Below are 115,343 nucleotides of genomic sequence, written 5' to 3'. Positions count from 1 at the left end.
CGGGGGGTACCGGTGGGCCGGGTCGGCACGCTGCGGCTGACGGGCTCCGGCGGTGTCTCGGTCTCCCTCGACATCGAGGACGGCGCACCGCGCATCCCGGCGGACACCCTCGCCGTGGTGGCGAACCGTTCGGCGGTGGGCGAGCAGTACGTCGATCTACAGCCCCGCACGTCCAACGGCCCGTACCTGCTCGACGGAAGCGCCATCCCGCGCGGCAGCACCCGCGTACCGCTGCCCACCACGGACCTGGTCCTCAGTCTGGACCGGCTCGTGAACTCGGTCGGCAAGGACGATCTGCAAGTCACCGTCGACGAGTTGGGCCGCGCCTTCGCCGGCACCGGACCGAACCTGAGCCGGCTGGTGGACTCGGGCAACGCGCTCGTCACGTCGGCGTCCGACTCGCTGTCCCAGACGATCGCGCTCATCGAGGACTCGCGGAAGGTCCTCAAGACACAGGCCGACCAGGGCTCCTCCATCAAGTCGTTCGCGCGCGACCTGGCGGCGCTCACCGCACAGTTGAAGTCGAGCGACGGGGACCTTCGCAAGCTGATCGGCAACGCGACGCCGGCCGCGCAACAGGTGAACTCGCTGTTGAAGTCAACCGGGCCACGGCTGTCGGTCCTGCTGGCCAACCTGATCAGCGGCGGCCAGGTCACGGTGGCGCACCTGCCGGGTGTGGAGCAGGCGCTCGTCACCTTCCCGGCGCTGGTCTCGGGCAGTTACACCGTCGTTCCGGGCGACGGCACCACCCACTTCGGCCTGGTGGTCAACGCCGACGACCCGCCGCCGTGCACCCAGGGCTACGGGACGACGCGCCGTGACCCGGCGGACACCCGCACGCGCGAGGCGAACGCCGACGCGCACTGCACCGCCCCGCGCGGGAGCAAGTCGTCGGTCCGGGGCGCCCAGAACGCCCCCGGCCCCACGGCAGCTCCCGGCGGCGCGAACCGGACGGCGTACGTCACGCCGTACGACCCGGAGACCGGCACCGCCACCGGCCCGGACGGAAGGCCCGTCGAGATCGGCTCTTCGGGCGGCCAACAGGCGGTCTTCGGAAAGGAGTCGTGGCAATGGTTGCTCGTCGGACCGATGGCATGAGCAGGGCCCTGTCGGGCAGGGCCGGGACGGTGGGGCTCGTCGTGGCGACCGTCCTCACGACCGCGCTGACGATCTGGCTGAGCCTCGCGCTCTACGACCAGCACGAGACGGAGCAGCGCCGTCAGGACATCCTGGCCGCGGCTCGCCAGTCGGCGCTGAACTTCACCTCGCTCGACTACCGGCACTACGACCGGGACAGCGCGAACGTCCTCGAAGGCGCCACCGGCGACTTCAAGAAGCAGTTCGCCGCGCAGACCGAGGAGCTGACCAAGCTCGTCGCCGAGAATGAATCCGTGTCCGAGGGCCAGGTCCTGGAAGCGGGCATGGTCCGGTCCGACGAGCACTCGGCGCGTGTCCTGGTGGTCGCCGACAGCAAGGTGACCAACACGGCCGCGCCCAAGGGCGAGGCGCGCACGTACCGGCTGCAGCTCGACCTGGTGTACCGGAATGGCCGCTGGCTGACGTCCGACGTCGAGTTCGTCGGCTGACCCCACCCACCGTCCTCCACCCACCACCCTCCCTGCCCTCTCCGCCCTGCAAGACATGAGGAGTAAGACCGTGGCGAAGACGACCACCCGAGGCCGCGGCTCCGGTTCCGGCACCCGGCGCACCATCACCGCTGCCGCCCGCGCGGCGGCCAAGCGCGCGGAGCGCGGAAACAGCGAACCGGGGCTGACAGCCACCGATGAGGCCGTCCCGAGGCGGCTCGAAACGCGCGACGCCGGACGCACCGTGCTCGTCGAGCCCCCGAAGCACGGCTGGGACGACCCGCCTGAGCCCTCGCCGGAGTCCTTCGAGGAGGAGGACGCCCAGCAGGAGGAAGGCGAGCCCGGCCCCATAACGCCGCCGCGAGCCACTCGGCGGCGGCTGCTCACCGCGGTCCTGTGCGTCCTGCTCGTGGCGGGCCTGGTCGCGGCGGCCGTACTCGGCCGGCGGTACCGGCAGGGGGAGGCTGCCGAGCAGGCACGAGGGCAGGCACTCGCGGCCGCGCAACAGGCGGCACCCGTCGTGCTGTCGTACGACTACCGGCATCTGTCCCGCGACTTCACCGCGGCAGGCACCCGGCTCACCGGGCACTTCCGCGACGAGTACCGCAAGACCACGACGACGGTGGTCGGCCCGACGGCCAGGAAGTACCACGGGATCGTGAAGGCAACGGTGGCGACACCGACCTCCGGCCCTCCCGCAGCCTCAGTGATCTCGGCATCGGCGGACCGAGCGGTGGTCCTCCTCTTCGTCAATCAACTGACCACCAGCACCCAGGTCTCGGGCCCCCGCCTGGACCTGAACCGGGTCCGGATGACGCTGACCCACACGTCCGACGGCTGGAAGGTGAGCGCGGTCGACGCACTCTGACGTGCGCGTCACCGGCCCAGTGCAACCTCGCCCGCATGGGCGGCACGCAGGGCGCGCTCGACGGTCTCCCGGTGCTCACCCACCGGAGCCACACAGTCGAGGACGTCGCGGGCTTCGACAAGGGGCCGGCTCTTCTTGTCCGCGCATGCGGGCATGCCGTCCAGCAACCCGAGCCGGGCGAGCACCAGCGCGCCGGAGCACTGCGCGCCGATCAGCTGTCGGGCAGGGGCGAGCGGCAGCCTGGAGATCAGCCGGTCGTCGGCGACCACGGCATCTCTTCCCGGTACGGCACGGAAGGTGCAGTCTCTCAGCTGCGCTGTGCGCAGGTCCCGGGCCGCTTCCTCCTCATTGCTCCGGTGGCGCGCCCCCGGGTTCCTCCCCGCCGGGCAGCCCGACCGGACGCCGGCCCCGGGGCTGCTGCGGCTCGGGGCGGGCGGGTACGGGAGGCACCGGGCGGTCCCGTGGTGTACCGGCGGTCAGGGTCATCGGCTCGCCGTGGTGCAGTACCTCCAGCGGGTCGCCTTCCTCCAGGGCGTAGCGTGCGTTGGCCGGGCCGATGTCCACCTTCAGCCGGCTCCCGCGTACCGTCACCGTGAACGCCACCCGGGACAGCGCTTCGGGCAGACGCGGCGCGAAACCCAGCCGGTCCGGATGTCCTTCCTCGCCGATGTGCCGGCGCATGCCCCCGAAGCCGATGACGAGCGCGATCCATGTGCCGGCGAGCGAGGCGATGTGCAGCCCGTCGCGGGTGTTGTGCTCCAGGTCCTCCAGGTCCATCAGCGCCGCCTCGCTGAGGTAGGCGTAGGCCAGCCGCAGATGCCCGGTCTCGGCGGCCAGCGCCGCCTGGCAGCACGCCGACAGGGAGGAGTCGCGGACGGTGAGGGCCTCATAGTAGGCGAAGTTGCGTGCCTTCTCCTGGTCGGTGAAGGCGTTCGGGCACTCCATCATCGCCAATACCACGTCGGCCTGCTTGACCACCTGCTTGCGGTACAGGTCGAAGTAGGGATAGTGGAGCAGCAGCGGGTAGTTCTCGGGCGGGGTCTCGTCGAAGTCCCAGTGCTGGAAGCGGGTGAAGCCGGCCGACTGCTCGTGCACGCCGAGGCCTTCGTCGTACGGCATCGCCATGCGGCTCGCGGCGTCCCGCCAGGCCGCCGTCTCCTCGTCGTCGACGTCGAGTTCCTCGGCCCGGTCCGGGTGGCGCGTGGCCGTTTCCGCCGCGGCCAGCAGGTTCTGGCGTGCCATCAGGTTGGTGTAGAGGTTGTCCCGGGCGATGGCACTGTATTCGTCGGGTCCGGTGACCCCGTCGATGTGGAAGACGCCCTCCGCGTCGTGGTGGCCGAGGGAGCGCCACAACCGGGCGGTCTCCACCAGGAGTTCCAGTCCCTCACCGCGCTCGAACTCCTCGTCGCCGCTCACCATGACGTACCGGACCGCGGCCATGGCGATGTCGGCGTTCACGTGGAAGGCGGCCGTCCCGGCCGGCCAGTAGGCGGAACACTCGGCGCCGTTGATGGTCCGCCAGGGGAAGGTCGCCCCCGCCAGCCCCAGTTGACGCGCCCGTTCCTGGGCAGCCGGCAGGGTTCCGTGCCGCCATCTCAGTACCGGGGCGACGGTCTGTGGCGCGGTGTACGTGAGCACGGGCAGCACGTAGGACTCGGTGTCCCAGAAGGAGTGGCCGTCGTACCCGGTTCCGGTCAGTCCCTTCGCGGGGATCGCCCGTTCCTCCCCGCGGGCGGCCGCCTGGAGTACGTGGAACAGGGCGAACCGTACGGCCTGCTGGATCTGCGCATCGCCCTCCACCTCGACGTCCGCGCCGGCCCAGAACTCGTCGAGGTAGGCCCGCTGTTGGGCGACCAGCCCCTCCCAGCCGGCACTGACGGCGGCCGCCACCGCCCCGTCGACCTGGTCGTGCACCGCGGGCAGCGAGCGCTGCCCGGACCATCCGTAGGCGACGAACTTGACCAGCCGCAGCCGCTGTCCGGGCGCCAGGTCCGCGGTCACCGTCAGGCGGCTGACGTCCGGCTCACACTGAGCTGTCCAGCGGGTGCCGTCCGGACCCTCGATGAGATGGTCGGCCGCCGCCCCCACGCGCAGTGCGCTGCGCTCGGTGCGGTGCACGAGCCGCAGCCGGGTGTCCTGGGCAAAGTTTTCCTCCGCCGTCAGCGGGGACTCGGTCGCCGCGGCGACCCGCGGGTCACCCTCGGTGTGCGGCAGCGGTTCGTTGGCCACGAGTTCTGACTGCACGGCCACCGTGGCCGGTCCGTCGACCGGCTCGACCTCGTACATCACCGCGGCCACCGCCCGTTGGGTGAAGGACACCAGGCGCCGCGAGGTGATGCGGACGGTCCGCCCGCCGGGCGTGGCCCACCGCGCGGTCCGGCTGAGCACACCGGAGCGGAAGTCCAGGACCCGTTCGTGCGCCAGGAGTTGCCCGTAGCGCAGGTCGCACGGATGATCGTCGACCAGCAGCCGGACGACCTTGCCGTCGGTGACGTTGATCGCCGTCTCGCCGGACTCGGGATAGCCGTAGCCCGCTTCCGCGTACGGCAGCGGATGCCGCTCGTACACACCGTTGAGGTAGGCGCCGGGCAGCCCGTGAGGTTCCCCCTCGTCGAGGTTCCCGCGCCACCCGACGTGCCCGTTGGACAGGGCGAAGACCGATTCGCTCTGGGCGAGTACATCCAGGTTCAGCTCGGTCTCGCGCAGGCACCACGGCTCGACCGTGTAACTGGGATGGGTGATCACCGCGACTCCAGGAGTTCGGCCAGGTCACTTACCACGACGTCCGCGCCGTGCGCCCTCAGCTGCTCCGCCTGGCCCATCCGGTCGACCCCCACGACCATGCCGAACCGTCCGGCTCGCCCCGCCTCCACACCGGCCAGGGCGTCCTCGAACACGGCGGCCGCGGCCGGCTCCACCCCCAGGACACGGGCCGCCTCCAGATAGGTGTCCGGAGCCGGTTTCCCGTGCAGTGCGCGCTCGCGCGCCACGATCCCGTCGATCCGCTCGTCGAACAGCTCCTCGATGCCGGCCGCCACCAGGATGTCCCGGCAGTTGGCGCTGGACGACACCACCGCGCTGCGCAGGCCGGCTTTCCGCACCTCGTGCACGAACCTGACCGAGCCTTCGTACGGCTCCACTCCGTCCTCGCGAATCCGGCGCAGCACCAGGTTGTTCTTGCGGGTGCCCAGCCCGTTCACGGTCTCCGCCTCCGGCGGGTCGTCCGGCGATCCTTCGGGCAGGTGCACTCCGCGTGCGGCGAGGAAGGTGCGCACGCCGTCCTCGCGGGGGCGCCCGTCCACGTACTCGTCGTAGTCGCCGACGGCGTCGAACGGTACGAACGCGGTCCCCTCACGTGCCGCCCGCTCGCGGAGATAGCCGTCGAACATCTCCTTCCAGGCGGCCGCATGCACCTTCGCGGTCTGGGTGAGCACCCCGTCGAGGTCGAACAGACAGGCACGTACGTGATCAGGAAGACCCAGCATGGCGTCGAGGCTAGAAGTGCCCGGCGGGTTGCGTCGGGCAGTCGTCACCCGGCGCGCCGGAAGGAACCCGCTCGGTCGAGGCGCGGGCGGCATCCGGAGCAACGCGCCCGGACGACCCGTCGGTCAGTGGTGGTCCGTCGGTCAGTAGTGGTCCGGGAGACTCCACCGGTAGGGAGCGATGAGCTGCTGGATCCAGTCGGGCCCCCAGGAGCCGGGCGCGTAGGGCTCCACGGGCGGCGGGTCCTTCAGCAGGGGGGTGGCCGCGTCCCACAGGCGTTCGATGCCGTCCGAACGGGTGAACAGGGACTGGTCCCCCAGCATGGCGTCCAGGATCAGTCGTTCGTAGCCCTCCAGCGCGTGCTCCTCGTTGTACGAGCCCGCGTACCGGAAGACCATCTCGGCGTTCTCCAACCGCATCGCGGGTCCGGGTTCCTTGGTGAGGAACCGGGCCGTGATGCTTCCGGGATCGTCGAAGTCGATCACCAGTGCGTTGCTGCGCGGGCCGGCGCACTGGTCGACGTCCACCGGGAACATGCGCAGCACCGGCTCGCGGAAGCCCAGGGTGACCACGTGTCTGCCCTGGGCGAGGGATTTGCCGGACCGCAGGAAGAAGGGCACGCCGGCCCAGCGCCAGTTGTCCAGTTCGACGCGCAAGGCCACGAAGGTCTCGGTGTCCGAGTGCGGGTCCACTCCCGGTTCGTCGCGGTAGCCCGTGTACTGGCCGCGGACGACATGGGCGGGGTCCAGCGGCCGCAGGGACTGGAACACCTTCTCCTTCTCGTCCCGCAGCGGCTGCGCCTCCAGTGTGGTCGGGGGTTCCATCGCCAGGAAGCCCATGAGCTGGAAGAGATGAGTGACGATCATGTCCCGGAAGGTGCCGGTCCCTTCGAAGAAGCGGGCCCGGCCCTCGATGCTGATCTGCTCCGGTACGTCGATCTGCACATGGCTGATGTGGTCCCGGTTCCAGATGGGTTCGAACAGGCCGTTGGCGAACCTCAGGGCCAGGATGTTGTCCACCGACTCCTTGCCCAGGAAGTGGTCGATGCGGAAGATCCTCGACTCGTCGAAGACGGCGTGGATGGTGGCGTTCAGGGCGCGGGCCGACGGCAGGTCGGTGCCGAAGGGCTTCTCCACGATCACCCGCGCGTTCTGCGCGAGTCCCGTGTCGCCGAGCATTTGGACGACGGAGGAGAAGGCGACCGGCGGCACGGCCAGATGGAAGAGGCGGCGCGGCCGGCCTCCGAGTGCCTGCTCGGCCTTCTGGACGGCGGCCAGCAGCGGCTGCGGATCCTCCGGGTCCGCGGCACCGAAGCTGAGCGACGCTTCGAACGTCTCCCACGCCTCGCCCTGCGGTTTCGACCGGCCGAACTCGGCGACCGCCTCGCGGGCACGGGTGCGGAACTCCTCGTCGCTGAGGGCGTCGGCGCCGGGCGCGGAGCCCACCACCCGGTAGTGTTCGGGCATGAGTCCGGCGTGGGCCAGATGGAACAGTCCGGGCAGCAGCTTGCGGCGGGCCAGGTCGCCGGTCGCGCCGAAGAGCACGATCACATGGTCGTCCGGGCGCGGATCCGAGGACGCGGACCGGGTCGAAGTCGGGGTCGGCTGCGCCACGGTTCAGCCCGCCTTCTCGACGTGCCCGCCGAACTCACCGCGCATCGCGGACAGCAGTTTGTCGGTGAACTCGCCCAGTCCGCGCGAGGCGTACCGCTGGTAGAGGGCCGTGGTGATCACCGGTGCGGGCACGCTCTCGTCGACCGCCGCCAGCACGGTCCAGCGGCCCTCCCCGGAATCGGAGACCCGGCCGGCGAAGCCGTCGAGCTCCGGCGACCTGGCCAGCGCGTCGGCGACCAGGTCGACCAGCCAGGAACCGACCACCGAACCGCGCCGCCACACCTCGGCGACCTCGGCGACGTCGATCTCGTAGGAGTAGGCGTCAGGATCGCGCAGCGGGGCGGTCTCCGCGTCGACCGTCCGCTTGCGCAGTCCCGCGTCGGCGTGCTTGATGACGCTCAGGCCTTCGGCGATGGCGGCCATCATCCCGTACTCCACGCCGTTGTGGACCATCTTCACGAAGTGGCCGGCGCCGCTGGGCCCGCAGTGCAGATAGCCGTCGGGCGCGGTGCCGGTGTTCGTGGTGCGGCCGGGAGTGGGTTCCGCGCAGCCGGCGCCCGGGGCGATCGTACGCAGGAGGGGGTCCAGGCGCTGGACGGCCTCCCGGTCTCCGCCGACCATCAGGCAGTAGCCGCGCTCCAGACCCCAGACGCCGCCGGAGGTGCCGCAGTCCACGTAGTGGATACCGTGTGGCGCGAGCTGCTGGGAGCGGGTGATGTCGTCGCGGTAGTAGGAGTTGCCGCCGTCGATCACGATGTCCTCGGGCGCAAGCAGGCCGGCCAGTTCGTCGGCCGTGCCCTGCACCACGCCGGCGGGGAGCATCAGCCAGATGTTCCGCGGCCGGTCGAGCTTGCCGACGAGGTCCTTCAGGGAGGACGCGGCGGTGGCGCCCTCCTGCTCCAACTCGCTGACGGCATCGGCGTTGAGGTCGTACACCACACAGGTGTGTCCGTCGCGCATGAGCCGGCGCACCAGGTTGGCCCCCATGCGTCCGAGCCCGACCATGCCGAGTTGCATGGGGGTGTCACTGGTCATGGTCTGCCTCCCGCGCATCGGGGCGTCCTGGCTCGGCCTGCTGGACGGTGTCCACGCCTTCGCTGCTCCTGCGCTTCCAGTACACGCCAGATCACCGGTGCCCGCATGCCCATGGCAGTCGGCTTCGTCGCCGGAACCCGGCCGGTCGCGGCCGGTCAGGCGTGCGGGACGACGGCGACGGGGCAGTCCGCGTGGTGGAGCACCGCATGGGCGACGGCCCCCAGATGGCCCAGCCGTTGCCGGCCCCTGCGCCGTCCCACCACCGTGATCCCGGCGTCGGCCGCGGCCTCGACGAGTCGGCCGGCCGCCCGTCCGGCGGTGGCCTCCTCCTGTACCTCCACTTGGGGGAAGCGCTCGCGGCAGGGCCGCACCGCCTCGCCCAGCGCCGCCTTGCCCGCCTCCGCCTCCTTGCTGCCCTCGCCGTGCGGGTGCATGGGGCGATGCAGCGCGGTCAGGCCCCAGGTGTGCAGGACATGGACGGGTACGGAGCGCCGTGCGGCGAAGTCGAAGGCGAAGGCGAGCAGTTCCTCGCCGGGGGCCGGATGTCCAGGCCCACGACGACACGGCCGCCCTCGTCCGGCTTGCTCCCGCGTACCAGCACGACCGGGCCGTGTGCCTCCGCCGCGACCTCCTGGCCCACGGAGCCGACCGTGTAGCCCGCGCCGGAGCCGTACGACCCGAGCACCACGAGGTCGGCGTCGGAAGAAGCGGACACCAGAACCGCGTTGGGCGCGTCCTCCACCTCCTCCTGGCTGGTGGTGATCCCGCTGTGATGGGACCGAGCCCGATCCGTCATCGTGTCGAGCAGGTCCTGCGCGCGTGCGGCCAGCACGTCCCGGGACGGCCGGACCGCTACAAGGGCGTGCTCCTGCCAGAGCGAGGCGTTCACCAGGCGCAGCTCGGCATTCCGTAGCGCGGCTTCGTCCACGGCCCAGTCCACCGCCCTCGCGCTCTGCATATCGGGTGAGGTATCTCAGGCCGACGCCATCCAGGCTCAACCGCCGTGGCGGGCCGCGCGGGCCAGGAAGTGGTGCGGGGCATCCTCGTAGTACGTCAGGTCCCAGCCGGCGGCCCGGCCGATTCACACGCGGTACCCATGGCGTACGGCCCCTCATGCCGGGCAAGCTCCACGATCTGGATCACGGGCCACCACCTCCTGGAGGACCGTACCCGATCAGCACTCACAGCCAAACGCAAATACAAGAACAGAGGCGGGCCGTGTATTGAATCTGCGGCTCTAAACCCCGCTTTCGCCACGCATGTGCATACCGTTCGGCGTGAGCACGGGACATCGACGCGTTCGAGATCCACCGCATCAGAGGGTGCCCTTTCGCCCGAGCAGGCGGGCCTGCTGCCTCTTCCAGGACCGGTGGCATCTCCGCCTCGTCCAACCTGAGTCGGCGGTTCACACGTGCGGCGGTGCCGGTTGGACAACTCGGCATCGGTACCGCGCAGTTCACCCGTGGGGAGCTGTTCCTTGGAGACGTACGGTCATCTCCACCGTCACATCGTCCCCTGCCACAAGACCGTGCGGCTTGCGCACAGCCACCTTGAGCGGCAGCAGGTAGCCGCCGTCCTTGGGGAAGAGCGAGGTCTGGAAAGCGACTTCGCCGATCCGGGCCTGGACCGGGATCACCCCCCAGCCGTACGTGGCCATCGCGGCCACCTCGCGGATGTCGGCGGACTCCTCGTCCGGCACGGCAACGAAGTAGTACGGCGACGGCCCACGCCATTCGATCACGGGGCCCGAAAAGACGAAGTCCATGGGGTCAGTCTCCCCTGCGCGGGGCTCACCTGAGCACGATCGAGTGCGCCCCGGACGCCACCAACTCCCCCACCACCGCTGCCCCGGGCACCTCTCCGGCGATCAGCAGGCCGCCGGAGGTCTGCGCGTCGGCCAGCAGTAGCCGGGTGTCGGTGTCCGTGTCACCGAAGTCGGTGTGGGGTGCCACCCACTCCAGGTTGCGCCGGGTGCCGCCGCTGACGTACCCGTCCCTGACCGCCTCCCTGGCGCCGTCGACGTAGGGCACGGCGGCGGTGTCGACCACGGCCGTGACGCCGGACGCGCGGGCCAACTTGTGGAGATGGCCGAGGAGACCGAAGCCGGTGATGTCGGTGGCGCAGGTGACGCCCGCCGCGAGGGCGGCCGCTGACGCGTCCCGGTTCAGGGCCGTCATCGTGGTGATCGCCTGCTCGAACCGCTCGCCCGTGGCCTTGTGCCGGTTGTTCAGGACACCCAGTCCGAGAGGTTTGGTCAGCGACAGGGGCAGGCCCGGCCGGCCTGCGTCGTTGCGCAGCAGCCTCGCCGGGTCGGCCAGTCCCGTGACGGCCATGCCGTACTTGGGTTCGGGGTCGTCGACGCTGTGCCCGCCGCCTACGTGACAGCCCGCCTCCGTGGCCACGTCCAGTCCGCCGCGCAGCACCTCGCGGGCCAGCTCGAACGGCAGCCGGTCGCGGGGCCAGGCCAGGAGGTTGACGGCGAGGACGGGGCGGCCGCCCATCGCGTACACGTCGGACAGGGCGTTGGCGGCGGCGATGCGTCCCCAGTCGTACGGGTCGTCGACAACGGGCGTGAAGAAGTCGGCCGTGCATACGATCGCCGTACCCGCGTGCGCGGGAAGGGCGGCGACGGCCGCGTCGTCGCCGGTGGCGAGGCCGACCAGCAGCGGGGTGTCGCCCCCGGCGAGCGGTGTGCCCAGGCCGCTGACGACCTCCTCCAGTTCTCCGGGCGAGATCTTGCAGGCGCAGCCGCCGCCGTGGGCGAACTGCGTGAGCCGTACGGAGCCTTGGCGGGTCGGTGTCATATCGCTCTCCCGGGGAACTAGCCTGGCGGTCGATGGAGGCGTGTGGGTGCCTGGTGGCCCTCCCGGTCTTCAAAACCGAGGTGCCCGAGAATCTCGGGCAGGCGGGTTCGATTCCCGTCCGCCTCCGCTCCCGGCACCGTCCCGGCAGCGCCGACGCCGGTCGTCCACGCGCTCCGTGTAGCCCTGGGCGTCCAGGTGCTCCAGCAGCGGCACGGCCACCCGGCGTGTGGTGTCCAGCGCCTGCCGGGCCTCGCTCGCGGTGAACGGCTGCGGCAGTCGCGCGAGGACGGCCGCGGCCCGCGCGTCCGCGCCCGGCAGCAGCACGATCCCGTCGGCCACCCGGAGCAGCGCGCCCGCCGCCACGGCCGCGGCCACCGCCTTACGGGTGAGGCCGAGTTCGGCGAGGCGGCCGGCCTCCGGCGCGTGGAACGGTGCCTTCGCCAGATCCCGGCGTACGGCGTCGACACCCGCCTGTACTTCCTGCGGAAGGGGCTGCCGGAGGTCTTCGGGGCCGTACAGCCGCCCTTGCCGGCACGTGAGCACGCAGGCCCCCGCCGCGAGGGCGTCCACCAGCGACCGGTCGGGCAGGCCGAGCAGATGACGGGCGGCCTCCAGGGAGAGCCCGGGGTCCAGGGCGTGTTCCTTCGCGTGCCGTTCCACCTCGGTGACCAGGCGCTCGCCCAGCTCGGCCCAGTGGGCGGGGTCGGCGAGCCAGTCCCCTGCCATGGGCGCGGCCGCGGACGGTACGCCCATCGCGAGCAGTGCCGAGCGCGTGACCAGCCTGCGGCGCCGCAGCTCGGCCGTGGCGTCCGGCTGGCCCGTCATGGTGGCCAGCTCGGCCGCTCTGGCCCGTGCCGCGCCCCGTCGGCGCAGCCGCGGCGGGCGGACATCCAGCACGGTCACGCCGCAGGGCGCGCGCCGGCCTCCCGGTTCGCGCAGCACCGCACGGTCGCCGACGCGCAGCGGCAGCTCCCGGCTCGCGGTCAGCCGGGCGGTGTCCTCGCCCAGGGGGCGGACGGTCACCGGGACGGCGGCGGTGCCGATGTGCAGGGTGACGGTCCGGGGCAGGTCGGCAACGGGCTGCCCGACGACCCGGACGTCGACGAGATCGGTGAGCAGCCAGCGTTCCGGCGCCAACAGCACGTCCCCGCGCCGCAGATCACCGGCGGCGGGCCCGTGGACGTTGACCGCCACGCGCGCCACCCCGCTGACCTCGGAGCGATCCTCGTGCAGGGACTGCAGCCCGCGCACCCGCAGCGCGGCCGTCCCGTCGCCCGTCACCAGCCGGTCCCCGACGCGCAGGGTGCCGGATCCGAGCGTGCCGGTCACCACCGTGCCGTGGCCGCGCACCGTGAAGGCCCGGTCCAGCCACAGCCGTACGTCCGCGTCGGCGGGCGGGTCCGGCAGCACGGCCGCCAGCCGGGACAGCTCGGTGCGCAGGCCGTCGAGCCCCGCTCCGGTCACCGAACTGACCGCGACGGCCGGTACGGCGCCGAGCGAGGTGCCGACCGTGCGCGCGACCGCGTCGGCCAGGACGGGGTCCGGATCGGCCAGGTCGCTGCGGGTCACGGCGAGGACGGCGTGCCGCACGCCGAGCGCGTCCAGGATCGCCAGGTGTTCCTCGGACTGCGGCTGCCAGCCCTGGTCGGCGGCGACGACGAAGAGCACCGCCGGGACGGGACCGACCCCAGCGAGCATGGTCGGCACGAACCTCTCGTGTCCTGGCACATCGACGAAGGCGAGGTACTCGTCGGCGGGGCCGAGCCGCGTCCATACGAAGCCGAGGTCGAGCGTCAGTCCGCGGCGCCGCTCCTCCTCGAAGCGGTCGGGTTCCATGCCGGTCAGCGCCCTGACGAGGGCGGACTTCCCGTGGTCGACGTGTCCGGCGGTGGCCAGCACCCGCATGACGTCTGCCTCCTAGCTTCCCGCCGCCGCCCTTACGGCCTCGGCCAGCCGTTCGTCCTCCTCCGCGGGCACCGCCCGCAGATCCAGCAGACATCGGCCCGACTCCAGACGGCCGACGACCGGGACGCGTCCGGTGCGCAGCGCGGCCGCGAACCGCTCCGGCAGGGACAGTGCGGCGCTGGGCAGTGTCACTCCGGGCGCGCCGCCCCCGCCGACCGTCGCGTCGCTCTCGACGGCCCGTACGTCGATGCCGTACGGGCGCAGGGCCGAGGCGAGCCGTTCGGCGCGGGCCCGGAGAGCGGCGGGGGCGGCGGTGAGCGCGTCGTCGGTCGGGGTCGGCGGCCCGGTGAGCGTGGCCTCCAGGGCGGCCAGGGTCAGCTTGTCGACGCGTACGGCGCGGGCCAGCGGGTGCCGGGACAGGGTGCGCACGATGTCTTCCTGGCCCAGCAGGAGTCCGCACTGCGGTCCGCCGAGCAGTTTGTCGCCGCTCGCGGTGACGAGGGAGGCACCGGCCCGCAGCTGCGTCTCGGCGTCCGGCTCCTCGGGCAGCAGGGGATGCGGGGCGAGCAGCCCGGAGCCGATGTCGACGACCACCGGGACGCCGAGTCCGGCCAGTTCGGGTACGTCGGCGGCGCGGGTGAAGCCGGTGATGCGGAAGTTGGAGGGGTGGACCTTCAGCACGAAGCCGGTGTCCGGACCGATCGCGGCGGCGTAGTCGTCGGCCCTCGTGCGGTTGGTGGTGCCGACCTCGCGCAGTCGGGCCCCGGTGGAAACCAGCAGGTCCGGGAGCCGGAAGCCGTCCCCGATCTCCACCATCTCGCCGCGGCTCACGACGATCTCCCGGCCCGCGGCGAGCGCCGTGGCGGCCAGCACCAGCGCGGCGGCGCCGTTGTTGACGACGTGCACGGCTCCCGCGGACGGCACCCGCTCGTGCAGCGCACCCAGTGCCGTACGCCCACGGCGGGCCCGTACGCCGGTACGCAGGTCCAGCTCCACGTCGGTGGGCCCGGCGGCCTCGGCCACCGCACGCCGGGCCGCGGCCGACAGTGGCGCTCGGCCGAGGTTGGTGTGCAGCAGCACCCCGGTCGCGTTGATCACCGCACGCAGTCCACCGGCCGTGTCCGGGAGCAGGGCGTCCGCCTCGTCGGCCACGTTTTCCGGCGCGACACGGCCGGTCCGTGCGCGTTCCTGCGCCTCCCGGACCGCCGCCTTGACGACCGACGCCCCGAGCAGACGGGCCGCCTCCACCAGCCGTGGATCGCGCAGGAGGGCGTCCGTCCGCGGAATCAGCCGCCGTACGTCGTCATCCGGCCCCGCAAACGCCTCAGGCATACGACCCCTGCCTCTCCCGCCTGCCTCCCGCACTCCATGTCCGTGGACGCCCATCGTCTCCGACTGCCCCGGGCCGGTCGTCCAACACGCCCGAGCGATGCGTGTGACTCCGGAAGATGTGCCTGTTCATCTCCTTCGTCTCCGGCGGGGTGATTTTTGCCGCCGGTGGGGGAACCCGAGGATGTGAGGTCGGCGAGCCATCATAAGGAGCCCTACATGGATCACGGGGCCAGCCAGGCATTCGATCCCGCCCCACGTGCTGATCCGATGCTGTCGAGGGACTGCAAGGAGTGCTGGGGCTGGGGAACGGTAGTAACTCTGGACGGCCGTCACGAGCTCTGCCCGGTGTGCCAGACAACCGGGCAGCACGCCACTGCGGTCGTCACCGCGGTACACGCCCACAAAGCATGACCACACCACCCCGTCTGTTCAGTCAGGTGACGCCCTACGTACACCTGCGAGGCACCCACGGCGGAGGAAAAGGCTGCATTGTCTGTTTTCGGACATCCGTATCCGAGGACAGAAAGTCAGCCGACATGGGCGAATTCCTTGTAGCCATGGCAGCGAAGGTCGCCATGGCGCTCGCCGAGGCGATCATCATGCGTCTCGTGTGGGAGCTGTGGGCCGCTTGCTCACGCTCACTGCGCATGAACGTCGTAGCGGCTGCCGCGTAGGCGCCGGGCGCCCGGCAGCGTCGCTCACGCCACCGCGCGCCATCGGGTTATGGGCTAGCGCTTGGCGCCTGAGCTCTGCTTTTCCTTCCGCCCGCTGCGCAGCAGCCAGGTGGCTCCGCCGACAGCCAGGGCGACCGGCCATTCCAGAGCCCCTGCCACGGTCAGTGCTCCGAGGCCTCCGTAGTACAGGAGATCCCTGGTGGGTGGCGCGCTGGGCAGTCGTGCCGTGGCCGCGTGGGCCGTGCTCGTCATCTCCTCTTTGGTGATGTACGGAACAGGCACGGGGGGATGCAGTGTGCGCATGTGCAGGTGCAGACCGGCACCGTCGTGCGCCTGGGGTTGCTGCTGTCGCGTGGTCTCCGTTGCCGTCTTGGCCATCCCCCTCCTCCTTTCTCGGAGTCGGTGTGGTTGTGCCTCTTCAATTGTCGCGCGCCTCCGGTGGCGGGTGCGCGGTCAAGGCGTTGCGATGGAGAACGGGGGTTTGCCGAGCCACCCGCGCACGCGGGGAGGGTGCCGGGCCGCAGGGAGCTGGTGATGCGCCGTGGCACTTCCGGGATGCGGACTGCTGAGGACTGTGGTGTCGTCCGCTGCCGGTGTGCTGCGGACCGAGGCCCGGGTACGCGTACGGTTCTTCGGCAACCGCGCGCACGTGGCCGTACGGGGTCTGCGCCCCGGCGATCTGCCCGAGGGGGCGGCGACGAAGCTGGCCAAGGAGGTCGAGCGGCGCCTGGCCGCCGTGCCCTCGGTGGACTGGGCCGTGGTGAACACCGTGCTCGGTCACGCCGTGGTCGGCACCGACGGCTCGTCCGAGATCGAGGTGATCACGGACGCCCTGATCGAGGCGGTCGAGGCGGTGGAGGAGGCGCACGGCGTCGCGCACCCGCTGCCCGAGCACCCGATGTCGGGTGGGGCGGTCCGCAGGTCAACCTCGGCGACGGCCCTGCATGTGGCCGCCGCGCCCTTGGCAGTGATGGCCGGTCTGACGCGGCGGACCCCCATCCCCTCGGGCATCGCCGCGCTCGCTCCGATCGTCGACGCCCACCCGCGCCTGAGGCATGTCGTGGAGGACGCGGTCGGCACCGAGAACGCCGGCATGCTTCTGGCCTCGCTCACCGCATTGGGGCAGGCCGGCTCGGGCGGTCTCGCCGGGGTGGTCGTGGACACCGTCCGGCACGTCCTGCACACGATCGAGGCCGACGCGGAGGCGAACGCCTGGGCCGCGGCCGAGCCGCGTCTCGCGGGCAGCGCCGCCGCGGGAGCCCATGGCGCGCCGCCCGTGCCGCTTGCCCGGGAGACGCCGCTGAAGCCCGGTCCGATCGAGCACTACGCCGACCAGGCACCCGTCGTGGGCGTGGCGTCCTTCGCCGGATCGCTGCTGTTCACCCGAAATCCCGGGCGGGCCGCCGGCGCGGCGCTGGCGGCGGTCCCGAAGGCACCGGTCCTCGCCCGCGAAGGTTTCGCCTGCGTTCTCGGCCGGGGTCTGGCCCGCCGGGGAATGGTCGTGGCCGATCCGGAGGCGCTGCGCAGGCTGGATCGGATCGGGGTCCTGTTGCTCGACACGGACGCGCTGGCCACCGGGTTCCATCGGCTTGCCGATCTGGTGGCCCTCGACGAGGACGCGTCCGCGGGTGAACTCGCTGCCACGGCGCACCGGCTCTTCGACGGTTCCGCCCCGCAGCACGTGCGGCGGGACGGGGAGTGGAGCCTGGGGCCGGTCGAGCATCTGACGTTGCAGGGGCGGTCGGGCAAGCGGGCCCGGGAGGGTCTGCGGCGGGACGGTGCGCGGTTCGTGCTGGGCCTGGCGCGCGGGCAGAGCCTGCTCGCCGTGATCAGCGTGCTGCCCGAGATGCACCAAGCCGCGAGCGCCATCGTCCCGGCCGCACATGCGGCCGGGCTCAGGGTCGTGACCGCCGGTGCGTACACCGCGCAGGCGTCCGTGCGGGAGGCCGACGCCGTCAGTGAGGCGGGCGTTCGGCTGCCCGATGCCGTACGGGCCCTGCAGCGCGACGGCGAGGGCGTGCTGCTGCTGTCGCACCACCGGCGCGCGCTCCAGGCCGCCGATGTCGGCATGGGCGTGGCCGACCCGCAGGACAGGCCGCCCTGGGGCGCGGACCTGTACCTGGACGGCGATCCCGGGGCGGCCGTGGTGATCGTGGAGGCCTGCCGCACCGCGCGCGAGACGGCACGCCGGGGCGTGCGGCTCGCCGAAGCCGCAGCCGTGGTCGGCGAGACGGCGGTGCTGGCGGGGCGGGCACGGCGGCCGGCCGCTCGGGGCGTCACGGTGTTCAACGCGGCGGCCGGACTCGGCACCGCCGCCGGTGTCTGGGCCGCCGTACGGCTGCTGCGGCGCCCCACACCACAGCCCTCGTCGCGGCAGCCGTGGCACACCATGGATCCGTCCACCGTGCTCGCCAGGACCGGCGGCGGCGAAGGCGGCCCCGCGGACGAGAAGGCACGGGCGCACGCCACGACCACGGGTGAGCCGGCGCCCGCGACGTCGCTCGGCCGGGCCTGTATCTCCGAGATGGCGAACCCCCTCACACCCGTCCTCGGTGCCGGGGCGGCCATGTCGGCGTCGGTGGGCGCCGTCCTCGACGCCGTGGTCATCGTGGCGGTGACCGCCGTGTCCGGGTTCCTCGGCGGGTTCCAGCGGTACCGGACGGACCGTGCGGTCGCCCAACTGCGGCGCGAGTCGGCCGTCATGGCCAACGTGGTGCGGGACGGGGAGGAAACCGTCGCCGCCGCCGAGGAGTTGGCCGTGGGCGACGTGGTGAGTCTGAACCCCGGTGACGTGGTGCCCGCGGACGGCCGGCTGCTGGAGGCGCACCATCTGGAGGTCGACGAATCCGCGCTGACCGGCGAGTCGCTGCCGGTGGCCAAGGGTGTGGAGCCCGTGCTGGCCTCGCACCTGGGGGACCGTACGTCCATGGTCTACGAGGGCACCACCGTGGCGGCCGGCCGCGGCCGTGCCGTCGTCGTCGCCACCGGCACGGCCACCGAGGCGGGCCGCGCCGCAGCCGGCGGGCGAGGGGCGCCGCCCTCCGCCGGCGTCGAGCGCAGGCTGGCCCAGATCACCCACACCACACTGCCGGTGGCCCTCGGTTCCGCGGCCGCCGTGGTGGCGGCGGGCATGCTGCGCGGGCGCCCCATCCGGGACACGGTCGGGGCGGGCGTTGGACTGGCCGTGGCCAGCGTCCCCGAAGGACTGCCGTTTTTGGTCTCGGCCGCCCAACTCGCCTCCGCCAGAAGGCTTTCCGCGCGCGGTGCCCTGCTCAGGCACCCGCGCACCATCGAGGCGGCGGGCCGCACCGACGTGCTGTGCTTCGACAAGACGGGGACCCTCACCCAGGGGCGGATCTCCCTCGTCGCCGTCGCCGCCGACGGCCACAGCCGTCCTCTCGAGAAGCTGGAGGACGAACAGCGTGCCGTCCTCGCCGCGGCGCTGCGGGCAACGCCACGCCCGCACAACGGTGGAGAACTGGAGCACGCCACCGACGGCGCGGTCACCGAAGGTGCTCAGGAGGCGGCAGTGAGCCGGACCACGGCCGCGGCGGGCTGGCGGCGCACCTCCAGCCTGCCGTTCGAACCCAGTCGTGGTTTCCACGCCACGCGAGGCCGCTGCGGCGAGCGCCGGATCCTGTCGGTGAAGGGGGCTCCGGAGGAGGTCGTGGAGCGCTGCGCCACCCGCGACGGCCGACGACTGGACCGCAAGGGCAGGAAGGCCATCCTCACGGCGGGCGAGCGGCTCGCGGCCAAGGGCCACCGGATCCTCGCGGTCGCCGAACTGCGGGACGCGCCGGGCGGCAAGCTCACCGACGAGGCGGTGGACGGCCTCGACTTCCTCGGCTTCCTCGCGTTCGCCGACCGGGTGCGCGGCGCCGCAGGCGACGCGGTGCGCCGACTGGCACAGGCGGGGGTGCACATCGTGATGATCACCGGGGACCATCCGAGCACCGCCGAGTCGATGGCGCGCGAGCTGGGCGTCGTGGACGGCAGACGGGTGGTGACAGGAGCCGAACTCGACGACATGGACGACCGCGCCCTCGACAGGCTGCTGCCCGACGTCGGCGTCGTCGCCCGCGGCACCCCCGTGCACAAGGTGCGTGTGGTTCAGGCGTTCCAACGCCTGGGCCGCACCGTCGCGATGACCGGCGACGGCGCCAACGACGCGCCCGCCATCCGGCTCGCCGACATCGGGATCGCGTTCGGTACGCGGGCCACGCCGGCCGCGCGCGCGGCGGCGGACCTCGTCGTCACGGACGACCGGCTGGAGTCGGTGCTCGACGCGCTCGTGGAGGGCCGCGCGATGTGGGCCTCCGTACGCAAGGCGCTGGCGATCCTGGTCGGCGGCAATCTCGGCGAGATCGCCTTCACCCTGCTCGGTGCTGCCGCCACCGGCACCTCCCCCTTGACGGCCCGTCAGCTCCTGCTCGTCAACCTGTTCACCGACCTCGCCCCGGCCATGGCCGTCGCCCTGCGCCCACCGCGGCCCGAGGCCACGGAACGCATGCTTCACGAGGGACCCGAGGTCTCGCTCGGCACCGCGTTGACCGACGAGACGGTGAACCGCGCCGTGGCCACCGCCCTGGGCGCCACGGCCGGCTGGCTCGCCGCCCGCTTCACCGGCCGCCCCGCCCGTGCCCGCACCGTCGCTCTGGTCGCGCTCGTCGGTGCGCAGCTCGGTCAGACCCTCCTGGTCGGGGGCCGCAGCCCGGCGATCGTCATCGCCTCCGTCGGCTCCCTGGCCGCGTTGGCGGCCGTCGTCCAGACCCCGGTCCTCAGCCAGTTCTTCGGCTGCACACCGCTCGGCCCCATCGCCTGGACCATCGCCCTGTCCGCCGCGACCGGGGCAACGGTGAGTTCACTGTTCCTCCCACCGCTCATCGCGCGCGTCCACGCGGCAATTCCCGCACCGCGACCGGCGGGCAGCGCGACGACGTGAACGTCTGCGAAGTGCCGCTCGGCCGCCTGCCGTGCCCGCTCAGCCCATACCCGCTCGACGGTCGGGGCCGGAAGCTGAAGACCAAGTCGGTCACACGGCATTCCGGAAGTGATCACCATGTCCACCGTTCACCCCGCCCGGCTGACAGCGCGGCTCGACACCCCCTTGTCGCGCTGGCTGTGGCTGGTCAAGTGGCTGCTGGCCCTCCCCCACTACATCATCCTCGTCCTCCTGTGGATCGCATTCATCTGCGTGAGCGCGGTGGCGTTCTTCGCGATCCTGTTCACCGGCCGCTACCCACGCCCGCTGTTCGAGTTCAACACCGGCGTGCTGCGCTGGAACTGGCGGGTGACCTACTACGCGTACGGCGCACTGGGCACCGACCGCTACCCGCCCTTCACGCTCGCCGATGTCCCCGACTACCCGGCGCGCTGGGACCTGCCGTACCCCGAACACCTCTCACGCGGTCTCGTCCTGGTGAAGTGGTGGCTGCTGGCCCTTCCGCACTATCTGATCCTCGCGTTCCTCCTCGGCGGCGTCCGCATTCCCTGGGCGGCGGGCGGACTCATCGGGCTGCTCGCCCTGTTCGCCGGGGTCGCACTCGCGGTGACGGGCCGCTACCCTGCAGGCATCTTCGATCTCCTGACCGGGCTCAACCGCTGGGTGCTGCGCGTGGCCGCCTACGCGGCGTTGCTCACCGACGTGTATCCGCCGTTCCGGCTCGACATGGGCGGCGACGAACCCGACGGCACGAAGGAACAAGAACCCGCGCCATGACCACCGCGCAGGGGCGGCGGATCGCCAGGGCCTGGCGATCCGCCGCCCCTGCGTCTCAGACGCTCCCCCTGAACACGTCGTACCCGGGAACGGTCGCGCCACCGCCGGCCCGAACGGCTTCCACCGCCGCCTGGTGCAGCTGCCGACTGTCCTGCGAGGACGAGCAGGGCACCGGACTTCCGGCAAGGGTGAACCACGTGGAGGTGCCGCTGTACTGGATCGTCACATGGGCCTGCCTGCCGTCCCAGGCGGTGTGGAGGGTCAGGTCACCGGACACGATTCCGGCCTCATCGGTACGAGCACCTCCCCGCCCGGCGAACACCCCTGTCGTCGTCCATGAAGCTCGGGCCATGACCATCAGCCTTCTTTCCCGACCATCAGCCTTCTTCCCTGATTACAGGTCCCTCCCATGGTCGCTCGCGCGGCTCGTCCCTGCCCGGGCCGACAGTCCCGTCGCCAGGGACCGACCGGCCCTGGTCCGGCTCGGCCGCCCAGGCGGCCGAGGGCCCCGAGTACGTCGAGGAGCGGGCACCTTCTCCCATCGGCACACAGGGCCGGACGGGGCAATGAGTGCGTGCCCTCCGGCCCTCGCCGTGCAGGCCGCCCCGGGCGACGCTGGATATGACGGGAGGGCGATGCCATGTCGCTGAAAATCGAACCGGTTCTCCTGATCGTCACGAGCGCGGCGCTCGCGGCCGGCGGCGTTCTGTGGCTGGCCGGCGCCGGCGACCTGGCCGATCTGTGCTGGGCGTTGGGCACACTCGCGGCGATCGGACCCGCCGTCGGCTGGGTGCTGACCGCGTTGCGCCACGGGCACGCCGGGGTGGACCTGATCGCGGTCCTGGCGCTGGGCGGCACTTTGGCCGTGCGCGAGTACCTCGCCGGAGCGCTGATCGCGCTGATGCTCGCCACCGGGCGCACCCTCGAAGCGGCGGCCCAGCGCCGGGCCTCCCATGATCTGCGGGCGCTCCTGGAGCACGCGCCCCGCACCGCCCGGCGGCGCACCGGCACCGAGGTGCGTACGGTGCCGCTCGCCGAGATCGCCGTCGGGGACCAGCTCGTCGTCGGCCCCGGCGAGGTGGTCCCTGTCGACGGACACGTGGTCGAGGGCCCGGCCGTACTCGACGAGTCGGTCCTCACCGGTGAGTCGGCGCCTGTCGAGTACGGGCACGGCCAGAGCGTCCGCAGTGGTGTCGTCAACGCCGGAGGCGCGTTCGAGCTGCGGGCCACGGCCACCGAGCAGGACAGCACGTACGCCGAGATCGTACGACTGGCCCGGCAGGCGGGCGCCGAGTCCGCGCCGGTCGTCCGGCTGGCCGACCGATACGCGGCCTGGTTCCTGCCGCTCACCCTTGCGGTGGCCGGGCTCACCTGGCTGATCAGCGGCTCTGCCGTGCGGGCGGTGGCGGTGCTGGTCGTCGCCACGCCCTGTCCCCTGCTGCTCGCGGCGCCGGTGGCGGTCGTCTCCGGGCTGTCCCGGGCCTCCCGGCTCGGTGTGGTGGTCCGCGACGGTGGCGCGCTGGAGAACCTAGGCCGGGCGCGCACGCTCCTCCTGGACAAGACCGGCACGCTCACCCGGGGCCGCCCGCACGTGCTCGACGTGACCGGCGCACCCGGCTGGAAGCCGGCGGAGGTACTGCGTCTGGCCGCATCGGTCGACCAGTACTCGCCTCATGTGCTCGCTCACGCGATCGTCGACGCGGCGCGTGAGCGCGGGCTGGAACCGTCCGTGGCCACCGATGTGTCCGAGGAGCCGGGCCGCGGCGCCCGGGCGACGGTGGAGGGGCAGCGGATGGCGGTCGGCCGGCTCGATCCCGGTGCGGATCGGGACGCGTGGGTCCGTGCGACCCGCAACCGGGCCCTGCTGGACGGGGCTGCCGCCGCGTGGCTCACCGTCGACGACCGGCCCGTCGGCGCGGTCCTGCTGCGCGATCCGCTCCGCCACGACGCTCCACGCACGCTGCGCCGGCTGCGCGCGGCGGGCATCGAGCGGCTCGTGATGCTCACCGGTGACCGGCCCGAACCCGCACGGGAGGTCGCCGCCGTGCTCGGTCTCGACGACGTGTGCGCCGACCTCGCCCCCGCGGACAAGGTGGCGGCCGTACGGGCGGAGGGTGAGCGGGCAGTCACCGTGATGGTCGGCGACGGGGTCAACGACGCTCCGGCGCTGGCGGCGGCGCACGTCGGCGTGGCGATGGGGGCGCGCGGTTCCACCGCGTCCTCCGAGGCCGCCGACGTCGTCCTGACCACGGACCGGGTGGACCGCCTGGCCGACGCCGTGGCGATCGCCGTACGGGCCCGGCGGATCGCGGTGCAGAGCGCGCTCGGCGGGATGCTCATGTCGCTGGCGGCCATGGGCGCCGCCGCTGCCGGGCTGCTGCCGCCGGCCGCCGGAGCGCTGCTCCAGGAGGCCATCGACGTCGCGGTCATCCTCAACGCGCTGCGCGCCCTGAAGATCGGCCAGGCGGCGGGGCCGGCCCTCGAACCTGCCACGGAGGCACTCATCCACCGCTTCGCCGCCGAGCACGACGATCTGCAGGAGGTCCTGGAAGCGGTGCGCGCCGCCGCCGACCGGCTCGCCGACGACAGCGGCCCGAAGTCCCTGGCGGCCGTGACCGAGGCCCACCGGTTGCTCACCGAGCGGCTGCTGCCGCACGAGTACGCCGAGGAGCACCAGCTCTACCCGGCGCTGGCCTCCGCGCTCGGCGGGCCCGAGACGACCGCCACCATGAGCCGTGCCCACGTCGAGATCGAGCGGCTCGCCCGGCGCATCGCCACCCACCTCGCGCTCGCCGACGCCGACACGGGCGTGGCCCCCGAGCAACTCGACGACCTGCGCGCCTGCCTCTACGGGCTGCACACCGTGCTGCGGCTGCACTTCACGCAGGAGGAGGAGAACTACTTCTCGCTCGCACCGTGAAGCGCGGCGAGCGGGCCCGCGGCGCCCCCGACTGGAGGCTCCGGGCCATCGGGACTTTCATGAAAGCACCGGAAGAACCCCACGCTGGAGACGACGATGTCCCGACCGAGTGATCGCCGACCGATCGTGGTGGGTGTGGACCCCGAGCCCGCCAAGCGGATGGTGCTGGCCTGGGCGGCCGACGAGGCCGCACGGCGCCACGTGCCCCTGCGTCTGGTGCACGCCGAGGGCGTGCCGACCAGGGGCTACCGGAGGCGGGAGCCCCCGCCGTCCTGGGAGGAATGGAACGAGTCGCTGCACGAGGCGGGCGAACGGGCGCTCAAGGCCGCGGTGACCTTCGTGGAGGCCCGGCAGCCACGGCTCGAGGTGGACTGGCTGCTGGCCGAGGGGGACCCGGCCTGGATCCTGCAGGAGCAGAGCCGCGAAGCCACGGCCGTCGTGCTCGGGTCGCGGCATCTGACCCGCGCGAAGGAGGTGTTCGGCGGGGCCTCGGTGGCCCTGCCGGTCGTGGCCCACGCCCACTGTCCCGTGGTCGTCGTGCCGGAGCCGGAGCACATCACCCAGCAGCCCGCGTACTTCGTGGTGGGCGTCGACGGCAGCGCGCGTTCCACCGCCGCGGTCGACTTCGCCTTCGAGGAGGCGGCCCTGCACGGCGCCGCGCTGCGGGCCCTGTACGTGTGGCAGCCGGGTCCGCTCCGCGTCTTCGACGAGCAGGCGGAGCAGCAGGAGCACCGGAGGGTGCTTTCCGAGATCGTGGCAGGGCGTAAGGAGCGGTATCCGGAGGTGGAGCTGCACCACGAGCTGGTCGTCGGTCATCCCGTGCAGGTGCTGACCGAGCAGTCCACCCATGCGCTGGGACTTGTGGTGGGGAGCCGTGGTCACGGAGGCTTCGCCGGCATGGTGCTGGGCTCGGTGAGTCAGGGCGTACTGCACTATGCGCACTGCCCTGTCGTCGTCGTCCCGGACACGCCGCGCGAAGCATGACACCCCGCGGGGTTTCCACCACAGGGACCCGGACATGCGCCGGCGCGGCAGGCTCCCGGGGGAGCCCGCCGCGCCACCGGTGTTCAGCCGCTCAGCGCAGCCAGCCGTGGTCGCGGACGATGGGCAGCCTGGCCCAGAGCCGGCCCGCGCCGAGGGTGTTGCCCGCGGCGACGGCGGCCAGGGCGATCAGGACGATGGCGTAGATGAGGTGGTAGTCGACGAACGGGTTGGGGGACATGCTCGGTGAGCCGTCCGACAGGTGCTTGGCGGGTGGCCACTCGGCGATCCACATCAGCGCCATCATCGCGGTGCCCGCGACGGCGGCGATGCGCAGCGCGACGCCCGCGATCAGCGCCAGGCCGATGCCTAGCAGGCCGAGCATGAACAGCCAGTCCGCCCAGGTGTCGCCGGCCCAGGAGTGGAAGGTGGACTCCATCGGCCCGGCGGCGACGGAACCGAGGAAGCCCTTCGTCGGCGAGCCGCCGTCGATCCAGCCCTTGCCGGACTGGGTGGCGTAGCCGAGGCCGAAGGTCTTGTCGAGGAACGCCCACAGGAAGACGAACCCGGTGAGCAGACGCAGGGAGGCGAGGGCGTAGGCCCGCGCGGTGTGGGTGTCGGTGTCCACCGACACGGTGGGCTCGGAGGCGGTGCGGTTCCTGCGGAAGGACGGCAGGTGGAAGCCGGGGCTCCGGTGAGGGTGTTCGTGCACGGCCATGATGGCGATCCCTTCGGGGAGAGGCGGGGGCGTTGCCTGACGCCCATCACTCTCTTCTCGTGAGCCAGGCGGCGCCGGATGCCGAAGGTCTGTGGCAGCAGGGCTGAACGTCCCGGTCTGCAAGGCCCGTTGAGCCGCCGTTCGGACGTCCTGCACAACGGAGTCGGAGCCTGTCTCCTCCCGGGCGTGTCCGGCTGCTCCACTGATCTTCCAGGAGGCATCGGTCACGGCTCCGGCGGCCGACTAGGATCTTGGCTGCAGAACGGCGCCATTAACACATGCATTCGCATGCGAACAGGGCCGTTCGGGCATGATGCGGGGGTGCGACTGGCACCTTCCGGAAGGAGCGGGAATGGCTGAGAGTCCGGCCGACGAGCGCAGGAGCCGTCCGGCGGCGCCTCAATTGCGGCTGGATGAGCTGCTGGAGGGGCTGCAGGCGCAGGTCGAGCAGGTGCGTGCGACCCGTGACCGTGTGCACACGCTGCTGGACGCGGTGCTCGCCATCGGCTCCGATCTGGATCTCGACGTCGTGCTGCGGCGCATCACCGAGTCCGCGGTGAGCGTGGTGGACGCGCGGTACGGGGCACTCGGGGTGCTGGGTGAGGAAGACCGGATCAAGCAGTTCATCACGGTCGGCATGGACGAGGACACCATCGGTGCGATCGGCAGCTACCCCCATGGCCAGGGCATCCTGGGGCTGCTGATCCGGGAGCCGGAGCCGTTGCGGCTGGCCGAGCTGGGCCGGCATCCCGACTCGGTGGGCTTCCCGGCGGGCCACCCGCCGATGACCACGTTCCTCGGGGCACCGGTGCGGGTCCGCGACCAGGTGTTCGGAAACCTGTATCTGACCGACAAGCGCGGTGGCGCGGAGTTCGACGACGATGACGAGGCGGTGCTGCGCACGCTCGCGGCCGCGGCGGGTGTGGCGATCGACAACGCACGGCTGTACGAGGACAGCCGCCGCAGGGAGCAGTGGCTGACCGCGAGCAGCGAACTGACCCGCAGTCTCCTGTCCGGCACCGATCCGGTCCAGGTGCTGCACCAGGTCGCGTCGACCGTCCGAGCTCTCGCGGAGGCGGATCTGGTCACGCTGGCGGTGCCGCTCGACGGCGGCGAGCTGGTGATCGAGGCTGCCGACGGAGAGTGTGCCGAGCGGGTGCGCGGGCTGGTACTGCCCACCACCACGCTGGCCGCGAAGGTCTATCAGTCCAATGAACGGATCACCAGCGACGCACTGTCCCAGGAGGCGCAGGCGGGGGGCGGATCAGCGGCACAGATCGACCTCGGGCCGGGCTTCCTGCTCCCGCTCGGCGGGGGCGAGCATGTGCGCGGGGTGCTGCAGGTCGCCAATCTGCCGGGCGGCGGCGAGTTCTCCGACGCCACCATGACCATGATCAGTGGCTTTGCCGATCAGGCCGCGCTGGCTCTGGAGGTCGCCGACCACCGGCGCGAGGCCGAGCACCTGCTGGTCCTGTCCGATCGTGACCGCATCGCCCGCGACCTGCACGACCTGGCCATCCAGCGGCTCTTCGCCTCCGGGCTGACCCTGAACTCGGTGCTCGGACTGCTCTCCGACCGGCCCAAGGTGGCCGAACGCGTGCAACGGGTGGTCGACGACCTCGACGACACCATCAAGACGGTACGGGGCACCATCTACGCGCTGCGCGAGCGGGACCGGACCGGCGGGCGGGGCGGGCTGCGCGCACAGCTGCTGGCCGAGACCGACCAGGCCGCCGCCGTTCTCGGCTTCACCCCGGCCCTGCGCATGACCGGGCTGCTCGACACCGACGTGCCCGCCGGCCATGCCGAGCAGCTTCTGGCTGTACTGCGGGAGACCCTGTCGAACGCCGCCCGGCACGCGCACGCCACCGCGGTCGAGGTCACCGCCGAGACGGACGGGCGGCGACTGTGCCTGCGCGTCGCCGACAACGGCCGGGGACTCGACCCCACCGTCACCCGCCGTAGCGGCCTGGACAACCTCAGCCAGCGCGCCGACGCCCTCGGCGGCGGCTTCACCCTCACACCGAACGAACCCGCCGGCACCGTCGCGGAATGGACGGTGCCGCTGCCCGCGCAGTAGGAGGCCCGGCCCCCGCCCTGAGGGGTGTCGTTCGGATCATCCCGGCGTCTCGCGGGCAAACGACACCCTCTAGCGGCCCGAGGCGGAGGGAAACAGGGCCGATCGGCCCTATTCCCGGAAGGCGACCACCAGGACGATGGGCGGATGTTCCAAGACGACGCCTTTCGCGCACTCGACCGGCCGGAATGCCTGCGCCTGCTCGGCAAGGTGCCGATCGGCCGTGTGGTGTACACCCGCAAGGCGCTGCCCGCGGTCCTGCCGGTGAACTTCTCCGTGGACGCGGACTCGGCCGTGGTGCTGTTCACGTCGTCGGGCTCCGACCTCGTCCGGGCGATCGACGGTGTCGTGGTCGCGTTCGAGGTGGACGACTTCCGGGCGGAGACCCAGTCGGGCTGGAGCGTGGTGGTCACCGGCCGGGCCGGCATCGTGACCGACCCGGCCGAGCACGAGCGCCTGTCACGCACCGGTCCCCGCTCCTGGATGCCGGTACGCGATGGCGTCTTCGTACGGATCGAGTCCGAGATCGTCACCGGACGCGAGCTCCATGGGGCGGTCGAGGCGCGCTGAACTTCCCCTCGCCACGATCCGGCTGAGCTTCCCCTCCCCCGATCCGGACAACGCGTCCTGACGGCTGGGCGCCGCCTTCCGAGAGGCCCTCGGCCGAGGCGCTCAGTTCCCGGCTTGCTTGAGCCGGTCCTGGGCCTGGGTGGCGATGACCGCGGCCTGGATGCGCCGCTCCACACCGAGCTTGGCCAGCAGGCGCGAGATGTGGTTCTTCACCGTCTTCTCGGCGAGGTACAGCCGCTGGCCTATCTGGCGGTTGGTCAGCCCCTCCCCGATCAGGGCGAGGATCTCGCGCTCGCGGTCGGTCAGGCCCGGGAAGGCGTCCGGCTCCTCCTCCCGCTCCTTGGCGCCGCGCAGCCGGGCCATCAGCCGGGAGGTGGCACTCGCGTCCAGCAGGGACTGGCCGGCGGCGACCGTTCGCACGGCGGACACCAGGTCCGAGCCCTGGATCTGCTTGAGGACGTATCCGGACGCGCCCGCCATGATCGAGTCGAGCAGGGCCTCCTCGTCGTCGAACGAGGTCAGCATCAGGCAGGCCAGATCCGGCATCTGTGAACGCAGTTCGCGGCACACGGTCACACCGTCGCCGTCCGGCAGGCGCACATCGAGCACCGCCACGTCCGGACGCAACGCGGGGACGCGCGTCAGTGCCTGCTCCACCGTCCCGGCCTCACCGACCACGGTGATGTCCGGATGGTCGTTCAGCAGGTCGTGCACCCCGCGCCGTACCACCTCGTGGTCGTCCAGCAGGAAGACCCGGATGGGGTTGTCGGGACCGGGTCGCTCACTGTCCGCCATTGATTGCTCCTCGTGCCGCTTCGTCTGTTCTCGGGTGCCGGAACGAGCCCGGCGGACCTCAATTGTTCCCGGCCTGTCAAATCTTGCGGGACGGGGGGCCGTACGACCAGGGCCGAGCGGCCTCGCGCCCGGGACGTCCAGTACTTCCCGACGAGCCGCGGCCCGTTCGACGCTGGGAGCGCATCGCACCGAACCGCGCTCAAGGAGCAGGCAATGAAGGCAGCAGTCGTCAAGTCCTTCGGCGAGCCGCTGGTGATCGAGGAGCGCCCCGACCCGCGGCCCGGTCCGGGCCAGGTCCGCATCCGTCTCGAGGCATCGGGACTGTGCCACACCGACATCCACGCCGCCCACGGCGACTGGCCCGTCAAGCCCACCCTGCCGTTCGTCCCCGGACACGAGGGCGTCGGCATCGTCGAGGCGCTCGGGAAGGGAGTGACCCACCTGGACATCGGCCGGCGGGTGGCCGTGCCCTGGCTGGGCTGGGCGTGCGGTCGGTGCGAGCACTGTCTGTCCGGCTGGGAGACGCTGTGCGAGCGACAGCAGAACACCGGCTACAGCGTCGACGGCGGCTACGCCGAGAAGATGCTCGCGCCGGCCGACTTCGCCGCCCCGGTCCCCGACGGCGTCGACCCGCGCGACGCCGCCCCGCTGACCTGCGCCGGCGTCACCACGTACAAGGCACTGAAGGTCGCCGGGGTCCGCCCGGCGCAGCTGGTGGCGATCTCCGGCGTCGGCGGGCTCGGTCACCTAGCCGTGCAGTACGCGAAGATCGCCGGAGCCACCGTCGCCGCGATCGACGTCACCGACGACAAGCTGGCCCTCGCCCGCGAGCTCGGCGCGGACATCCTCATCGACGCCCGCACGGAGGACCCGGCCGAGGTGCTCAAGCGGCACGGCGGCGCCCACGCGGCCATTGCGCTGGCGGTCGCCGAGCAGGCCTTCACGGCCGTCTACGGCGGTCTGCGGCGCGGCGGCAAGCTGGTCATGGTCGCCCTGCCCGCCGGTGGCACCGTCCGGGTGCCGATCTTCGACACCGTTCTGAACGGCACCTCCGTCATCGGCTCCATCGTCGGCACCCGCCAGGACCTGGACGAGGTGTTCCGGCTGCACGCGGCCGGACGCACCAAGGTCATCTACGAGACCCGGCGCCTGGAGACCGTCAACGAGTCGATCGCCGAGGTCCTCGACGGGCGGGTCACGGCACGCATCGTCTTCGAGATGTGACCCGCCCTCGCCGCGCGTCGAGCGTCCGCGGCCCCGTACCGCCCGGCACACGGCCGAGCCCGTACCTCCCGGGCAGCAGTAGCCCCGCACCTCCCAGGCACCAGTAGTCGGAAGGAAGCACACACCGTCATGGACCGCTACGTGTACGCGTTCACCGAGGGCGGCCGCGACATGGCCGACCTGCTCGGCGGCAAGGGAGCCAACCTGGCCGAGATGACCCGGATGGGCCTGCCCGTACCGCCCGGGTTCACCGTCTCCACGGAAGCCTGTCGCGCCTTCCTCGCCACCGGCGCCGAACCCGACGGAATGTCCCGCGCGATCTCCGGGCACCTGTCGCTCCTGGAGGCCGGTGCGGGGCGGGTGCTGGGGCAGCCCGACGACCCGCTGCTGCTGTCCGTGCGCTCCGGCGCACGGTTCTCCATGCCCGGCATGATGGAGACGATCCTGGACATCGGCCTCAACGACGAATCTGTGCACGGCCTGGCCAAGTCCTCCGGGAACAAGCGTTTCGCCTGGGACTCCTACCGCCGCCTCGTGCAGATGTTCGGCAGCACCGTCATGGGGGTCGACGCCGCGCTGTTCGAGAAGGTCATGGCCGACTTCAAGCTGGACCGCGGCGCCGCGGACGACCTGGGCCTGGACGCGGCCGATCTGGCCGAGCTCGTCGAGGCGTACAAGGAGCTGATCCGGCGCGAGACCGGTGAGTCCTTCCCGCAGTCCCCCGCCGAACAACTGCGGCGCGCGGTCCTCGCCGTCTTCGAGTCGTGGAACGGCGAGCGCGCCCGTCTCTACCGCCGCCGCGAGCACATCCCCGACGATCTGGGCACCGCCGTCAACGTACAGACCATGGTCTTCGGCAACCTCGGCCCCGACTCCGGCAGCGGCGTCGCCTTCACCCGCGACCCGGCGACGGGACGGCCCGGACTGTACGGCGACTATCTGCCGAACGCGCAGGGCGAGGACGTCGTCGCCGGGATCCGCAACACCGTGTCCCTGACCGAACTGGAGCGGCTGGATCCACGGTCGTACGGGCAGCTGTGCGACCACATGCGGACCCTGGAGCAGCACTACCGGGATCTGTGCGACATCGAGTTCACCATCGAGCGCGGCCGGCTGTGGATGCTGCAGACCCGGGTCGGCAAGCGCACCGCGGAGGCCGCGTTCGCCATCGCCGCCGAGCTCGTCGACGAGGGCCTGATCACCCCCGACGAGGCCCTGGCCCGCGTCGGCGGCGACGGCCTCGCGCGTCTCATGTTCCCCCGGTTCGACACCTCGGCCGTCGGCGAGGCGCTCGCGCACGGCCTGCCGGCCTCGCCGGGCGCGGCCGTCGGCGCCGCGGTCTTCGACTCCGCCGAAGCCGTCCGGCGGGCCGCCGCGGGCGAGAAGGTCGTGCTCGTACGCCAGGAGACCACACCCGACGATCTGCCGGGCATGATCGCCGCACAGGCCGTACTGACCAGCCACGGCGGCAAGACCAGCCACGCCGCGGTCGTCGCGCGTGGCATGGGCAAGGTCTGCGTCTGCGGTGCCGAAGGGGTCGGCGTGGACACCCGGGCCCGCCGGTTCACGGTGGGCGACACCGTCGTCGAGGAGGGCACGGTGATCTCCGTCGACGGCTCCGAGGGCACCGTCCATCTGGGCGCCGCTCCGCTGGTCGACTCCGCGGTGATGCGGTACTTCGAGACGGGCGAGCGGTCGGACGGGGTGGTCGGGGCCGTGGCCCGCGCCATGGACCGGGCCGACGGCGTACGGCGGCTGGAAGTACGGGCCAACGCCGACACCCCGGAAGACGCCGCCCGGGCCCGCCGGTTCGGTGCGCAGGGCATCGGACTGTGCCGCACCGAGCACATGTTCCTCGGCGAGCGGCGCAAGCTGGTCGAGGAGATGATCCTGGCCCGGACGGACGCCGAGCGCGAACGGGCGCTGGAGGCCCTGTTGCCGCTCCAGCGGCAGGACTTCACCGGCATCCTGGAGGCGATGGACGGCCTGCCGGTCACCATCAGGCTCATCGACCCGCCGCTGCACGAGTTCCTGCCCGACCGCACGGACCTCGCCGTGCACGTCGCCGCCGCCGAGGCCCGTGGCGACGTTCCCGTGCCGCGCGACGTCGAGCTGCTGGACGCCGTTAACCGTATGCACGAGGAGAACCCGATGCTGGGCCTGCGCGGGGTGCGTCTGGGCCTGGTCGTCCCCGGGCTGGTCGCCATGCAGGTGCGGGCCATCGCCGAAGCGGTCGTGGATCGGGTGCGGGCCGGTGGCTCTCCCGAGGCGGAGATCATGGTGCCGCTCGTCGGCGCCGTGGAGGAGCTGCGCATCGAGCGGGAAGAGGTGGAACGGGTACTCGCCGAGGTCTCCGAAGAGGCCGGCGTCCCCGTGCACTGCCCCGTCGGCACCATGATCGAACTGCCGCGGGCCGCGCTGACCGCGGGCCGGATCGCCGAGGAGGCGGAGTTCTTCTCCTTCGGCACCAACGATCTCACCCAGACCACCTGGGGCTTCTCCCGCGACGACGTCGAGGCGGCGTTCTTCTCGGCCTATCTCGACAAGGGCATCTTCTCCGCCTCACCGTTCGAGACGCTGGACCGCACGGGCGTGGGCCGGCTGATCCGGATCGCCGTGACCGAAGGCCGTGCGGCACGGCCCGGCCTGAAGATCGGCGTCTGCGGTGAGCACGGCGGGGATCCGGACTCCGTCCACTTGTTCCACGACGCGGACCTCGACTACGTCTCCTGCTCGCCCTTCCGGGTCCCGGTCGCACGTCTGGAGGCCGGGCGGGCCGCGCTCACCGGGACGGAGACGAGCGACAGCAGGTGACGGACCAGGCTCCTGAGACCCATCGACGGGTGGGCGGGTCAGTCCCCCTTCTCGGGACACTCGGCCCCAGCGCCGGGCGGCGTGCCGGAGGGAGCCTGGAGGAGTATCCGCACGGCTCCGAGGACGGGCCCGACGAAAGACGGCAGACGAGGAAGGAAGTGGGCGGCATGGCCCGCACAGTCGGCGAGGTGATGACCCGGGACGTCGTCCAAGCGCACCGGGCGACACCGTTCAAGGTCGTGGCACGGCTGCTCGACCAGCACCGGATCAGTGGGCTGCCCGTGGTGGATCACGACGACAAGGTCATCGGGGTGATCTCCGAGAGCGACCTGATCCGCCGCCAGGCGATCCGGCCCGCGGACGGCCCGGCACAGCAGAGGCACCCGCACGCGCGGGACCGCTCCGCCCGTCGCACCGTCGCCGCCACGGCGGGAGAACTGATGTCGACGCCCGCGATCACCGTGCATCCGGAACAGAAGGTCGCGGACGCCGCGCGTGTGATGGAACGCCACGGTGTCGAGCGGCTCCCCGTCGTGGACGAGGAGGACCGGCTCATCGGCATCGCTACCCGCCGCGACCTGCTCCGTGTCTTCCTGCGCACCGACGAGGAGATCCGCCAGGAGGTCCTCGACGACATCCTGACCGCGTTGTCCCTTCCGTCCCACGGCGTGATCGTCTCGGTCCGGGACGGCATGGTCACCCTGGAGGGCCGGCTCGAGCACCGCAGCGACATACCCCTGACGGTCCGGTCGACGTACCGGGTGGACGGGGTGATCGGCGTCGTCAACAGCCTGACCTTCCGCCTCGACGACACCCGCCCGGCCGCCCACCAGGGCAGTCACTGATCGGACCCGGTGCCGAGCGGCCCGGTCACAGGGTCCTGCGGCCCATGGGCCGGACCGGCGCCGTGGACGACGCTGGAAGAAGAGGCCGGTACGCCTTACTGGAGGCACGTGATGAACGCTCCCCCTACACCCGGCATGATGCGCGCACTCCCCGTCGAGTACCGGGAACGGCTGATGCGCGTGGCCCGGCAGGTCTCGTTCCCGCAGGGTACCCGTCTCTTCGAGGAAGGGAGCCGAGCCGACCGGTTCTGGATCATCCGCACCGGCACCGTCGACCTCGACATGAGGGTGCCCGGCCGCCGTGCGGCCGTCATCGAGACCCTCGGCCACGACGAACTCGTCGGCTGGTCCTGGCTCTTCGGTCCGCACAGCCGGCACCTGGGTGCCGAGGCGACCAGCCCGGTGCGCGCCTACGAGTTCGACGCCGTCGCGGTCCGGTCGATGTGCCAGGACGACCCCGCGTTCGGCTTCGCCGTCGCCCAGTGGGTGGGTGACATCGTCGCCCACCGGCTGCGCTCGGCCCGCACCCGGCTGCTGGACCTGTACGCCCCTTACGGCAGCGGGAACGTTCGCTGACCGGTCCCACGCGTCACAGCGGCCCAGACCAAGGAGGCACCATGACAGGCAGCCCGCACATCGTCAGCGACGTGATGACCCACACCGTCGCCGCCGTCGGCCGCGGGGCAGGCTTCAAGGAGATCGTGCGGATGATGCAGGACTGGAAGGTCAGTGCCCTCCCCGTCCTGGAAGGTGAGGGCCGCGTCGTCGGTGTCGTCTCCGAGGCCGACCTGCTGCCCAAGGAGGAGTTCCGCGACAGCGACACGGACCTGCTCACCCAGTTGCACCGCCTGGACGATCTCGCGAAGGCGGGGGCCGTGACCGCGGGAGAGCTGATGACCGCTCCGGCCCTGACCGTGCGCGCGAACGAGACGCTCGCCCAGGCCGCGCGGACGATGGCCCGCGCCAAGGTCAAGCGGCTCCCCGTGGTCGACGAACTGGGCATGCTGCAGGGCGTCGTCAGCCGTGCCGACCTGCTGAAGGTGTTCCTGCGGGACGACGAGGACATCGCCGAGGAGGTGCGCCGGGAAGTGGTGTCCTATCTCTTCCCGGTGCCGGCGTCAGCCGTACGCGTCGCGGTGCGCGAGGGAGTCGTCCAGCTCGGTGGCAGTGTGCGGGACACATCGCTGGTCCCTGTGGCCGCGCGTCTGATCCGGGCCGTCGAGGGCGTGGTGGACGTGAAGTTCGACCTCACCCCACCGGTGGGCCTTCCGGAACGAAGAGGTGCCCAACGGCCCACTGACGGCACCCCGAGCCACACGAAACCCTGAACTGCGCGGTTCCCGAAAACCCTAGTGAGAACCAGGAGTTGTGTGATGGCGAAGGCGTATCTGGTGGGCAGCGGTATCGCGGCGCTTGCCGCGGCCACGTTCCTGATCCGCGACGGCGGTTTCAAGGGATCCGACATCCACCTCTTCGAAGGGCAACGGACCATCGGCGGCAGCCTGGACGCGGGCGGCACCCCCGACGCCGGCTACACCATGCGCGGCGGCCGGATGTTCGAGGCCGAATTCCGCTGCACCTACGATCTGCTGTCCGGCATCCCCACCCTCGACGATCCCGCCGTCTTTGTGACCGACGAAATCCTGGCCGGACACGAGGACTTCGCCTGGGACGACATCGCACGCCTCGTCGACGGTGACGGCAAGATAGTCGACACCACTTCGATGGGCTTCTCCGAACGGGACCGGCTGGAGCTGATCCGGTGCCTGGCGACCCCCGAGGAGCACCTGGACGACCAGCGGATCACGGACTGCTTCGGCAAGCACTTCTTCACCACCAACTTCTGGTTCATGTGGTGCACCACGTTCGCCTTCCAGCCCTGGCACAGCGCGATCGAGTTCCGGCGCTACCTCAAGCGCTTCATCCACCTCTTCCCCGAGTTCGCCGCCATGTCGGGCATCCACCGGACCCGCTACAACCAGTACGACTCCATCGTGCGCCCGCTGACCGCCTGGCTGCGCGAACGCGGTGTGACCGTGCACACCGGCTGCCATGTCACCGACCTCGGATTCGCGCCGGGAATCCACAGCGGTACGGTCGACACCCTGTTCCTGAGCCGGCACGGCGAGGACGAGACGATTTCCGTGGCTCCCGAGGATCTGGTCCTGGTCACCAACGGCTCCATGACCGACGCCTCCAGCCTCGGCTCGCACACCTCTGCCCCGCCCCCGGCTCCCCATCGCTCGGAAGCCTGGCTCCTGTGGCATCGACTGGCCCGGGGACGCGAGAACTTCGGCAACCCGTCCGCCTTCGACAAGCACGTGAAGGAGTCCCGCTGGGAGTCCTTCACGGTCACCTCCAAGGACCCCGCCTTCCTCGCTGCGCTGGAGGAGTTCAGCGGGCGCCCGGCCGGCAAGGGCGGGCTGATGACCTTCACCGAGTCCAACTGGCTGCTCACCATCGTCGCCAACCGCCAGCCCGTCTACCGCGACCAGCCCGAGGACGTCGGGGTCTGGTGGGGCTACGGCCTGTTCCCCGACCGGGCCGGCAACACCACGCCCAAGCCGATGACCATGTGCTCCGGACGGGAGATCCTCGAAGAGGTGCTGCACCACCTGAAGTTCGACGAGCGGACGGCGGCGCGCGTCCTGGAGACATCAACCGTGGTGCCCTGCGTGATGCCGTACATCACCAGCCAGTTCCTGGTACGCCGCCGCGAGGACCGGCCCGAGGTCGTGCCCGACGGATCGGTCAACCTCGCCTTCATCGGCCAGTTCGCCGAAGTACCCGACGACGTCGTCTTCACCGTCGAGTACTCCGTGCGCACGGCCTGGACCGCGGTGGCCCGACTCCTCAAGCTCGACAAGCAGCCTCCGGCGGTCTACAAGGGCCATCACGACCCTCACGTACTGGCCAAGGCTCTGGAGACGATGCATCGCAGGTAGGACTCAGCGGACGGATTTCCCGCCGGACGGGGTGACGGCATACCACATCCCGTCCGCGGCCTGCCCGTTCGCCTGGCCGGCCGCCGTGTCTCCCATGTACCGGTACAGCGGCCAGCCTCCGAGGGTGAGCTGCGTCCTGCCGTCCCGGTGAACCGTGCCGAGGAGGCTCTTCTCAACTCCCATCGTCTTTACGGAGTCCTGCACCATGACGGGCATCCAGGTCTTCGTACACGTACCGGAACATGTCCACTTGGACGGATGCGCCTCGTCCTTGTCGTAGCGGTAGAGAGTCATCCCCCTGTCGTCGGTCACCACGCTGCCCAAGCCCTCGACAGCCCTGGCCATCAGCGTGGTGGTGACGGCCAGGTGCCCGCTGCCGGTCGCGGGTTCCGAGGCGGCGGACGTGGCGACCGGAGCGACACTCGTGGGGCTGGTACCGGAGGAGGAGGCGTTGTCCATCGAACTGCCGCACGCCCCCAGGAGAAGCGCCGAGGCGAGCCCTGCGGCCGAGAGGAGGACGATGCGCTGCTGGTTCACGGAGCTTCCCTTCGCCGGGCGTTCTGCCTACTCCAGCAGTACGTGGGGCAACTCCCGCCCGCTCAGCGGCCGGTGCCACATGGCGAAGCCTTGACCGAGACCGACGGAGCACCGGGCACCGGTGCGTCACCGGGTATCCTCACGGCCCCCTTCCCGGCAACACCGACCGCATCAGTGCGGCAGCGCGGTGAGCACGCCCGACTCCCTGTCGAGCAGGTACTGCAGGGGCTCGGCGGCCCACGGGCCGCGGTCGGCGATCAGTTCGCCGGCGTGCCGGCCGAGGTCCGCGCCGCTCAGCCAGGCCTCGCTGTCGGCGCCCGCCGCCGCATGGGGGCGGGTGCGGATGGGGCCGATGACGAGTTCGTAGATCCGCCGGCCCTTGCCGTCGAGTTCGGCGGTCAGGCTGCACAGCAAGGACTTCTTGGCCGCGTTGGTCGCACCGACGAGGGCGGCGCCCGGGTAGGGGATCTCCGCGCTGAAGCCGGTGAGATGGACGAGCGCACCGTCCTGGACGAGCAATGGGGTGACGGCTCGCAGTGCCCGGAAGTGGCTGGTGAGATTGTCCGCGATCATCGCGTCCCAGACGGCGTCGGAGACCTCCAGCAGCCCCGTACGGCCCGGCGGGCCCCAGTTGCCGATCGTGAGGACGGCACCGTCGAACCTCCCGTGATCCCTGGCGAGCCGGTTGCGTACGGCGGTGCTGTCCGGATCGGAGACGTCGACCACATACGGGTGAAGGACGCCCGGTCCCGCATCCGCCACATACGTGGCGAGGGCGCTCAGCCGGGCCTCGCTGCGGCCAGCCGCGACCACGGTGGCGCCCAGTTCCAGCAGGGCTCGGGTGATCCCCTCGCCGATGCCTCCACTCGCCCCGACGACGAGTACGGAGCGGCCCTCGAGGAAGGCTCCCACGGGTTCCGTGGGTCCTACGAGGTCTCTGACCGGCTCCAAGTGCGACTGCCGGAGCCGTATTGAACGGTTGGTCATTTGGATCAGCGTAGCCACCGCCGATGCTAATGACCAGATGTACATTACGAGTTGTGAGCGACGAACCCACCAATGCCCCGGCCTCCGCCAGGAAGCGCGTCCGCGCTCCCGAGGCGCACCGCGAGGCGATCCTGGAGGCGGCGCGGGCCGCGTTCGCCGAGCGGGGCTATGCCCGTGCCACCATCCGGGAGATCGCCGGGCGGGCCGGTGTCACCCACGGTCTGGTCATGCGGCACTTCGGCTCCAAGGAGCAGTTGTTCCTCGCGGCCGTGCCCGGCCCCCGGGACCTGCCCGAACTGGTCCCCGGCCCGCAGGAGACGCTGCCCGACCGGATAGCGCAGGCCTTTGTCGCACGGATGGAGCACTCCGACGGCAACGACCCGTTCCTGGCGCTGATCCGCAGCGCGGCCTCCGACGAGCAGGCCGCCACCGGGCTGTACGCGGCGATGCGGCGCAGCAGCGCGGCGGCCTACAGCACGGTGCTGAGCGGGCCCGACGCGGACGAGCGCATCGATCTGCTCGCCTCCCATCTGATCGGCGTCACCTTCAGCCGGTACGTGCTGCGCAGCGGGCCCGTGGCCGAGATGGCGCCGGAACGACTCGTGGCGTATCTGACGCGGACCCTGCGGTGCGTCCTGGAGCCCGCCGCGCTTCCCGAGACCTCCGCTTGCTTCGAAGGGACCTCCTCGTCATGACGGAACAGGGCGTCGCCCACGTCGAGTTACCGCCCTCCCTCGTCGGCCGTACGGTGCTGCCGTACGACGCGCGGTACGAGCGGGTGCGCCATGGATACGTGCACCGGGGAGCCCCAGCGGTGGTGATCTTCCCGGAGAGCCCGGAGGAGGTGGCCGTCGCGCTGACGTACGCGCGGGCCCGGGGCACGGTGCTGTCCGTGCGCAGCGGGGGGCATGGCATCAGCGGGCGGTCGACGAACGACGGCGGTGTGGTCGTCGACGTGTCGCGTCTCGACGGCGTCGAGGTGCTGGACCGGGCGCGGCGTCGGGTGCGGGTCGGCGCGGGCGCCCGCTGGGGGCGGGTGGCCCGGGCCCTCGCCCCGTACGGGCTCGCCGTCAGCTCCGGCGACACCGGTGACGTGGGCGTGGGCGGGCTGGTCACGGCGGGCGGCATGGGCTGGTTCGCGCGGCGGGACGGGCTGACGATCGACCATGTGACGGCCGTCGAACTCGTGCTGGCCGACGGGACGTTCGTCCGGGCCGACGCGGACCACGAACCCGACCTGTTCTGGGCCGTCCGGGGCGCGGGCGGCAACTTCGGCATCGTCACGGCCGTGGAGCTGGAGGCGTCTCAGACCGGTGATGTCGTCTTCGCCAACCTGGTCCTCGACGCGCGTGACGCCGCTCCCCTGGTGGAACAGTGGGGCGCCGTCCTCGAAGCCGCGCCGCGCGAGCTGACCAGTTTCCTCACGCTCATGCCCGCCGGACCCGGCCGCCCGGCCATCGCGCATGTCGCGGCGGTGTACGCCGGTGACCAGCCGGATGCCGCCCAACGGGCGTTGACGCCTCTGCTGGGCCTGGGCCCGCCGCTGCAACAGGAGGCGGTCCTCGCCCCGTATCCGGCGCTGGTGCCGGTCGGGGGCGCGGCCCACCACGGTCAGGGGCTGGGCGCCACCCGCTCCGGGCTGCTCGACCGCGTCTCCACGCACACCGCACGGTCGGTCGCGGGGGCGCTGGCATCGGGAGAGGTGCTGATGGAGCAGTTCCGTTCGGTGGGCGGCGCGGTCAACGACGTCGATCCGGCCGCCACCGCCTACGCCCACCGCAGCCAGAACTTCCAGTTGCTGTCGGCGACCGTGCCCGAGCTGGAACGCGCCCTGGACATCCACTGGGCACAGCTCGCCCCGGAGGTGAACGGCATGTACCTCAGCTTCGACAGCCGCCGCTCCCCCGAGGTCCTCGCCGAGGCGTTCCCCGGGCCGACCCTGGCCCGGCTGCGCACGCTCAAGGCACGGTACGACCCGGAGAACGTCTTCGACCGCAACTTCCCGCTGCGCTGAGTGCGTTGTGAGTGTCACACCTCGCCGTGCGCGCGTGCCCCGTCGAGCGCCGTCCGGTACGAGGTGGCCGCCACGTCCTTCAGGTGGGCGAGCCGGGGCACGTGCGCCGACTTGGTCAGCTCCGCGTGCAGGAAGGTCAGGTCGGAGGCGAGGCCCACCATGCCGAGGGCCGCCTTCAGGTACGGCTCCTGGTGGTCGCAGTCGTGGCGCGGGGTGCCCGGACCGTAGGCACCGCCGCGTGCGGAGGCCACCACGACCTTCTTGCCCCGCAGCGGCCCCTCACCGGAGGCCGGGTCGAGGATCAGCGGCGCGATCAGGACGCGGTCGAACCACGCCTTGAACGTCGACGGCACCGAGAAGTTGTACATCGGCACGCCGAGAAGGATCGTGTCGGCCGCGAGAAGCTCCTCGACCAGGGGCCATGTCACGGCCCAACTGGACTTCTCCTCCGAGGTCTTCGCCGCCGCACGGGCCGCCGCGAGGTCGCGGACGCCCTCCGTCTCCAGGCGGTGCATCACCTCGATCTGCGCGCCGTCGACGTGCGGGACGGGGTCGGCGGCCAGGTCGCGGTAGACGTACTCGCCCTCGGGGTTGGTCTTGCGCCAGGTCTCCGCGAACTCGCCCGAGATCCGGCGGGAGACCGAGCCCTGGCGAGGACTGGAATCGAGATGGAGCAGTGTGGGCATGGCGGAAATCCCTTGTCTGATCGACATGTTGAACAGGAGTCGATCTCCATTGAAATCACCGGGCGGGTTCCTGTCCCGTAATCTGACGTGATACTTCGTAACCGGAAGCGTTAGCGAGGATGACGGTGCTGGACGTAAGGAAACTTGTGCTGCTGCGTGAGGTCGGTGCCCGGGGATCGATCGCCGCGGCGGCGCAGGCGCTGAACTACACGCGTTCGGCGGTCTCCCAGCAGCTGTCCGCCCTGGAGGCGGAGACCGGCGCCGCACTCCTGGACCGCGGCAGCAAGCGGGCCGAACTCACCACTGCCGGGCGACTGTTGGTGACGCACACCGAGCGGGTGCTCGCCGCACTCGAAACGGCGGAGGCACAATTGCTCGCCCGCGAGGACGGCAAGGTCACCGGCGAACTGCGGGTGGGTGTCCCGCTGCACGAGGGTCCGGCGCTACTGGTACCGGCGCTGAACCGGCTGCGCGATCGCCATCCGGGGCTGCGCATCACCCTGCACGGCGTGGATCCCGACGAGGGCCGGCAGACGGTCCGGCTGGGGCGGCTCGACGCCGTCCTGGCCGCCGGCTATCCGCAGGTGCCCGAGCCCAGGGTGCCGGGGCTGTACGAGGAGGAGGTCATCAGCGACCGCATTCGCCTCGCCGTCGCCCCCGATCACCCGCTGACCCGTGCGGAGGGGACGTGCGCCCTCGCCGAGTTCGCGGAGCAGCCGTGGCTGCTGGACCGCGCGTCCAGGCTCGGGCGCCTGGCCCTGCATCTGTGTGCCGGTGCCGGTTTCGTCCCCGACGTCGTCTCCGACATCGGGGACATGCAGGCCGTCCTGGGGCTGGTCTCCCTGGGCTGGGGCGTCGCGCTGGTCCCCGACCTGGTTCCGGACCGCCCGGGGCACCCGGTCACCCGTCTCGCCCTGGAGGGAATCCGGCCCACCCGCCGGGTCACTCTCGTGGTACGCGAGGGCGCCCTGGACAGCCCCCCGGTGGCCGCCCTGCTCCCGGCCGTCCGGGAGGCGGCCGACAACCTGCGCCTACCGACACGCCGGGAACCCGGCAGCCAGTCCCCCGAGAACAGGTGGTAGCTGCCGACGGCTCGGCCCGTGAGTCATGTACAGGTCAGCTCTCGATCACTCGGTGGAAGGCAACAGTGTCGAAGATGTCCTCCATGCGTACCGCCCTGCCGTTGCGCAGCACCCAGGAGTGTACGAACCGCTGTGTCTCCGTATGACCGCTCCGGGAGACAATGTCACGGTGGCCGAGGACGACCACGCGGTCGCCCTCGCGGATGAACTCCGTCGGGTGCAGTCGCATTCCACCGAGGACGGTGGGGACATGGGCGAGGAACTCCTTGACGCCAGCGTGCCCGTGCTTGGTGCCGCCCAGGCCGTAGACGGCCATGCCCTCGGGGTGCACCCACTCGATGTCCGGGTCCAGGGCGTCCAGGAGTGCGCCCACGTCACGGGCCGCGAAAGCCGCGTAGGCGGCATGGATCGGTGCCAGCGGATCGGTGCTCTCGGTCATGCCCTGTCCGCTCCTTCAGGCTTGAGGTACTCGGGGTACATGGCCGCGAGGGTGCGCCGGATGCCCTCGCGCCAGGGGACCTTGCACGGTCCGGTGAGCGACCGGCGCAGGGTCGGGTCGAACTGGTACGTCTCCCGGGTGACTTCACTCGGTACGAGGTTCGCCGTCACGCCGGTCAGTTCCTCCAGGTAGCGGACGCAGTCGGTCATGCCGACGGACTCGTCGCCGCCCCAGTTGGTCAGGGTCACCGGGACGCTCGCCGCATGCCACAGGTGCGGGACCTGCTCGATGAGGTCTTCGGTGTACAACAGCGAGGTCCAGTTCTGGCCCTCCAGGGGCACCGCGATCGGCTCGCCCGCGAGCATGCGCTTGAAGTAGAGCATCGGCACGCCGCCGTAACCGCCGGGCCCGTAGGCGATGTTGAGGCGGGCGATGACGGTCGGCAGGTCGAGGGTCCGAGCGAAGGCCCGGACCGTGCCCTCCGCCGCGATCTTGACCACCGGGTAGGCGGGCAGCCAGTCGGCCTTGCCGTCCAGCGGATCCGTCTCGGTGTACTTGTGGTCGAGGGTCTGGCGGGCGTACAGCGCGCCGGTGGAGACGTACAGGAACGCCTCCGCCGTACGGCAGTGCGTCATCAGGCGTCCCGCGGCGACGGAGTTGGCCTCGACGGCCGCGTTGAAGTCGCCGTCCTCGCCGCGCCGTACGGCGGAGTGGAAGACATGGGTGAAGTCCTCCGGCAGGCCCTTGAGGGAGCCGGAGCTCGTGTCGTCCATGTCCCAGCGGAAGGTGTGGATGCCGTGGCGGTTCAGCTCCTCCTCCGCTCCGGGGGCGCCGAAGCGGCCCAGCGCCCACACCTCGTTGCCGTCGGCCAGCGCCTTGGCCACGGGTCCGGCGACCTGGCCGGTGGCACCGGTCACCAGGATCTTCTTGCCGTTCAAGGGGTCTTCCTCCCTGGGATGGTGGCGGTCAGGCGTCGCCGAGAGCGCGGTCCAGTTCCTTGCGCAGGATCGACTGGAAGATCGCCACATGCGCCGGGCCCATCAGCGTGTAGTGCTCGCCGGGTACGTCGATGTAGCGGTTCTCGCCGGTGACGTGCTCGTCCCAGCGGCACAGCTCGTTGTTGAGCCAGTCCTCCTTGGTGCCGCGCAGCGGGGTGGCGTAGAAGACGCTCATCGAGCGGACCTTGCCGGCGGGTGAGTAGCCGCGTCCTAGGTCGGTGAGACCGTCGGCGAGTTCCGCCCATGCCTTGAACTTCTCGAAGGTCAGGTCGAGTTCGGCGAGCCGCCCGTGGGGCGCGTGGTCGATGAAGTGGGCGAGCTGCTCGTCCTTGGGCAACGACCGTAGCTGGGCGGGCAGTTCGAGAGCCTGCTTCTTGTCGATGAGTTCCAGGAAGAACGCAAGGTTGGCCGCGGTCTCGATGAAGTCCAGTTCGTTCATGCGGTACTTGATGTGCGGCGGCAGGTTGAAACTGCCGACGAAGTCGACGCGCTCACCCTGCTCTTCGAGCACCTTGGCTATCTCGAAGGCGACCGCACCGCCGTACGAGTACCCCGCGACGGCGTACGGGCCGTGCGGCCGGCGGGAGCGAATGGCCGCGACGTAGGTGTCGACCATCTCGCCGAAGCTCTCGAAGGGCTTCTCGCCGGGGTTGAAGCCGCGGGCGCGCAGGGCGTAGAAGGGCCGTTCGCCGACGAAGTACTTGGCGAGGTTGACGAAGACGAGTACCTCTCCGACGCCGGGGTGCACACAGAACAGCGGGGTCCTGTCGCCGGTGGTCTGCATCGGGACGATCGGGTCGTACTCCTTCCCGCCGTCCTCGGCACGGTCGAGGTGGGCGGCCAGCGCCCGCACGCTGGGGGCTCGCAGCACGGTGATGATCTGCAGGTCGTGTGCGCCGAGCCGCTGGGCGACCAGGGAGCGCAGACGCAGGATGTCGAGCGAGGTGCCGCCCAGGTCGAAGAAGTTGGCGGTGGCACTCAGCCGGTCCGGGTCGGTGTCGAACATCTCGGCGTAGATCCTGGCGAGCACCAGCTCCGTTTCGCCCTCGGGGGCGGAGTAGCCGCCGAGCCTGCGCAGCACGAGGTCGTCGACCCGCGCCCGCACGTCGTCGTACGCTCCCGCCTCCAGCCGCTTGCGCATCAGCGCGCGCTGGATCTTGCCCAGACTGGTCTTGGGGAAGGCGTCCTTCGGCAGCGGGAGGACGAGCGCGGGCCGGAATCCCCAGTGCATGACGACGGTGCTGCGTATCGCGCTGAGCACCCGGTACAGCGCGAGTTCGTCGCCGTCGGCGCACTCCGGCCGGAAGGCGATGACGAGCTGCTCGGTGTCGCTGCCGGGGGCGCGGGTCGGGAAAGCGGCGACATAGGAGCGGGCGACGTCGTCGAGGCCTTCGAGAAGGGTCTCGATGTCATGGCTGAAGTAGTTGACGCCATTGACGATGACGCTGTCCTTGCTGCGGCCGACCAGGGCGAGCCTGCCGTCGTCGATCCGCCCGAGGTCACCGCTGCGGAACCAGCCGTCGGGGGTGAAGGCATCCTGGGTGGCCTGCTCGTTGTTGTAGTAACCGGCCGTGATCATCGGCCCGTTGAGCTGCAGCTCGCCCACCTGGCCCGCGGGCAGCTCACGGTGCTCCTCATCGGCGACCCGGATACTCAGCCCCTCGACGGGCCGGCCCAGGTTGGCGAACTCCTGCCCCTGGTCGGCGGCGGGGAAGTCGGTGGAGTAGATGCTGCCCGCGCAGGTCTCGGACATGCCGAAAGCGGGCCACAGGGCGTCGGCGCGCAGCCCGTAGGGGGCGAAGCGGCTGAGGAAGGTCTCGCCGGTGGTGCGTACGACGGCCTCGCCGCCGCTGATGATGTGCCGCAGCCGGGACAGGTTGATCCCGTCCCCCTCCTCCTCGTCGAGCCGGTCCGCCTGTGGATTGATCAGCCCGAGCAGGAAGTTGGGGGTGAAGGTCATGGTGACGCCGAAGCGGGAGATGATCCGTAGGAAGTTCAGCGGCTCCTGAAGCACCACGGGCGCCTCGACGTGCACCTGGGTGCTGCCCGTGGACAGCGGCAGCAGATGGCATTCGAGGAGCGCGGCGACGTGGTCGAAGGAGACCCAGTTGAGGCTGGTGTCTTCGGCCGTCAGCCGGTGGTAGCCGTTCTTGGCGGCCATGGACGCGAGCAGATTGGCATGGCTGAGCATCACCGCCTTGGAGTTGCCGGTCGAGCCCGAGGTCAGCACGAGGACGGCGGTGTCCTTGGGATCGGCCTCGTGGAAGGAGTCGGCGAGCCTCTCGACGCGCAGCTCCTCCAGGGGAACGACGGACAGACCCTGGGCCGCCGGGAGTCCGGCGGCGAGCGTGGCGCTGGTGACGACCAGCGGATGGTCGAGAAGGGTGTCGACATGGGTGAGCTGGGCGGCCCAGCGCTCCGGGTCGCCGCCGAGTGCGGCCATCGGGCAGGGTATGAACCCGCCGAGCTGGCAGGCCCAGAACGCGGTGAGGAACTCCCGTGGTTTCTCCAGCAGCAGGACGACCTTGTCCCCGGGCGCGAGACCGTGTTCCCGCAGGCCGACGAGGACCGAGCGGGCCGCGTCGAGAAGTTCGGGATGGCTCTGCAGGGGTGCGTCGCGGTCGTCCGCGCTCCGGGGGTAGCGAAGCCCGGACTCCGCGTTGTCCCGGGCGGCGTCGCGCAGCAGGTCCACGATGGTCCGCGTCGTCACGGCTGTAGTCATGTGGGTGCTTTCCTCCTCTGCGTCGGCCTTCGCACCCGGGATCACCGGGACGGCAGGCCGAACCATGTACGGGATTTCGTTCAGACGAAGGTGACGCACAAGCGAAAGGGGGAGATGGATGCCGGGGAAATCAATCCCTGGGGAATCAATCTCTGGAGCCACGACACTGGAGCCCCGAATACCCGCCGACAATAAGAACGGGTGGACCGGGTTGTCAAAGCCTCAAGGGAACGACGGGAGCATCGGGAAAGAGGTAGATGCCCCTGTCAAACATGACACGGCGTGAGAGGGAACACACAGGTCAGGTAGGTGTGACCGCAATCTTCCGGGGTGTCACCTTTCTGACCTGCGCCACTCCGACTTCGGCAACTCCGCCGAAACAACACGTCGCCCAACAGGCTCCTAAAATCGCACGGTGGCAATTTTTTATGACGGTGGGCGTAAGCGATTGAGACAGATACGGAAAAGGCTGAATGCCACGACGGGCCGGGGCAGGGCAGGGCGGGGCGGACTGTCACCAAGCGTTCCTCCTCACGTACAGTCGGTGATGTGGAGACCGAAGCAAGTCCCGGCCCTCTTCCGCACGTTCCCCGTACGGGGCGGCCGGTTCCCGAAGCCGAGCCCGGGCTCGTGGAGCGTTGGCGTTCGGGCGGAGGCGAACTGGTCGGGCTGCTGTCCCAGGTCCGCGAACGGTTCGGCGGTATCGCCGCGTTCCGGCTCGGGCCGGCTCCCACGGTACTTGTCACCGACCCGCAGGCGGTCCAGCACGTACTAGCCCGGCACCCGGAGCGGTACGTCAAGCGCTCCCACCGCGCCCGTGTGCTGATCGGCGACGGTGTTCTCGCGGCCACCGGTGCGGCGTGGAAGCGGCAACGCCGTTTGCTGCAGTCCCAGTTCACCGGTACCGGGATGCGCCGTTACGAACGGCGCATCACCGAGGCCGCCCGGACCACCGCCGGCCGCTGGAGCGAGTACGCGCGCAGCGGGCAGACCTTCGATGTCGGGCAGGAGATGCGCCGCTTCGCCCTGGACGCCATCTGGCGCTCTCTCACCGGGCACCCCCTCGACGAGGGCACCGAGCGCGAACTGACCGCCGTAGCGGTGGTGGCGGCGGCCCTCCCGACTCTTCCCGCCGACGTCACCGACGCCCAGGACGCCGTCGCCGCCGATCTCGCCCGGATCGACGCGGTCGCCCGGCACGCCATCGAGGCCGCCCGGGGCGGGGCGGCGGGCCCCGACGGACCGGGCCTGCTGCGCGTCCTGACCGACGCCGCCACCGAGCGCCCCGAGTACACCGACCGGCTGATCCGCGACGAGTTGGTCACGTTGCTCGTGGCCGGACACGAGACCACCGCCACCACCCTGACCTGGCTCTACCTGCTCCTCGATCAGCATCCCGCCGCCCGCGAACAAGCTCTCGCCGCCGGCTGCGACGGCTCGCCCCAACGCCGCCAGGCCATCCAGGCTCTGGTCCACGAGACACTCCGCCTCTACCCGTCCGCCTGGATCCTGCCCCGCCATGCCACCGAGGACGACACCCTCGCCGGCCATGCCGTCGAAGCGGGCACCGACATCCTGGTCTGCCCCTACCTCACGCACCGCGATCCCGAACTGTGGCCGGACCCGGAGCACTTCACCCCCCGGCGCTTCATCACCCCGGACGACCGCCCCACCCACCCGGGCGCCTACTACCCGTTCGGCATCGGTCCGCGCGCCTGCCTCGGACTGCAATTCGCGCTCCGCGAATCGACCGTGCTCCTCGAACACCTGCTGCCGGTCCACATCCCGGTCTTCTCCTCCACCCCCACGAAGGCGGTGTACGGCATCACCGTCCGCCCCGACGGCCCCACCCCCGCGACCTTGACTGCTGCTCGTCGGGATCCGACGGTCATCAACCAACCCCGGTGATCAGCGACGCCAAGGACAGGAGCAACGCACCGAGCGCCCCCACAGCACCGTAGAGTCGCGTCTCCCCCCGGGCATCCAGTCGGCGGACGTACCGCGTGGTGGCGACGGCGAAAGCCAGACCGCCGACGATGAACCACGGTCCCCACAGGCAGAGATACCAGCGGGTCAGCCCGACCAGGCCGGGCGCGACAGAGCGGGTCCCGAGTTCGACCAGCACTCCATGGGCAACGAAGAGACAACCGTGCCAGGCGAGCAGCACCGCCGCACCGCCACCACAGAACACCATGAGACGGCCGGTCCAGGTGCCCCGCCGATGTGTCAGGCCGATACCGATCAGGGCCCCGAAGACCTTCAGGAGACCGGTCACCCACAGGACGGCCATGAACCACGCCACCCGGTCATCGGCGAGCTTCACCAGGGACGGCGACACCGTCGTCCGCGCGCCGAAGGTACTCCCCATCGCCCAGGCGAAACTGGGCACCGCGAACAGGAGCCCCCACACCGCAGCAGCGAGCCCCGGCCAGGCGCCCGGCCGAAGGCGGGTTACATCGTCCACAGACAGCTTGGTCGCCATGACTCCATCGTGACCGGACCACGACGTGGAGAAGTCATCCATACGGATGATCCACCTCCGCCACGGGAGCTACCTCACTCATCCAGTGGTGCCGGGCGAGATAGTGCTATCAAGCCACCGGAACGGCGACCTTTCGAGGCTGAAATGAGCTCATGCTTTTCCGGTGAGAGCTAGTAATGTCCCGAACGGCAGCAGCATCCAGCGTCAGCAGATCACGCTTTCCGGAGGAGAGTCTTCCATGCGATTCAGATTCCGTTCTCTGGCACATGCAGGCACACGCGCATTCGCGGTGCTGGCACTGCTGCTGGGTTTATCCGGCGGCCTTACGGCAACCGCAACCGCCGCGCAGACCGGGCAGACCGGACTGGACAACACCTGGGCCTGTTCCGTGCCGGCGGGATACACCTACGACCGCGTGACGAGTCAGCTGAATACTTGTGGATCCGGCTTCCATTCTTACTATCATTTGCGCGCACCCCAAGACAACATCTGGGTGTGCTACGTCCTGCCCGGCTACACCTACGACCAGGCCAGTAACCAGCTGAACGTCTGCAACTCGTCCGGGTTCGCCAACAGCTACCGCATGCGAGTCGGGCAGAACAACATCTGGGCTTGTTCCCTCCCCAACGGCAGCCTCACCTACGATCGAGTCGCAAACCAATTGAACGTCTGCAACCCCTCCGGCTTCGCAAACAGCTACCACCTTCGCACACCCGTGAATGGCCTTTGGGCGTGCAACGTTCCCGCAGGGTGGACCTACGACCAGGTGTCCAACCAATTGAACGTCTGCAATCCCTCCGGCTTCGCAAACAGTTACCGCCTGCGAGGCTGACACTCTCCGAGTCCCCCCAATACGGTCCCCAAGGCTCATTGCAGCCTTGGGGACCGCGCGTTTACTCCGCTGCCATGGAAATCACCATCCCGTGGCAGCAAGCCGTCGCCGGGGTGATTCTGAAAGGGGAGGCAGAGCGTTCGGACGCAGGAGGCACCGTGGGTGGTCTGGTGGTCGTGGGCGTGGACGGGTCGGCGTCGAGTCTTGCCGCGGTGGAGGCGGCGGCGCGGGAGGCACGGCTGAGGAGAGCGGCGCTCAAGGTGGTGCACGCCTTTCTCTGGCCCGCGATGCATGTACCCCTGGGTCCGTCACCCCTGGGTCCGCCGGAAGGCGGGATCCGGAACATGGTCGACCGCCTGGTGACCGAGGCGGTGGAGCACGCCAGAACAGCGGCACCGGGCGTGGAGGTGTCGCACACGGTGGTGATGGGTGAGCCGTTGACGGTACTGGAGGCGCAGTCGCGTGCCGCCGACCTCGTGGTCGTCGGGTCCCGAGGCATGGGCGGGTTCGTCGGGCTCCTGGTGGGCTCGACAGCGGTGCATCTGGCGGCACACGGTCGCTGCCCGGTACTGGTGGTACGGCAGGAAGCCCACACCGACGGTCCGATCCTGCTGGGTGTCGACGGCTCCGCCGCGGGTGCGGAAGCGGTGGACTTCGCCTTCGCCGAGGCCGCCTTGCGCACGGCGCCCTTGGTGGCACTGCACGCCTGGACCACGTGGAATGCGCCGCTGCCCACCCCGCAGGTCGCGTCGATGCCGTACGCGAACCCGCCGGGAGCACTCGGCCAGGAGGAGGAGACCCTCCTCTCAGCGGCGCTGGCCGGCCGTCACGAGCGGTACCCGGATGTGGCGGTGGAGCACAAGGTCGTACACGGCCGGACACGAGAAGCCCTGATCGAGGCGAGCCGGTCCGCCCAACTGGTGGTGGTCGGGGCTCGGGGACGCGGCGGCTTCGCCGGGTTGTTGCTGGGGTCGGTCAGCCAGGCCGTGCTGCATCACGCGCACTGTCCGGTCGTGGTGGTACGGGGCGCGGGCACGCAATCCTGACCGTGATGGGCACTCGCCCGCCCGCCATATCATTCACCGTTGAATCACTCCTTTGACAATTTCCGTTTCCCTGGCGTTCACCGCGCTTTCCTGCACCCCCGGGAACGGAATTGCAGTACACACTCTCAATTTCCAGACGAGGCACAACCATTCGGAAACATGGCCCGTCTAAGACTGCGAATCACATAAGGCACGGGGAGTGACGCCCCCGGACGAGACGCTCTGCGTCCCACTTCCCCTGGGGGCCTGCCAAGAATGCATCACCCGATCCTGCCCATCGCCATTTCCTGTGGCACTCCTCACAGGAACGCACGCCGTCGGCCGTACAGGAACAGGATGTGAAACCGACGACCCGCCCGGCGCCGGAGGCCACATCCGCGCCGCCCGCAGATCCGCCGGACGGCCATGCGCACGAGCGCCGTCCGTGGCCCCGGCTGCCACGCCCGACGGCAGGACCGGCACAGGCCGCGGCGCTGCTCGCGGCGGCCCTCACCGTCCTCGCGTCGTGCGCCGCCGACGCCATCGCGCGCAGCTACCCCTTCGGGCCTCGCACCCGTAACGTCAACGACCTGGGCAACCAGTACGTACCCTTCCACGCACACCTGTGGGACCTGCTGCACGGACGGGCCGACGGCGCTCTCCTGGTCAACTGGCAATCAGGATTCGGCTCCAGCTTCCTGCCCGACGTCGGTACGTACGTCAGCAGCCCGTTCGCGCTGCTCGTCGCGGTGTTCCCGAGGGACGAGATCGACCTCGCGGTCTACGTGATCACCGTGCTGAAGACCGCCTCCGCCGGCGCGGCCATGGCCTGGCTGCTGCTCGCCCTTCGCCCCGGCCGCTGGTGGGCGGCTGGACTGCTCGGCGCCTCCTACGCCCTGTGCGGCTGGAGTGTGGCCATGGGCGCGTACAACCCCATGTGGCTCGACGGACTCATCGCCCTGCCGCTGCTGTGCCTGGTCGGTGAGTGGGCGCTGAGCGGACGGCGCCCGGCCCTCGGGGTGCTGGTCGTGGCGGTCGCCTGGATCGCCAACTTCTACACCGCGTACATGGCCACCCTCGGCGCCGGTCTGGTGCTGCTGCTCCGGCTGTGGCTCTCCTGTCTCCCGCGTCGGCGGCGGTTCGCGGCAGCCGGGCGGGCAGGCCTGACCGTGGCACTCGGCGTCGGACTGGCCGCACCGCTGGTGACGGTCGTGTACTTCGGGACCAGGCACGCCTTTCCGGGCCGGGTCAGGCAGTTCGTGCCGCTGCCGGCCGAGGACCTGCTGGCCCGCCTGCTGCCGACGACGTACAGCTTCAGCAGTCCGGCCGTGTACGTGGGCAGCACGGCGCTGCTGCTCGCCCTCGCCCTGCCCTTCCACCGAGCGGTTCCGGGGCGGGTGCGCACGGGGTGGACGCTGCTGGTGGCGGTCGTGACGCTGTCGATGCAGTGGGGGCCGACCCATCTGGTGTGGCACGCCTTCGCCACCCCTCAGGGCAGCACGTACCGCCAGACCTTCGTGCTGTGCGCACTGCTGGTGATCGCGGCGTGGACCTCGCTCTCGTACGGCCCACCCGACCGACGCGCGCTGGCAGCGGCAGCGGGACTGCTCACGCTCATCATGGCCGCCGCGAGCGCGAGCGAACTGACGCGCCGCGCCTTCACGTTGCCGCTCGCGCTGCTCGCCGCCCTGGCCGCGCTCGCCGGACTGGCCCTGCTGGGCCGCACGGACGGCGGACGCCGCACCGCCCTCGCCACGCTCGCGGTGGCCCTGCTCCTCGGTGGGCAGTTCGGCGAGGCGGCCGCCACCTCCGCCGTGGCCACGCGGCTGCGGCTCGCCCACATGGACGACTACGCCCCCTGGGGCGCACGCCAGCAGCGGCAGTCGGACGCGATCGCCGACGCCGACGGCTGGCCCCGGTACCGCACCGAGCCGGGCCGGGAGCAGACCGTCGGCAACGATCCGCTGGAGGTGGGCGGCCAGGGCGCCCAGTACTACAGCAGTCTCACCTCCGACGTGCTCAGCCGCACGCTCACCGCCCTCGGGGACGGCTGGACCTCGCGCGGCCGCAACCTGCAGAGCCTGGACAACGCCGTCACGGACGCGATCTTCTCCGTCGGCGCGCGGGTGCACTCCCCGCCGGACCCGCACCAGAACTGGTTCCCGCAGGACGGCAGCCGCACGACCGTGTCCCGGCAGGAGGTGCCGCCCCTGGTCACGGTGCGACCGCCCGGCACTCACGGCCGCACCGACGTCGACGCCTTCGGCTCGTCGCCGTACCGCAACCAGGAGTTGCTGCTGGGCAGCCGGGTCTACACCGTGCCCCGCCTCACCGTGCGCACCAGCGCCGGGAGGACATCGGACCGCAGCGACGACACACGGCCCGGACTGCGACTCGGTGCCCCGCCCGCCGGTACCGCCGCACGACAGCCGACGATCACGGCCAACTGTCCGGCCGGCAACGAGGTGTACCTGTGGGCACCGCACTTCTCGGGCTCCGCGCGCCTGGCCGGTGACCCGGCCCACGGCCTGACCGGGCGGTTCCGCTCGGACCACCCGGTCACCAAGATCGCCGCCATGCAGCGGCTCGGCACAGTGCCCGCTTCCGGACGCCTGCGGATCGATCTCTCCCCCGACCGGACGAGCCTCGTCCCGGACGACGCGGTCGGCTGCCTGGACACCTCCCGGCTGCGCACCGCCGTCGAACGGCTCAGGACCACCGGCGCCAGCGAGGTGACCGTCTCCGACGGCACCATCCGGGCCCAACTCCCCGCGGGCAGCAGGGGAACCGCGGTCGTGGCGGCTCCCCGGATCGCCGGCTGGCGCTGCGCCACGGGCGACGCGGCCGCCGTGCCCGCCCGGGAGTACTACGGCCTCATCGCCGTGCCCCTCGACGGCTCCTCGACCAGCCTCACCTGCACGTTCCACCCGCCCGGCCTGCGGCTGGGCGCGGCGGTCTCAGGTGCCTCGCTGGCGACGCTGACCCTCCTGGGAGCCCTCGCCGCCGTCCGCCGCCGGCGTGCCACCGCGCCACCGACGACCACACGACCTTTCGACCTCACGAGCGCATAACCGGCGCTCCGAGACCGTGCCATAGGGGGAGAACCATGCTCATCTCGATCGTCGCACCCTGCTACAACGAAGAAGACGTCATCGAGCGCTTCCACGACGAGGTCCAGAAGGTCGCGGAGGAACTGCTGCCGCTCGGCCACGACATGGAGTTCGTGTACGTCGACGACGGGAGCCGTGACCGCACCCTCGGCGCCCTGAAGCGGCTGGCCGATCGCGACTCGCGCGTGCGGTACGTCTCCTTCAGCCGCAACTTCGGCAAGGAGGCGGCGCTGCTCGCCGGTCTGCGGCACGCCTCGGGAGACTCGGTGGTCGTCATGGACTCGGACCTCCAGCATCCACCGGAACTGATCAAACGCATGGTGGATCTGCGGGAACAGGGCTACGACCAGGTCATCGCCCGGCGCACCAGGAACGGCGACCCGATCACCCGTACCGTCACCGCCCGCCTGTACTACCGGCTCATCAACCGTCTCGTCGACGTGGAACTCATGGACGGCGTAGGCGACTTCCGGCTGCTGTCGCGTCGCGTGGTGGACGCGGTCCTGGCCCTCACCGAGTACAACCGCTTCTCCAAGGGCCTGTTCGCCTGGGTGGGGTTCCCCAGCACCACCTTCGAGTACGAGAACGCCGCACGCGAACACGGCCGCAGCTCATGGACCTTCCGCGGTCTGCTCAACTACGGACTCGACGGACTGCTGTCCTTCAACAACCGACCGCTGCGGGCCGCCCTCTATCTCGGTATGGGACTTCTGTTGTGTGCGGGCCTGTACACGGCCTGGATCGTGGGCGCTGCGCTCGTCAACGGCGTGGAGACACCCGGCTATGTCACGATCATCACCGCCGTCACGGCCTTGGCGGGCGTCCAGATGATCATGCTCGGGGTCATCGGGGAGTACACGGGCCGGATCTACTACGAGGTGAAGGGGCGGCCGCACTTCCTGGTGAAGGCGACCAACGTGGAACGGACGAAGGACCTCATTCCCTGATGCGCATCGCGACACCGCGCGCCGTGCCGAGGCAGATACTCACCTTCGCCGCGGTCGGCCTGATCAACACGGCCACGTACTACGGTCTTTACTTGCTCTTCCTCAATCCCCTGCCTTATCTCGGTGCCCATGTCCTTGCATTCCTGCTCAGTATGACCGGGTCCTTCTTCCTGAATGCACGCTTCACGTACCGGACTCGGCCGACCTGGCGGAAATTCCTGATGTTTCCCCTGACGAACGCGGCCAATTTCCTGATCACCACGGCGGGTGTGTATGTGATCGTCGGCGTCCTGCACGCCGGAAACCGGTTCGCCCCGCTCCTGGCGTCCATGGCGGCGATTCCGGTGACCTTCGTCGTCTCCCGGTGGATCATGCTCCCCGGCCCGGACGCGGCCGGGTAGAGGTCTGCAGCAAGGTGCGCGCGGCGTCCTTGGCCTGGCGGGCGGGCTCGGGGGAACCATGGATGGCTGCCGTGGTCATCGCGCCCTCGGCGAGAAGAACGAGGTGGTCGGTGAGCCGGTCGGGTACTTCCGCAGCGGCCACCAAGTCGGCGACGTAGTGCCGGAACGCCTGCTTGTGGGCCTTCGCCATGCCGGCCACGGCGGGGGACGTCGCCCCCATCTCCCCGAAGGAGTTGATGAATCCGCAGCCACGGAAGCCCGGCTCGCTGAACCAGCGGGACAACCAGTCGAACACCGCCAGGATGCGCTGGGTCGGCGATTCAGTGGTCTCCACATACCGGGCCAGCTCACTGAGCCAACGCGCGTCCCGCCGTCGCAGGTAGGCCTCGATCAGGGCGTCCTTGGAGGGGAAGAGCTGGTAGAGGCGCTTCAGCGGGACGCCTGAGGCGGACCGTATCGCGTCCATCCCCACAGCCCGGATGCCCTGGCCGTAGAACAGTTCCTCGGCCGCGTCGAGAACTCGCTTCTCGGCCTCTTCGCGTTCCACTTCTACAGACCCAGGTCGCTCAGGCCCGGATGACCGTCGGGCCGCCGCCCCAGGGGCCAGTGGAACAAGCGCTCCGACTCCTTGATGGGCAGTTCGTTGATGGAGGCGTAACGGTGATGCATCAGCCCGTCGTCACCGAATTCCCAGTTCTCGTTGCCGTAGGCGCGGAACCAGTTGCCCGAGTCGTCGTGGTACTCGTAGGCGAACCGCACCGCGATGCGGCTGCCGTCGTAGGCCCAAAGCTCCTTGATGAGGCGGTAGTCGAGCTCCCGGTGCCACTTCCGGGTGAGGAAGGAGACGATCTCGTCGTGGCCGGTGGGGAACTCCGCGCGGTTTCGCCACTGGGAGTCCACGGTGTAGGCGAGGGCGACCTTCTCCGGGTCGCGGGAGTTCCAGCCGTCCTCCGCCAGCCGGACCTTCTCCACCGCGGACTCACGGGTGAACGGAGGGAACGGACGGCGCGGTTCGTGTGTCATGCCATTCCTTTGGTCAAGCACTCGACTCGATGAGAACGTGCGTTCTCCAGTTACGACACAGTAGCGAGAACGATGGTTCTCCCACAAGGGCGGGGCGGACGGGGAAGTCATCCGCGAGACCACCATGGGTAGCCGGTTCAGTCCGCGCAGTGAATGAGGCCGGCTGCCTGCTTGGCCGCCAGGATTCGCCGTACGCTCGCCTCGACGTGGGCCCGTAGTGCCGGCTGATCGCGTTCGGCGTCCAGGACCGCGGATGTCATCGCGGGGATGTGGTCGGGATTCACGGTCAGCACGAGGTCCCCACCGGCGCGGAGGAAGGCCAGAGCGCGCCGGGACGGAGGCATGGACTGCACCGCGGCCGCGTTCCCCAGGTCGTCCGAGATGACGACGCCGTCGAATCCGAGGTCCTTGCGCAACGCGTCCTCGATGACGATGGGCGAGAAGACCGCCTGCCGCGCCGGATCGATACGGGTGTACGTCGCCAGGGAGACCATGACGAACCGGGCGCCGGCCGCTATGCCCTCGCGATAGACGGTGAGGTCACGGGAATCGCGGCCCACTGCGGTATCCGTGACCTGCGGAGTCGTGTCGGTGTTGGCGCGAACACCGCCGAGGCCGGGGAAGTGCTTGAGGGTGGTCAGCACGCCCGCCTGCCGGAACCCCTTGATGAACGCGGCGCTGTGGCCGGAAACGGCTTCGGCGGTGTGGCCGAACTGACGGTCGTAGCGACCGATGGGGCCATTGGCCCGTCCCATGTCCGAGGAGACGACGTCGGCGACCGGGGCCAGGTCGAGGTCGATGCCCGCTCCGCGCAGTTCGGCCGCCCATCGTGCCGCCTGCCGGCGCAGTTGCTGCTCGCTCCAGTCGCCCTGGGCGAGGGCGGGCGGGATGTCGGTGAAGCCGGGCCCGCGCAGCGGCTGCACCTGGCCGCCTTCCTGGTCGGTCGAGACCAGAGGGGCGACGCGGTTCTCTCCGACGGTCTGGCCGAGCAGACCCACACGCTCCGTCACGGCCTTGATCGCCGACGTGCCGGCACCACTCGGTCCCATGAGGATCACCGAGCCGACGTGGTGGTTGCCCAGGGCGGTCAGACTCCCCGCCATGGTCCGTTCACTGCCCGGCCTGACACGCACTCCTGCCACGAACAACTGGCCCACCTTCTGGGCGGGCGACATCTGCGAGCCGATCCGGTCGAGGCAGGTACCCGTGGCGGGCGTGGGGGCCGCGGAGGCAGGTCTGGTTCCCTGCTGGGGCCTCGCCCCGGTCAAATCGGTCCCGCCGCAGCCTGACAGGAACACCGCGCAGGCAGCTACCAGCTCGATGAACCGAGAACCCGTGGATCGTGTCCTTCGACCGCGCCGGCGAGTGGGAGCCGTCGCCCGTCCCATGGTGTCACCCCTCCAGTGGTTGAACCCGGGGGGTCGCCCGGGCACCGCTTTCTGTGGGTGAGTGGCACGGGAGGCGCGAAGAGTTCACAGGGCCTTGAGTGACATGAACCACAAGCCTGGCGAACAGCCCGTGCACAATACGAACACAATCCACCAACAACCTAGCCACAACCACCGGACTGTGACACGGTGCGCGTTACGGAACGCGGCCCCACCTGCGATACCTCAAAGTCCGTTCGCGCATCCTCCACCATGAGGAGGGACTGCATGACCTCCCACGGCCGACACCCCGACCAGGACTCGGCGCATGTCGCCGCGCTGTACCTGAGCAGCCTCGACCACACGTCGCTGTACTCCGACCTGGAACTGCATCAAGCGATCAGCGACACGTTGACCGCCCTGGACGACCCGGCCGACCTGGCGCCGGTCTACGAGGAATGCCTCTGGGGGCCAGGGGCCGTGGGGGACGATGTGCGGCGAGCCCGTCGCCGCTGGGCCCAGCAGATGGCGGACGACCTCACGAGGCCCGCGACGCCGGGATAATCCGAACGACACCCCCTGGCGGCGGCCCACCGCGTTCGCCCCCGCCTGCGCGAACTTCTCGTCCAGCGCCCCGGACGGAGCGCCTGCGACACCGATGCCGGCGATCGGTGCGTTGCCGTCGGTGACGGGGCAGCGCCTGCCAGGAACAGGGTGCCGGGGATGTCCTTCAGGTTCGGGGTCCGCTGAAGACGGTCGGCCAACTGGGAGGTGGGGGCGTTCTCAGCGAGGCCACGGTCAAGACCCACCTGCGCCGCATCTACGACAAACTCGGTGTCGACACCCGCGCGGGTGCGGTGGCGGCCGCGAAGGAACGCCGACTGCTGCCGTGAGCTCGGCTCCTCGAGCGAGTGGAACACTCGACTTCGGTGCGTCAGGCTGTACCTATGCGGCCGCTCTTCCGCTCATCCGGTCCATCGGAGGCGGGCGGTCATGGCCGGGTCCTGTTCATGCTCGGACGGTGGGCTCCGTTCATGATCGTACCGTTGGCGCTGGTCATCGAGCTCTCCCCCGCACACACCGTGGTGACCGGCACCTTCCTCACCGCGACACCGGCCCTGGCTTCGCTGACATGGGGCCCGAAGGGCATCCTTTCGGTAGCGGCCGGCGCCTGCGTCGTCACCCTGATCACGGCCGGCCTCCACCACAGCTGGGGTGGCCAGGTCTACACCAACCTCGCGTCCCTGCTCATCGTGTCGGGGGCCAGTGTCGCCGTGAGCAACGCCATGCGGACGCGCAGGCGGATCGAGCTCGCCCAGGTTCGCCGGATCGCCGAGGCCGCGCAGCGGGTCCTCCTGAGGGGTGTGCCTGACCGGCTGGGTCCGGTGAGGATGGCCAGCATGTACCTCGCGGCGGAGACTGGGGCGCAGATCGGCGGTGATCTGTACGAGGCCACGCAGACGCGGTTCGGGGTGCGGATGATCGTGGGTGATGTCCGTGGCAAGGGCCTGCCCGCGGTACGTCTGGTAGCGGCCGTACTGGGTGCCTTCCGGGAGGCCGCGCACTACGAGGCTGATCTGGCGGAGGTGGTGAACCACTGCGCGGCGGCGATCGAGCGGGAGTCCGCCGGACCTACGGCAGTCGGTCAGGACGACGCGAAGTATCGGGCCGAGGATTTCGTCACCGCGGTCGTGGCAGAGGTGACCGACAGCTTCGAGGTTCAGGTGGTGAATCGCGGCCATCCGCCACCACTGGTGGTGCGCGACGGCAAGGTCGAGGCACTGAAGACCAGCACGGAGCTGCCGCCTCTGGGCATGGAGGAGTTCATCACCGATTCTCCTCCGCCGGTCGAGAGCTTTCCGTTTGTGCCCGGTGATCGTCTGCTGCTGTACACCGACGGCGTGATCGAGGCCCGAAGCCCCGACAACGTGTTCTTCGCCCTGCCCGAGGCCGTGGAAGCGGCGCACCCGTGCGGCCCGTCGGATCTCCTGGACCGCATCCACCAGGGACTGCTCGAGCACACGGGGGGCAACCTGGCCGACGACACGGCGATGCTTCTCGCCGAGCGGATCGACGACGGACGATGACCGGCACGTGCGATGAACGGCACATGCGTCGGTGCCCGGGTCGTCCGCGGCGACGAGGCCATCCGTCCTCGTCGCCGCGGACGCGGCCTGCCCCCGGTCGCCGGGGGCAGGCGGAGCGATACGCGACAGGGGCACCGCGCCGACCGGTGGTCGCCGTCCGTCACGCCTTCCTGCCGCAGGCAGGCCCCAGCGCTCCGGCGTTCCGGCTCAGAACTCGAGTTCGTGCTCGATCGCCGCCAGCTCTTCGGCGGTGCCCTGGACCTTCGGGCCCTTGAACCAGTTGCGCGCCGAGACCAGCCACCACACTCCGGCGAAGCCGAGGACGATGAGGACGGCGATCGGGGTGTAGTTGAAGTTCTTGCCGGTGACAGGGCTGGCCGTGGGCAGCATGAACAGGACGGTGATGATCAGCGTCCAGGCGACGGCGATGACGCCGACGAGCCGGCTCCAGCGGCCCAGGTGCCAGGGCCCGCGCTCGAAGTTGTCGCCCTGGAGCAGCCGCAGGAAGACGGGCATGACGTAGGCGATGTACAGGCCGATGACGGCGATCGAGGTGACGGCCGCGTACGCGGTGGCGTTCCACAGATAGGGCAGACCGAGGACGAAGGCGCCGCCCGCCGCCAGCCAGACCGCGTTGGTGGGGGTCTTGGTCCGCTTGTTGATGCTGTGCCACACCTGCGAGCCGGGCAGTGCGCCGTCCCGGGAGAAGGCGTAGATCATGCGGGAGTTCGCGGTGACCGAGGACATGCCGCAGAAGAACTGGGCGCCGATCGCGATGAGCAGCAGCAGCTTGCCACCGGTCTCGCCGAGGGCGTCGATGAAGATCTGCGCCGGGGGGACGCCGGTCGAGCTGGTCAGGGCGCCGTCGTAGCTCTGGATGGCGAAGGTGATGCCGAGCAGGAGGACCCAGCCGGCGACGAGGGAGACCAGGATCGACATCACGATGCCGCGCGGTCCGGCCTCGGCCGCGTTGTGGGTCTCCTCGGTCATGTGCGCCGAGGCGTCGTAGCCGGTGAAGGTGTACTGGGCCAGCAGCAGGCCGAGGAGTCCGACGTAGAGGCTGGAGCCCCAGCCGGTGCCGTTGACGAAGTGAGTGAAGACGAAGTCCGCCGACTGGTGCTTCGAGGGGAAGATCACGAGCGCGCCGACGATGATCAGCACGCCGAGGATGTGCCACCACACGCTGACGTTGCCGAGGAAGGAGACGAGTTTGACGCCGAAGGTGTTCAGCGCGCCGTGAACGGCCAGCACGATCCCGAAGAGCAGGATGGTGTGCCCGGGGGTGGCGGAGAAGCCGAACTGCAGGTCGAGCAGCGCGTTGAGGAAGAAGGCCGCGCCGAAGTCGATGCCCGCGGTCACCGCGACCTGGCCGAGGAAGTTGAACCAGCCGGTGAACCAGGACCAGGCCGCGCCGTGGGACGGAGCGAGCTTGGCCGCCCAGTAGTACAGACCGCCTGCCGTCGGGTAGCTGGAGCAGACCTCGGCCATGGCCAGGCCCACGAAGAGGGTCATCACGCCGACCAGCGGCCAGCCCCAAGTGATCATCGCCGGGCCGCCGGTGACCATGCCGAAGCCGTACAGCGTCAGACATCCGGAGAGGACGGAGATGATGGTGAACGAGATGGCGAAGTTCGAGAACGCCGACATCGAACGCGCCAGTTCCTGGGCGTAGCCGAGTTCGTGAAGGCGTTGAGCGTCTCCGGACAGAACCTTCTCGCGCTCCGGCTCCGTCACTGACTTGTCGGTGGGCATAGGGGCCTCCTCGGGCTCTGGTGGCCGCCGGTGGATCCGACGTACCGCTCTCCGCCTAATCAAAGGTTTGGTGCGATACCTTTGCGGTCGGCGCCGTCGAGCGCAAGGGTCCGGCGTTAAACACCGGTTACGAAAAGGCTTCGACGCCGTCGTCGCGCCCCGGACCGTCCCCCACCGCTTGTCGATCAATGGCCTGCGTGATTACCTTAAGGACTCACGCGGCGAAATCGACGGAAGCCACCGCACGCGGTCGCCTGCCGATATGACGGCTCGTCAATCCTCCCAAGTCCGCCAGTCGCCTGTACCCCCACGACGGCCTGCCTCAGTGGCGCGCGCGGTACGTGGTCGAGGCACCGAAGGCCTCAACTCCCGGCGCCTGATTGAGACAAGGCGGACCGGCCTGCGTATCGCTGCACAAGAACGGGTGTCCCGACGTGGCATGCCACAGACGTCGACCGAGGAGAACTGCCCATGGCATTCAACGACGCCGAGCCGCGGCGAGCCCTCGCGTCCGGGGCGGACCCGGCGCAGGACATCCGGGCTTCCTTCCGGGCGGTTCTGGAGGCGCTGGACGCCGCGCGCGCCGACCTCCATGCGATGGAGCGGGAGCGTCACCAGGGCACAGCGGCCGAAGGCGGCGACCTTCCCGGGCACGCGCCCGGTCACGCGCCCGGGGCCTTGGAAGCCGCTGCGGTGGAGCCGTTGTGGGCACGCGGCAGGGGTCCAAAGGCGGCTTCGCCACAGGAGGCTACGGAGCCACCCACCCCGGAGTACGGGGGGCACGGGGAGACCTCGCCGTTCTTCACTCCCCGGGTTCGTCCGCAGCGAGACACCGTCCGCAGAAGCGAGTCATCCGCGGGTGGCACCCCCACCCCCACGCCTCGACACTGGGCTCCACCCGCGGCCCGGTCCGCCGCCCCGACTCCCGCGGCGCCCGTGCCCCCTGCCCCGGTCCACCCGCCTCCGCAGAAACCGGGCCGCAAGCACCGGCGGTCCATCGACCCGCGGCACGCCCGCGTCGCCGGAGTTTTCGGACTGGGCGCCGTGAGCGGCGTGCTCCTCGTCTCCTCCCTGCTCACCAACGAGCACACGGCGTCGACGGCGCCACCCGCATCCCTGGGACAACCGGACCAACCGGACCAGCCGGAGCCCGGCAGCACCGCGCCACTGCCCGAGATTCCCGGCACGGGTGTCCTGCGTCCGGGCGACAGCGGCCATGGCGTGTACGAGTTGCAGGTACGTCTGCTCCAGATCCCGCAGATCTACGACCGCGGCGCGATCAACGGCCGGTACGACACCAAGGTCCGCCAGGCCGTCGCCCGCTTCCAGCAGCGGTACGGCATCCGCGGGGACGAGGTCGGCGTCTACGGGGACAACACCCGCCAGGCCCTCATGCTGCGCACGAAGTAGCCGTACGGGACACACGCTGCGCTGCCTCCACCGGGGTGAAAGCAACCACCCCGAAGGACGCGGCGAGGTCCGTCGGACCGCCCGGCGGAAGCACCCTGCCACATCATGGCCTGTCACGAGAGAGCGATACCGCGGTGGCTGGGCGAGCGGGGTGGAGGGCACAGTGGACATGCTTGCGACCAGTGTCGGCGTGAGCGGGACCACCGCCGACACCCTCATGTACGTCTGGTTCTTCCTGGTCGCACTGTCCACCGTCCATGTCGCGTTCGACGCGTTCACCAAGAACCCCGAACTCACGGTCATGAAGTGGGGCTGGGTCCTGGTGACCCTCTACATCGGACCGGTCGGCGCCGCGCTCTATGTGCTCTCCTGCAAGGAACCCCGGCCGGGGACCCACGAGAAGTTCGTGGCGCCCCTGTGGAAGCAGGCCTTCGGATCGACCATCCACTGTGTGGCGGGCGACGCCACGGGCATCGTTCTGGCGGCCGTCATCACCTCCGTGATCGGCCTTCCGGCCTGGGCCGACAGCCTGACCGAGTACATCGTGGGCTTCGGCTTCGGACTGCTCGTCTTCCAGGCCCTCTTCATGCGCGACATGCTCGGTGGCAGCTATCTGCGAGCCGTCCGTTCGACGGTGTTCGCGGAGTGGCTCTCGATGAACTGCGTGATGGGCGCCATGGTGGCCGTGATCGTCATCATCCGGAGCCATGTGCCGGGCACCCACGACGCCGCCGGTGTGCGCTTCTGGACGACGTTCTCCCTGGCCGTGCCGGCCGGTCTGGCGTTCGCCTATCCCGTGAACGTCTGGCTGGTGAGCAACCACCTCAAGCACGGGATGGGAACGGTACGTGTGCTGGGCGAGGGCGGCGAGCCGATCAGTGAGCCGACGGCCGCGACCGCCCCGGCCGGCACCGGAATGACCATGCCTCGAGCCGAGGTGACCCGGGAACAGAAGGCCGCGATGGCGACGCTGACCCTCGTCTTCCTCACGTCCGGTGTACTCCTGGCTGCCCTCTTCGGGGACCTCGGCTGACGGCCGCGAAGGGGTGGAGGGAGACCGGGCCCATCGGTGGGGCACCGGGCGGTGACCGCTCGGGTCGCCGCCCGGCCGCGTTCCGCCGTCTCCCCCCTCGGTTCAGCGGTCCGTGTCCGAGGCCGCGTCCCGGTCGGCCGCGGCGGCGGCGGACTCGGCCGCGTCGACCTTCTGCTGCATCTGTGAGTAGCCCGACGGCGTGGCCGCGGGTGTCTTCGGCGATGCCCCGTCGTGTCCGGAGCAGCCGACGGCCAGTGCGGCCAGGAGGGCGATCGATATCGCCGTGTCCTTTGCGCGCATCAACTCGCCGCCCTGCCGCCGTTGTTGTCCTGGCACCACGTCCTGACGTCGGCGAGGTCCTGCTGCCGCTGCTTGAGCGTCGGCACCAGCGCCTTACGGGTCTTCAGCCGGTCCTCGAGAAACGTGGCGATCTCGGTGTGGCCCACCTTCTTGGCGTTGTCCACGCGTCGCTCCAGCCGCGCCACCGAACCCCGGGTACCGACCCCGGCGTCCAGCCGTTTCAGCGCCCGCTCGATCCGCCGGTCGATCTTCGGCACCCGCTTGCACAGCGCCTTCGCTCCGTCGCCGGTCGGTGCCGGTGCGGGGGAGCTGTCGGCCGCGGCCGCGCCGGTGCCGGCCGCGAGGAGCGCGGCCGTGGCCAGTCCTGCCAGCAGGGTGCGGCGCCTTCGCCGGATGTCCATCACATGCCTCCGTTCCCGGACGGACCGCTCGGCCGCCCGTCCCACGGCAGGCTAGAAGTGCTCTTTGGGGAAACTCTGTGACCGGTATGTCCCGGCGGTTCCGATCAACCAGTCACGGCGGTCGGGCAGTTCACCCGCCGCGGCCGGCAGCCGCACCTCGAAGCGCGCCCCCGTGCCACCCGGCGCGTCGCTGACGGTGACGGTGCCCCGGTGCAGCGCGGTCTGCTGGGCCACCAGCGTGAGGCCGAGCCCGGAGCCGGCGCTGGCCGGGCCGCGCCGGAACCGTTCGAAGATCCGCTCCCGGTCCGGCTCCGGCACCCCGGGACCACCGTCGTCCACCGTGAGTACGATCCACTCCCCCACGCGCCGCATGCCGACCGACACGCTCACGCACCCCTGCGCGTCGGCTCCGTGAGCCACGGCGTTGGCCAGCAGATTGTCCAGCAGCAGCCGCAGCCCTGGTTCCCAGCCGCGTACGGCGATGCCCGCCGGTGCGTCCAACTCGATCCGCGCGCCGGGCGCGCGGCTCCGGGTGTCGGCGACGGCTGCCTCCGCGATCTCCGTCAGGTCGGCGGTGCGGAACGCCTCCGCCTCCACCAGGTCCCCGCGCCCGAGGTCGCGCAGCATCACCAGCAGGCCCAGCAGCCGGCCGTGCTCACGGCGCAGGTCCGCGACGGCTTCCGTGCGGTCCGCCTCGGGGAGTTCGGGGTGGTCGGCCAGGATGTCCAGGTTGGTGCCCATGCTCATCAGCGGAGTGCGCAGTTCGTGGGCGGCGGCCGACGAGAAGGAGCGGGCCGTGTCCAGTGCCTCGCCGGTGCGGGCGGCCTGCTCGTCGTAGCGGGCCAGCACGTTACGCACGGTGGCGGCCAGTTCGTCGACCTCGGTGACTCCGGACCGCTCCAGTGGCGGCCGGGCACGGTCGGTACGCGGGTCCAGTCCCGCGGTGCCGCGGGTCAGCCTCCGCAGCGGCGCGGCGGCGCTCGCGGACACGCCCCAGGCCAGCAGGCCGGACAGGGGCGCCGCGAGCAGAGTGGTGACCAGCACCCGGCGCCGGACCAGCCGCTGCTGGCCCCGGTCGGCGGTGTCCGGTGCGAACACCCACAGCGTGCCGGAGGCGAGCGGCGTACGTACCCGGCGACCCAGCACCCGCCAGCTGTCGCCGTCGGCGCGCACGGTGACCGGCGTGCCGGTGCGCGCGGGCAGCCGTACGTCGGGGCCGGGCTGGGGCCCTCCGCTGAAGGTGCCGTCCGGTCCCACCACCCGTACGCCCACGTCGAGCGCCGCGCTGTAGAGGGCACGTTCACGGGTGTCCGCCGCCTTGGGCCGGTCGGCCGCCCCGGCCCGCAGCAGCGCCTTGGCGTCGGGCACGACGGCCGCCGCCCGTTCCCGTAGATGATCGTCCTCGGCGCGGTGCAGATCGCGGGCGACGAGTTGGAGCAGCAGCCACCCGGAGGCCAGCACCAGCAGCGGAACGGTGCAGCAGACCGCGAGTCCGATCCGGGCCGACAGCCTCACGACTCCTCCCGCAGCACGAAGCCGACCCCACGCACGGTCTGGATCAGCCGCGGTGCGCCGTCGGCCTCCAGCTTGCGCCGCAGATAGCTGACGAAGGTGTCGACGGCATCGCTGCGCACGTCGAAGTCGTAGCCCCACACCCGCTCCAGCAGTTGGTCACGGTTGAGGACGAGCCCGGCGTTGCGGGCCAGGACCTCCAGCAACTCGAATTCGCGTCGTGTGAGGTCCAGCGGCCGTCCGCCCCGTCGTACGGTGCGGGCGGCGGGGTCGATCAGCAGGTCCGCCACCCGCAACACCTGTTCCGGGACGGCGGGCGGCCGTCGGCGCAGCAGCGCGCGCAACCGCAGCACCAGTTCCTGCAGGGCGAACGGCTTGACCAGGTAGTCGTCGCCCCCGGCCTGCAGCCCGGCTATCCGGTCGCCGGTCTCGTCGAGCGCGGAAAGCATGAGCACCGGCAGATCCCGGCCGTCGGCGCGCAGCCGCGCGCACACCTCGATGCCGCTCATGCCGGGCATCGACACATCGAGGACCAGCACGTCGGGCGGACCGTCCGCGACGGCGGCGAGCGCGCCGGGCCCGTCGGGCGCGGTGCGGACGGCGAAGCCGCTCAGCCGCAGCCCGCGCTCCAGCGATCGCCGGATGGCCGCGTCGTCGTCCACGACCAGGACCGTCCCCGGGGGTGTCGCCCCGCCCATGCGCGCCTCCCTCGCCCGCTGTCGGCGCCCGCCCGGCGAGGCTTGTCCCGTCCGCCGACAGCGCGGGGTCAGCGTACGGCGCTACTTCTGTTCGTCGGCAGCCTCGGTCTACCCACAGCTGACGAAGAGCGTTTCCCGAACCGATCCCGGTCGATTCCCGTCGGCCAGGTGGACGGGCGAGAGCAGCTCGCCGACGGGGTGCGGCGGAGTCCCTGCTGGCGAGAGCACCCATCGCCGGCTCGCTCGATCGAGGCGGTCGAGGCGGACGTCCCAGCAGCCGCCTCGCCGGGTGAGGGAGATCGCGGACAGAGGCGGCACGGCGAGGTACCAGAAGGCCCGCGCCGGTACGGCCAGGGCGTGGATGAGGGCGGCCCGGACAACGGCTGCTTCGGTGACGGCCACGGTTCGGCCCGTGCCCGGCGCCACACCGCTCAGCCAGTTCGCTGTACGGCGGCAGAGCTGTCGTACGGACTCACCGCCGTGTGGTGCGGCATCCGGGTCCGTGAACCAGGCGGTCAGACCGTGCGGGTCGGTTGCGGCGATGTCGTCGACGGTACGGCCGCTCCACTGGCCGAGGTCGAAGTCGCGTAGCGCCGGCTCGGACGCTGCCGTCAGGCCGAGGGCGTCGGCGGTCTGCAAGCAGCGCAGCGAGGGCCCCCGCAGGGCCGGCCCGTGGGGAGGGAGCGCTGCCCGGGCGGCGCCTGCCGCACGCAGGTCGCGCTCGTTCAGGGGAGCGTCACCGAGGAGTGCGTCCAGGGTGGCGTCACCGCCGGGCGCACAGAGAAACGTCAGGCGGATCGTCATAGGACGGACCTCCTCCTTGGCCCGGACGGTAGGTCCAGGACGATCAGGGCATGTCCCGGGACCGACCACTCATGAGCTCCAGGGTCGGGTGGAAGGCGCCCCGTGCAACATCCGGCGGGTGTCCGGAACCGACCCGCCAACCGGCCGGCACTCCCCCGCCAACCGGCCGAACCCGGCCGACACGAGCCGTCGGATCTGCTTGGACTTCCCGCTCAGCTTCACCACAAAGCAACCATGCGTCGCATGCACATCACCTCAGAGTGATGTGCATACCGCCTCGGGTCAGGGCATCGAGGGTCTCGGTGAACAGGTCGTAGGGCCGGCCGTCTGCCGTCAGGATTCGGGAGAGGTGTTCGCGCACGATCGCGGCATCGCTCCAGAGCAGGGCCCCGGGGGCGGTGTAGCCGAAGGTGCCGCGCAAGCAGTCGTCGACAGCGGCCGGACAGCCGCCGAAGTAGCCGCCCGGGCCGTTCACCGCTTCACCGAGTGCCAGGTAGAGGCCGGGGACATCGGTGATGTGCCGGCCGTCGAGCTCGTAGGCGTGGCCGCTCGGCCGGTCGCGGTGCGCGCGCCGGCAGGCCCTGTCCCGGACGAGGTCGAGCCAGGCCCACCGCTGCCGGGTGTCGAGGCCGGCCCAGGCGCCGGGGGTGTCCGGCGGCCCGGCGAACCACTGCTCCCACAGGGGCCGTACGTATTCCGGGACGGGCGTGAAGAGCTTTCCGTCCAGCTCCAGGTCGATCAGATCGGTCCTGACGGCCGAGGGTCGCCAGGCGCTGACTTTGGTCCACAGCAGCGTTTCGGTGAGCGACTCGCCCCGGTCGTCCCGTATCTCCAGGGCTGCCTGCTCCAGGTCCAACGCACGCCGGGTGCCCTTCGACAGTGCCTGCCGCAGCTGTTCACTTGGTGCGAGCCCCCGCAGGACGAGCGGGGATGCGTCCCGCTCGGGCGGCAGGACGCGGGCGAACTCCCGGCACGAGCCGAGCCATCGATACTCGTCGTGCACCCGGACCGCGCCCCGGTGGCCCTCGGGCGGGCCTTCGCAGTCGTCCAGGCCGGTCAGGACGAGGTCGTCCGTGCCGGGGCTTTGGGGGTGACGCCCGAGGCTCTCCGCGTCTTCGAGGAGCCAGGGCTGGTGGTCCTCGCCCATGAGCTGCTTGGGCCCTGCCATTCCGGCGTGGTGGTCGCCTCAGTTCACCGCCTTCTTCACCAGCTCGCCGATCCTCGCCTCGTCCGCGGCGGTCAGCTCCTTCAGCGCGTAGGAGGCCGGCCACATGGCGCCTTCGTCGAGGTTCGCCTTGTCGCTGAAGCCGAACGTCGCGTACCTCGCGTTGAACTTCTGTGCGCTCTGGAAGAAGCAGACGACCTTGCCGTCCTTGGCGTATGCCGGCATCCCGTACCAGAGCTTCGGCGCGAGTTCCGGTGTGCTCGCCTTGATGACGGCGTGGATCCGTTCGGCCATGGCCCGGTCCGAGTCCTGCATCTCGGCGATCTTCGCGAGCACCGCGGCCTCGTCCTCGGCCGCCTTGTCCGCACGCGATCCGCGGCGCGCGGACGACTTCAGCTCCTTCGCCCGCTCCTTCATCGCCGCCCGCTCCTCGTCCGTGAATCCCTCGGACGGCCTGTGGGCAGCAACGGCCGTGCTCCTGGTGGTCTTCTGTACGTCCTTCACAGCGGTTTCCTCACGTTGAGCGGGTCGGATGGGTATGTCTTCGTGCTGGAGAGGTGCCGCGGCCCGGGTCATCCCCACGCGCCGGCGATCTGGCGGGTCGTGGCGTTGAGCCGGTTGAACAGGTTGGTGACGCCGATCATCAGGACGATCGCGGCCAGCTGCTTCTCGTCGAAGTAGGTGGCGGCCGTGTCCCAGACCTCGTCACTCACCGGGTCGGGACGGTCGGCCAGCCGTGTCGCGGCCTCGGCCAGCGCGAGGGCCGCCCGCTCCTCCTCGGTGAAGTACGGGGCCTCCCGCCAGGCGGCGACCGTGGCCAGCCGCTCGTCGCTCACTCCGGCCTTGCGGGCCGTCTTGGCACCGCCGTCGACGCAGGCGCTGCAGCCGTTGATCTGGCTGACGCGCAGATGGACCAGCTCCAGCGTCTGCCCGTCCACTCCACCGCAGTGCGCGGCCTTGAGGATCTCCTGGATGGGCTGCATCGCACCGGACAGTACGACGGCGGGGTTACGCATACGGGACTGCATCTCGGTCTGCTCCTCTTCCGGGTCGGCGCCCCGTTCCCCGGGGCGTGACTCCATGACAGCCGAGCCCGTCCGCCGCGACCACGGCGGTGGGACACCGTGGGACAGCTGAAACGGCCTTGACCAGCGGCGAGTTGGCTGGGAAGACTTCTGCCGCGACGGGACGACGGAAAGGCGGGGGAACCATGGACGCGCGGGAACGGACGGCGAAAGCCGAACCACAGGACGAGCTGGCGGCCCGGCTGCGCCTGCTTCAGGAGCTGTCCGGGCTCGGCGTACGGGCTCTGGCGCGGGACGCCGGCCTCAGCTCCTCGTCACTGTCGCGCTACCTCAACGGGCAGACTGTGCCGCCCTGGCCCGCGGTCGTCGCCCTGTGCCGCCTCGTCAAGCGCGACCCCCGCCCGCTGCGTCCGCTGTGGGAACGGACCTCGAGCCCGTTGCCGGCGCCCCCGAAGAGCAGCCGCCAGGTTCGGACGCTCCCCCGCAACGATCTGCCGCGCGACGTGCCCGACTTCACCGGACGCGAGGAGCGGCTCGCCGCCGTGTTCGCCGCGATCGACAGCCATCGGGCGGTCTCCGTCGACGGTATGGCGGGCGTCGGCAAGACCTGTCTGGCGGTGCACGCGGCGCATCGGCTCGCCGCCGACTTCCCGGACGCCCAGCTGTACGTGGATCTGCACGGGTTCACCGAGGGCCGGCCCCCGCTCGACCCCGACTCCGCGCTGCGGATGCTGCTCGGCGCACTCGACGTGCCGTCAGAAAGGGTCCCACAGGCGGGCATCGAGCAACTGGCTGCCTGCTGGCGGTCGGAACTGGCCCGCCGGCGGGTCGTCGTGGTCCTCGACAACGCCGCGGACGCCGACCAGGTCCGCCCGCTGCTGCCCGGCGCCGGCGACTCCGTCGCCCTGATCACCAGCCGGAACCGGCTCCTCGGCCTGGACGAGGTCCCCCCGGTCTCGCTCGACGTGCTGAGCCCGCGGGAGAGCGCGGAGCTGCTGGTTCGCGCCAGCGGCGACCCGGGCGGCCCCGAGGGCAGGCTGGCCCGCGATCCGGAGTCCGCCGCCGAGGTCCTGCGGCTGTGCGGCCATCTGCCGCTGGCCCTGCGGCTGGCCGCGGCACGGCTGCGGCACCGGCCGGGCTGGACCGTGGGCATCCTTGTGGAGCGGATGGCCGAGGGCACGAGCGAGTTCGACACCGCGCTCGCCATGTCGGTCCGGCAGCTGAACCGGTCCCAGGCACGCCTCTTCCGGATGCTGGGCCTGCTCCCCGGCGAGTCCTTCGACGAGTACGTGGCGGCGGCCCTGGCGGACGTACCGCTGCGCGGCGCCCGGGGGATGCTGGAGGATCTGCTCGACGCGCACCTCGTCCAGCAGCCGACGGCGGGCCGCTACCGGCTGCACGACCTGGTGCACCAGCATGCGCGCCGGGCCGCGGCGGAACAGGACTCGGCGGCCGAGCGGGAGCGGGCGTCGGGCCGGGTGCTCGACTACTACGTGCACGCGGCGGCCGCCGCCGATGCCGCGATGCCGTTCCTGTCGTCCGGTCGCACGGTCTCCGCGGGCCGGCCCCCGGCCGAGCTGCCGCGCTTCACGGACAGGAACGCGGCCTTCGCCTGGCTCGTGACGGAGTACGGCAACCTGATGGCTGCGTTCGAGACGGCAGCCGCGGTCGGGGCCGATGTGCATGTGTGCGAGCTGCCACGCTTCTTGCGGGCCTACTTCGCGCGGCGCTGCGGCACGACCCATCTCAACGTCCTGTTCGAGCGGTCGCTTGCCGCCGCCGAGCGCCTGGGCGATCCACTGCAACTGGCCGAGGCCCACAGCGATCTGGGCTTCGCACGGTACAACGCGGGCCGGATGGCGGAGGCCGCGTCCTCGTACGAGGCGGCCGGACTCCGGGTGTCCCAGACGGGGGACGCGCGGGCGGAGGCCGAACTCGCCGTACGGCGCGGCTATCTGAGCTGGGACGCGGGGCACGTCGAGGAGCCGCTCGAACTCTTCCGGCTGGCAACCAGGCTGTACGAGAAGGCCGGTTGTCCGACAGAGGCCGCCCACGCGGCCGCCTCGGAGGCCTGGGCGATGCTGCAACTGGGACACCGTGAGGAGGCGGCTCGGCGGGCTCGGGAGGTGCTGGGCATCCCGCACACCGACCCCACGTGGCCACCCGCTCTGACGGCCCGGATCACGCTCGGCGTCGCCATCGCTCCCGAGAACCCCGACGAGGCGGCGCAGCACCTGCACCGGGCGCTGGCGCTGTCCCGCGACGACGGGCACCTGCACAACCAGGCGTGGTGCCTCAACTGCCTGGGTGTCGCGCTGCGGCAGATGGGCCGGTACGAGGAGGCACTGGCCAGCCATCGCGAGGCGTTCGCGCTGCTGGACGAGCTGTTCGAGGAGCACTGGAAGATCCATTTTCTCAACGGCTACGGCGAGACCTGCCGGCTGGCGGGCCTGCCCGAAGAGGCCCTGCGGCTGCACCGGCAGGCACTGGAGCTGGCCCCGAAGCTGGGAAACCGGTACGCGGAAGCGCTGGCCCACGAAGGCATCGCGATCGTGCTCGACGAGACGGATCCGGCTGGGGCCGCCGAGCACCGTGCGGCGGGACAGGCCGTCTTGGAGCAGCTCGACACCGGGACATGGTGTCGCTCATGAAGTGGTAGAGCGCATTGAGGTCGGCCGACGCGACAGCACGAGCAGGTTGGCCGGGCCGGTGGTGGCCGCGGTGAAGCGGATCTGTGGGTGGCGGCTGAGCTATCGGCCCGTCTCCTCCAGTCCGCCCAGTGCCGGCACTGGTTGCCCTCCCTCAGCTTCGATCAGTCCGATGGCTTGTCCCCTTCCCGGCGGAAACGGATCGGTCAACGATGAGCTCGAAGCCGTGATTCGCCTTGGCGCCTGGAGCCAACGGCAGGTGGATTCGGCCGTCCGCGATCATGCGCCGTACCTCAGTACGGCTGATGCCCAGCCCGAGCATGAGCAGTCGTTCGACACGGACCGGCGCAGGCAGCTCGAAGCTGATCAGTACCTTGAGCGGTGTCGGGTCGTGGAGTGCGCAGAAGGGCGTGTCGGTCTCCAGGTCCCAGGTGCCGGTCCAGTCGAGGTGGTATCCGTTCTTCGCGGCGAGCGACGCACTCATCGCGAGTTCCCGCACCGTGGCCGTGTCGTTGGTCTCGTACGCCACCCGGCGAGCGGGCTCCAGCGACGACACGTGGACGCGTTCGTGGACGGGCACCTTCGAGGTCCGGGCGCACACCGCGCAGTGCAGGAGCAGCCAGACGTCGAGGAGCTTGCCGTTCGCGTTGACGCGGATCTTGCCCGACGGACGGTGACGTGTGCCCGAGCAGTTCAGGCAGGGGCGCACGATCATGGGCAGGGCGCACTGACGCACGGCCCACCGGGCCTTGCGGTCGATATTCATGGATGTGGTTGATTTCTGGCTCAGCGGGAGCTCTCGCGGGCCAGGCCGCGGCTCCTGGGATCTGTCGGATGCACACGAGGGCACGGTTGCCGCCTCGGGGGCCGAGTCGTCAGGCTCCGAGGTCGATCGCGCGACAGGTTGACTGTGGGTACATGGCAGTCGTTACAGATCCATGCGGGCGATCGTGGTCGAGGGTGCCGCCCGCAGGCAACTCCTTTTCTGTCGGCCCGCACCATCACAGTCACAGTCCCGTGATCCTGGGTGTGAGGGCGGTGCAATTGAATCTCCCACGCAGCCTTACAGGTCGGAAACCGGCTGCTACGGCGGTCGGACTAGCTTCGTGGTCATGAACGTGTGCACACCGTTACGGTCGGCGCTCAGCAGGCTTGGCGCCGTCGGCAAGGGCGATTCGGGCAAGGGCAGTTCAGGGCACCGCCGCACCGCCGGAACAGCTCAGGGGCGGCGGCCGATGCCTGGCTGGCGAAGTGTCCGGGGCCGTGTGGCGGTTGTCATCACGGTCCCGATCTGTCTGCTGCTGGCGGTGGCCGGGCTCGCCGTGCAGGGGCGCGCCGAGGCCCTCGGTGATGCCCGGGCGACCCGTTCCGAAGTGGGCCTCAGCTTGCGCATCCAGGCTCTCGTACACCAGCTGCAGCGCGAACGCGGCCTGAGCAATGGTCTGCTGGGAGGGGAGAGGGAGTTCCGCCCCGCGCTCGCCGCCACCCGCGAGCGCGTTGACACAGCGCTTCACGGAATGCGCGGCGAAGGCACCGTCGAGGCAGTCATCCAGCGGCACTTGCAGCGCCTCGACGGCATCCGGGCGGCCGTCGACAGGGGCAGCACGGAAGCGCCCACCACGCAAACGAACAGGACGGAGACGGGCACAGCGGACCGGGCCGCGACTCTGACCTTCTACACCAACGCCATCGACGCCCTCGACTCCGTCGACCCGGTCACAGAGACCGCGACCGGTGCCGATCGTCAACTGCGCGACGCACTCGCGGCGTTGCGGGAACTCGCCGCTGCCAAGGAGTCAGTCGCTCTCGAACGCGGCTTCCTCAACGGCGTGTTCGCCGCCCGTGGCTTTCACGGTCGCGAGTACCTCACCTTCACCGAGATACGGGCCACGCGCATCGCCGCTCTCGCCCGCTTCCAGCAGTACGCCACCGCACCTCAGCGCGCGGCTCTGAACAAGGCTTTCCGCACCGCGGAGGCCCAACGCTCGACCGCCTACGAGAGCCGCGCGGAAGGCGCCGCAGACGGCTCCGCACTGCCCGCCGACGCCGACGCCGGTGCCTGGTGGGATGCGATGACCACACTCGTCGACGATCTGTACGCCGTGCAGCAGTCGATCGGGGACGACGCACGTCACCGGGCCGAACGGCTCAGCCACGACGCCGAAACCGGCCTCGCCGTCTATCTCCTCGCAGGCGCGTTCATCGCCGCCCTGCTCGCGGGCCTCGCCGCGTTCGCTTCCCGCTCCCTCACCCGCCCGCTCGGCGCCCTCGCAGAGGCCGCCCACGACGTGGCACGGCACCGGCTCCCCGCTACCGTCGCCCGTATCCAGCAAGCCCCGCAGGAGCACGGCGAGTCGCTTCCGACAGCCGACGTGCCGGACGACCCCGACGCGCCGCTGCTGAGCGGCGCGGCCGAGATCGCCGAAGTCGCAACGTCCTTGCGCCAGGTGGAACTCACCGCGCTCCAACTTGCCGCTCAGCAGGCCGGCCTACGCCGTAACACCACCGAGTCGCTCGCCAATCTCGGCCGCCGCAATCAGAACCTCGTACGTCGTCAGCTCAGCCTCATCACCCGTCTGGAGCGGCAGGAACTGGACCCGGACGCGCTCGCCGAACTCTTCGAGCTCGACCACCTCGCCACCCGTATGCGACGCAACGCCGAGAGCCTGCTGGTCCTGGTCGGGCAGAATCCGCCGCGGCCCACGGCGGCGCCCGCCGACGGCCTGGAAGTCGTCCAGTCCGCCGTCGCCGAGGTGGAGCACTACCGGCGGGTCCTGATCGCGACCGTGGAACCGGTGCGGGTGCGCGGGCACGCCGTTGCCGATGTCGCCCACCTCCTGGCCGAACTCATCGAGAACGGGCTGACTTTCTCGCCGCCGAACGAACCGGTCGAGGTGCACGGCTGGTACGACACCGAGGACGACACCTACTGCTTCGCCGTCGTCGACCACGGCATCGGGATGTCCGAAGCCGACAAGGAACGTGCCAACGCCCGCCTCTGCGACAGCGGCGAGGAAGCCTTCCTCGCCGCGCCCACCCGGTTCCTCGGCCACCTCGTCGTCGGCCGACTCGCCCACCGCCTCGGTGAAGGCGTCCAAGTCCACCTCTTCGACACCAGCGGCGGCGGACTGTCCGCCCTCCTTGCCCTCCCCGGGCGGCTGCTCGCCCCCGCACAGGGCTCCTCCAGCACACCCCCGTCCGCCAGGCCCGCTGTCTCCTCCCTGCTCAACGGCTTTCGGGCAGGTGTCGCCCGTGCCGAGACCCGAAGTACACAAGGAGCGTCATCGTGACCACCGCCGTCCAGAATTTCGGGTGGCTCATCTCGGAATTCGTACGCACCGCCGACGGCGTCACGGCAGCCGTCGCAGTCTCCTCCGACGGGCTGCTCATGGCCGCCTCGGAGAGCCTCGACCGGGACCGCGCCGACCACCTGGCCGCCGTCGTCTCCGGCATCACCAGCCTCGCCCAGAACGCGGCGACCGCACACGGCTTCCACGGTATGAAGCTCGTCATGATCGAAATGTTCGGAGGCTTCCTCATGGTCGGTCGCGTCCGCGACGGCAGCTGCCTCGGCGTCCTCGCCACGGAGGGGTGTGACGTCGGCCTGATCGGCTATGAGATGGCCGTCCTCGCCGACCGCGTGGGCGAACTGCTCACCCCGCAGCTGGTGCGCGAGCTCAACGCCGCTCCCCTGACTTCGGGACACATGCAGCGCGCACCGTACGTGTGACCGGCATCGGCCCTGTGCGGCGCCGAGGTCGTTGCGCGACATGCGCTGATGGTGCGGGCTGCATAGGCTGAAGTGGTGAAGCGCGTCGTCGTCGATCACTTCGGCGGCCCCGAGGCCTTGCGCGTGGTGGAAGAGGATGTCCCCGTCCCGGGACCGGGCGAGGTGCGCGTAAGGGTGCTGGCCGCGGGAGTGTCGTTCACGGATGCCCAACTGCGTGCCGGGACGTATCTCGGGGTGCCGAAGCCGCCGTTCACGCCGGGTTACGAGCTCGTCGGAGTCGTCGAGGAGCTCGGCCCGGGCTGCACACGGCTGCGCACGGGAGACCGCGTGGCGGCGCTCACGGTGTGGGGCGCGTACGCGGAATGCGTCTGCCTGCTGGAGGCGAACACGGTCGAGGTGCCGGACGACCTCGACCCGGCGCAGGTCGTCAGCCTCGTCCTCACCTATGTGACCGCCTACCAGCTGCTTTACCGGATGGCACGGGTGAAGCGCGGGGAGACGGTGCTGGTGCACGGCGCCGCCGGCAGGGTGGGCACCGCGGTCCTCGAACTCGGAGCGCTGAGCGGGCTTGGGCTCTACGGAACCGCTTCGGCACGCGACCGCGCCGCGGTCGAACGGCACGGTGCTGTCGCCATCGACTACCGCAACGAGGACTTCCTGGCCCGGGTGCGCGAGCTTCCGGGAAAGGGCGTGGACGTCGTCCTCGACGGGCTCGGGGGCGTGCTCTCCCTGCGCTCCTTCCGTGCGTTGCGCCCCGGCGGACGGCTTGTCGTGTTCGGCCACTACGCGATGCTCGCACGCGGGCGCACGAGCCGACGGGGGTGGATCGAGTGGTACGGAGCCACTGCGGCCGTCGCTCTGTGGGGCCTGCTCTCGCCCCGCCGCCGGGTGCGCGCCTACCGGATCCAGAAGCTCCGCGAGGGCCGCCAAGTGCTTCCCGTGGCCACTCGCCCACCGGCGTTTCCCGTGGGTGGAGGACCGCGATACCGAGAGTGGTTCCAAGAGGACTTCCGCACACTGCTCGACCTGGTGCGGCGTGGCGCGATCCAGCCGGTCGTGGCCGAGCGCCTCCCCCTGTCCGACGCCCGTCGTGCTCATGAGCTGCTCGAAGTGTCGGCGGCGAAGGGAAAGATCGTGCTCGTGCCGTAGCGCGACGAGCTCCGTGGCGTGCGCCGGCGTGACCGGCAACCGAACGGTAGCCGGGCACCGCGGTGAATTTGTTACGACAACATCTTGACGTGTCACACCGCGCACCGCTTGGCTAACGGCCACTCGGTTCGCGACGATGCTCCCTGGTTCGGAAGGCACCCCCCTGACGTGAATACTCGTAGTACCAGCCGCAGGACCGCTGTGCGCCGTACCGCCACAGCCCTGACCGCTTTCTCTTCCGCACTTTCACTTTCCGCGTGCGGAGCCATCGGTGGGAGCGGCGAGGGCGGCGGGGGCGCGTCCCCGACGCGCGATGACATCACCGTGGGGCTGCTCCTGCCCGACCGGGACACGGCACGCTTCGAGAAGTTCGACTACCCCATCATCAAGAAGGAAGTCGCCTCTCTCACGCATGACAAGGGGAAGGTCCTCTACGCCAACGCCGGGGCGAGCGTGGCCAAGCAGAGTCAGCAGTTCCAGCAGATGGTGGATCAGAAGGTCGACATCATCCTGGTGGACGCCGTGGACGCCAAGCGCATCGCACCGGACGTGCAGAAGTCGAAGGATGCCGGCATACCCGTCATCGCGTACGACCGTCTGGCGCAGGGTCCGATCGACGCCTACGTCTCGCATGACAACGAACTCGTCGGCCAGGTACAGGGCCGCGCGATCACCGAGGCGCTCGCCTCGAAGGGGCCGGACAGCAAGGTCGTCATGATGAACGGCGACCCCGCCGACCCGAACACCGCGCAGTTCAAGAAGGGTGCGCTCGGCGAACTCCAGGGCAAGGTCGACATCGTCGAGCAGTACGACACCGACAAGTGGTCGCCCGCGGTCGCCAAGGCGCACATGAAGCAGGCCATCAAGTCGGTGGGCGTGGACCGCATCGCCGCCGTCTACTCGGCGAACGACGGCATGGCCGCCGCCGTCATCGACGCGTTGAAGGAAGCGGGCGCGACCAAGATCCCGCCGGTGACCGGGCAGGACGCGAACCTGGACGCGGTGCAGCGGATCGTCGCGGGTCAGCAGTACATGACTGTGTACAAGCCGTTCCTGGACGAGGCCAACTACGCCGCGGAGATGGCGGTGAACAAGGTCCAGGGCCGTGACATCGCCTTCGACGCGCTGACTCGCGACACGGTCGACAGCCCGACGCGGAAGCACATCCCCGCGATGCTCGTGCCGGTGGTCTCCCTCACCAAGGACAAGATCAAGGAGACGGTGATCGCGGACAACGTCTACACCGTCCGGCAGATCTGCACCGCGGCCTACGCGGCGGACTGCGCGGCCATCGGGCTGAAGTAGCCGCCAGGACTCGCGGCCCCGCCGGAGAACGGGACCGCGAGGCGACGGGTGGCGTGCCGACACCTGGGTGGCGGGGGATGTCAGGCCGGTGGCAGCGTCCACTTCTGCGCGGCGGTCCCGTTGCAGGTGTAGATCTGCAGTCGTGTACCTTCCGTGGTCGATGAGTTGGGGTCGTCGAGGCAGAGGCCGGAATTGGGGTTCGTCAAGGAGCCGTCGGTGCCGATCGTCCACCTTTGGGCACCGGTGCCGTTGCAGGTGTACAGCTGGACCAGCGTGCCGTTGGTCGTTCCGCTGTTGGACACGTCGAGGCACTTGCCGAGGGTGCGCAGGGTGCCGTCGGCCGCGATCGTCCAGTCCTGGGCGTAGGTGCCGTTGCAGGTCCACAGACGGATCGCGGTGTGGTCCCCGGTGCCGGAGTTGGCGTCGTCGACGCACTGCGCGGAGGTCACCCCGGACCTGATCGGACCCACCCGTGGTTTCGGCGGGGCGGTTGTGTCTCCGGGGTAGGAGGGCGGGGCGGCCGACGGGGCCGAGGCCCAGGCGGTGTTCGGGCTGGTGCCGAGCGTGTAGTTGAGCGTGCCTCCGGAGGTGATCGCGCTCGGGGGTGCGTAGGCGTTGTTCCACGCGGACCCGTTGAACGTCGCGGACTGAACGTACGGTGCGTTGTCCCCGGCCCCGTCGCCGTTGATCGTCAGGGTCTTGCCGGAGGGCAGGGTGAGCACGGCCTGGGGGAACAGGGGCGAGCCGAGTGCGAGGTCCGACGTACCGGGCGTCATGGGGAACATGCCCAGCGCGGACCAGACGTACCAGGCGCTCATCGCGCCGAGGTCGTCGTTGCCGTCGGCGAGTCCGGCAGGGGTGTTCGACCAGATCTGGTCCTGGATCGAGCGCACGGTCGCCTGGGTCTTGTACGGCTGGCCGATGTAGTCGTATTCCCAGGGGAGTTCGATGCTCGGCTCGTTGCCGACCCAGGCGTAGCCGTTGGCACCGGTGTAGCTGCGCAGCACGGTGTCGAGGTAGTCGCCCATCGCCTTGTTACCACCCTTGGCGGTGGCGAGCCCTCCGACGTTGAAGGGCACCATGCCCGAGTAGATCCACGAGTCGGCCTCGACCATGTCCGTGCCGCTGGTGGGGTCGAAGCCGCCCGTCCAGGAGCCGTTGGCGTTGCGGGGCTGGACGAAGCCGGAGGCCGGGTTCAGCACGTTGCGCCAGTCCTGCGCGCGATGGGCGTACGTCTGCTGGCTCCGGGTGTCGCCGAGGGCGCCAGCGAAGGCGGAGAGGGCGAAGTCCGCGGTGTCGTACTCCAGGGTGGTGGCCACCGGGCCGTAGAAGTTGCAGCAGCCGTAACTGCCGTCGTGCGGTTCGTAACCCGGGTTGTCCAGGTAGTTCAGACCCGGTCGGTCGTTGTTCGCGGTGCTCGCCTGTTTCAGCAGGCCGGTCAGTGCCTTCGCGGTGTCGAAGTCACGCGCGCCGAAGGCGTGGTAGTCGGCGATGATCGCCGCCGCCGGGTCGCCGACCATGACGTAGGACTCCCCGTTGTTCTCCGACCACTTGGGGAAGATCCCGGTCTGGGTGTAGTCGTCGGTCATCGACTGGGCGGTGTCGGAGGCGACCTGAGGACTCACCAGCGCTTCGAGCTGGGCCTGGGAGCGGTAGATGTCCCAGCCGGAGTAGTTGGCGTAGGCGGCGTCGTGTCCGGCGTCGACCTGGTGCGTCCTGCCGTCGAAGCCGTAGTACTGGCCGTTGGTGTCGCTGATGACGTTCGGGTGGAGGAGTGAGTGGTAGAGCGCCGTGTAGAAGATCTTCTGCTGGTCGGCGGTGCCGCCACCGATCTGCACCCTGCCCAGTGCCGTGTCCCAGGCCTTGTGCGCCGCGGAGCGGACACTGTCGAAATTCCAACCGGTGTTCTCGGCGCTTCGATTGGCGGCCGCGTTCGCCACCGAGACGTAGGAGACGCCGACCTTCGCCTGGACGACCTGGTTCGCGCTCGTGTTGAACGTGACGTGCGCGTTCGAGGCGGCGGCGCCCGGGGGCACGTCGTGGGGCACCGCGTCGTGGGCGCGGGGTTTCGGCATGGAGCCGTGCAGGCGCGGCTTGTTCGGCTGCTCCGGGGCGTTCTTGTCGGCCCGTTCGGCGGAGGGCTCGGACGATGTCGTCCGGGGGGCGAGCGTGCTGCCGCTGGAGGTGAACGGCTGGTCGAAGACCATGTCGAAGTAGACGGTGTAGGTGTTGCTCGCGCCGCAGAATCTCCCGCTGGTGACCTGACCGCTGACCTCGGTGTCGGAGACGACGTTGAACTGTGCCGACGTGCCGCTGTTCTGACTGCTGGTCAGCTTGAGGATCAGGTTGGCCTGGGAGGTCGCGGGGAAGGTGAATCGCGCCATGCCGCTGCGCGTGGTGGAGGTGAGTTCGGTGGTCACCTTGTTGTCCAGGGCCACCTTGTAGAAGCCGGGCGTGGCTGACTCGTTGGCGTGCGAGAAGGAGTCCGTGGCCGCGTTGTTGACGGCGCCCACCGTGGGCAGCACCGGTATGTCACCCGCCGCACCGCAGCCCGGTCCCGCGATGTGGGTGAGGCTGAATCCGGTGATCGAGGAGTCCTTGTACTCGTACCCGCCGCCCGATGGCCGTGACGATGTGTCAGGACCCCACTGGACCATACCGAAGGGCACGTCCGCGCCCGGGAAGTCATTGGCGTCGTTCGACGTTCCGATGAAGGGGTTGACCAGGTCCGCCGGGGACGACACCAGCTTCGGCGGACGAGCCTGCGCCGCCCAGGCGACCGGGGTGGGTAGCGCGTACGCGCCGAGGAGTGCCGCGCCGGCGGCGGCGCCCAGGACCGTGCGGATCGGGCGGCCGTGGGACGGCCGTCTGCGTGTACCAGGCCGGCGGCCACCGGCCGGAGTCGATAACATCGCGATCTGCCTCCTGAGGGGATGCGTTCGGATCACGGGAGCACACCGAGCTGGACGGACGACGAAAGACCCAGCGGGGGCGACCAGTTGGGGTGGTGGAGAGGAAAGCGGCGGAGTCCGGGAGGTGACAACGTTGTCTCCTGACAACGTTGTCTCGCTCCCGGCCGGCCGACTCGGAGCACTGTCGCAACGTAGCCACTGGACGTGCACACGTCAATACTGACGGCGCATCGGATCCTCGGCGCACAGGTCATCGGGGCTGGGTTCAGCCACGTTGCAACCAGCCGTCAACCTGCCCTGCACGAGAGGGAGTTGCACTCTACGAATCGCGGTCCCGCCCAAGCCGCCGCCGCTGCGTGGTCACCACATAGGCCGGGTCCTCGGCGGACGCGATGCCTGCCGCGAAGACGCCGAACCGGGTGCACAGTCCCGCTGCCAGGTACGACCCTCCGGCCAGGAGCCGGGCCGTTCGGCGACCGGCGAGAAGCGACAGACCGGCTCCGGCCGCGGTCAGTGCCTTGCTCAGGGTCAGCAGCCGGCCCGGCCGGTCCATGAGGTAGGGCTCACCGGCCGGTCCGAGCCGCCGCTCGATGCGGCGCATCGCGGCGAGTTCCATGCCCACGCCGAAGAGGCTCATTCGGATCGGCGGCCTGTGGTCCGCGCCGGGTGCCCAGAGCAGTGCGGCACCCGCGGCGCTGGTCAGCGCGCTGCCCGCGAACACATACGGCAGTTCCGGATACGCCTCGTGCCACGCCGGCACCGCGGTGTCGGAGAGCAGCACCGCGGTGTACGTGCACATCGCGGGCCCCAGCGTCCCGGAGCCGAGTGCGGCGAGCCGACCGAGCCTCGGCAGCCGTCCGGTGGCCAGTGAGGCGGCCGAGGCGGTGGCGAGCGTGGAGAACGGCGCGAGGATCCAGGAGCCCACCGACAGCGGTGAGGTCGGCTTGAGGACACGCAGCATATGCGTGAACCGTTCGGGTCGGCCGAGGTCATGGACCAGTGCGGTGACACTGGCCACCGACGCGGCGGCGGCGACCCATCGGCCTGTTCCGGCCAGTTCCCGGCGGCCGGTCAGTTCGGCCACCGCCGCCATGGTCGCCGAGGCACCGGCCGTTCCTCCGAGGAACAGATAGGCCGGCACGTCCGGCACCTTCCATGTGGGGCGCTTGAGGATCGGCCGGCCGTAGTACGACCGGAACTCCGCGCGCGGAACCATGAGGCGCTCCCGCTCACCGCCGCTCCCCGTCACGGCTTTCTCCTCTCCACGGTCCCCCGTCCCAGGAAGGACAGCGCCACGCTCACGGCCACACCGACGGCGGCCGTGGCCGCGTGCCGCCACATCGACGGCAGGTCGCGGGTGGTGACCACCGGGTCCGGCGGGAGCCCGTACACCTCGGGCTCGTCCAGCAGAAGGAAGAACGCGCCGTCACCGCCGACGCCGTCGTCCGGATCCCGGCCGTACAGCCGCGCCTGGTCCACTCCGCGCTCGTGCAGCTCGGCCACGCGCCGGTCGGCCCGCTCGCGCAGGTCCTCCAGCGGGCCGAACTGGATGGAGTCGGTCGGGCACGCCTGGGCGCAGGCCGGTTCCCGGCCCGCTCCCAACCGGTCGTAGCACAGCGTGCACTTGAAGGCCCGGCCGTCGCCGGGACGGATGTCGATCACGCCGTACGGGCAGGCCGGCACGCAGTATCCGCAGCCGTTGCAGATGTCCGCCTGCACCACCACGGTCCCGAACTCGGTGCGGAACAACGACCCGGTCGGGCAGACGTCCAGGCAGGCGGCGTGGGTGCAGTGCTTGCACACATCGCTGGACATGAGCCAGCGCACCTGGCCGTCGCCGGTTTCCGCGTCGGGAACGGGCGGGCCGACGGTCGGCATGCCCAGATCGACCGGGGGCCGCTCCGGTGTCACCTTCTGCTCGATGAACGCCACGTGCCGCCAGTTGTTGGCGTTCAGCGCGCCCGTGTTGTCGAACGACTGCCCCAGCAGGTCGAGTTCCTCGGTCTCCGCCGGGACCAGGTTCCACTCCTTGCAGGCCACCTGGCAGGCCTTGCAGCCGATGCAGACGGAGGTGTCCGTGAAGAATCCCATCCGGGGCGGGTGGGTGTCCGGGTAACCGGCGTCCGCGGCGGGGTCGGCCAGCGGGCCGGACAGCCTGTTGTGGTCCGCGGTGGTCATGGCTGCCCCTCTCCTGGGCCCTGTGGGGTGTCGTCGCCCGGCGGGCTGTCGTCCGGCAGGCCGGCGCGCCGCCGGCAGGCCGCCACGTGGGCGCCGAGCGCCGGGCCACGTGGGCGCCTGCCCGGCCTGATGTCGCAGGTCGCCGCCTTGCACTCCTGGATGCGTACGTTCGGGTCGAGCACCACGGACAGCAGGTCGTTGGCCGAGTCACCCGTGGACAGCCCGTCCGGACCCCAGTGGTAGGGGATCCCCACCTGGTGGATGGTGCGGCCGCGGATCCGCAGGGATTTGATGCGGTCGGTCACCAACACTCTCGCCTCGACCGCCGTGCGGGCCGTGGTGATGGTCGCCCAGCCCAGGTGCTTCAGGCGTCGCTCCGTGGCGAGTTCCGGGGAGACCTCGCAGAAGAACTCCGGCTGCAGCTCGGACAGATAGGGCAGCGTACGGCTCATGCCGCCGGCCGTGTGGTGCTCGGTGAGGCGGTAGGTGGTGAACACGTACGGATACACCGGGCTGCCTGCCGGGTGGTACGGGTTGGCCGGGTGGTCGTAGGCCTGGAGCGTGGGGTTCGTCTGCCGGCCGTACAGCGGGTTGTCCACCGGCGACTCGTAGGGCTCGTAGTGTGCGGGCAGCGGGCCGTCGGCCAGTCCGGCCGGTGCGAACAGCCAGGCGCGGCCGTCGCTCTGCATGATGAACGGGTCGGTGCCGGCCAGGGCGTCCTGGGCCCTCGCGTCCGGCGGCGGCCGGTAGTCGGGCGGTTTGTCGGCCTCGAAGTCCGGGATGTCGTCCCCGGTCCACCGGCCTTGTCCGGCGTCCCACCACACATACCGCTTGCGTTCGCTCCACGGTCGTCCCTCGGGGTCGGCCGACGCCCGGTTGTAGAGGATGCGGCGGTTGGCCGGCCAGGCCCAGCCCCAGTCGGGGGCGACCCGGCTCTGTTCGTCGCGCGGTCGGCGGTTCGCCGCATGGTTGTGCCCGTCGGCGTGGACCCCACAGTAGATCCAGACTCCGCAGGAGGTGGAGCCGTCGTCGCGCAGCTGGGTGTACGTCGACAGGGGCTGCCCGTCCGGCCCGTACCCGTTGATCTCGGCCAGGACGGCGTCGGCGCTCGGTTCGGCCAGCGGGCCCGACGTCGGGTAGTCCCAGGTGAGGTCGAGCAGGGGGCGGTCGCGTGGGTCGGTGGATCCGGCGAGCTTCTCCCTGATGATCCGTCCGAGGTGGTGGTAGAACCACAGGTCGCTGCGGGCGTCGCCGGGCGGCTCGACCGCCGCGTGGTGCCACTGCAGCAGCCGCTGGGTGTTGGTGAAGCTGCCGTTCTTCTCCGTGTGCGCCGCGGCCGGCAGGAAGAACACCTCCGTCGGGATCTCCTCGGTGCGCAGCTCACCGGTCTCGATCTCCGGGCCGTCCTTCCAGAAGGTCGCGCTCTCGATCAGCCGCAGGTCGCGCACCACCAGCCAGTCCAGGTTCGCCAGGCCGAGGCGCTGGAGCTTGCCGTTGGCCGAGCCGACCGCGGGGTTCTCGCCGACGAGGAAGTACCCCTTGCACTGCCCCGAGAGCTGGTTGAGCACGGTCTGGTAGGTGCCGTGGTCGCCGGTCAGACGGGGCAGCCAGTCGAAGCGGTAGTCGTTCTCCTCGGTGGCCGCTTCTCCCCACCACGCCTTGAGCAGACTCACCGTGTACGCGCGCATGTTGCCCCAGAAGCCGGTGGTGCCGGCGTCCGCGGCCACGAACGCGTCCAGGTCCTGGTGCTGATGGGCGTGCGGCATGGGGATGTAGCCGGGCAGCAGGTCGAACAGCGTCGGTACGTCCGTGGAGCCCTGGATGCTGGCGTGCCCGCGCAGTGCCAGGATGCCGCCGCCCGGCCGGCCGATGTTGCCCAGCAGCGTCTGCAGGATGGACGCGGTCCGGATGTACTGCACCCCGACGGTGTGCTGGGTCCAGCCGACGGAGTAGCACAGTGCCGTGGTGCGTTCGCGTCCCGAGTTGGTGGTGATGGCCTCGGCCACCTGGGCGAACAGCTCGCGGGGAACGCCACAGACGTCCTCGACCAACTCCGGTGTGTAGCGGGCGAAATGGCGCTTGAGCACCTGGTACACACAGCGCGGGTGTCGCAGCGTCGGGTCCATGGCCGGCTTCCCGCTCAGGGCGGGGCCGCCGGAGCCGTACGACTGCGAACGGGAGCTCTCGTGCGCCTCCCGCCCTCCGTGCTGGTGTCCGGCAGCCGTGCCCCGCTCGCCCTCCTCCCCCGATGTCCGCCACTGGTCCCGCTCGCCGGCCGCGGCCGCGACCCGCGCGCCCTCGTACATCCAGCTGGTGGTGTCGTAGTGGCGGCTGTCCGGGTCGTAGCCGGAGAACAGCCCGTCCAGGTCCTCGGTGTCGGCGAAGTCCTCGCGCAGGATCGCCGGGGCGTTGGTGTAGGCGACCACGTACTCGCGGAAGTCCTTGTCGTTGCTCAGCACATGGTTGATCAGGGCGCCGAGGAAGGCGATGTCGGATCCGGCCCGGAGCGGGACATGGACGTCCGCGAGCGCGCTGGTGCGGGTGAAGCGGGGGTCGACGTGGATGATCGTGGCGCCGCGTTCCTTGGCCTCCATCACCCACTGGAAGCCGACCGGATGGCACTCGGCCATGTTCGAGCCCTGGATGACGATGCAGTCGGCCTCGGCCAGGTCCTGCTGGAACGTCGTGGCTCCGCCACGGCCGAACGAGGTCCCCAGACCGGGGACGGTGGCGGAGTGTCAAATCCGCGCCTGGTTCTCGATCTGGATCGCGCCCAGCGCCGTGTAGAGCTTCTTCATCAGGTAGTTCTCTTCGTTGTCCAGCGTCGCTCCGCCGAGGGAGGCGATGCCGAGCGTGCGCCGGACGGGAACACCGTGGTGCGTGTCCTGCCAGGTCTGCCGACGGGTCTCGAGGACCCGGTCGGCGATCATGTCCATCGCCCGGTCGAGCGGGATCCGCTCCCATCCCGCGCCGTGCGGTGGCCGGTGGAGGACGGCGCTGATCCGGCCGGGGCCGGTCACCAGCTGCTTGCTGGCCGAGCCCTTGGGGCACAGCCGGCCGCGTGAGATCGGGGAGTCCGGGTCGCCCTCGATCTGGATGACCTTCTCGTCCTCGACGAATACCTTCTGGCCGCAGCCCACGGCACAGTACGGGCACACGGACCGTACAACCCTGTCGGCCCGCTCGGTACGCGCGGACAGCTGCTCGGTGCCGCGCGAGCGGGCCGCGCTTCCCCTGCCCAGTGCGTCGTCACCGGTGATCTGCCGGTACACCGGCCAGCCGTCGATCCACTGCCGCAGGCCCATGGCGAGCTCCCGCCTCGCGCCTTCCGCTGTCGCAGCCAACGTAACGCCGCGACTTGCGGGAGTCATGTCGAGCACGCCTACCCTTGATGCATGACCATCGGCCGACCTAGGGCTGTGTGCCCGGTGCGGGAAGGCGGTGGCGTTCCGTGCCGTACGTGGCGGTGAGTGCGCTGAGCCATCCCGGGCTGCTGCGCTCCCGGAACGAGGACAGCCTCGTCATCGGACCGTGGACGCTGTGCGCCACGGTGACCGAGAGCCCGCAGACGCTGTACTTCCCGCTCGCGACGCCTCTCGTCGTCGCCGTCGCGGACGGGCTCGGCGGGCATCCCGGCGGCGACGTGGCCAGCGCCCTGGTGGTCCGCCGGATCGCGTCGATCGGTCCCGCCCTGAGCAGCGAGGACGCCGTCCGCGACGCACTGAACGACTGCAACCGGGCCGTCTACCTGGCCTCCGGCGGCGACGAGGGAAGCGAGCTCACCACCATGGGGACGACGATCGCCGGCGCTGTCGTACAGCCCGGCTCGCTCCTGGTGTTCAACGTGGGCGACAGCCGGGTCTTCGCGGCCTCCAGTCGCGGACTGCTCCAGGTCAGCGTCGACGACTCCCCTCCGCTGGGACCCGGGCGGCGCACCACCTCCCTCGTGACGCAGTGCCTGGGCGGCACCGGCACGTACCGCGCCGTCCAGCCGCATGTGGCAACCGCCTCCCTGGCGCTCGGTGACCGCTACCTCATCTGCACGGACGGTCTGACCGATCCGGTGCCGCCGGATATGATCGACGACGTGATGCGGGAGCACGACGACGGCCGTGCGGCGGTCGAGCTGTGGAAGGCCGCCATCGAGGCGGGCGGCCCCGACAACATCACGCTGGCGGTCGTACGCGTCATGGACGCGTAGGGAACTCCGCGTCGCCCGGCGGAAAGGCGTATTGCCCCTGCAGTCGCACGAAGCACGCCCCGGTCACCATCCGCACCTGCTCCAGCCCCGATGAGGTGCGCTCGAAGCACACCACCTGCTCGTGCCCGCCGGGACCGATGGGCTGCACCAGGCGGCCGCGCGGCCGTACCTGCGCGGCCAGGGGCGCGGGCACGTCCGGGTACGCGGCGGACACGAGGACGGCGTCGTACGGAGCGCGGTCGGGCACGCCGCCGCTGCCGTCGCCGATCCGCAAGTCCACGTTCCGTACGCCCTGGCGTGCGAGGTTCTCCCGCGCCTGGTGGGCGATGCCCGGCCGGGTCTCGATGCTGACCACGTCGGCGGCCAGCCGGGCGAGCAGCGCGGTCTGGAAGCCGAGGCCGGTACCGATCTCGAGGACGTGCTCGCTGCCGTCCAGACCGAGGCTCTCGATCATCATGGCGGACAGCGACGGCTGGGTGGTGACCTGTCCCTGCCCGATCGCTATGGGTACGTCGCGGTAGGCGTCGGCCTCGTGTCCGGCCGGGACGAATGCCGCCCGAGGCGTTGTTCGCACGACTTCGAGCAGTCGCTCGTCCCTGATCCCGGCGGCTCCGAGGGCTCGTACGAGATCTGCCGGCTCCTTGGGCATGGACTTCATGGGAGGGTCACTACACACCAGGCCAGGACTCGCTCGGCCGCGACGGTTCCGGCTGAGCAGGTCAGGGCTCACGCAGCGGTGTTATCAAGGTTATATGGGACCTTTCGGGCGTTTTCGGAGCCCGTCGCGTCATCCCCTCACCCGGCGGCTGCGTGACCGGGATTCCCTGGTGAACCCACGCAGCGCGGCCGGGCAGGGGTTCCTCCTCCAGATCATGATCGTGGTACTGCTCGTCGTCGCGGCGGTGGTCGCTCTGGTGATCCAGGCGGACCGGGACGCCGTGCGGCAGGGACGTCGCGAGTCGGTCGTCGCGGCGCAGGGGTTCGCGAACGCCCCCGGTGTGGACGAAGCGCTGCGCGGCCGGGATCCGACCGCGGCCCTGCAGCCACGAGCCGAGGCAGCACGTAAGAGGGCGGGCGTCGATTTCATCGTCGTCATGAACACCGACGGAATTCGTTATACGTATCCGTACCCCAAGGAGATCGGGAAGAAGTTCGTCGGCAACATCAAACCGGCGCTGGAAGGCCGCACCGTCATCGAGCAGGCCGGCGGTCCGCCCCTGCCGGCCGGCAGGGGAATAGCCGTACAGGCCGTGGTCCCGGTGACCGACTCGCACGGAAAGGTCGTCGGGCTGGTCTCCGCCGGAATCACGATCGACAACGTGACGCAACGCTGGATGCCACAACTGCCGATCATCATCGGCTCCGGTGCAGTCGCGCTGGCACTCGCGACGACCGGCACCACGCTGATCTCCCGGCGTGTGCGGCGTCAGACGCACGGTCTGGCCCCCGTGGAGCTGGCGCGGATGTACGAGCACCACGACGCGGTCCTCCACTCGGTGCGGGAAGGGGTGCTGATCGTCGACGCCGACGGACGGCTGACGCTGGCCAATGACGAGGCACAGCGGCTGCTCGGCCTGGGGCCCGACGCGCTGGGGCGCCCGGTGCGGGAGCTGGGGCTGCCGGAGCAGCTCACGTCCGTGCTCACATCGCCGGAGATGGTGACCGACGAGGTGCATCTCGCGGACGACCGGTTGCTCGCGGTGAGCAAGCGGTCCACGCTCCGGGACACGGACCGGGGAAGCAACGTGGTGACCTTGCGGGACACCACGGAGCTGGTCGCGGTCTCCGGGCGGGCCGAGGTCGCGCGGGAGCGGCTGACGCTGTTGTACGAGGCGGGCATGCGGATCGGGACGACGCTGGATGTACGGCGTACGGCCCGGGAGTTGGGCGATGTCGCGGTGCCGCGGTTCGCCGATCTCGTCACCGTGGATCTGCTGGAGGCGGTGCTGCGCGGGCTGGAGCCGACGGCGGAGGGATGGCGGCATCTGCACCGTGCGGCACTCAGCGGCGAACAGTCGAGGATGCCGGTGTATCCGCTCGGCGAAGTGATCACCTTCTCGCCGGACACCCCGCAGATGCGGACGCTGCAGGAGGGGCGGGGTGTGCTGGAGGCGGACCTGCGGCATGCCCACGCCTGGCAGCAGCAGGATCCGGAGCGCACCGAGAAGGCCCTGGAGCGCGGGCTGCACTCCCTGGTGACCGTGCCGCTGCAGGCCAGGGGCGTACCGCTGGGCGTGGTGAACTTCTATCGGACGGTGGATTCCCCGCCGTACGAGCGGGACGATCTGTCCGTCGCGGAGGAGCTGGGCGCGCGGGCCGCGGTGGCGATCGACAACGCCCGTAGGTTCGCCCGGGAGCACGCGACGGCGGTGACGCTGCAGCGCAGTCTCCTGCCCCGGGGACAGCCGGAACAGGACGCGCTGGAGGTGGCCTGGCGGTACGTGCCGGCGGAGGCCGGGGTGGGCGGGGACTGGTTCGACGTCATCCCCCTGCCGGGTGCCCGGGTGGCGCTGGTGATGGGCGATGTCGTCGGGCACGGGCTGCACGCGGCGGCGACGATGGGCCGGCTGCGCACCGCGGTGCACAACTTCTCCACGCTGGACCTGCCGGTCGACGAGGTGCTCGGGTACCTGGACGACCTGGTCGTACGCATGGACGAGGAGGAGGACACCGACGGTCTCGCCGAGGACCACGAGGGTGAGGGGGTGACGGGAGCGACGATCCTGTACGCGGTCTACGACCCGGTTTCGGGGGCGTGCACGATGGCCCGCGCGGGGCATCCCGAACCGCTGGTGGTGGGTCCGGACGGAACCGTCACCTCTCCCGGCGTGCCGGCCTCGGCACCGCTGGGTCTGGGCGGCTACCCCTTCGAAACCGTCGAGCTGCGCCTCGCCGAGGGTTCCCAACTGGTGCTCTACACCGACGGTTTGGTGGAGGACCGTACCCGCGACATCGACGTGGGTCTGGAGAGGCTGCGCCGGGTGTTGGGCGGGGCCGGGGGCCGCACCGCGGAGGAGACCTGCGCCATGGTGATGGATGCGCTGAAGCCGACACACCCCGGCGACGACATCGCGCTGCTGACAGCACGGACCCGGCTGTTCCCGTCCTCGCGCGTGGCGGAGTGGGACGTACCGTCGGACCCGGCGGTGGTGCCGTCCATCCGGGCCGAATGCAGGGAGAAGCTGCGGGAGTGGGGGCTGGAGGAAGTCGGCTTCACCACGGAACTGATTCTCAGCGAGCTGACCACGAACGCCATCCGGTACGGATCGCCACCGGTCAAGCTGCGGCTGCTGAACGGGCGTTGTCTGACCTCAGAGGTGTGGGACGGCAGCAGCACCTCGCCCCGGCTGCGGCGGGCGACGACCACGGACGAGGGCGGCCGGGGGCTGTTCCTCGTGGCACAGTTCGCGCAGCGATGGGGTACGCGGTACAACCGTGGCGGCAAGGTCATCTGGGCGGAACAGGTCCTCCACGACGGCGCCTCCGCCGGCGCGGTCTACACACCGGTCGACGTTCTCCTCGAACAGTTCGGCGATCCCACCCTGTGACCTCGACGGGCGGGCCCCACCCGTGAGTCGGCGCATACGAAGGGGGCGCGCCCGCGATGGGCACGCCCTCTTGTGTCCGCGGCGACCACGACCGGAACCCGATGATCACGTACTAGAACACAATGATCACGAAGGATCCGTTGTTGAAGAAGCGGTGGTCGAAGCGGTGATCGAAGCGGTTGCCGAAGTGGTTGCCGAAGCAGAACCCGGGGTGGTTGAAGCAGAACTGGCTGTGGTCGAAGCGGAACCCGCCGCGGTCGAAGCAGCGGAAGTCGCTGCGGCCGAAGCACATGTTGGTGGTCACCTGGGGGTGCACGGCAGGGGCTGCCGCCGCGGCCGTGCCTGCTGCGCCGATCGAAGCGCCGCCGGCCAGCAGAACGCTGACCGCGGACGCCGCGACGAGACGCCTCGCGCGGTGTGCTCGCATGACGGATGCACTCTTCCTTCCATCGTCTCGCGCGACTCTCGGCGTCACGCGAGGGATGACCGCAGCCGCACAGGGCTGTGGTTGCGGCCCTACTTTCAGTACGTCGGCGGGGCCGTTCGGGATTGCGCTTCGAAGGACGAGTGCGAAGAGAGCCGATCCGGTGCCCGCGTCAAGTCCCGAGCTGTCGGAACATGACCCTGTCGTCCTGCGTGCGCATGATGCCGGGCATAGGGTTTTGGCATGAATGGGCCGTAGGGACAGGTGACGAGCAGTGCGCGAGACGTTCGATCTGGTGGGGACGCGGATTGCCGGCTATGAGGTGCTGCGTGAGATCGGACATGGGGGAATGGCGGTGGTGTACTGCGCGAGGGATCTGCGCCTGGAACGGACGGTGGCGCTGAAGCTGCTCACTCCGGAAATGGCCCGGAATGACACGTTCCGCAAGCGTTTTATGCACGAGTCGCGCGTGGCTGCCGCGATCGACCATCCGCATATCGTGCCGATTTTCGAGGCCGGCGAGATGGACGGTGTGCTGTATATCGCCATGCGTTATGTGTCGGGGTGCGATCTGCGGGCCTTGATCGACCGGGAGGGTGTGCTGAGTGTCGACACCGCCCTGCGCATCGCGGGTCAGGTCGCGTCGGCGCTCGACGCGGCCCATGAGCACGATCTGGTGCACCGGGACGTCAAACCGGGAAATGTCCTGGTGGCACAGGGCACGGACAGCGAGCATCCCGAGCATGTCTATCTCACGGATTTCGGACTGACGAAGAAGTCCTTGTCGCTGTCGGGATTCACGACGGTGGGGGAATTCGTCGGAACGCTGGACTATGTGGCGCCCGAGCAGATCTCGGGTCGTCCGGTGGATGGCCGATGCGACCTTTACAGCCTTGCCTGCGTCGTCTACGAGATACTCGCGGGCAGGCCTCCATTCCGTCAGGAAGACGACATCGCGCTGCTGTGGGCCCATCAGTACGACACTCCACCTCCCCTGAGCGGGATGCGGTCGGAGTTGCCGCCGGAACTGGATGGTGTGATCGCGAAGGCGCTGGCCAAGGTTCCCGAGGACCGTCACGAGTCCTGCCTGGAGTTCGTGGGCGCGTTGCGGGCTGCCATCGGCGGTTCCCGTACGGAGTCCCGCGCACCGACTCGCGCGGGTCGCCGGACGGTCACGGCCGTGCGACGTTCCGATCCGATCCCCGGCCCGCCGCCCTGGGCACAACCGGTCTTCGACGCGTCGCCCGGTTCTTGAGCCGTGTCTCAGGCCTCGCTGAGGAACTGCTCGGCCCAGACGGTTTTACCTGCCGAGGTGGGGCGAGCCCCCCAGCGTTGCGAGAGCTGCCCGACCAGGAGGAGGCCACGCCCACCCTCGTCGAAGGTGCGAGCGCGCCGCATGTGGGGCGCGGTGTTGCTGGAGTCGAACACTTCGCAGGTCAGGGTGTGGTTGTCGTGGATGAGTCGGAGCCGGATGGGGGGTCGGCCGTAGCGGATCGCGTTGGTGACCAGCTCGCTCACCACGAGCTCGGTGATGAACGCGGCCTCGTCCAGGTGCCAGGCGGTGAGCTGGTCGGTGGCGAGCTGACGCGCGTCGGAGACCGTGGCAGGGTCGAAGGGCAGGTCCCAGGTGGCGACCCGGTCGGCGTCCAGGGCCTTGGTACGGGCGATGAGCAGGGCGATGTCGTCGTCGGGGCGGTGGGTGAGCATCGAGGTGAGGACCCTGTCGCACACCGCGTCGAGGCTCTGGGCGGGGCGGGCGAGGGCGGCGAACATGGTGTCCAGGGAGTCGTCGATGTCATGGTCGCGGGGTTCGAGCAGACCGTTGGTGTAGAAGGCGATCAGGCTGCCCTCGGGCAGTTCGGTCTCGACGGCTTCGAAGGGCAGCCCGCCCAGGCCCAGCGGGGGACCCGCGGGGACGTCGAGGAAGCGGACGACACCGCCAGGGGTGACCACGGCGGGCGGGGGGTGGCCGGCCCGGGCGAGCGTGCAGTGGCGGGTGACGGGGTCGTAGACGGCGTACAGGCAGGTGGTACCGACGCCACCGGCGGTTTCGGAGGCGTTGTCGGTGCCCGCCTCCTCGGCGGACAGATGGATGACGAGGTCGTCGATGTGGCTGAGCAGTTCGTCGGGCGGCAGGTCCACGTCGGCCAGCGTGCGGACCGCGGTGCGGACCCGGCCCATCGTGGCGGAGGCGCGGATCCCATGGCCGACGACGTCGCCCACGACGAGCGCGACCCGGGTGCCGGACAGCGGGATCACATCGAACCAGTCGCCGCCCACACCGGCCTGGCTGACGGAGGGCAGATAGCGGGTGGCGATGTCCATGGCCCCCTGCTCGGGCAGCGACTGGGGAAGAAGGCTGCGCTGCAGGGCCATGGTGGAGGTGTGCTGCCGCTCGGGGCGGCTGGTGCTGTGGATGCTGGTGGCCGCCTTCGCGGCCAGCTGCTCGGCCAGCCACAGATCGTCCGCGTCGAAGGGGTCGGGACGCTGATGCCGCCCGAACAGAGCCACACCGAACGAGGTGTCGTCGGCCCGGATAGGCACCACCATCAGCGAGTGTGTGCGACTGTCGCGGATCCAAGTGGCCTGGGGGTCGTCCCGCACCCATTGGATGACGGCGTCCTCGCTGCCCGAGCGCACCGCGGCCCGGCCCTCGGCCAGGCACTGGGCGAGTGGCGACCCGGCCGCGCAGCGCCGCGGTCGGTCGGTGGCCCGGGGCGCGGGGTACTGCTCGGTCACCGTCCGCACGGCGACGCGGCTGAGAGTGAGGCCCACGGCCGACCATGAGGGGGGCGGCTCGCCGCGCCGGGGGGTGTCCAGCAGGTCGACGGTGCAGATGTCGGCGAGCCGCGGGACAGCGACGTCGGCCAGCTCCTGCGCGGTGCGATGCGTGTCGGGGCTCGTGCCGATGCGCCGTCCCGCGTCGCTCAGCAACCGCATCCGGTGCTGGATGAGCTCCTCGGGCGCATGGGAATGTGCCGTCAGGCTCACGGCTCGTACCTGGCCGGCGGAGTCGGCCAGCGGCACGAGACCGGCCTGCCAGGTGCGCCGCGGGTCGATCGGGTCCAGGCAGAGGTGGACGTCCTGCGGCTCACCGCCGTCGAGGATCCGCCGCATGCTCGTCTCGGCCTCGTGACTGGCCGGGTGCGGCACGATGTCGGGCAGGCGCAGCCCGCTCATCGTGGCCTCGGTCAGGGACAGCGCACGCTCCATTCCGGCGCTGGCCCGCACCAGTCGCAGATCATGATCGAACACCGCGAGAAGGCAGGGTGAGCGGTCGAAGGCCCACTCCCCCAGTGCTCTGTCACTGCCGGGATGCGACGGACCGGCCACCGCGGACACGATCAGCCATTCCACGCCCGTGCCACCTTGTGCGGGGCGACGGTGCGCCACTACGTGCCGCTCCACCCGGTAGCCGTCCCGGTGGCGCAGTACGACGGCACCGCCCCACCGCCGGCGTGCGGCTGCTTCTCGCCACCCATGGCCGACGGCCTCGCCCGGAACATCGGCGAGCAGACGCGCGGCCCCGTGTCCCACGACCTCCGCGGGCTGGTAACCCAGCAGCAGCCTGGCACCGTCGCTCCATCCCGTCACGATGCCCTGTCCATCGACGGTGGCCGTGGCGGAGTAGGCCCGTGGAGGCACAGCGTGTGCGTGAGCCTGCGCCTGCTTCCTGGGAGGGGTGGGAAGTCGCTCCATCGCCGCTCACCCTTCGACGAACCTGCCCGGCCGAGGCCCTCTAACCAGCATGATCCCGACGGCGACGGAGCACCAGTCCGCCGCCGGGCGGCCCCGCGCGTCGGTACGGGGCCCCTGCCCACCGCCCACGCACCGCCCGCAGGGGCCCTGTGACACGCCTGTGACAGTCGGCGGACAGCGTGATGACGTCGACCGATCAAAGTATTTGGAAACGGACAAATTGCAGTTTTCGGGCATGTGTCTTGCTTCCGTCGACGTGAGCAGCGATGACCGAGCCGATCTGTCAGAGGAAACCTCATGAGCCTCACCGCTACTACGCAGCACGACGAAGACACCGTGCCCGCGCTGGCCCCGCGTGAGCGAGAGACCCTGCAGCACATCGCCGCCGGTCACACCTACCTGCAGACGGCTCGCCACATGGGACTGTCCAAGCACACGGTCGACGCCTATCTCCGCCGCATCCGCGCCAAGCTCAACATCAACAGCACCGCGGAACTCACCCGGCTGGCCATCTCCCTGGGCCTGTGACAGCACGGTCCGGGCCGGAGGCGGTACTCCGGGGTGAGAGCGGCGGCGGTGCCGGGACCCGGGACAACCCCGAGTACCGTCCGTAACAATGGACATACACGTGGCAGTGTGACGACGGGGGCGTGCCATGGAAGGCCTGGTGGATCTCGAGAGCGGTGGCGGCACCCTGCGCACGGACGCGGGGCGCGCGGCGGCCGGGCCGACACGGTCGGCGTACGCCCGGGAGCGCGTCGGCCGGTCATGAACGGTCCGGTCATGCGGAGCTTCGGGTGGCACGCCAGGATCGAGTGCGCGGGTCAGGTGGTCGGCGCGGGCTTCCTGGTGACCCCCGACAAGGTTCTGACCTGTGCTCATGTCGTGCACGGCAGTGCCGAGGCGGCGGTGACCGTGTCCTTCCCGCAGCTTCCCGCCGCCCCTCCCGTACCGGCGCGCGTCGTCGTGCACGGCGGCTGGTCCGGCGGTGTCACCGATGCCGGGGACATGGCCGTCCTCGAACTGGACTACCCGGTGTCACTCGCCCGGCCGCCTTCGCGTCGCCCGGGGCCGAGTGCGGAAGTCCCGCCCCCGAACTGGTCGCGTACGGCTTCCCGAAGGGGTCCGACGAGGGTGTGCTCGCCTCCTACCGTGCCGTGCCCGGCCTGCTGATCCTCGACGAGTGGGTCCGGTTGGAGGTTCTCACGGCGCACGGCCAGCCGCTGGCGGCGGGTTTCAGCGGTGCGGCGGTGGCGCTCGCCGACGGCACGGTGGTCGGCATGGTCTCGGCCGTCACGACCGCGCCGTTCTGGTCGGCCGGATGCTGCCCACCCGGGTCCTGCAGCGCTACTGGCACGACCTGCGCGCTCTGGCCCCGGAGTCACCGCGCGCGGCCGCCGAGCAGGCACGACTGCGCGAGCTGGTCGAGAAAACGGTCCGCGCGGGCCTGAAGTGCGATCCGGTGCGGCTCTACGACGCCGCCGCGGGCGACTTCGACCCGCCCGCGCCGACGGGCGGGTTCGACTCGCTCCGGTCGGCGGCGCGTTTCGTCCTGTACGAACTCGACGCACGGGAGGCCACGGACACCGCGACCCGGTTCGCCGACCGGCTGGAGGCCCTGCTCGGAGCCGGTGACGAGCCGGAGTCCGGGCCCGACTGGTCGCCCATTCTCGTCGAGTTGGGGCCCAGCGGCGAAGGCGAGGACCAAGTACGCGTGGAAGTCACGGCGTTCAGCGGAGGCCGTCGGCACCCGGTCGCTTCGGACACCGTGCCCCGTGCCCGGCTGAGTGCTTACGTCCAGGACCACATCGAGGCAGCCATCCTTCATCTCACGCCCGGTGCCGATGAGTTGATCACCTTCTCCCTGCCCCGCGACTGGCTCCACCGGCCCGTCGACACCTGGACCATGCAGGTCGACGCGTCCGGCGCCTTCGTCACCACCGCGATCCACAACCGTCCCACCGGCATGGCCAACCTCAACAACGAGGGATTCTCGGTGGCCGGAGCGGATGAGTGCGTCGGCGGCTCCAAGCCCGTGTACTGGGCCGACGACAGCAACGACAGCGGCCACGCGCTGCGCAAGGGCACCATCACCTGCTGAACCCACCGCACGACCGCGGCCCCGGCCATCCTCTCGCCGGGGCTTAATGAGTGGTTCGGCCGCCGCGTGGATGCGAGGGTTGTCGCAACCTGGGGAGGCGCAGTGGGTCTGGGAACGGTGGCGGTCACGGGTGCGGCGGGGAACATCGGTTCCGTGGTGCGCGAGGCGTTGCGGGGCGAGGCGGCGCGTCTGGTCCTGGTCGACCGGGTGCCCTTGACGCCGCGGGCCGAGAACGAGGACGTCCACACCGTCGATCTGAGGGACGCGGCCGCCGTGGAGTCGGCGCTCGCCGGGGCCGACCGCGTGCTCCATCTGGGCGGTGTTCCGGACGAGGCGCCGCTTGCCGATCTGCTCGAAGCCAACGTGCTCGGCACCCATCACGTCCTGGAGGCGGCGCGGCGCGCGGGGATCGGGCGGGTGGTGCTGGCGGGCAGCAACCGTGTCACCGGCTTCTATCCCGTGGGACATCACACCGGTCCACGAGAGCCGGTACGCCCCGACGGCCTCTACGGGGTGAGCAAGGTGGCCGTCGAGGCTCTCGGGCAGCTGTACGCCGACAAGTTCGGTCTGTCCGTGATCTGCCTGCGTATCGGCAGCTTCGAGCACAGGCCCAGCGAGCCCCGGCATCTCGCGACCTGGCTGAGCCCACGCGACGCGGTCGGCTATCTGCGCGCCGCGCTGACCGCCCCGCCGTCCACCCGCTTCGCCACGGTGTACGCCGTCTCCGCCAACACGCGCCGTTTCTGGGAGCTCCCCGACCCGGCCGTACTGGACTACACCCCCGTCGACGACGCCGAACTCCACGCCGCGGACATTCCCGGCGCGGGCCTCCCCGCCGACCCGACCGCACCCCAGGCCGGTCCCTATGCGCGGCCAGAGTTCACCCTCAGGCACCTCAAGGCCTGATCCACACGCCCATCACAGGGGTGCGGACGAATGAGAAGCTGCTCGCGGGCAATGCAACCGTATGGCCCGCTCGCATGTCTCCCCTGGTGACATCGCTGTCCCCTTGCGAGAAAGATCGGGGGCGTCATGCACCGCCATCCACGCCGTACGGCCATCGCGGCCGGAATTCTTCTCACCGCCGCCTTCGGCGCCACGGTTCCCGCCTCCGCCGCCCCGCAGTCCCGGCAGCCTTCCGCGACCGCCCTGGTGGTCAACGCCCGCTGGGGCGGGCACTGCACCTACGACCGGCTCGTCATCGACGTCCGGGGAACCATGCCCCCGGTCGCCGTGAAACCGGTCAAGGAGCTCCGCTACGACCCCTCCGGGAAGAAGGTCCCGCTGGCCGGGAGGTACTTCCTGGAGATCAAGCTCTCCCCCGCCGCCGCACACGACGAGGCGGGCCGGTCCGTCTACCGAGGACCCCAGCTGGTCAAGATCCACCTGCCCGCGCTCAAGGGCCTCGCCCTCACCGGTGACTTCGAGGGTGCGGTCACCTTCGGAGCCGCTTTCCACACCAAGCCCGTCTACAAGACGTTCAAGCTCCACTCTCCGGAGCGTTTCGTCCTCGATGTCAGGCACGCCAACACCTGTGCCTGACCGCACCTCCCGAAAGGCCCTGCCGTCGCTGAACGGCGGGGCCTTTCTGCTTGACGGACGGTCCTCGGCTCTGTACGTACATGACAGAGAACTTGGTATGGACCAATTCTGCGCAGCCTCGCGCGCCACCCCGGCGCCCAACCCCCCAGTGGAGGCAGCAATGCGAAGACCGTCAGCACTCATCGCCCTGTCCGTCGGGGCGCTCCTCCTGTTCGTGGCCCCACCCGCCGACGCCGCGGGATCGGCTACGGCCGCCTTCTCCAAGTCCGCTTCCTGGGACACGGGTTATCAGGGCGCGTACACCGTCACCAACGGTGGCGGCACCGCACTGTCCGGCTGGACCGTCGAGTTCGACCTGCCCTCCGGCACCACGGTCGGCTCGTACTGGGACGCTCTGCTCACCCAGAGCGGCAACCACTACACCTTCAAGAACCGTGAGTACAACGGCACTTTGGCGCCGGGCGCCGCCACCACGTTCGGCTGGGTGTCCACCGGCACCGGCACACCCACCGGCTGCCGGCTCAACGGCGCGTCCTGCACGGGCGGTTCCGGCGGCGACACCACACCGCCCAGCGTGCCGACGGGAGTGACCGTAGGATCGGCGAGCGGCTCGTCACTCACCGTGCGGTGGACCGCCGCCACCGACGACTCCGGATCGGTCGCGGGCTACGAGGTCTCACGCGACGGCGGCACACCCGTCACCGTCACGGGAACCTCGTACACCGCCACCGGGCTGACGGCCGCGACAAGCTACTCCTTCCGTGTCCGCGCCAAGGACGCGGCGGGCAACCTCTCCGCCTACAGCGCGGCGGTCAGCGGCACCACCACGTCCGGCGGCACCCCGCCGGGCGGTGGCGTACACACCGCGCCCTATATCGACATGGGTGCCTGGCCCACCCCGAGCATGCCCGAGACGGCCTCCGCGAGCGGGGTCACGAGCTACACCATGGCCTTCATCACCGCCTCGGGCTGCAAGGCGATGTGGTTCAACGCCTATGACCCGCGCGACGGCTGGGCCAAGGACCAGATCGACGCGATCCGGGCCGGCGGAGGGGACGTCAAGGTCTCCTTCGGCGGTGCCTCCGGTATCGAACTGGCCCAGGCCTGCGGCTCGGTGGACTCGCTCTACGCCGAGTACAACGCCGTCGTGAACGCCTACAACCTGACGTACGTGGACTTCGACATCGAGGGCGCGGCCACCGCCGACCCGGCCTCCGTCACCCGCCGTTCCCAGGCCCTGGCCCGGCTGCAGCAGGCCCATCCGGGACTGAGGATCTCACTCACCCTCCCGGTGCTCCCCGAGGGCCTCACCGCCGACGGGCTCAACGTGGTCACGTCCACCCGCGACGCCGGGGTCGACCTCGACGTCGTCAACGTCATGGCCATGGACTACTACCGCAATGTCGACTACGGCGATGCCGCGCTCCAGGCCGCGCAGAGCACCTTCACCCAGTTGAAGTCACTCTACCCGGGCAAGTCGGACGCCCAGGTGTGGGCGATGGTCGGGGTGACGCCGATGCTCGGCCAGAACGACGACGGCCATGTGTACGACCAGGCCGACGCCCGCCAGTTGGTCGCCTTCGCCCAGAGCAGGCACCTGGGCGAGCTCGCCTTCTGGGAGGCGACCCGCGACCGCAACGCCTGCACGGGTGCCCTGTACCGGTGCACCAACATCGCACAGTCGCCGTACGAGTTCGCGAAGATCTTCGCGGCGTACCGAGGTTGACGACCCGTCGACAGGCCGGGAGGGAAGGACTCTCCCAGCCTGTCGGCGCGCTGCCGTCACGCCTGGGAGGATGTCGTCGACCCCTTGGTCGCTTCGAGCACACCGCCCACCCACTACGGCAGGAGCCCAGCATGAGCACTGTCCACCATGACGTCACCGAGCTTCCCCCGCCACGGGTCGAGGAAGTCAGTGAGGGGGTCTTCGCCTACATACAGCCCGACGGCAGCTGGTGGATCAACAACACCGGCTTCCTCGTGGGCGAGCGCGGCGTGATCAGCGTGGATTCCTGCTCGACGGTACGTCGTACCCGCGCCTATCTGGACGCCATTTCCTCCATCACGCCGCAGCCGGTACGGACTCTGATCAACACTCACCACCACGGCGACCACACATTTGGCAACCATCTGTTCGGCGGCGCCACGATCGTCGGGCACGAGGCCACCCGGGCGAACGTATTGGAGTGGGGCGACCCGAAGGCGATCGCTCCGTTCTGGACCGAGGTCGACTGGGGTGACATCGTCCCCGAGCCCCCGTTCCTCACCTACACCGATGCGGTGACGGTCTGGTCCGACGAACTGCGCGCGGACGTACGCCATGTCGGTGTGGCCGCCCACACGACGAACGACTCGATCGTCTGGCTGCCGGAGCGGAAGGTGCTCTTCAGCGGCGACGTGCTGTTCAACGGCGGCACGCCGTTCCTCGTCCAGGGATCCGTGGCCGGCGCCATCCAGGTCCTGGAGGAGGTGATCAGGCCCCTGGGAGCGACGACGATCGTTCCCGGGCACGGCGGTGTCGCCGGCCCCGACCTCATCGACGACGTGCTCGGCTATCTGCGGTTCGTGCAGAGCACCGCTCGCGCCGCCCGTGCGGCCGGGCTCACGCCGCTGGAGGCCGCCCGCGAAGTGGACCTGGGCGCGTACGCCGACCTGTTGGACCGCGAGCGCATCGTCGGAAACCTCCACCGGGCGTACGCCGAGTTGGAGGGCGGCCCCCTCGGCCGACCCATCGATGTCGCCGCGGCCATCGCCGACATGATCGCCTACAACGGCGGCCGGCCCCTCACCTGCCTCGCCTGACCCCGCTACGCGATCCACCAGGACGTGGGTCGTCTCGTCCCGTGTCGCCGCGCCCAGAGCCGGGCCCCGGCGACGCGGGGCGGACCCGGGATCCGGACGGAACGGCCGGCGGACCCGGGCCACTTCGACCAGACAGGGAGCCTGCCAGGTGGGACACACCACGCCCGACGAGTGGGACACTCACTACGCGAGCGGCAAGACCTTCCGGCCCCTCGGCGACGCCGAGCGCCGGCTGCTCGCCGAGCATGCCCCGGCCACCCCGGGCGGCCTCGCCCTCGATCTCGGCTGCGGGCTGGGCGAACTGGCCCGCCACCTCGCCGCCCGCGGCTACCGGGTCGACGCGATCGACTACGCCCCCGCCGCCCTCACCCAAGCCGAAGCCCAGAACACCGCCGCCACGGCGGTCACGTACCGGCTCGCCGACATCGAGCGGGACGGCCTCGACGATCTGCCCCACCCCGCCTACGACCTCATCACCTTCCGCCTCAGCCTGGCCTTCGTCCGGGACCGCACGCGCGTCATCAACCGGCTGCGCGAACGCCTGCGCCCGGGCGGCACGCTCTGCGTCATCACACCCGTCGCCGAGGCCGTGCCGGACAGCCGGCAGGACATCGCCCTCGACGAGAGGGAGATCGGCCTGCTCCAGGAGGGCTGGACGGTCGCCGAGCGACACGACGCGGACGGGCTCGCCTTCGTCGTCCTGCGCGACCCCGCCCCCACCCGGGTCACCTGCGCCGACAAGGGGCGGCCTGCCCCGCACGCCCTCACGGGGGCCGGGGTCGTCGTCACCGACCCGGCGGGGCGGATCCTGCTGGGCTGGTCGGCCCGGCGCGATGCGTGGGAGCTGCCCGGTGGCAAGAACGACGGCGACGAGAACTTCCTCGACGCCGCCGTCCGGGAGTTGGAAGAGGAGACCGGGCTGCGGGCCGACCGCGCCGCCGCACGGCTACTGGCCCTCCTGATGGACGCCGTCCACGGGATCCCCCGGATGACGGCCGCCGTTCGCGTCACCGCCTACAGCGGCGAACCGGCCGTGACCGAACCGCACTTGCTGAGCCGCTGGGAGTGGCACGAGCCCGCCGACCTGCCCGCGCTCGCTCAACCGCTGTTCACGCCGAGCGCGCATGTCATCGCCACCGTCTGGCCCGGCCTGCTGCCCGATCTGCCGCCCGTCCACCGCTACCCGATCACGCCCGCCGACGTACCCGAGCCCGCCCAACAGGCCCTGGAGGCGGCACCTTTGCGGCAGGCGATGGCCGACCGGCTGCTGGCCGACGGCAGGATGGACGCCGACGGCACGATCGAGGCCGCCATGCGGCGCGTGCCACGTCACCGCTTCCTGCCCGGCGTTGCCCTCGAGGAGGCCCATGACGCGTACCGGGCGCCCGTCACGAAGCGCACCGTTCGCGGGGCGCCCACCAGCAGCGTGTCGGCACCCTGGCTACAGGCCGAGATGATCCGTGACGCCGCCCTCCGCCCCGGCGACACCGTGCTCGAGATCGGCTCCGGCGGCTACAACGCCGCCCTCGTCCAGGAGGTCGTCGGCCCCCATGGCACCGTGATCAGCATCGACATCGACCCATGGGTCACCGAACGCGCCCGCCGCTTCCTCACCGAGACCGGCTACCACCAGGTCCGCGTCCACCTCGGCGACGGTGAGCGGGCCCCGGCCCACCTCGTGGCGCCCGGGAGCGTGGACGCCGTCATCGTGACTGTCGAGGCCCGCGACATTCCGCCCGCCTGGGTCGACTGCCTCGCCGAGGGCGGCCGTCTCCTGGTCCCGTTGCGCATCCACGGTTACACATGGAACATCCCCTTCACCAAGCGCGGCGGAGTGCTGATCGCGGACACCTACACCGTGTGCGGGTTCGTGCCCCTCCAGGGTCCCGGCTACCGCGGCGACGTCGTCACCCGTCTCCGCGGCGGCGAGATCGCCGTACGGTTCGCCGACGGCACCCCTGCCGACACCAGCCGCCTCGATGCCGCCCTCGACATGCCCCGCACCGAACGCTGGACCGGCGTGACCATTCCCTGCGACGTGCCCTTCGACATGCTCCCGCTGTGGCTGGCGAACCATCTCGGTGACGGCTTCGCCCGCCTCCGCGTCGACGCCGACCTCGACACCGGGCTCCTCCACCACTTTGGCGGCTGGGACGCCGCCGCCCTGATCCGCGACGACTCCCTGGCCCACCTCCTCACCCGCAAGGTCGCAAGCGACGGCTCCGGCCGCAGCGTGGCGGAGTTCGGCATCCATGCATACGGCCCACACGCCGACGCCCTCGCCGACACGATGGCCGACCTGGTCACCGCCTGGGACCGCGACGCCCGCACCACCAGCCCCCGCCTGCAGGTACACCCCCCACAGAGCCCCGACCGGGAGCTGCCCCACGGCCACATCCTGAACAAGCCGCACACCGCCTCCTCTTCACGTGGGCGTCCAAGACGCGCCGAAGTGGCGCATCGGACCTACGGTGAATCCGAGAGGGGGCAAGCCGAACCGCGTACGACGAAGGAAGCCGCCATGCAGGAGCACTACGTCTGGGTGACGACGCGCCGCCTTCAGCAGGGCACGCTGGAGGAGTTCGAGAGGGCATGGCGCCCGGCCCCCGCCCCGGAGGGACTGCGCCGTGCTTTCGCGTACTGGTCCCAGGACGGGCAGGAGATCACCGGGGTGTCGTTCTGGGATTCCCAGGAGGCATGCGACGCATGGCGGACCTCGGATTCGGAGGCGCAGCGGCGGGCGGCCATGGCTCCCTACGTCGTCGAGGAGAGCGAGGGCTTCTACCGCGGCCGTGAACTCACTCTCCCCGGTGCCGGGCGCGGGTGAACGCGGGTGAAGGCGTTGCTCAGCGGTTCGGCCGCGACAGAGCCCGGCGTGGAGACATGAGCGAGATCGTCGTCGTGTACGAGCTCGACGAGCCGGTGGCGGGGCATACGTCCGCGGCCGGCTCGCCCGATACGGAACGGCTCCCCCGCCGGGTGCACGCCGCGCCCGCCGCCCCTGGCAGACCCGATGCCGCCGGACCGCGGACACTGTGCGGCAAGGACACCTTCGCCATGGAGAAGGCCCCTGGGCAGCCGTCCGAGCGCCCTGGGGCTCCCTGGTACCCCGCCGAGTACGCGTCCCTCGTCTGCCCCGACTGCGATGCCGTCATGGAGATCTGAACATTTCGCGTGTCGTCAGCGCGTCTCGCGGTCCGCGTACGCCCGGTATTGATAGCCGGACCCGCTTCCCTTCGCGGCCACCGCCTTCTCCACCAGGTCGTGGTCCGGGGACAGGCGGCACGCCGGGTCGGTGCGGGTGGCGTCGCCGGTGAGTGCGAAGGCCTGGCAGCGGCAGCCTCCGAAGTCCTCGTCACGGCGCGGGCAGCTGCGGCAGGGTTCGTGCATCCAATCCGTGCCGCGGTACTGCTCGAAGGCGCCGGAGTGCTCCCAGATCCATGCGAGCGGCCTGTTGGCGACATTGGGCGGATCGAGGCCGGGCAGGGTCGCCGCGGCCGGACAGGGCAGCACGGTGCCGTCCGGAGTGACCGTGAGCGACACCGCTCCCCAGCCGCCCATGCACGGTTTCGCGACTCCGTCGACATAGTCCGGTACGACCCAGACGAGCTCGGTGCGTCCGGCCAGCCGCTCCCGCCACCGTGCCACGGTCTCCGCCGCGCGGCGCAGCTGGTCGCGGCTCGGCATGAGTGCGGCACGGTTGCGCAGGGCCCAGCCATAGAACTGGGTGTTGGCCAGCTCGATCCGGTCCGCGCCCCACTCCAGTGCCCGTCGCACCAGGACGTCGATCGCGTCGAGGTTGTCGCGGTGCAGGACGACGTTGACCCCCAGGGGAAGGCCTGCCTGCCGGACCAGCGCGGCCGCGCGTTCCTTGGCGGCGAACGAACGGCGCCCGGCGATCCGGTCGGAGGAGACGGGGTCCGCGTGCTGCACCGACAGTTGTACGCTGCGCAGTCCCGCCGCCAGGAGCTCGGTCAGCCGGGCCTGGTCCAGTCCCAGCCCGCTGGTGACGAGCTGTGTGTGGATCCCCGCGGAGTCGGCCGCGGCGACGATCGCCTCCAGGCCGTGGCGCAACAGCGGCTCCCCGCCGGACAGATGGGTGCTGACGACGCCCAGGTCCCCGGCCTGTCGCATCACGTCCGCCCACTGGTCCGTGGACAACTCACGTGATCGGCGGGTCAGTTCCAGCGGATTGGAGCAGTACGGGCAGCGCAGCGGGCAGGCATGCGTCAGCTCGGCGAGCAGGGCCCAGGGCCGTGGCACGCGGGTCATCGCAGCCAGCCCTCGGCCCGCATCCGGCCGAGGAACACCGCAACGTCGGTGGCCACCGGGGATCCGGGGAAGCGTGCCCCCAACACCTCGACGATCCGCCGGACGTCGCGCTCACCGTCGCACAGGCCGAGGACGGTGCCGGCCTGCCCGGTCAGGACCACCACGCGTTCCGGCATGACCAGCAGATCGGTGCCGCGCACCCGGTCGTGCCGCAGCAGTACGGCAGGGGCGAGTCCGGGGCGCCAGTGCGGCGGGGCTTCCGCCGTCATGAGCGGGTCTCCCGCGGTACGAGGTCGACGGCGTCCAGCAGTGACCACAGGATGTCGCATTTGAAAGCGAGCGCCGCCACCGCCTGGTCCTGCTCGGCCCTGCCGCGTGCCCACTTCAGGACCAGGGGCAGTGCCTCGCCGCTGTCCCGTCGGCCCTGCCGGACGCGTGTGCGGAAGTAGGCCAGGCCGTCGGGGTCGATCCACGGGTAGTGCCGTTCGAAGGCCTCGATGCGCCGCTGCATGAGGTCCGGAGCCGCCAGTTCGGTCAGGGACGCGGCGACCGCCTCCAGCGGTGACCGCAGTCGGCAGAAGTTGACGTATCCGTCGACGGCGAGCCGTACCCCGGGCAGCACGTCCCTGCCTGACAGCAGCACGCTCCGGTCCAGGCCGGCGGCATCGCCCAGCCGCAGCCACCGCTCGATGCCGCCCTCGCCCTCCGCACGGCCGTCGTGCTCCTCGATCCTGCGCAGCCACATGCGCCGCAGGTCCGGGGATTCGAACTTGGCGGTGATGAGGGCATCCTTGACCGGGATGTGCCGCTGGTAGTGGAAACGGTTGGTGATCCAGCGCCGGAGCTCCGCCGGGCTCAAACGTCCCTCGTCCATGCGGATGTTGAAGGGATGGCGGTCGTGGTAGCGCTTTTCGGCCACCGCCCGCAGCCGTTCCTCGAACTCCTCGCGCCCCCACGGCCGCAGGGCCTCCGCAGCCGTCATGGCGTGATCTCCTTCCGTCCGCGTCACGTCCGCGCCGGCCCTAGCGGGTGGCCAGCGAGTACGCGGTGACTTCCAGCGCGGTGTCGACGACGACGTAGTCGGGTCGCTCCCAGGCGGCCTCGGCCGTGCTCGGGCGCGGGGCCGCCTCGGTGCGGGCTTCCCGATCGGGACCGTTCGTACGGTCCGTCGCTTCGTTCGGCATGGTGCCTCTCCTTCCGGTGGACGGTGGGTCCCCACCGCAGCATCCGGAGTCTTCGCAGGTCGGGCAACCGGGAGGCGGCCAGACGGGTGTCACTTCGGGCCTGTCCGAGCCTCCGCCCGGCAAGGCCGACCTACGCTCCGGGTGAACTGCCCCTTCCGCCTGGAGGATGCACCTTGCCCACTGTCGCGATGCCCCGAAGGACCCCGGGGAGAAGGCCGCTGCGTACGGCAACCGCCGTCGCCGCCATGGTCGCCGGACTGCTCGTGCTGGCCGAGCCCGGAAGCAGCGCGTCCCACCTGCCGGGACCGCGCGCCGCCACGGAACCGGGCGACGTCACGAACGTCTCGACCGGGTGGACCACGCCCTGGGGCGTCAGCTGGCTGCCGGACGGTTCCGCGCTGGTCGGCGAGAGCGAGACGTTCAAGATCTACCGGCTCACCCCGGCCGGCGAGAAGACCCTCGTGGGATCCGTCCCGCAGACGGTGACCACCAAGCAGGAGGACGGTCTGCTGGGCATCGCCGTGTCGCCCCACTGGGCGGAGGACCACCACATCTACGTGTTCCACACGGCCGACGAGGGCAACCGGATCGCGCGGATGACCTACGACGGGACCACGCTCGGTGACTACCGTGCGCTGCTCACCGGCATCGAACGGGGGGACTGGCACAACGGCGGCGGACTGGTGTTCGGTCCGGACGGTTACCTCTACGCGGGGGCGGGGGACGCGCACCAGGACCAACTCGCTCAGGACAAGGGCTCCCTCAACGGAAAGGTCCTGAGGTTGACGGCCGACGGCAAGCCCGCACCCGGCAATCCGTTCGGCACGTACGTGTACTCCTACGGGCACCGCAACCCGGAGGGTCTGGCGTTCGACTCCGCGGGCCATCTGTGGGCGTCCGAGCTCGGCCCGGACTCGAACGACGAGCTCAACCTCATCGAGCCCGGCAAGAACTACGGCTGGCCCACCTGCGTCGGGCCCTGCGACACCGCGGGAATGACCAACCCCAAAGCCACCTGGTCCGTCAGCGACGCGTCCCCGAGCGGGCTCACCTACGCCGACGGCAATCTGTACATGGCGGGCCTGCGCAGCCAGCGCCTGTGGCGCATCCCCGTCAGCGGCACCGACATCGGCACACCGGCGGCGTACTACCAGGACAAGTACGGCCGCCTCCGCGCCGTACAGAAGGTTCCGGGCAGGGCTGCGCTGTGGCTCTTCACCTGCAACACGGATCACAACGGCACCCAGCCCGACGGATCGGACCAGGTGCTCGAGGCGGCGCTGAAGCCCACGGCGCCGTGATCCACGCAGTGCGCGGGGTGCCCTCTCGGGCCGGGAGGGCCGAGGTCACTGAAGTCGCTCCGCGATGTGGTCGCCGACGCGCAGGGCGTTGGCCATCGCGGTCAGGGAGGGATTGACCGCTCCGATGCTCGGGAAGAAGCTCGTGTCGACGACGTAGAGGTTGTCGAGGTCGTGGGCCTTGCAGTTGACGTCCAGGGCCGAGCTCGCCGGGTCGCTGCCGAAGCGGACCGTGCCCGCCTGATGCGCGGTGGCGCCGATGGGCATTCCCTTGTGCAGGTAGATGCTGCGCGACAGGAGATGGTGTTCGTGCATGCCCAAGTGGCTGAGCATGTCCTGCAGTTTGTGCCGCAGACGTTGCAGCCCGGCGATGTTGTTCTTCTCGTCGAGGGCCAGGTGGATGCCGCCGTCCCGGTCCAGGGTGACGCGGTTGTCGGGGGTCGGCAGGTCCTCCCCGCACAGCCAGAAGTCGACGGCGTGGTGGGCCAGTACCTCGAACGGCATGTCAGGGGTCACGGCCCCGGCCCAGCGGGGTGCTTCGCCGTGGATCTGCTCGGCGTCGGACTTGCCGAGCATCTGGATGCCGCCGAGGGGGTATTCCCAGTCGTCGGATCCCAGGTACCAGTCGTGCAGCGCCAGGGTCTTCTGGAACTTGGTGTCGTTCGGTTCCCTGGACACGGCCATCAGTGCCAGGTTGTTGTGCCGCATGTAGTTCCGGCCCACCACGTCCGAACTGTTGGCCAGGCCCCCCGGGTGCCGGTCGTTGGCCGAACGCAGCAGCAGGACCGCGGAGTTGACGGCACCGCAGGCGACGACCACGATGTCGGCGCTGAACTCCACAGTCGTAGGGTCGCCGTCGCCCACGGTGGCGACGACCGAGGTGACACTCCGGCCGGTCGCATCGGTCTCCAGGCGCCGTACGTCCGCATGAGTGATCATCTCGACGTTGGCGTGTTCGAGGGCGGGATCGACACAGATGACCTGGGCATCGGACTTCGCGCCGACCAGGCAGGGGAAGCCGTCGACGCGGTCGCACCGGATGCAGGCGCTGGTGTGCACGGCCCGGCCCTGGTCGTCCTGGATGAGGTTCACCCCGATCGGGAGGTGGAAGGGGTGCAGCCCCTGCTTCTCCAGGTCATGGCTGAGCTGCTGGATGCGGGGCTCGTGCTGGACCGGCGGGTAGGCGTACTGGGCGCTGGTGGGACCGCAGGTGGGGTCCTCGCCGTGCCGGCCGTGCACGAGGTAGAGGTGTTCGGCCCGGGTGTAGTAGGGCTCGAGGTCCTCGTAGCGCAGCGGCCAGGCGGGCGAGGTGCCGTCATGGTGACGGAGTTCGCCGAAGTCCTCGGGGCGCAGCCGGAAGAGCGCGGCGCCGTAGAACTTGGTATTGCCGCCCACGTAGTAATTCACCTCGGGCGGGAATTGGTTCCCGCTCTTGTCGAACCAGAATTCCGGGGCACGGTATTTCCCTTTGACGAAGACCGCGGTGGAATCCCAGTTGTCGCGTTCGCGCGGCAGATAGTCGCCGCGTTCGAGAAGGAGGATCCGTTTTCCCGTGTCCGCCAGCCGGTGGGCGATCGTGCCACCGCCCGCACCTGTACCGATGACAATGACGTCGTAGTGCTGCGCTGCGGTCATCTCGGCCACCGCCCTCGGGTCCTGGGCTCCCACACAAAGGTATCTCCAGGCGATATTTCCGGCGAGTTGGCCCATTCAAGTGATTCACGGCGTCCGACTCGCCCGGATGCTGCCGTGCTCATACCCTTGACCTGCACAGCTACCGCTGAACGAGGACGGGCCCGACGACATGGACCGTACCGCTACCAGGCCGAAGGTCGTGATCATCGGCGGCGGCTTCGCCGGGCTGTTCGCGGCCCGCGAGCTGCGCCGCGCAGAGGTCGACGTGACTGTCGTCGACCGCGCCGGCCATCACCTGTTCCAGCCGCTGCTCTATCAGTGCGCCACCGGAATTCTGTCCGAGGGACAGATCTCCGTGCCGCTGCGTGACCTGTTCAAACGCCACCGCAATACCGAGGTGGTCCTGGCCGAGGTGTTCGATTTCGACATCGCGGGCCACAAGGTGCTGGCGCGACGGCCGGGCGGGGAGGAGATCGAGCTTGCCTACGACCACGTCATTGTCGCGGCCGGTGTCCATCAGTCGTACTTCGGTCACGAGGAGTTCGCGCGCTTCGCGCCGGGCATGAAGACCCTGGCCGACGCACTGGAAATCCGGCGGCGTGTATTCGGTGCCTTCGAACGGGCCGAGACGGCCAGGGATCCCGTCGAGCGCAGGCGTCTGCTCACCTTCGCCCTGGTCGGGGCGGGTCCGACGGGCGTGGAGCTCGCCGGGCAGTTGCGCGAACTGGCCACGCACACGCTCAGGTCCGAGTTCCGCGCCATCGAGCCCGAGGACGCGCGTGTCCTGCTCTTCGACGGCGCCGTGAAGCCGCTGGCGGCCTTCGGACCGAAACTCGCCGCCAGGGCGGGCCGCGCTCTGCGGGCTCTCGGAGTCGAACTGCACATGGGTGCCCTGGTTACCCACGTCGACGGCGACGGGCTGATCGCCCGGGACCGGAAGGGCAACGAAACGCGCTATGACGCGGGAACCGTGTTGTGGACGGCAGGGGTGCAGGCGCCCGCCCTCGCCGGCGCGCTGGCCAAGGCCACCGGAGCCTCCTGCGACCGGGCCGGCCGCATCTGCGTCGAACCCGACCTGACCGTGCGGGGACACCCCGAGATCTCGGTCGTCGGCGACCTGATGAGCCTGGAGGAGCTACCCGGTGTGGCGGAGGTCGCCATGCAAGGCGGACTGTACGCCGCACACCGGATCAGACGGCTGACCACCGGGCAGGGTGACCCCGGTCCCTTCCGGTACCTCGACCTGGGCTCGGCGGCGTACATCTCCCGAGGGCAGGCGGTGGTCAGCGTCGGCCGCCTGCAGTTCGGTGGCATGCCAGGCTGGCTGACCTGGCTCTTCATCCACATCGCGTTTCTGACCGGCTACCGCAACCGCGTCGGTGCGATCCTCACCTGGGCGCTGGCGTTCACACGAGGCATCCGCCGCGAACGGCCGTTCATCGGCGCGGCCATCGACGTCCAGCACGACCCGTACATCCGGACCGGCCGTCCCCCGGGCGGCTAGGGGTCGGCAGGGAGGCCCGTTGACCAGGCCCGTCGGGCATTCGCCGGTGGTGGTCGTGATGGGTGTGTCGGCATCCGGGAAGTCCATGGTCGGAACGCTGCTCGCGCAACGTCTCGGCGTGCCGTTCCTGGAAGGTGACGATCTCCATCCGGCCGCGAACCGCGCCAAGATGGCCTCCGGGCACCCCCTCGACGAGGCGGACCGCCGACCCTGGCTGGAAGCCCTCACCGCCTGGATCCGGACGGCTGCCGGAGAGCGGGGCGGAGTCGTGTCATGTTCGGCCCTCAGACGCGCGTACCGGGATCAGTTTCGCCGCACCGGGGCGAACGTCCAGTTTCTCCATCTGGCCCTGGACCCTGACGTGGCGGCAGAGCGGATCGCCCGCCGGAAGGGGCACTTCATGCCCCCGAAACTGCTCAACTCCCAGTTTGAGACGCTGGAACCGCTGCAGGCCGACGAGCCCGGACTCACGGTGGACGCATCGAGGAGCACGGCGGAAATCCTGGAATCGGCGCTGCGCCGGTTGACCCGGCCGGATTCGTAGGTCCGATTCCCAGGGCCGCAATGTCCCAGGAGCAGAGCGGGACCGCGCTCACACGGGTTGGCAGTCCGCGATGGTCACCCAGCGGTCACAGGGCTCATGACTGTCCGGTGACCGAGGAGCGGATAGAACGTTCGGGACCGTCGCGGCGCTCCTGCCGGGCCGCGCAGGAGCGGCAGAGCGTCCGCGTGCAACGCCGGTAGATCAGCGCACACCCGCCCGCCCCCCTCTCACACAGGAGATCAAGCGGATGGCTCATCGGCTCCGGACCTGTACCGCGTTAGCGGCGACCGCCCTGATGGTGGTCGTGTCCAACAGCACAGGCAGAACCCCGGCCGTGCGGGCAGCGGCCGCCACAGCTGCCACGTCGGCCGTCTCCACCCATGGCTCGGGCGCCGCGCGCATCGGCTCCGCGCTGCGTCCGGGAGACGTCGCCTCATCGGCGGTGGACGAGCCGCCGCCCGTCGACGTACTGGTCCGTCGCCCGGGACGGGCCCAGGGAGACCTCTTCGTCACGGCCCAGGGGCAGACCGAGTTTGCGCGCGGGCCGCAGATCATGGATGACCGCGGCCGCCCCATCTGGTTCCGCAAGGTACCGGACGGCAACTTCGCCAGCGACTTCCGTGTGCAGGAGTACCACGGGCAGAAGGTGCTGACGTGGTGGGAGGGCGAGTCCACGAACACCGGTGTCGGCTCCGGCATCGGATACATCGCCAACCAGAACTACGAGATCATCGCCACGGTGCAGACACCGGATCCCGGCGAGGTGATGGACCTTCACGAGTTCCTGCTGACTCCGCAGGGCACCGCGCTCATCGTCAGCTACCAGCAGAAGCCGTACGACCTGAGCCAGTACGGCGGGCCCAAGGACGGCTCGGTCGTCGACAGCGTCGTGCAGGAGATAGACATCGCCACCGGCAAGAAGGTGATGAACTGGAGCAGCCTGGAGCATGTCCCGCTCACCGACTCCGACTTCCGGCCCGCCCCCGGCAGCACCGTCCCCTACGACTACCTGCATGTGAACTCCGTCGACGTCGACTCCGACGGGAACCTGCTCGTCTCCGGCAACGGGGCCAGCACGATCTACAAGGTGGACCGTCGCACCGGCAGGATCATCTGGCGGCTGGGCGGGCGGCACAGCGACTTCCGGCTCGGCGCGGGCGTACGTTTCAGCTGGCAGCACGATGTCCGGGCCGTCGGCCACCACACCTACCGCGTCTTCGACAATGGCACGCGGCGCGGTCTGGAGGGCTACGAGTCGCGGGTGGCGTGGATCAGTATCGACCCCGCTCACGGCACGTCGAAGCTGATACGCCAGCAGGTCCACCCGAAACTGATGTCGAGCCCCGTGGAGGGCAACAGTCAGGCGCTGAACAATGGAGACACCTTTGTGAGCTGGGGCGTGGCGGGGCCCGGCCGTATGTCGGAGTTCTCGCGCGACGGCAGGCTGCTGTTCGACGCCACGTTCCCCTACAACGGCAGCAGTTACCGCGCCTACCGGCTCGGCTGGAAGGGCCGGCCGCTGACCAATCCCGAGCTCATCGTCGAGAACGCCGCCTCCGGTGTGGTCAGGGCCAACTGGAACGGCGCCTCGGACGTGGCCCGTTGGCAGCTGCTCGCCGGTGGACCGCAGGGCGGCCTGAAGCCGGTCGCGACCGCGGCCTGGGACGGCTTCGACACGCCGATCAAGCTGCCCGCCGGCGCTCGTGACGCCGCACGGCTCCAGGTCCAGGCGCTCGACGAGCGGGGCAAGGTGATCGACAGCTCGCCCGTCACACCCGTCGGCGCCGCCGCGTCCGGCGTCCGCTGAGCGGGGGTCGCGATGACGCACGCACGGATCGCGGCGCTCTCCTTCCGGACGCCGCCGCTGGTGAAGATGGCGGAGCTGGCGGGTCATGTCGCCTCCGACGTCGGCGGCTTCGCCATCGCCAAGGTCGTCGGCAATTCGGCCATCTCCACCAAGGGCATGGCGGTCAACGTGCTGGTCGAGGACCCACGGTGGTGGTCGACCCGGCAGCGGATGGACCGCGGCCTCGCCGAGGCCTCCCGGCTGGGCGGGGCGGCGGTGCTGGAGGCGCTCGGCCGGGCCGGACTGCGCGCACGGGACGTCGGGCTGCTGGCCACCGTCACCACCACGACCCACTCGGCCCCCGGCCTGGACGCCCTCGCCCCGGCACTCGGCATGCGCGAGAACGTCGAGATCCTCTCCCTCGGTCCGATGGGCTGCTACGCGGCCCTGCCGGCCCTGACCGCCTGCGCGCACTGGGTCGCGGCCCGGCGCAGGCCCGCCGTACTGCTGGCCGTGGACCTGTTCTCGCCGCACATGCAGCCGCCGCCCTACGACAAGGAGGCGGCGGTGGTGTGGACACTCTTCGGCGACGGGGCCGCGGCGGTCGTGCTGCTGCCCGACAAGGACAAGCGGGGTACCTCCGGGGCGCAGGTGGTCGACGCCGAGCAACTGACCGTCCCGGCACATGCCGAGGACCTCCAGGTGCACGTCGGCGACCTCGGGCTGCGGATCCGGCTCGCCCCCACCATGCCGGACGTCGTGGCCGCGGCCGTCGGCGTCCCGGCCAAGGCATTGCTGGCCAGGAATCGTCTCGCCTGGGGCGACGTGGTCTGGTGGGCCGTGCATCCCGGCGGCCGGCGCATCCTGGACCGCGTCGAGGAGGCGATCGGACTGCCCGAGGACTCCATGGCGGTGGCCCGCGCCGCGATGCGTGCCTACGGCAACACCGCGGCCCCGGCCGTCCTCGGCGTGCTGCAGCAACTGCAGGCGGCCCGGCCGCTGGCCCCCGGAGAGCACGGCGTCGTCCTGGCCTTCGGGCCCGGCGCCACGATCTGGGCGGTGCTGCTGCGCGGCGCGTGAACACCCGTAAGACCCGTACGACATGAGGAGAGACAATGCTGGAGATCTTCGGCG

At 70.5% G+C, this 115,343-nt stretch carries 95 protein-coding genes, 1 tRNA gene and 6 pseudogenes (2 of these 102 only partly in view); 54 read left to right on the top strand and 48 right to left on the bottom strand.

Annotated elements, in window-relative coordinates:
- The 3 genes from N8I87_RS38545 to N8I87_RS38535 form a co-directional block, all read left to right on the top strand.
- Window positions 1-1,098: the 3' portion of an MCE family protein gene (locus N8I87_RS38545; RefSeq protein ID WP_263215526.1), read on the top strand. The gene continues 180 nt to the left of window position 1, outside the view; 1,098 of the gene's 1,278 nt are visible here — the last part of the coding sequence; its start codon lies beyond the left edge, outside the window; it ends in the stop codon at window positions 1,096-1,098.
- Window positions 1,095-1,586, top strand: coding sequence for an Rv1363c family protein (locus tag N8I87_RS38540; protein WP_263215525.1), 492 nt, complete (start codon window positions 1,095-1,097; stop codon window positions 1,584-1,586). Before N8I87_RS38545 ends, N8I87_RS38540 begins: the two co-directional genes overlap by 4 nt.
- A 70-nt stretch (window positions 1,587-1,656) precedes the next feature.
- Window positions 1,657-2,454: a hypothetical protein gene (locus tag N8I87_RS38535; RefSeq protein ID WP_263215524.1), complete on the top strand. Its 798-nt coding sequence runs from the start codon at window positions 1,657-1,659 to the stop codon at window positions 2,452-2,454.
- Between the two features lie 8 nt (window positions 2,455-2,462).
- Here the strand turns inward: N8I87_RS38535 and N8I87_RS38530 are convergent.
- From N8I87_RS38530 to selD, 9 genes and pseudogenes are all read right to left on the bottom strand, one after another.
- Window positions 2,463-2,723 (bottom strand): annotated as a pseudogene (locus N8I87_RS38530) (AraC family transcriptional regulator); the annotation flags it as partial.
- 76 nt (window positions 2,724-2,799) lie between these two features.
- Window positions 2,800-5,199 (bottom strand): glycoside hydrolase family 65 protein, encoded by a 2,400-nt coding sequence (locus N8I87_RS38525; RefSeq protein ID WP_263215522.1) that lies wholly within the window; start codon window positions 5,197-5,199, stop codon window positions 2,800-2,802.
- Entirely contained in the window at window positions 5,196-5,939 is a 744-nt protein-coding gene (locus tag N8I87_RS38520) for an HAD family hydrolase (RefSeq protein ID WP_263215521.1), read from the bottom strand. The genes N8I87_RS38525 and N8I87_RS38520 overlap by 4 nt, the downstream gene beginning before the upstream one ends.
- 141 nt (window positions 5,940-6,080) lie before the next feature.
- Complete coding sequence (gene zwf / locus N8I87_RS38515) at window positions 6,081-7,550, bottom strand: glucose-6-phosphate dehydrogenase (RefSeq protein WP_263215520.1); 1,470 nt, start codon at window positions 7,548-7,550, stop codon at window positions 6,081-6,083.
- Between the two features lie 3 nt (window positions 7,551-7,553).
- Window positions 7,554-8,585, bottom strand: coding sequence for a phosphogluconate dehydrogenase (NAD(+)-dependent, decarboxylating) (gene gnd / locus N8I87_RS38510; RefSeq protein ID WP_411577338.1), 1,032 nt, complete (start codon window positions 8,583-8,585; stop codon window positions 7,554-7,556).
- A gap of 155 nt (window positions 8,586-8,740) precedes the next feature.
- Window positions 8,741-9,109 carry a universal stress protein gene (locus N8I87_RS38505; protein ID WP_411577409.1) on the bottom strand — a complete coding sequence of 123 codons (369 nt, stop codon included), beginning with the start codon at window positions 9,107-9,109 and terminating at the stop codon, window positions 8,741-8,743.
- Complete coding sequence (locus tag N8I87_RS38500; protein WP_263215519.1) at window positions 9,037-9,543, bottom strand: universal stress protein; 507 nt, start codon at window positions 9,541-9,543, stop codon at window positions 9,037-9,039. Before N8I87_RS38500 ends, N8I87_RS38505 begins: the two co-directional genes overlap by 73 nt.
- Window positions 9,544-10,041: 498 nt before the next feature.
- Entirely contained in the window at window positions 10,042-10,350 is a 309-nt protein-coding gene (locus N8I87_RS38495) for a DUF1905 domain-containing protein (RefSeq protein WP_263215518.1), read from the bottom strand.
- Between the two features lie 25 nt (window positions 10,351-10,375).
- The gene (selD, locus tag N8I87_RS38490) at window positions 10,376-11,389 is read right to left on the bottom strand and encodes a selenide, water dikinase SelD (protein WP_263215517.1); all 1,014 of its coding nucleotides are present in this window, start codon (window positions 11,387-11,389) and stop codon (window positions 10,376-10,378) included.
- A 34-nt stretch (window positions 11,390-11,423) separates the two neighbouring features.
- On the opposite strand from selD, the gene N8I87_RS38485 reads away from it, so the two are divergent.
- Window positions 11,424-11,516, top strand: a tRNA-Sec gene (locus N8I87_RS38485).
- 35 nt (window positions 11,517-11,551) lie between these two features.
- On the opposite strand, the pseudogene N8I87_RS38480 reads toward N8I87_RS38485, so the two are convergent.
- The 3 genes and pseudogenes from N8I87_RS38480 to N8I87_RS38470 form a co-directional block, all read right to left on the bottom strand.
- Window positions 11,552-13,294 (bottom strand): annotated as a pseudogene (locus N8I87_RS38480) (SelB domain-containing protein); the annotation flags it as partial.
- Between the two features lie 12 nt (window positions 13,295-13,306).
- Complete coding sequence (selA, locus tag N8I87_RS38475) at window positions 13,307-14,626, bottom strand: L-seryl-tRNA(Sec) selenium transferase (RefSeq protein ID WP_263215516.1); 1,320 nt, start codon at window positions 14,624-14,626, stop codon at window positions 13,307-13,309.
- Window positions 14,627-15,354: 728 nt separating this feature from the next.
- Window positions 15,355-15,678: a hypothetical protein gene (locus N8I87_RS38470; protein WP_263215514.1), complete on the bottom strand. Its 324-nt coding sequence runs from the start codon at window positions 15,676-15,678 to the stop codon at window positions 15,355-15,357.
- Window positions 15,679-15,841: 163 nt separating this feature from the next.
- On the opposite strand from N8I87_RS38470, the gene N8I87_RS38465 reads away from it, so the two are divergent.
- Together N8I87_RS38465 and N8I87_RS38460 are read left to right on the top strand one after the other, a co-directional pair.
- On the top strand, window positions 15,842-20,242 hold the full coding sequence (locus N8I87_RS38465) for a cation-translocating P-type ATPase (RefSeq protein WP_263215512.1): 4,401 nt from the start codon (window positions 15,842-15,844) through the stop codon (window positions 20,240-20,242).
- A gap of 117 nt (window positions 20,243-20,359) precedes the next feature.
- Window positions 20,360-21,019: a DUF4389 domain-containing protein gene (locus N8I87_RS38460; RefSeq protein ID WP_263215511.1), complete on the top strand. Its 660-nt coding sequence runs from the start codon at window positions 20,360-20,362 to the stop codon at window positions 21,017-21,019.
- Window positions 21,020-21,074: 55 nt separating this feature from the next.
- Here the strand turns inward: N8I87_RS38460 and N8I87_RS38455 are convergent, their stop codons facing one another.
- Window positions 21,075-21,371: a hypothetical protein gene (locus N8I87_RS38455; RefSeq protein WP_263215510.1), complete on the bottom strand. Its 297-nt coding sequence runs from the start codon at window positions 21,369-21,371 to the stop codon at window positions 21,075-21,077.
- A 288-nt stretch (window positions 21,372-21,659) separates the two neighbouring features.
- Here N8I87_RS38455 and N8I87_RS38450 point away from each other — a divergent pair, with 288 nt between their 5' ends.
- Together N8I87_RS38450 and N8I87_RS38445 are read left to right on the top strand one after the other, a co-directional pair.
- A complete protein-coding gene (locus tag N8I87_RS38450; RefSeq protein ID WP_263215509.1) occupies window positions 21,660-23,939 on the top strand; it encodes a heavy metal translocating P-type ATPase in 2,280 nt (759 codons plus the stop codon).
- Between the two features lie 96 nt (window positions 23,940-24,035).
- A complete protein-coding gene (locus N8I87_RS38445) occupies window positions 24,036-24,923 on the top strand; it encodes a universal stress protein (RefSeq protein WP_263215508.1) in 888 nt (295 codons plus the stop codon).
- Window positions 24,924-25,014: 91 nt separating this feature from the next.
- On the opposite strand, the gene N8I87_RS38440 is transcribed toward N8I87_RS38445, so the two are convergent.
- The gene (locus N8I87_RS38440) at window positions 25,015-25,638 is read right to left on the bottom strand and encodes a DoxX family membrane protein (protein ID WP_263215507.1); all 624 of its coding nucleotides are present in this window, start codon (window positions 25,636-25,638) and stop codon (window positions 25,015-25,017) included.
- 352 nt (window positions 25,639-25,990) lie between these two features.
- Between N8I87_RS38440 and N8I87_RS38435 the strand changes: the two genes are divergently transcribed.
- Both N8I87_RS38435 and N8I87_RS38430 read left to right on the top strand, forming a co-directional pair.
- Window positions 25,991-27,718, top strand: a complete 1,728-nt coding sequence (locus N8I87_RS38435) for a sensor histidine kinase (protein ID WP_263215506.1) — start codon at window positions 25,991-25,993, stop codon at window positions 27,716-27,718.
- Window positions 27,719-27,862: 144 nt separating this feature from the next.
- Window positions 27,863-28,285, top strand: coding sequence for a pyridoxamine 5'-phosphate oxidase family protein (locus N8I87_RS38430; RefSeq protein ID WP_263215505.1), 423 nt, complete (start codon window positions 27,863-27,865; stop codon window positions 28,283-28,285).
- A gap of 102 nt (window positions 28,286-28,387) precedes the next feature.
- Here the strand turns inward: N8I87_RS38430 and N8I87_RS38425 are convergent, their stop codons facing one another.
- Window positions 28,388-29,080 (bottom strand): response regulator, encoded by a 693-nt coding sequence (locus N8I87_RS38425; protein ID WP_263215504.1) that lies wholly within the window; start codon window positions 29,078-29,080, stop codon window positions 28,388-28,390.
- 213 nt (window positions 29,081-29,293) lie between these two features.
- On the opposite strand from N8I87_RS38425, the gene adhP reads away from it, so the two are divergent.
- The 6 genes from adhP to N8I87_RS38395 all read left to right on the top strand — a co-directional run bounded on the left by adhP (window position 29,294) and on the right by N8I87_RS38395 (window position 36,908).
- Window positions 29,294-30,304, top strand: a complete 1,011-nt coding sequence (adhP, locus tag N8I87_RS38420; RefSeq protein ID WP_263215503.1) for an alcohol dehydrogenase AdhP — start codon at window positions 29,294-29,296, stop codon at window positions 30,302-30,304.
- A gap of 129 nt (window positions 30,305-30,433) precedes the next feature.
- On the top strand, window positions 30,434-33,118 hold the full coding sequence (gene ppdK / locus N8I87_RS38415) for a pyruvate, phosphate dikinase (protein ID WP_263215502.1): 2,685 nt from the start codon (window positions 30,434-30,436) through the stop codon (window positions 33,116-33,118).
- A gap of 167 nt (window positions 33,119-33,285) precedes the next feature.
- Window positions 33,286-33,963 (top strand): CBS domain-containing protein, encoded by a 678-nt coding sequence (locus N8I87_RS38410; RefSeq protein WP_263215501.1) that lies wholly within the window; start codon window positions 33,286-33,288, stop codon window positions 33,961-33,963.
- Window positions 33,964-34,074: 111 nt separating this feature from the next.
- Entirely contained in the window at window positions 34,075-34,539 is a 465-nt protein-coding gene (locus N8I87_RS38405) for a cyclic nucleotide-binding domain-containing protein (protein WP_263215500.1), read from the top strand.
- A gap of 41 nt (window positions 34,540-34,580) precedes the next feature.
- Window positions 34,581-35,291 (top strand): CBS domain-containing protein, encoded by a 711-nt coding sequence (locus N8I87_RS38400; RefSeq protein ID WP_263215498.1) that lies wholly within the window; start codon window positions 34,581-34,583, stop codon window positions 35,289-35,291.
- Between the two features lie 45 nt (window positions 35,292-35,336).
- The gene (locus tag N8I87_RS38395; RefSeq protein WP_263215496.1) at window positions 35,337-36,908 is read left to right on the top strand and encodes an oleate hydratase; all 1,572 of its coding nucleotides are present in this window, start codon (window positions 35,337-35,339) and stop codon (window positions 36,906-36,908) included.
- 3 nt (window positions 36,909-36,911) lie between these two features.
- Here the strand turns inward: N8I87_RS38395 and N8I87_RS38390 are convergent, their stop codons facing one another.
- Both N8I87_RS38390 and N8I87_RS38385 read right to left on the bottom strand, forming a co-directional pair.
- On the bottom strand, window positions 36,912-37,445 hold the full coding sequence (locus N8I87_RS38390; protein WP_263215495.1) for a hypothetical protein: 534 nt from the start codon (window positions 37,443-37,445) through the stop codon (window positions 36,912-36,914).
- 171 nt (window positions 37,446-37,616) lie between these two features.
- Window positions 37,617-38,432: an SDR family NAD(P)-dependent oxidoreductase gene (locus N8I87_RS38385; RefSeq protein WP_263215494.1), complete on the bottom strand. Its 816-nt coding sequence runs from the start codon at window positions 38,430-38,432 to the stop codon at window positions 37,617-37,619.
- Window positions 38,433-38,485: 53 nt separating this feature from the next.
- On the opposite strand from N8I87_RS38385, the gene N8I87_RS38380 reads away from it, so the two are divergent.
- Window positions 38,486-39,127: a TetR/AcrR family transcriptional regulator gene (locus N8I87_RS38380; RefSeq protein ID WP_263215493.1), complete on the top strand. Its 642-nt coding sequence runs from the start codon at window positions 38,486-38,488 to the stop codon at window positions 39,125-39,127.
- Window positions 39,124-40,446 carry an FAD-binding oxidoreductase gene (locus N8I87_RS38375; protein ID WP_263215491.1) on the top strand — a complete coding sequence of 441 codons (1,323 nt, stop codon included), beginning with the start codon at window positions 39,124-39,126 and terminating at the stop codon, window positions 40,444-40,446. Before N8I87_RS38380 ends, N8I87_RS38375 begins: the two co-directional genes overlap by 4 nt.
- Window positions 40,447-40,460: 14 nt before the next feature.
- Here N8I87_RS38375 and N8I87_RS38370 read toward each other — a convergent pair whose 3' ends face one another.
- Entirely contained in the window at window positions 40,461-41,132 is a 672-nt protein-coding gene (locus N8I87_RS38370; protein WP_263215490.1) for an FMN-dependent NADH-azoreductase, read from the bottom strand.
- A gap of 119 nt (window positions 41,133-41,251) precedes the next feature.
- Here N8I87_RS38370 and N8I87_RS38365 point away from each other — a divergent pair, with 119 nt between their 5' ends.
- Window positions 41,252-42,214, top strand: a complete 963-nt coding sequence (locus N8I87_RS38365) for a LysR family transcriptional regulator (protein ID WP_263215489.1) — start codon at window positions 41,252-41,254, stop codon at window positions 42,212-42,214.
- A 34-nt stretch (window positions 42,215-42,248) separates the two neighbouring features.
- Here N8I87_RS38365 and N8I87_RS38360 read toward each other — a convergent pair whose 3' ends face one another.
- Genes N8I87_RS38360 through N8I87_RS38350 form a run of 3 tightly spaced genes read right to left on the bottom strand, consistent with a single transcriptional unit; the run spans window position 42,249 to window position 46,373 of the window.
- Window positions 42,249-42,653 carry a nuclear transport factor 2 family protein gene (locus tag N8I87_RS38360; protein WP_263215488.1) on the bottom strand — a complete coding sequence of 135 codons (405 nt, stop codon included), beginning with the start codon at window positions 42,651-42,653 and terminating at the stop codon, window positions 42,249-42,251.
- Window positions 42,650-43,591: an NAD-dependent epimerase/dehydratase family protein gene (locus tag N8I87_RS38355; protein ID WP_263215487.1), complete on the bottom strand. Its 942-nt coding sequence runs from the start codon at window positions 43,589-43,591 to the stop codon at window positions 42,650-42,652. The genes N8I87_RS38360 and N8I87_RS38355 overlap by 4 nt, the downstream gene beginning before the upstream one ends.
- A 28-nt stretch (window positions 43,592-43,619) precedes the next feature.
- Window positions 43,620-46,373 (bottom strand): non-ribosomal peptide synthetase, encoded by a 2,754-nt coding sequence (locus tag N8I87_RS38350; protein WP_263215486.1) that lies wholly within the window; start codon window positions 46,371-46,373, stop codon window positions 43,620-43,622.
- A gap of 549 nt (window positions 46,374-46,922) precedes the next feature.
- Here N8I87_RS38350 and N8I87_RS38345 point away from each other — a divergent pair.
- Window positions 46,923-48,281 (top strand): cytochrome P450, encoded by a 1,359-nt coding sequence (locus tag N8I87_RS38345; RefSeq protein ID WP_263215485.1) that lies wholly within the window; start codon window positions 46,923-46,925, stop codon window positions 48,279-48,281.
- On the opposite strand, the gene N8I87_RS38340 is transcribed toward N8I87_RS38345, so the two are convergent.
- The gene (locus N8I87_RS38340) at window positions 48,265-48,855 is read right to left on the bottom strand and encodes a DUF3995 domain-containing protein (protein WP_263215483.1); all 591 of its coding nucleotides are present in this window, start codon (window positions 48,853-48,855) and stop codon (window positions 48,265-48,267) included. The genes N8I87_RS38345 and N8I87_RS38340 overlap by 17 nt on opposite strands.
- A gap of 238 nt (window positions 48,856-49,093) precedes the next feature.
- Between N8I87_RS38340 and N8I87_RS38335 the strand changes: the two genes are divergently transcribed.
- The 5 genes from N8I87_RS38335 (at window position 49,094) to N8I87_RS38315 (ending at window position 55,170) form a co-directional block, all read left to right on the top strand.
- Window positions 49,094-49,687, top strand: a complete 594-nt coding sequence (locus N8I87_RS38335) for a hypothetical protein (RefSeq protein WP_263215482.1) — start codon at window positions 49,094-49,096, stop codon at window positions 49,685-49,687.
- Window positions 49,688-49,845: 158 nt separating this feature from the next.
- Complete coding sequence (locus tag N8I87_RS38330; RefSeq protein ID WP_263215481.1) at window positions 49,846-50,733, top strand: universal stress protein; 888 nt, start codon at window positions 49,846-49,848, stop codon at window positions 50,731-50,733.
- A 338-nt stretch (window positions 50,734-51,071) separates the two neighbouring features.
- Window positions 51,072-53,783 carry a YfhO family protein gene (locus tag N8I87_RS38325; RefSeq protein ID WP_411577337.1) on the top strand — a complete coding sequence of 904 codons (2,712 nt, stop codon included), beginning with the start codon at window positions 51,072-51,074 and terminating at the stop codon, window positions 53,781-53,783.
- Between the two features lie 35 nt (window positions 53,784-53,818).
- The gene (locus N8I87_RS38320) at window positions 53,819-54,769 is read left to right on the top strand and encodes a glycosyltransferase family 2 protein (RefSeq protein WP_263215480.1); all 951 of its coding nucleotides are present in this window, start codon (window positions 53,819-53,821) and stop codon (window positions 54,767-54,769) included.
- Complete coding sequence (locus N8I87_RS38315) at window positions 54,769-55,170, top strand: GtrA family protein (protein WP_263215478.1); 402 nt, start codon at window positions 54,769-54,771, stop codon at window positions 55,168-55,170. Before N8I87_RS38320 ends, N8I87_RS38315 begins: the two co-directional genes overlap by 1 nt.
- Here the strand turns inward: N8I87_RS38315 and N8I87_RS38310 are convergent.
- The 3 genes from N8I87_RS38310 to N8I87_RS38300 all read right to left on the bottom strand — a co-directional run bounded on the left by N8I87_RS38310 (window position 55,139) and on the right by N8I87_RS38300 (window position 57,368).
- A complete protein-coding gene (locus N8I87_RS38310) occupies window positions 55,139-55,717 on the bottom strand; it encodes a TetR/AcrR family transcriptional regulator (RefSeq protein WP_263215476.1) in 579 nt (192 codons plus the stop codon). The two genes, N8I87_RS38315 and N8I87_RS38310, sit on opposite strands and share 32 nt — an antisense overlap.
- Window positions 55,718-55,719: 2 nt before the next feature.
- Window positions 55,720-56,193 (bottom strand): nuclear transport factor 2 family protein, encoded by a 474-nt coding sequence (locus tag N8I87_RS38305; protein WP_263215474.1) that lies wholly within the window; start codon window positions 56,191-56,193, stop codon window positions 55,720-55,722.
- Window positions 56,194-56,330: 137 nt separating this feature from the next.
- Window positions 56,331-57,368: a glycoside hydrolase family 3 N-terminal domain-containing protein gene (locus N8I87_RS38300; RefSeq protein ID WP_263215473.1), complete on the bottom strand. Its 1,038-nt coding sequence runs from the start codon at window positions 57,366-57,368 to the stop codon at window positions 56,331-56,333.
- A gap of 480 nt (window positions 57,369-57,848) precedes the next feature.
- Here N8I87_RS38300 and N8I87_RS38295 point away from each other — a divergent pair, with 480 nt between their 5' ends.
- On the top strand, window positions 57,849-58,124 hold the full coding sequence (locus N8I87_RS38295) for a hypothetical protein (protein WP_263216999.1): 276 nt from the start codon (window positions 57,849-57,851) through the stop codon (window positions 58,122-58,124).
- Window positions 58,125-58,145: 21 nt separating this feature from the next.
- On the opposite strand, the pseudogene N8I87_RS38290 reads toward N8I87_RS38295, so the two are convergent.
- Window positions 58,146-58,342, bottom strand: a pseudogene (locus tag N8I87_RS38290) (heme-binding protein); the annotation flags it as partial.
- Here N8I87_RS38290 and N8I87_RS38285 point away from each other — a divergent pair.
- Window positions 58,343-58,453, top strand: a pseudogene (locus tag N8I87_RS38285) (LuxR C-terminal-related transcriptional regulator); the annotation flags it as partial.
- A 141-nt stretch (window positions 58,454-58,594) separates the two neighbouring features.
- A complete protein-coding gene (locus N8I87_RS38280; RefSeq protein WP_263215472.1) occupies window positions 58,595-59,647 on the top strand; it encodes a PP2C family protein-serine/threonine phosphatase in 1,053 nt (350 codons plus the stop codon).
- A 207-nt stretch (window positions 59,648-59,854) separates the two neighbouring features.
- Here N8I87_RS38280 and N8I87_RS38275 read toward each other — a convergent pair whose 3' ends face one another.
- Window positions 59,855-61,399: an amino acid permease gene (locus N8I87_RS38275; protein ID WP_263215471.1), complete on the bottom strand. Its 1,545-nt coding sequence runs from the start codon at window positions 61,397-61,399 to the stop codon at window positions 59,855-59,857.
- A gap of 1,044 nt (window positions 61,400-62,443) precedes the next feature.
- Between N8I87_RS38275 and N8I87_RS38270 the strand changes: the two genes are divergently transcribed.
- Both N8I87_RS38270 and N8I87_RS38265 read left to right on the top strand, forming a co-directional pair.
- Entirely contained in the window at window positions 62,444-62,809 is a 366-nt protein-coding gene (locus N8I87_RS38270; protein ID WP_263215470.1) for a peptidoglycan-binding domain-containing protein, read from the top strand.
- 169 nt (window positions 62,810-62,978) lie between these two features.
- Window positions 62,979-63,842 carry a DUF4396 domain-containing protein gene (locus tag N8I87_RS38265; RefSeq protein ID WP_263215469.1) on the top strand — a complete coding sequence of 288 codons (864 nt, stop codon included), beginning with the start codon at window positions 62,979-62,981 and terminating at the stop codon, window positions 63,840-63,842.
- Window positions 63,843-63,944: 102 nt separating this feature from the next.
- Here N8I87_RS38265 and N8I87_RS38260 read toward each other — a convergent pair whose 3' ends face one another.
- The 8 genes from N8I87_RS38260 to N8I87_RS38225 all read right to left on the bottom strand — a co-directional run bounded on the left by N8I87_RS38260 (window position 63,945) and on the right by N8I87_RS38225 (window position 69,750).
- Window positions 63,945-64,142, bottom strand: coding sequence for a hypothetical protein (locus N8I87_RS38260; protein ID WP_263215467.1), 198 nt, complete (start codon window positions 64,140-64,142; stop codon window positions 63,945-63,947).
- The gene (locus N8I87_RS38255) at window positions 64,142-64,543 is read right to left on the bottom strand and encodes a hypothetical protein (protein WP_263215466.1); all 402 of its coding nucleotides are present in this window, start codon (window positions 64,541-64,543) and stop codon (window positions 64,142-64,144) included. Before N8I87_RS38255 ends, N8I87_RS38260 begins: the two co-directional genes overlap by 1 nt.
- A 51-nt stretch (window positions 64,544-64,594) precedes the next feature.
- Entirely contained in the window at window positions 64,595-66,058 is a 1,464-nt protein-coding gene (locus tag N8I87_RS38250; RefSeq protein ID WP_263215465.1) for a sensor histidine kinase, read from the bottom strand.
- Window positions 66,055-66,753, bottom strand: coding sequence for a response regulator transcription factor (locus N8I87_RS38245; protein WP_263215464.1), 699 nt, complete (start codon window positions 66,751-66,753; stop codon window positions 66,055-66,057). Before N8I87_RS38245 ends, N8I87_RS38250 begins: the two co-directional genes overlap by 4 nt.
- A 108-nt stretch (window positions 66,754-66,861) precedes the next feature.
- On the bottom strand, window positions 66,862-67,557 hold the full coding sequence (locus N8I87_RS38240) for a histidine phosphatase family protein (RefSeq protein WP_263215463.1): 696 nt from the start codon (window positions 67,555-67,557) through the stop codon (window positions 66,862-66,864).
- Between the two features lie 250 nt (window positions 67,558-67,807).
- Window positions 67,808-68,725 (bottom strand): barstar family protein, encoded by a 918-nt coding sequence (locus N8I87_RS38235; protein ID WP_263215461.1) that lies wholly within the window; start codon window positions 68,723-68,725, stop codon window positions 67,808-67,810.
- A gap of 18 nt (window positions 68,726-68,743) precedes the next feature.
- Entirely contained in the window at window positions 68,744-69,139 is a 396-nt protein-coding gene (locus tag N8I87_RS38230; protein WP_263216876.1) for an iron chaperone, read from the bottom strand.
- Between the two features lie 155 nt (window positions 69,140-69,294).
- Window positions 69,295-69,750 carry a carboxymuconolactone decarboxylase family protein gene (locus tag N8I87_RS38225; RefSeq protein ID WP_263216874.1) on the bottom strand — a complete coding sequence of 152 codons (456 nt, stop codon included), beginning with the start codon at window positions 69,748-69,750 and terminating at the stop codon, window positions 69,295-69,297.
- A gap of 182 nt (window positions 69,751-69,932) precedes the next feature.
- On the opposite strand from N8I87_RS38225, the gene N8I87_RS38220 reads away from it, so the two are divergent.
- Window positions 69,933-72,398 (top strand): tetratricopeptide repeat protein, encoded by a 2,466-nt coding sequence (locus tag N8I87_RS38220; protein ID WP_263215460.1) that lies wholly within the window; start codon window positions 69,933-69,935, stop codon window positions 72,396-72,398.
- Between the two features lie 151 nt (window positions 72,399-72,549).
- On the opposite strand, the gene N8I87_RS38215 is transcribed toward N8I87_RS38220, so the two are convergent.
- Complete coding sequence (locus N8I87_RS38215; RefSeq protein WP_263215459.1) at window positions 72,550-73,161, bottom strand: DUF1062 domain-containing protein; 612 nt, start codon at window positions 73,159-73,161, stop codon at window positions 72,550-72,552.
- A 499-nt stretch (window positions 73,162-73,660) separates the two neighbouring features.
- Between N8I87_RS38215 and N8I87_RS38210 the strand changes: the two genes are divergently transcribed.
- The 4 genes from N8I87_RS38210 (at window position 73,661) to N8I87_RS38195 (ending at window position 78,579) form a co-directional block, all read left to right on the top strand.
- Window positions 73,661-75,685, top strand: a complete 2,025-nt coding sequence (locus N8I87_RS38210) for a sensor histidine kinase (protein WP_263215458.1) — start codon at window positions 73,661-73,663, stop codon at window positions 75,683-75,685.
- Complete coding sequence (locus N8I87_RS38205; protein WP_263215457.1) at window positions 75,682-76,125, top strand: roadblock/LC7 domain-containing protein; 444 nt, start codon at window positions 75,682-75,684, stop codon at window positions 76,123-76,125. Before N8I87_RS38210 ends, N8I87_RS38205 begins: the two co-directional genes overlap by 4 nt.
- 75 nt (window positions 76,126-76,200) lie before the next feature.
- A complete protein-coding gene (locus tag N8I87_RS38200; protein WP_263215455.1) occupies window positions 76,201-77,274 on the top strand; it encodes a medium chain dehydrogenase/reductase family protein in 1,074 nt (357 codons plus the stop codon).
- 201 nt (window positions 77,275-77,475) lie between these two features.
- Entirely contained in the window at window positions 77,476-78,579 is a 1,104-nt protein-coding gene (locus N8I87_RS38195; RefSeq protein ID WP_263216872.1) for a sugar ABC transporter substrate-binding protein, read from the top strand.
- 80 nt (window positions 78,580-78,659) lie between these two features.
- Here N8I87_RS38195 and N8I87_RS38190 read toward each other — a convergent pair whose 3' ends face one another.
- The 4 genes from N8I87_RS38190 to fdh form a co-directional block, all read right to left on the bottom strand.
- Window positions 78,660-81,491, bottom strand: a complete 2,832-nt coding sequence (locus N8I87_RS38190) for a lectin (RefSeq protein WP_263215454.1) — start codon at window positions 81,489-81,491, stop codon at window positions 78,660-78,662.
- Between the two features lie 319 nt (window positions 81,492-81,810).
- Entirely contained in the window at window positions 81,811-82,740 is a 930-nt protein-coding gene (gene nrfD, locus N8I87_RS38185; protein WP_263215453.1) for an NrfD/PsrC family molybdoenzyme membrane anchor subunit, read from the bottom strand.
- Window positions 82,737-83,669 (bottom strand): 4Fe-4S dicluster domain-containing protein, encoded by a 933-nt coding sequence (locus N8I87_RS38180; protein WP_263215451.1) that lies wholly within the window; start codon window positions 83,667-83,669, stop codon window positions 82,737-82,739. Before N8I87_RS38180 ends, nrfD begins: the two co-directional genes overlap by 4 nt.
- Window positions 83,666-86,974, bottom strand: a complete 3,309-nt coding sequence (gene fdh, locus N8I87_RS38175) for a formate dehydrogenase (RefSeq protein ID WP_263215450.1) — start codon at window positions 86,972-86,974, stop codon at window positions 83,666-83,668. The genes N8I87_RS38180 and fdh overlap by 4 nt, the downstream gene beginning before the upstream one ends.
- A 146-nt stretch (window positions 86,975-87,120) precedes the next feature.
- On the opposite strand from fdh, the gene N8I87_RS38170 reads away from it, so the two are divergent.
- Window positions 87,121-87,870: a PP2C family protein-serine/threonine phosphatase gene (locus tag N8I87_RS38170; protein WP_263215449.1), complete on the top strand. Its 750-nt coding sequence runs from the start codon at window positions 87,121-87,123 to the stop codon at window positions 87,868-87,870.
- Here N8I87_RS38170 and N8I87_RS38165 read toward each other — a convergent pair.
- Window positions 87,857-88,519 (bottom strand): protein-L-isoaspartate O-methyltransferase family protein, encoded by a 663-nt coding sequence (locus tag N8I87_RS38165; RefSeq protein WP_263215448.1) that lies wholly within the window; start codon window positions 88,517-88,519, stop codon window positions 87,857-87,859. The two genes, N8I87_RS38170 and N8I87_RS38165, sit on opposite strands and share 14 nt — an antisense overlap.
- 223 nt (window positions 88,520-88,742) lie before the next feature.
- Here N8I87_RS38165 and N8I87_RS38160 point away from each other — a divergent pair, with 223 nt between their 5' ends.
- Complete coding sequence (locus N8I87_RS38160) at window positions 88,743-91,418, top strand: SpoIIE family protein phosphatase (protein WP_263216870.1); 2,676 nt, start codon at window positions 88,743-88,745, stop codon at window positions 91,416-91,418.
- 112 nt (window positions 91,419-91,530) lie between these two features.
- On the opposite strand, the gene N8I87_RS38155 is transcribed toward N8I87_RS38160, so the two are convergent.
- Window positions 91,531-91,845 (bottom strand): hypothetical protein, encoded by a 315-nt coding sequence (locus tag N8I87_RS38155; protein ID WP_263215447.1) that lies wholly within the window; start codon window positions 91,843-91,845, stop codon window positions 91,531-91,533.
- Window positions 91,846-92,116: 271 nt separating this feature from the next.
- Here N8I87_RS38155 and N8I87_RS38150 point away from each other — a divergent pair, with 271 nt between their 5' ends.
- Complete coding sequence (locus N8I87_RS38150) at window positions 92,117-93,097, top strand: serine/threonine-protein kinase (RefSeq protein ID WP_263215446.1); 981 nt, start codon at window positions 92,117-92,119, stop codon at window positions 93,095-93,097.
- Window positions 93,098-93,105: 8 nt separating this feature from the next.
- Here N8I87_RS38150 and N8I87_RS38145 read toward each other — a convergent pair whose 3' ends face one another.
- Window positions 93,106-95,541: a SpoIIE family protein phosphatase gene (locus N8I87_RS38145; protein ID WP_411577336.1), complete on the bottom strand. Its 2,436-nt coding sequence runs from the start codon at window positions 95,539-95,541 to the stop codon at window positions 93,106-93,108.
- A gap of 297 nt (window positions 95,542-95,838) precedes the next feature.
- Here N8I87_RS38145 and N8I87_RS38140 point away from each other — a divergent pair, with 297 nt between their 5' ends.
- From N8I87_RS38140 to N8I87_RS38100, 10 genes and pseudogenes are all read left to right on the top strand, one after another.
- Complete coding sequence (locus N8I87_RS38140) at window positions 95,839-96,069, top strand: response regulator transcription factor (RefSeq protein WP_263215444.1); 231 nt, start codon at window positions 95,839-95,841, stop codon at window positions 96,067-96,069.
- Between the two features lie 255 nt (window positions 96,070-96,324).
- Window positions 96,325-96,714, top strand: a complete 390-nt coding sequence (locus tag N8I87_RS38135) for a serine protease (protein WP_263215443.1) — start codon at window positions 96,325-96,327, stop codon at window positions 96,712-96,714.
- A 148-nt stretch (window positions 96,715-96,862) separates the two neighbouring features.
- A pseudogene (locus N8I87_RS44550) lies at window positions 96,863-97,399 on the top strand (trypsin-like peptidase domain-containing protein); the annotation flags it as partial.
- Between the two features lie 45 nt (window positions 97,400-97,444).
- Window positions 97,445-97,642: pseudogene (locus tag N8I87_RS38130) on the top strand (lamin tail domain-containing protein); the annotation flags it as partial.
- Window positions 97,643-97,744: 102 nt separating this feature from the next.
- The gene (locus tag N8I87_RS38125) at window positions 97,745-98,548 is read left to right on the top strand and encodes an NAD-dependent epimerase/dehydratase family protein (protein WP_263215442.1); all 804 of its coding nucleotides are present in this window, start codon (window positions 97,745-97,747) and stop codon (window positions 98,546-98,548) included.
- Window positions 98,549-98,674: 126 nt separating this feature from the next.
- Window positions 98,675-99,184 (top strand): AMIN-like domain-containing (lipo)protein, encoded by a 510-nt coding sequence (locus tag N8I87_RS38120; RefSeq protein ID WP_263215440.1) that lies wholly within the window; start codon window positions 98,675-98,677, stop codon window positions 99,182-99,184.
- Between the two features lie 160 nt (window positions 99,185-99,344).
- On the top strand, window positions 99,345-100,910 hold the full coding sequence (locus N8I87_RS38115) for a cellulose binding domain-containing protein (RefSeq protein ID WP_263215439.1): 1,566 nt from the start codon (window positions 99,345-99,347) through the stop codon (window positions 100,908-100,910).
- A 131-nt stretch (window positions 100,911-101,041) separates the two neighbouring features.
- Entirely contained in the window at window positions 101,042-101,986 is a 945-nt protein-coding gene (locus tag N8I87_RS38110) for an MBL fold metallo-hydrolase (protein WP_263215437.1), read from the top strand.
- A 148-nt stretch (window positions 101,987-102,134) separates the two neighbouring features.
- Window positions 102,135-104,813, top strand: coding sequence for a methyltransferase, FxLD system (gene fxlM, locus N8I87_RS38105; protein ID WP_263215435.1), 2,679 nt, complete (start codon window positions 102,135-102,137; stop codon window positions 104,811-104,813).
- A gap of 56 nt (window positions 104,814-104,869) precedes the next feature.
- Window positions 104,870-105,151: a hypothetical protein gene (locus tag N8I87_RS38100; RefSeq protein ID WP_263215433.1), complete on the top strand. Its 282-nt coding sequence runs from the start codon at window positions 104,870-104,872 to the stop codon at window positions 105,149-105,151.
- A 15-nt stretch (window positions 105,152-105,166) separates the two neighbouring features.
- Here the strand turns inward: N8I87_RS38100 and pqqE are convergent, their stop codons facing one another.
- From pqqE to pqqA, 4 genes are read right to left on the bottom strand one after another with little or no spacing between them, the layout of a single operon-like run.
- Complete coding sequence (gene pqqE / locus N8I87_RS38095; protein WP_263215432.1) at window positions 105,167-106,258, bottom strand: pyrroloquinoline quinone biosynthesis protein PqqE; 1,092 nt, start codon at window positions 106,256-106,258, stop codon at window positions 105,167-105,169.
- Window positions 106,255-106,527, bottom strand: coding sequence for a pyrroloquinoline quinone biosynthesis peptide chaperone PqqD (gene pqqD, locus N8I87_RS38090; RefSeq protein WP_263215430.1), 273 nt, complete (start codon window positions 106,525-106,527; stop codon window positions 106,255-106,257). Before pqqD ends, pqqE begins: the two co-directional genes overlap by 4 nt.
- Window positions 106,524-107,240, bottom strand: coding sequence for a pyrroloquinoline-quinone synthase PqqC (gene pqqC / locus N8I87_RS38085; protein WP_263215428.1), 717 nt, complete (start codon window positions 107,238-107,240; stop codon window positions 106,524-106,526). Before pqqC ends, pqqD begins: the two co-directional genes overlap by 4 nt.
- Window positions 107,241-107,280: 40 nt before the next feature.
- Window positions 107,281-107,442: a pyrroloquinoline quinone precursor peptide PqqA gene (gene pqqA / locus N8I87_RS38080; protein ID WP_263215427.1), complete on the bottom strand. Its 162-nt coding sequence runs from the start codon at window positions 107,440-107,442 to the stop codon at window positions 107,281-107,283.
- 188 nt (window positions 107,443-107,630) lie between these two features.
- Between pqqA and N8I87_RS38075 the strand changes: the two genes are divergently transcribed.
- A complete protein-coding gene (locus tag N8I87_RS38075; protein WP_263215425.1) occupies window positions 107,631-108,743 on the top strand; it encodes a PQQ-dependent sugar dehydrogenase in 1,113 nt (370 codons plus the stop codon).
- Window positions 108,744-108,788: 45 nt separating this feature from the next.
- On the opposite strand, the gene N8I87_RS38070 is transcribed toward N8I87_RS38075, so the two are convergent.
- Window positions 108,789-110,375 carry a GMC oxidoreductase gene (locus N8I87_RS38070; RefSeq protein WP_263215423.1) on the bottom strand — a complete coding sequence of 529 codons (1,587 nt, stop codon included), beginning with the start codon at window positions 110,373-110,375 and terminating at the stop codon, window positions 108,789-108,791.
- Between the two features lie 169 nt (window positions 110,376-110,544).
- On the opposite strand from N8I87_RS38070, the gene N8I87_RS38065 reads away from it, so the two are divergent.
- The 5 genes from N8I87_RS38065 to N8I87_RS38045 all read left to right on the top strand — a co-directional run.
- Window positions 110,545-111,879 (top strand): NAD(P)/FAD-dependent oxidoreductase, encoded by a 1,335-nt coding sequence (locus N8I87_RS38065; RefSeq protein ID WP_263215422.1) that lies wholly within the window; start codon window positions 110,545-110,547, stop codon window positions 111,877-111,879.
- Window positions 111,880-111,925: 46 nt separating this feature from the next.
- Window positions 111,926-112,423, top strand: coding sequence for a gluconokinase (locus tag N8I87_RS38060; RefSeq protein WP_317633529.1), 498 nt, complete (start codon window positions 111,926-111,928; stop codon window positions 112,421-112,423).
- A 295-nt stretch (window positions 112,424-112,718) separates the two neighbouring features.
- Window positions 112,719-114,230, top strand: coding sequence for an arylsulfotransferase family protein (locus tag N8I87_RS38055; RefSeq protein WP_411577408.1), 1,512 nt, complete (start codon window positions 112,719-112,721; stop codon window positions 114,228-114,230).
- A 12-nt stretch (window positions 114,231-114,242) separates the two neighbouring features.
- Window positions 114,243-115,289, top strand: a complete 1,047-nt coding sequence (locus tag N8I87_RS38050; RefSeq protein WP_263215420.1) for a 3-oxoacyl-[acyl-carrier-protein] synthase III C-terminal domain-containing protein — start codon at window positions 114,243-114,245, stop codon at window positions 115,287-115,289.
- A 35-nt stretch (window positions 115,290-115,324) separates the two neighbouring features.
- Window positions 115,325-115,343, top strand: the 5' end (the start) of a protein-coding gene (locus N8I87_RS38045; RefSeq protein WP_263215419.1) for a sulfotransferase family protein. It continues 641 nt past the right edge of the window; only the first 19 of its 660 coding nucleotides appear in the window; the start codon lies at window positions 115,325-115,327; the stop codon falls past the right edge of the window.

Origin of the sequence: Streptomyces sp. HUAS 15-9 (genome assembly GCF_025642155.1) — a bacterium.
Classification (GTDB): Bacteria; Actinomycetota; Actinomycetes; order Streptomycetales; family Streptomycetaceae; genus Streptomyces.
The sequence above is the reverse complement of the archived record's forward strand: the minus strand, read 5'-3'. Positions and strand labels throughout refer to the sequence as shown.

Bases quoted from the DNA above. Each gene is read 5' to 3' on its own strand.
- N8I87_RS38540 (WP_263215525.1), top strand. From the start codon at position 1,095: ATGAGCAGGGCCCTGTCGGGCAGGGCCGGGACGGTGGGGCTCGTCGTG.
- N8I87_RS38520 (WP_263215521.1), bottom strand. From the start codon at position 5,939: ATGCTGGGTCTTCCTGATCACGTACGTGCCTGTCTGTTCGACCTCGAC.
- gnd (WP_411577338.1), bottom strand. From the start codon at position 8,585: ATGACCAGTGACACCCCCATGCAACTCGGCATGGTCGGGCTCGGACGC.
- N8I87_RS38500 (WP_263215519.1), bottom strand. From the start codon at position 9,543: ATGCAGAGCGCGAGGGCGGTGGACTGGGCCGTGGACGAAGCCGCGCTA.
- N8I87_RS38495 (WP_263215518.1), bottom strand. From the start codon at position 10,350: ATGGACTTCGTCTTTTCGGGCCCCGTGATCGAATGGCGTGGGCCGTCG.
- selD (WP_263215517.1), bottom strand. From the start codon at position 11,389: ATGACACCGACCCGCCAAGGCTCCGTACGGCTCACGCAGTTCGCCCAC.
- selA (WP_263215516.1), bottom strand. From the start codon at position 14,626: ATGCCTGAGGCGTTTGCGGGGCCGGATGACGACGTACGGCGGCTGATT.
- N8I87_RS38470 (WP_263215514.1), bottom strand. From the start codon at position 15,678: ATGGCCAAGACGGCAACGGAGACCACGCGACAGCAGCAACCCCAGGCG.
- N8I87_RS38460 (WP_263215511.1), top strand. From the start codon at position 20,360: ATGTCCACCGTTCACCCCGCCCGGCTGACAGCGCGGCTCGACACCCCC.
- N8I87_RS38455 (WP_263215510.1), bottom strand. From the start codon at position 21,371: ATGGCCCGAGCTTCATGGACGACGACAGGGGTGTTCGCCGGGCGGGGA.
- N8I87_RS38450 (WP_263215509.1), top strand. From the start codon at position 21,660: ATGTCGCTGAAAATCGAACCGGTTCTCCTGATCGTCACGAGCGCGGCG.
- N8I87_RS38445 (WP_263215508.1), top strand. From the start codon at position 24,036: ATGTCCCGACCGAGTGATCGCCGACCGATCGTGGTGGGTGTGGACCCC.
- N8I87_RS38440 (WP_263215507.1), bottom strand. From the start codon at position 25,638: ATGGCCGTGCACGAACACCCTCACCGGAGCCCCGGCTTCCACCTGCCG.
- N8I87_RS38435 (WP_263215506.1), top strand. From the start codon at position 25,991: ATGGCTGAGAGTCCGGCCGACGAGCGCAGGAGCCGTCCGGCGGCGCCT.
- N8I87_RS38430 (WP_263215505.1), top strand. From the start codon at position 27,863: ATGTTCCAAGACGACGCCTTTCGCGCACTCGACCGGCCGGAATGCCTG.
- N8I87_RS38425 (WP_263215504.1), bottom strand. From the start codon at position 29,080: ATGGCGGACAGTGAGCGACCCGGTCCCGACAACCCCATCCGGGTCTTC.
- adhP (WP_263215503.1), top strand. From the start codon at position 29,294: ATGAAGGCAGCAGTCGTCAAGTCCTTCGGCGAGCCGCTGGTGATCGAG.
- ppdK (WP_263215502.1), top strand. From the start codon at position 30,434: ATGGACCGCTACGTGTACGCGTTCACCGAGGGCGGCCGCGACATGGCC.
- N8I87_RS38410 (WP_263215501.1), top strand. From the start codon at position 33,286: ATGGCCCGCACAGTCGGCGAGGTGATGACCCGGGACGTCGTCCAAGCG.
- N8I87_RS38405 (WP_263215500.1), top strand. From the start codon at position 34,075: ATGAACGCTCCCCCTACACCCGGCATGATGCGCGCACTCCCCGTCGAG.
- N8I87_RS38400 (WP_263215498.1), top strand. From the start codon at position 34,581: ATGACAGGCAGCCCGCACATCGTCAGCGACGTGATGACCCACACCGTC.
- N8I87_RS38395 (WP_263215496.1), top strand. From the start codon at position 35,337: ATGGCGAAGGCGTATCTGGTGGGCAGCGGTATCGCGGCGCTTGCCGCG.
- N8I87_RS38385 (WP_263215494.1), bottom strand. From the start codon at position 38,432: ATGACCAACCGTTCAATACGGCTCCGGCAGTCGCACTTGGAGCCGGTC.
- N8I87_RS38375 (WP_263215491.1), top strand. From the start codon at position 39,124: ATGACGGAACAGGGCGTCGCCCACGTCGAGTTACCGCCCTCCCTCGTC.
- N8I87_RS38370 (WP_263215490.1), bottom strand. From the start codon at position 41,132: ATGCCCACACTGCTCCATCTCGATTCCAGTCCTCGCCAGGGCTCGGTC.
- N8I87_RS38365 (WP_263215489.1), top strand. From the start codon at position 41,252: ATGACGGTGCTGGACGTAAGGAAACTTGTGCTGCTGCGTGAGGTCGGT.
- N8I87_RS38360 (WP_263215488.1), bottom strand. From the start codon at position 42,653: ATGACCGAGAGCACCGATCCGCTGGCACCGATCCATGCCGCCTACGCG.
- N8I87_RS38350 (WP_263215486.1), bottom strand. From the start codon at position 46,373: ATGACTACAGCCGTGACGACGCGGACCATCGTGGACCTGCTGCGCGAC.
- N8I87_RS38340 (WP_263215483.1), bottom strand. From the start codon at position 48,855: ATGGCGACCAAGCTGTCTGTGGACGATGTAACCCGCCTTCGGCCGGGC.
- N8I87_RS38335 (WP_263215482.1), top strand. From the start codon at position 49,094: ATGCGATTCAGATTCCGTTCTCTGGCACATGCAGGCACACGCGCATTC.
- N8I87_RS38320 (WP_263215480.1), top strand. From the start codon at position 53,819: ATGCTCATCTCGATCGTCGCACCCTGCTACAACGAAGAAGACGTCATC.
- N8I87_RS38315 (WP_263215478.1), top strand. From the start codon at position 54,769: ATGCGCATCGCGACACCGCGCGCCGTGCCGAGGCAGATACTCACCTTC.
- N8I87_RS38305 (WP_263215474.1), bottom strand. From the start codon at position 56,193: ATGACACACGAACCGCGCCGTCCGTTCCCTCCGTTCACCCGTGAGTCC.
- N8I87_RS38300 (WP_263215473.1), bottom strand. From the start codon at position 57,368: ATGTCGCCCGCCCAGAAGGTGGGCCAGTTGTTCGTGGCAGGAGTGCGT.
- N8I87_RS38295 (WP_263216999.1), top strand. From the start codon at position 57,849: ATGACCTCCCACGGCCGACACCCCGACCAGGACTCGGCGCATGTCGCC.
- N8I87_RS38280 (WP_263215472.1), top strand. From the start codon at position 58,595: ATGATCGTACCGTTGGCGCTGGTCATCGAGCTCTCCCCCGCACACACC.
- N8I87_RS38275 (WP_263215471.1), bottom strand. From the start codon at position 61,399: ATGCCCACCGACAAGTCAGTGACGGAGCCGGAGCGCGAGAAGGTTCTG.
- N8I87_RS38265 (WP_263215469.1), top strand. From the start codon at position 62,979: ATGCTTGCGACCAGTGTCGGCGTGAGCGGGACCACCGCCGACACCCTC.
- N8I87_RS38260 (WP_263215467.1), bottom strand. From the start codon at position 64,142: ATGCGCGCAAAGGACACGGCGATATCGATCGCCCTCCTGGCCGCACTG.
- N8I87_RS38255 (WP_263215466.1), bottom strand. From the start codon at position 64,543: ATGGACATCCGGCGAAGGCGCCGCACCCTGCTGGCAGGACTGGCCACG.
- N8I87_RS38245 (WP_263215464.1), bottom strand. From the start codon at position 66,753: ATGGGCGGGGCGACACCCCCGGGGACGGTCCTGGTCGTGGACGACGAC.
- N8I87_RS38240 (WP_263215463.1), bottom strand. From the start codon at position 67,557: ATGACGATCCGCCTGACGTTTCTCTGTGCGCCCGGCGGTGACGCCACC.
- N8I87_RS38235 (WP_263215461.1), bottom strand. From the start codon at position 68,725: ATGGCAGGGCCCAAGCAGCTCATGGGCGAGGACCACCAGCCCTGGCTC.
- N8I87_RS38230 (WP_263216876.1), bottom strand. From the start codon at position 69,139: ATGAAGGAGCGGGCGAAGGAGCTGAAGTCGTCCGCGCGCCGCGGATCG.
- N8I87_RS38225 (WP_263216874.1), bottom strand. From the start codon at position 69,750: ATGCAGTCCCGTATGCGTAACCCCGCCGTCGTACTGTCCGGTGCGATG.
- N8I87_RS38220 (WP_263215460.1), top strand. From the start codon at position 69,933: ATGGACGCGCGGGAACGGACGGCGAAAGCCGAACCACAGGACGAGCTG.
- N8I87_RS38215 (WP_263215459.1), bottom strand. From the start codon at position 73,161: ATGAATATCGACCGCAAGGCCCGGTGGGCCGTGCGTCAGTGCGCCCTG.
- N8I87_RS38190 (WP_263215454.1), bottom strand. From the start codon at position 81,491: ATGTTATCGACTCCGGCCGGTGGCCGCCGGCCTGGTACACGCAGACGG.
- N8I87_RS38180 (WP_263215451.1), bottom strand. From the start codon at position 83,669: ATGACCACCGCGGACCACAACAGGCTGTCCGGCCCGCTGGCCGACCCC.
- N8I87_RS38165 (WP_263215448.1), bottom strand. From the start codon at position 88,519: ATGCCCAAGGAGCCGGCAGATCTCGTACGAGCCCTCGGAGCCGCCGGG.
- N8I87_RS38160 (WP_263216870.1), top strand. From the start codon at position 88,743: ATGATCGTGGTACTGCTCGTCGTCGCGGCGGTGGTCGCTCTGGTGATC.
- N8I87_RS38155 (WP_263215447.1), bottom strand. From the start codon at position 91,845: ATGCGAGCACACCGCGCGAGGCGTCTCGTCGCGGCGTCCGCGGTCAGC.
- N8I87_RS38145 (WP_411577336.1), bottom strand. From the start codon at position 95,541: ATGGAGCGACTTCCCACCCCTCCCAGGAAGCAGGCGCAGGCTCACGCA.
- N8I87_RS38140 (WP_263215444.1), top strand. From the start codon at position 95,839: ATGAGCCTCACCGCTACTACGCAGCACGACGAAGACACCGTGCCCGCG.
- N8I87_RS38135 (WP_263215443.1), top strand. From the start codon at position 96,325: ATGCGGAGCTTCGGGTGGCACGCCAGGATCGAGTGCGCGGGTCAGGTG.
- N8I87_RS38120 (WP_263215440.1), top strand. From the start codon at position 98,675: ATGCACCGCCATCCACGCCGTACGGCCATCGCGGCCGGAATTCTTCTC.
- N8I87_RS38115 (WP_263215439.1), top strand. From the start codon at position 99,345: ATGCGAAGACCGTCAGCACTCATCGCCCTGTCCGTCGGGGCGCTCCTC.
- N8I87_RS38110 (WP_263215437.1), top strand. From the start codon at position 101,042: ATGAGCACTGTCCACCATGACGTCACCGAGCTTCCCCCGCCACGGGTC.
- N8I87_RS38100 (WP_263215433.1), top strand. From the start codon at position 104,870: ATGAGCGAGATCGTCGTCGTGTACGAGCTCGACGAGCCGGTGGCGGGG.
- pqqE (WP_263215432.1), bottom strand. From the start codon at position 106,258: ATGACCCGCGTGCCACGGCCCTGGGCCCTGCTCGCCGAGCTGACGCAT.
- pqqD (WP_263215430.1), bottom strand. From the start codon at position 106,527: ATGACGGCGGAAGCCCCGCCGCACTGGCGCCCCGGACTCGCCCCTGCC.
- pqqC (WP_263215428.1), bottom strand. From the start codon at position 107,240: ATGACGGCTGCGGAGGCCCTGCGGCCGTGGGGGCGCGAGGAGTTCGAG.
- pqqA (WP_263215427.1), bottom strand. From the start codon at position 107,442: ATGCCGAACGAAGCGACGGACCGTACGAACGGTCCCGATCGGGAAGCC.
- N8I87_RS38075 (WP_263215425.1), top strand. From the start codon at position 107,631: ATGCCCCGAAGGACCCCGGGGAGAAGGCCGCTGCGTACGGCAACCGCC.
- N8I87_RS38070 (WP_263215423.1), bottom strand. From the start codon at position 110,375: ATGACCGCAGCGCAGCACTACGACGTCATTGTCATCGGTACAGGTGCG.
- N8I87_RS38065 (WP_263215422.1), top strand. From the start codon at position 110,545: ATGGACCGTACCGCTACCAGGCCGAAGGTCGTGATCATCGGCGGCGGC.
- N8I87_RS38055 (WP_411577408.1), top strand. From the start codon at position 112,719: ATGGTGGTCGTGTCCAACAGCACAGGCAGAACCCCGGCCGTGCGGGCA.
- N8I87_RS38050 (WP_263215420.1), top strand. From the start codon at position 114,243: ATGACGCACGCACGGATCGCGGCGCTCTCCTTCCGGACGCCGCCGCTG.